Origin of the sequence: Neorhizobium alkalisoli, from assembly GCF_007829835.1 — a bacterium.
In the GTDB taxonomy this organism is placed as follows: Bacteria; Pseudomonadota; Alphaproteobacteria; order Rhizobiales; family Rhizobiaceae; genus Neorhizobium.
This window is the reverse complement of record NZ_VIWP01000004.1, coordinates 607,704-696,747: the sequence shown is the minus strand read 5'-3', so window position 1 is coordinate 696,747 and position 89,044 is coordinate 607,704. Positions and strand designations below refer to the sequence as shown.

Genomic DNA, 89,044 nt, shown 5'->3' with positions numbered 1-89,044 from the left:
CCCCGCTGAAAACATGCGAGGGACGGTTGAAACATGGGTCAATTCTCAATGGAAATATCGGGCTGCGCCGGGTCAGCTCTCAGTGGAAATCAACAAGGCAAGAAAATTCGCTGGTCTGATTAGGCGGTAAAGGTGCGCTTTGGGGGCACTCCTAGGTCCGATTAGCGGGACCGTCGCTGCTGTTTTGAAACGAAAGTGATTAGGCTGCCGATTTTTTCCGGCGGGCCTCGTCCGACATCTGAGTTGTTTTCTACCTACCGCTCGCCCCTTCCTCTCGATCCCGCTCATATCGCCTTTTCACCAAAAACTCCGGCAGCCAGCCCTCCCGCCTTATGGTCCAAAGCTCATATGTTGGAACAAACTGGTCCGTGGCATCGAGCGAACCGAGGTTGAGTTCGACTTCATCGCCTGTCTTTCCGAAAACCGAAGAGCCGCAGCGGGGACAGAAATGGCGGCCTGCGTAGTTTTGGGTCTTTCCCTCGATCGTCACTGCGCCTTCAGGGAAGATGGCCGAGGCGTGGAAGAGGGCGCCGTGGTGTTTGCGGCAGTCGAGGCAGTGGCAGATGCCGACCCGATAAGGCTCGCCTTCCGCCGAAAAACGAACATCGCCGCACAGACAGCCGCCGGTGAAACGGGTCATGTCAGCCTCCTCCCGGGTTTCGAACCGAGATGGATTTTACGACGGGACGTGGGCCTGTCGCAATGCGCGCGGTCTATGATCGGTCCGGATATGACAAACCCGCCGGGGGAGCGGCGGGTTGCTGTTTGGGATATCCGGTGTTTCTCGATCATCGAGCGGGACAGGAAGAAGCCCCGCCGCCATCCTTAATGGATGGCGAGGCTCACCATCCTGTAGGGATGGGCCGTCTTGAACTGCGAGATCATCGAATTTGCCTGTTCGACCACGCGTTCGGCCTCGTCCGGATGTTCGGCTGCGAGTTCATCGGCATTGATGAGGATGGCCTCGGCCATGTTGCCGGTCAACGTCGCAAACTGCTGGTCGCCTTCGACAAGCGCATCGCGCGACGTGCCTTCCAGCGCGTAAGCGATATCGACGAGAATTTCCTGGCGTTCCTCGACAGTCAAGTCGCGGATTGTTTTCTGCATCTCTTGCATTGTGCCACCCACCTTTGGTCGTTGTGACGATGCCGATCTCTCATGAGCCTCGGCTGATACACAGGTAGGGAGGGTTGCACGGCCGTTCAAGGGAGCGGCCGTGCCCGGTGGTCTGGGGAGCAATGCGCGAAAATCACGCCTGCTGCGGCGCGGTCTCCTGCCGTTTGTGATGGGGCACGAAGAGGCAGGCGGGGACGATCAGGAGCGCCATCAGCAGCATGGTGACGAATGTCGCATGCAGCGAATTCTGCAGGGCAAGCCTGATCTCGGCGCCGCTATCGGCAAGGGTGCCAGCGCCATTCAGCAGGGCCTGAAGACGTTCCGGCGTCACAGTGCCGCCACCGGTCACATGGGCGAGACCATAGGTTACCACTGCGCCAAGGACGGCTGCCCCGAGCGTGCTTCCCAGATTGCGGGAAAAGACGTTGGAGGCCGTGGCGCTGCCGCGCTGCGCCCAGGTGACGCTTTCCTGGGTCAGGATGAGAGCACCGATATTGAGGAGGCCCATGCCGAGACCCATGATGAACGAACCGACACCGGCCAGCACTGGCGAGCTTGTGGGCGTCAGGAAAACGAGGCAGGCCGTACCGACCGGGATGAACAGGCTGCCGGCGATCATGATTGGCCGCAGGCCGAAGCGCGGGAACTGGCGGGAGGCGAAGGTCGCGCCGCAGGGCCAGCCGAGCAAAAGCATGGTCAGCGCAAAACCGGCGATCAGCGGCGAGCGGTTCAGCACCGTCTGAACATACATCGGCAAGAAAGTGGTCAGCCCCATGATCGCCATCGAGGCGAAAAAGACGGCGAGATTGGCAAAGGCGATCGGGCGCTTCAGCCACAGGTCCGGCGCCACCATCGGCGCTTCGTGGCGGCGCTCCTGCCAGATGAAGGCAATGGTGGCGACGACGAAGATGACAAGCGCGACCAGCGTCGTTAGCGAAAATCCGCTTTCGACCTCGGTCAGCGCGATCATCAGCGCCGAGATGGAAATGGCAAACAGCCCTGCCCCCAAAACGTCGATCGACACCGATTGCGGCCGCTTTTCCTCATGCAGGAAGATCACGAAGCCGAGTGCCGCCAGAAGCCCGACCGGCACATTGATCCAGAAAATCCAGGCCCAGGGCAGGTTGTGGATGATGATGCTGCCGAGGAGCGGGCCGACGACGGCCGACAGAGCCCAGACGCTTGCGAGATAACCCTGCACCTTGCCACGCTGATTGCCTGGGAACATGTCTGCGACAACCGTCATCGCCACGGGCTGTACCGAACCGGCGCCAATACCCTGCAGGAGGCGGAAAACGATCATCGACGGCATGGACCATGCGAAACCGCAAAGAACCGAGGCGGCGAGGAAAAGCGCGATGCCGAGGATGAGAATCGGCTTGCGACCATAGATATCGGCAAGCTTGCCGAAGATGACGGCCGTGGCCGTCTGGGTCAGCAGGAAGGACGAAAAGACCCAGCTGTAGAGATTGATCTGTCCAAGCTGGGCTGCGATCTGCGGCATGGCTGTGGAGACGATGGTCGCTTCGATGGCGATCATCGCCATGGATGCCATGATCGCGGCCACGACGAGACCGCGATGAGAGGTTTTTGCTGTCATGAGTGACTTCCGGAGCGCCGAGGCGGCATATTCAAAGGGGAGCTCGGCGCGTCTGGCGTCGACAGAGTTTAAGTAAACCCCACATGCGTCCCGTCAAGCGCCAATTTGCTCTTGATCAAATCCGGGCGGGTCAATTTCTCTCCACATCCGTCGGGCAGATGCGCAAATAGACCTCGTCCGGGCTTGCCGCCGCCCGAATTGCGGCAACGATCTCGTCATTCCGCATCCGCCGGGCAATGCAGGACAGGATGTTGAGATGATCCGGCTGGCGCTGCGGATTAAGCAGAAGAAAAACCAGATCGACCGGCTTTTCGTCGACCGCTTCGAAATCGACCGGCCGCGAGAGCCGGGCAAACAGGCAGAAATGCCGGTCTAGGCCCATCACAGCCGCATGCGGTATGGCGACGCCGCCGCCGATGCCGGTGGAGCCGAGATTTTCGCGTGCCGTCAGGGCGCGGGCGATTTCGCTTTCTTCCAGTCCGAGCCTTCGTGCGGCAAGGGCGGAGAGCTTGCCGATCAGCGCCTGTTTCGACGGCGCTGCGAGATCCAGCACGATATTCTCCGGCAGGAGGCAATCCGCGAGCTTCATCGGGTTTTCCATGATGATTGAGTATTGCTGGTGCGTTATTGCTGGCCTTCGCGCAGCCGGTAACCGACGCCCGTCTCGGTCAGGATGTAATCCGGCTGGTCGGGGGTCTTTTCGATCTTCTGGCGCAGCTGGCGCACATAGACGCGCAGATATTGCACATCGGTCAGCCCATCCCAGACATGTTCGAGCAGATAACGATGGGTCAGAACCTTGCCGGCATGCTGCACGAGAATGCGCAGGATATCGTATTCCTTCGGCGACAGTTTTATCTCTTTGTCGGCCACCTTGACGATGCGCTTGACGAGATCGACGGACAGTTCGCCGGTCTGGAAGATCGGCTTTTCGCCTTGGGCCTGCAGGCGGTGGCGAAGCGCGACGCGGATGCGTGCGACAAGCTCGTTCATGCCGAAGGGTTTTGTAATGTAGTCATCGGCACCGAGTTCCAACGCCTTGACGATACCGGCCTCGTCGGTGCGGCTCGACAGGATGACGATCGGCAGGTCCAGCCCCTCGCCGCGCCACTTTTCCAGAAGATCGTGACCGGTCATGTCGGGCAGGCCGAGATCGAGGATGATCAGATCCGGCTTTTCGGATTTCACCATCTCGATTGCCACTTTGGCATTCATCGCCTCGCTGACCGCATAATCCTGCGTGGAGAGCCCGACGCGCAAAAGCTTGCGGATCGGCGGTTCGTCATCGACGATCAGGACGCGCACTGCGGTGTTGGTCATGTCTAGTCTCCGAGAAAAGGCAGTTCGTCCGGCCCGGATATCTTGTCCGGTAACGGCATGCTGATCGTGAAGATGGCGCCGGAGCGGTCCGAGCGGTTGGCGGCGCGGATTGTGCCGCCCATGGCTTCCACGAAACCGCGGCAGATGGAGAGGCCAAGGCCGGTACCGGCCCGGACATGGTCGCCCTTGCGCACCCGGTAAAAGCTGTCGAAAATCCGCTCGAGGTCTTCGGGTGGAATGCCCGGCCCTTCGTCGATCACAGAAATAAGGATGGCATTGCCGTTTCGCCAGCTGCGCATGTCGATCACGGTACCTTCCGGCGCGTATTTCGCGGCATTGTCGACGAGGTTGAACAGGACCTGTTCGAACAGGACGGGATCGATCCGCAGCATCGGCAGGTCGGCCGGGATGTTGACCTCTATCCTGTGGCCGGAGGTGATCTTGGCGGCACGCGACAAAGCGGTGCCGACGACATCCCCGAGATAATGCAGGGCATAGTTCGGCTCCATCGCGCCGGAGCCGATGCGGGTCATGTCGAGCAGGTTGGCGATAAAGCGGTTGAGGCGCTCGGATTCGTCGATGACGCTGGTCAGAAGCTCCGCCCGCGCCTCCTCGGGAATTTCCGTGCCGAAATCCTTCAGCGCGCCGGCCGAGCCCATGATCGCGGCAAGCGGCGTCTTCAGGTCGTGGCTGATCGAGGTCAGGAGCGCTGTGCGAAGCCGGTCGGTCTCGGCGGCAAGCTTTGCCTTGTCGACATCGGAGACGAGCTGGATGCGCTCGATGGCAAGGGCTGCCTGATCCGCCAGCGCATCGAACAGGCGCTGCTGGTCAGGGGTCAAAAGCGGGCCCTGGCGGTCATTGTCGAGGCCGATGACGCCGACGGCTTCGCGGCCGGTGCGCAGCGGCAGGTAAAGGCGTTTTGCACCGGGCAAGGTATCCGCGGCGCGGCCGGCCGGGCGATTGTGTTCCCAGGCCCATTTTGCGGCGGCGATATCGGCATCAACCAGCGTATCGTCCGGCGGATAACCCGCCTTGACGGCAATCGTATCGCCTTCCGGCAGAAGGATGACGACGCGGACTTTCAGCATGGAGGCGATCTGGAAGGCGGTTGCCCAGAGCACGTCGTCGAGCGTGCCGGTGCCGGCCAGCTTTTTCGAGAAGAGATAGAGATCCTCTGTCGTCCTTGCCCGCTGCCGGGCGGCAGCGGCCTGACGCTGAACCGCGGCAGTCAGATTGGAAGCCACGATCGCGACACCGAGATAGAAGACCAGCGCCACCAAGCTTTCCGGATCCTGGACCGTGAACGTGTAGCGCGGATCGAGAAAGAAGAAGTTGAAGGAAAGCGCACCGAGGATGGAGGCATAGAGACCGGGGCCCAATCCGCCACGCACGGCCGATGCCAGAACCGCCATCAGAAGGACCAGCGCGAGATTGCGGACATCAAGCGTCTGATCGAGCACGAAACCCGACAGAATGGCGAGGCCGACGAAAACGGTACTGTTGAGGTAAGGTCTCAGGCGGAAAGGTTTTGGCGGGCTTGCGGTTTTCACGCCGCGCTGGGGCTCGCCCTCCCCTCTCTCACCGGAAATGACATGGACGCTGATATCGCCGGCATGGCGGATCAGGTCGTGGGTGACGGAGCCTTGCAGCAGCTGCCGCCAGCGCGGCCGCGACGGCCGACCGACGACGATATGGGTGAAATTGTTGGCATTGGCATAAGCGATGATCTCGCTCGACGGGGTGAGCGCCGGCAGGATCACCGTTTCGGCGCCGAGCTGTTCGGCAAGCCGCATGTTGGCGGCCAGCCGGTCCTTGTCCTCGTCGGAGAGATGCAGTTCGCGCGGCGTTTCCAGATGCAGCGCCGCCCAGGGCGCGCGCAGCCGGTCGGCCTGGCGGCGGGCGTAACGCACGAGGCTTGCACCATTGCGGCCGTGATCGAGGCAGACCAGAACACGGTCGCCCGCCGCCCAGGGGCCGGAAATCGCATGCGCCTGCATGTGGTTCAGGAGCTGCTCGTCCACCCGCTGCGCGGTGCGGCGCAAAGCGAGTTCGCGCAGGGCGGTGAGATTGCCGGGCGAAAAATAGTTTTCGACGGCACGGCGCGCCGTGGTCGGCACATAGACCTTGCCGTCGTTCAGGCGCTTGATGAGATCGTCCGGCGTGATGTCGATGATCTCGACATCGTCGGCGCGGTCGATGATCAGGTCTGGCACGGTTTCGCGCACCCGGATGCGGGTTATCTGGGCGACAACATCGTTCAGGCTTTCGACATGCTGGATATTCAGTGTCGAATAGACGTCGATGCCGCTGGAGAGGATTTCCTGCACATCCATGTAGCGTTTCGGATGGCGGCTGCCGCTCGCATTGGTATGGGCGAGTTCATCGACGAGGACGAGTTGCGGGCGGCGGGCGAGGATGGTGTCGAGATCCATCTCATCGAGTTTCTGGCCGCGATAGTCGATCAGCCGTCTCGGCACGATCTCGAAACCATCGACCAGCGCCTCGGTTTCCTTGCGGCCATGGGTTTCGACGACGCCGATGACGACATCGAGGCCATCGGCAAGCCGCGCGCGGCCGGACATCAGCATTTCATAAGTCTTGCCGACGCCGGGGGCCGCACCAAGAAAGATTTTCAACCGGCCGCGACCTTCCCGCTCGGCATGCTCGAGGAGAGCTTCCGGCGAGGGCCTGGTGTGGGGGTCGCGGCTGTCGTCAGGCATAAAAACGATCTTTCCGGGTGGCGTAGCTTCTCTTTGAAGAAGGCTGCGCCCTATCTACACCCTCATTCCTGTGCTTGTCACAGGAATCCAGCCAGCCCAAGTCCTTGGGCTGAAAGGGCTCTTTTCGCCGCGCAGACGCGCGTCGGCTGGATCCCTGTGACAAGCACAGGGATGAGGGAGCAAGTGGCGACGCTGCTGCCAAACCTCTAGCTCTTCCCTCCATCCAGCGCCATGTTCAACGCCAGCACGTTGACCACAGGCTCACCAAGAAAACCAAGCTCCCGGCCCTCGATATGCTGCTCGACCAGCGCCTTCACGACCGCCTCATCCATGTTCCGCGCCTTGGCGATGCGCGGCACCTGGAACAGAGCTGCCTCCGGAGAAATATGCGGGTCGAGACCGCTGCCCGAAGCGGTGACGAGATCGACCGGCACATCCTCATTCGGGTTGGTGGTTTTGGCCGCCTCGTAATCGGCTTTTACCCGGTCGATAAGCTTCTGGCTGGTCGGGCCGAGATTGGAGCCGGAGGATGCGGCGGCGTCATAACCATTCGCACCTGCAGCCGAAGGACGGCCGTGGAAATATTGCTCGCCGGTAAAGGCCTGGCCGATCAGCGACGAGCCTATGACCTTGCCATCCTTCTCGATCAGGCTGCCATTCGCCTGCGACGGAAACACCGCCTGGGCGATGCCGGTCATGGCGAAGGGGTAGATCAGGCCGGTCAGCGCCGTGGTGGCGACGATCATGACGAGGGCGGGACGGAGATGTTTCAACATTTCAAGAACTCCTTAAGCGAGGCCGAGCGCGGTGATGACCATGTCGATCGCCTTGATGCCGGCGAAGGGCACGACGATGCCGCCAAGGCCGTAGATGACGAGATTGCGCGACAGCAGCGCGCCGGCGCCGATGGCGCGATATTTGACGCCCTTCAGCGATAGCGGGATCAGCGCGATGATGATCAGCGCATTGAAGATGATCGCCGACAGGATGGCGCTTTGCGGCGTGGCGAGGCCCATGATGTTCAGGACGCCGAGCTGCGGATAGAAGGCCAGGAACATGGCCGGGATGATCGCGAAATACTTTGCGATGTCGTTGGCGATCGAGAAGGTGGTGAGCGCGCCGCGGGTCATCAGCAGCTGCTTGCCGATTTCGACGATCTCGATGAGTTTCGTTGGATCGCTATCGAGATCGACCATGTTGCCGGCTTCGCGGGCAGCGACCGTGCCGGTGTTCATGGCGACGCCGACATCGGCCTGGGCAAGTGCTGGGGCGTCGTTGGTACCGTCGCCGCACATGGCGACGAGCTTGCCCTTGGCCTGCTCCTCGCGGATCAGCGACAGCTTGTTTTCCGGCGTTGCCTGGGCAAGGAAATCGTCGACGCCGGCTTCGGCAGCGATCGCGGCAGCGGTCATCGGGTTGTCGCCGGTGATCATGACGGTGCGGATGCCCATGCGGCGCAGTTCGGCAAAGCGCTCGCGGATGCCGCCCTTGACGATATCCTTCAGCTGCACGACGCCGAGCAGTTTTCCATCGCGGGCAACGGCAAGCGGCGTGCCGCCGGCCTTGGCGATCTCCTCGGCGATGGCTCTCAGTTCCCGTACGCTGTCGCTTTCCGGGCTGACGGCGATCGCCGCATTGCCTGCGACTGGCAGCGAACCGGCACCGACATAGGCAAGCACCGCATCGACCGCGCCCTTGCGGATGGCAGAGCCTTCGAGATCGACACCGCTCATGCGGGTCTGGGCCGTGAAAGGCACGAATGTGGCTTTCAGGCTTGCCATGTCGCGGGCGCGGATCGCGTATTTTTCCTTGGCGAGCACGACGATGGAGCGGCCTTCCGGCGTTTCGTCGGCAAGCGAGGCAAGCTGGGCGGCATCGGCGAGTTCCTGTTCGGACACACCGCGGACCGGGCGGAACGAGGTTGCCTGGCGGTTGCCGAGCGTGATCGTGCCGGTCTTGTCGAGGAGAAGCGTATCGACGTCGCCGGCAGCTTCCACGGCGCGGCCGGACATGGCGAGCACGTTGAAGCGAACGAGACGGTCCATGCCGGCAATGCCGATGGCGGAAAGCAGCGCGCCGATCGTGGTCGGGATCAGCGTCACGAACAGGGCGACGAGAACGATGATCGGGATCGAGCCGCCGGCATAGGAGGCGAAGCTCGGAATGGTCGCGGTGGCGAGCACGAAGATCAACGTCATGCCGGCGAGAAGGATGTTGAGCGCGATCTCGTTCGGCGTCTTCTGGCGTTCGGCGCCTTCGACGAGCGAAATCATCCGGTCAAGGAAGGTGGAGCCGGCGGCTGCGGTGATGCGCACGCGGATCCAGTCGGACAGGACCTGCGTGCCGCCGGTGACGGCTGAGCGGTCGCCGCCGGATTCGCGGATGACGGGGGCGGACTCACCGGTGATGGCGGCCTCGTTGACGGAGGCGACACCTTCGATGACTTCCCCATCCGAGGGAATAATATCGCCGGCCTCGACGAGGACGATGTCGTTCACCTTCAGGCTGGTGCCGGCGACCATCCTGTAGTCGCGGCTGCCATTCGAGGTGAGCAGCTTGGCCTGGGTTTCGGTGCGGGCCTTGCGGAGCGAGTCCGCCTGCGCCTTGCCACGGCCTTCGGCAACGGCTTCGGCGAAATTGGCGAAGAGCACGGTGAACCAGAGCCAGAGATTGATCTGGAAGGAGAAGCCGAGATCGCCGCTGCCAATGGCGAGATCGCGCAGGAAAAGGACCGTGGTCAGCACCGATACGGTGGCGACGACGAACATGACGGGGTTCTTCGCAAGCGTGCGCGGGTTCAGCTTGGTGAAGGCTGCGCCGATTGCGGGAACGAGAATGCGACTATCGAGGATACTCGCGGATTTTGCCTGGCTCATAAGAGGCTCCAGCTTTTCAAGGAGCGGCGACCGAAACGGTCAGCCGTGAAGGATTTCGACGGCGCAGACGATGGCGAAGATCGCCGCCATCATCGCGAGAATTGCGTTTGAGGCGCAGCGCGGGGTGGTCTCCCCGCTTTGTTTTCCCGAAGCGAGGTCCGATTGTCTGCGAAGGGCTTGGCGGATGCTCATGGTCACAGCCCTCAGAATGTCTGCCCGGCGATCATCACCAGATGCTCGACGACCGGGCCAAGGGCCAAAGCCGGCATGAAGGTGAGGCCACCGACGATCAGGATCGTGCCGACGAGCAGGCCGACGAAGAGCGGACCATCGGTCGGGAAAGTGCCAGACGAGGCCGGAACTGTCTTCTTGGCGACGAGGGAACCGGCGATGGCGAGCGCCGGGATGATGACCAGGAAACGACCCATCAGCATGCCGAGACCAAGCGTGACGTTGTACCAGGGCGTATTGGCGGTGAGGCCGCCGAAGGCAGAGCCATTGTTGGCGGCAGCGGATGTGTAGGCGTAGAGAATTTCGGAGAAGCCGTGCGGACCTGCGGTGCCGATCGAGGCGACGGCCGAGGGAAGCACGGTGGCAATCGCCGTGAAGATCAGCATGGCGAGCGGCAGGCAGAGAATGGCGAGAACGGCCATCTTCATCTCCTTCGCCTCGATCTTCTTGCCGAGATATTCCGGCGTGCGACCAACCATCAGACCGGCCACGAAGATGGCGATGATGATGAACAGGACGATGCCGTAGAAACCGGCGCCGACGCCGCCGACGATGACTTCGCCGAGCTGCATGTTGATCAGCGGGATGAGGCCGCCCAACGCCGTGAACGAGCCATGCATGGCATTGACCGCACCGCAGGATGCAGCCGTGGTGATGACCGCAAACAGTGAGGACATGACCGTGCCAAAGCGGACTTCCTTGCCTTCCATATTCGCGCCTTCAAGGCGGAACGCATGCATGATCGGGTTGCCGGCCGCTTCCGCCCAGTAGACGACGGCGACGCCGACGACGAAGAGAATGCCCATGGCGGACAGGATCGCCCAGCCCTGCCGCTGGTTGCCGACCATGCGGCCGAAGACATTGGTAAAGGCCGCCCCGATCGCGAAGATCGACAGCATCTGGATCATGTTGGAGATGTTGTCGGGATTCTCGAACGGATGCGCCGAATTGGCATTGAAGAAACCGCCGCCATTGGTGCCGAGCATTTTGATGGCGAGCTGGGAGGCGACGGGTCCGAGCGCGATCGTCTGCTTGACGCCTTCAAGCGTGGTTGCCTCGACATAAGGCCCAAAGGTCTGCGGCACGCCGAGCGCGACGTAGACCAGCGTCAGCACGATGCAGAACGGCAGGAGGATGTAGAGGGTGGCGCGGGTCATATCGACCCAGAAATTGCCGATCGCCTTTCCCGATGCGCGCGAGAAAGCACGGATGAGGCCGATGGCGATTGCCATGCCGGTTGCGGCAGAAACAAAATTCTGCACGGCAAGTCCGGTCATCTGGCTGAAATAGGACATGGTGCTTTCGCCGCCATAACTCTGCCAGTTGGTATTGGCGACGAAGCTGACGGCGGTGTTGAAGGAAAGCTCGGGGCCAACCGCCGGCATGCCGGCCGGGTTCATCGGCAGCACGTCCTGCAGGCGCAGGATGAGATAGAGAACCAGCGTGCCGAGAAGGTTGAACAGCAGCATGGCGAAGGCATAGGCGGTCCAGTGCTGGTCCTCCTTCTCGCTGGTGCCGGCAACCGCATAAAGCCCGCGTTCGATCGGAACGAGGACCGGTGAAAGAAGCGTGCGCTCGCCGGAAAACACCCGCGTCATATAGGCGCCGAGCGGTTTGACGATGAGAACGAGGATCCCGCAGAAAACGAGGATCTGGAACCATCCGTTGAGGGTCATTTGGGGTAACTTTCAATGCCCGGCAGCGTCACAGAAAGGGAGCGCCGGTTCTTTTCAAAAGCGGGGTCAGAAACGCTCGGGGCGGATGAGCGCATAGGTGAGGTAGACGGCGAGAAACACGGTCACCGCACCGCTCAGGACATAGTCGAGGGTCATCGGGTTTTCCTTCTCAGAGCCGGTCGCAGGCCGAGGTGTAGGCGAGGCACAGGACGAAAAAGACGATCGTCGTGCCGAGGAGAATGACATCCATCATCGAAGCTGGCTCCTGGTGTTGATGGCAGCAGACAGGACGAAGGGTGCCGCCGGGCTGGCGACACCTTTAACGCTGTATTGCTGGGGAGGATCTCGATCTTCCCGACCCCAATATGCGGCCGGAGCGCATAGGGGTTCGAGATTGGCGAGGGAGGAAAGAAATAGGAATCTTATAGGAATTTGGGTCCGGTCATCCCGAGGCTGGCGCACACAGCGCTGCCGCATAGGGGATAAAGCAGAGCGTTGGGTGACGTGAGTAGTAGGGGTTCGAAGGCACGCTCCACCTCTCCTCATCCCTGTGCTTATCACAGGGATCCAGCCGACGCGCGTCTACGCGGCGAAAGGAGTTCTTTCAGCCCAAAGACTTGGGCTGGCTGGATTCCTGTGACAAGCACAGGAATGAGGACGGATAGGGATGCGGCCTGTGCTCAGGTCGCGAACTCCGGTCCCGAATACGCCGGTCACGCCGCCGCAATCGTGATCCCATAAGCGATGCAGAGGACGGCAAGCATGACCACGACCATGCCGAGAAGCAGGTCGGATGCGTGGAGCTGGTCAGTCTCCAGCCTGCGCGGATAGACGAAAGCGCGCAGGCGATCGATTGCGGCGGACATGGACACTGCTCCTCAAGACCGGCCGACGAGCTTCAGGGCTGGTCCAGCAGCCTGGTCGGTAGAGCGGTTTTCGAAACCGCGTCCTGGATTAAGCGTCTGTCCATCCGGAACGCAGAGAACCGCGCCCGGCATATGGTCGCTCTCGAACATCGCAAACCGGATTGCAGAATTGCGGTCGGTGAAAAGGCCGCCGACAAGGCCCTGATTGTCTGAAACCACCCAGCGCCCGCCGGCATCGCGGCCGACGGTGAAACGTACGCCCGCATGATGCGGTATCAGCTCGAATGCAGCCTGGCCCATATCCGCTTCCCTTCAACCGAGCGACAGAACGAGAAGGCAGAGGCCGGTCACGCCGACGCCCAGCACACCGAACAGGCGCAGAAACATGCCGAGGTTCTCGGTGCGGTGATAGGGCTGGCTGCGGGCCAGCCGGCGGCGCTGGGCCAGCGCTTCGGCAAGGTGCAAGAGATAGACGCTTCCCATACGAGCGGGCATGAGATCACTCCTTTGTCGGTCTTCGGTTCCGGCTGAAATCGCGGATACCTGGAGACAAAGGTAACGAGGGACGCATAGGCATTCGATTGGAAGCGGCGCGCGAAGAAATAGGGATTCCATAGCCGTACCGGATTTTTCCATTGCACCGCGACAGGACGGGCTGCATGCTCCGGTCTCGACGATAAAACGAGAGTGGAATTTGCATGGCAGCGGATGCGATCGTACTCGGAGCCGGGATCATCGGCGTTTCGACGGCATTGCAGCTGGCACGGCGGGGAAAATCCGTGGTGCTGATCGACCGGAAGGAACCGGGTCTCGAAACCTCCTATGGCAATGCCGGGCTGATCCAGCGCGAGGGCGTCGTGCCTTATGGCTTTCCGCAGCAGTTCGGCACGATCCTGCGTTATGCGCTGAACAACCGGATCGACGCCCATTTTCACTGGAAGGCGATCCCCTCCGTTTCCTCCTTCCTCGCCCGTTACTGGTGGCATTCGAACCTGTCGCGGCACCAGTTGATCGCGCGGGCCTATGCGCCGCTGATCGAACATTCCGTCTCGACCCATAACGAACTGATCGAGGCGGCCGGCGCGCAGGACCTGATCGCCAAGCAGGGCTGGACTGAGGTTTTTCGCACGAGGGTCAAGCATGATGGCGAGATTGCCGAGGCATCGCGGCTGAGGCGCGAATACGGCGTCGAGTTCAGCGAGCTTTCGGCGGCCGATATTGCAGCCAAGGAACCCAACCTGTCGGGCGATTTCGTCGGTGGCCTGCACTGGCAGGATCCGTGGTCGGTGCGTGACCCGCTGGCGCTGACCCGCGCCTATGTCAAACTGTTCGAAAGCCTTGGCGGCCGGGTGCTGAAGGGCGATGCGAAAAGCCTGTCGCAGACGAAGACCGGCTGGCGGATGGTTGCCGGTGACGGGATTGTCGAGGCAAAGGACGTGGTCGTGGCGCTCGGGCCGTGGTCGGATACCGTCACCAAGCCGCTCGGTTATCATTTCCTCGTCGGTGTGAAGCGCGGCTATCACATGCATTATGCGCCGAAGGGCAATGCCAAGCTGAACGGCTGGACGATGGATGCCGAGCGCGGCTATTTCCTCGCCCCGATGAACCAGGGCATCCGCCTGACGACCGGCGCCGAGTTTGCGCGGCGCGATGCTCCGAAAACGCCGGTGCAGCTTGCGCGCGCCGAAGCCGTGGCGCGAGAAACCTTTCCGCTGGGCGAGCGGCTGGACAAGGAACCCTGGATGGGCGCGCGGCCCTGCACGCCCGACATGATGCCGGTCATCGGCAAGGCGCCGCGGCATGAAGGCCTGTGGTTTGCCTTCGGCCATGCCCATCATGGCCTGACGCTGGGGCCGGTGACCGGCCAGGTGATCGCCGAGGCCATAACCGGCGAAAAGACGCTGATCGATATCTCCGCCTACAGGCCGGAACGTTTCAGAGCCTAGCCGCCGCACGAAAGCTGGTCTATCTGGTGTTGCATGATTGATATCAGTACAGCCCGCATATTCTTCGAACAGAACCCCGATATCGAGGTCCTCGAAGCTTTCGTCATCGATGTGAACGGCGTGCCGCGCGGCAAATGGATCCCGCGGGAGCGCGCGCTCGACGTGCTCGAAAACGGCATGGCGATGCCGCGCTCCGTTTATGCGCTCGATGTCTGGGGCCGCGACGTCAACAGCGCGGGGCTCGCGGAAGGCACTGGCGATCCGGACGGGCTGTGCTTTCCCATTCCCGGCACGCTGTCGCGCGTCGGCTGGCTGAAGCGGCCGACGGCGCAGGTTCTGCTGGGCATGCGCGATGCCGATGGCAACGGCTTTTACGGCGATCCGCGGCAGGTTCTCGCCAATGTGCTCAAGGGGTTCGAGAAGATCGGCCTGACGCCGGTCGTGGCGACGGAGCTTGAATTTTATCTGATCGACCCGGTGCGTTCGGCGCTCGACCCGGTCCGACCGCCGAATTCCCGCGACGGCCGCTGGCATGCCGGCCAGACGCAGGTTCTGTCGATTTCGGAACTGCAGGATTTCGAGGACGTGTTCCACGGCATTGCCAGTGCCGCCCGCGCGCAGGGCATTCCGGCGGACACGACATTGCGGGAAAACGGTCCCGGCCAATACGAGATCAATCTCAACCATGTGCCGGATGCGCTGAAGGCAGCGGATTATGCCGTGCTTTTGAAGCGGATCGTCAAGGGCATGGCGCGCGCCAACGATCTCGACGCCACTTTCATGGCAAAACCCTATGGCAGCCAGGCCGGCAGCGGCATGCATGTGCATTTCTCGCTGCTCGACGAGAACGGGCGCAATGTCTATGCCGGCGATGACGGCCCTTCGGAAGCACTGTTCCATTCGGTCGGCGGGCTTCTGGAAAACATGGGGGAAAGCATGGCGGTGTTTGCGCCGCATGCCAATTCCTACCGGCGCCTGCGGCCGAGCGAACATGCGCCGACCTATGCCTCATGGGGCTTTGACAACCGGTCGGCAGCCGTGCGCGTCATCACCTCGCCGAAACCGGCGACCCGTATCGAACATCGCGTTGCCGGTTCCGACAGCAATCCCTATCTCGTGCTTGCGATGATCCTGAGTGCCGCCCTTGCCGGCATCAAGGAGAAGCGTCATCCGGGCGGTGCGATCACCGGTGACGACCATTCGATCAGCCACGAGCCTCTGCCGACCAACTGGGACCATGCGCTGCAGCAGTTTTCCCGCTCGACCTTCGCCTATGCGACGCTCGGGCCGAAATACCGCTCGCTCTATACGACCTGCAAGATGCAGGAACTGGCGGAATTTGCCCTGCGCGTCACCGATGTCGAATACGACGCCTATATCCGGACGGTGTGAGATGAATTTCAGGACAGCCCAAAACCCGGGACATACGGACAGCTGGTACGCGGCCTCCGCCAATGACAAACACGTCCGGCCGGCGCTGGAAGGCGCTGTCGAAGCGGATGTCTGCATCATCGGCGCCGGTTTTACCGGGATTTCGGCGGCGCTCGAACTGTGCGAGCGCGGTTATTCGGTGGTCGTGCTGGAGGCCGAACGCATCGGGTTCGGTGCCTCGGGCCGCAATGGCGGGCAGATCGTCAACGGCTACAGCCGCGATCTCGAAACGATTGCCGGGCGTTACGGCCGCGGCAAGGCGGTGGAGCTCGGAAAGATGTCGCTCGAGGGAGGCGATATCATCCGCAGCCGCGTCGCGAAATACGGCATCGAATGCGATCTCGTGGAGGGCGGCTTTTTCGCGGCCTTTACCGACAAGCAGATCCGTGAGATGGAAGCGTCGAAGACCGACTGGGAGCGATACGGTCATACGGGGCTGGAAATGGTCTCCAAGGCGGATGTCCAAAAATACGTCCGCACCGACCGGTATGCCGGCGGCATGATCGACAGGCTCGGCGGGCATATCCACCCGCTCAATCTGGTTCTCGGCGAAGCGGCGGCGGTCGAAGGCCTCGGCGGCCGGATCTTCGAATGCTCGCGGGTGATCGGGCTCGATACCGGCGCTCGGCAAGTGGTGCGGACAGCTTCCGGCTCGGTCGCGGCAAGCTATGTGCTCGTCTGCGGCAATGCCTATCTCTCGCCGGAATTTCCGGAGATCAGCGGCCGGATGATGCCCGTCTCCAGCCAGGTGATGGCGACGGAACCGCTCGATGCAGGCCTGATCGAAAGCCTGCTGCCGGCGAATTATTGCGTCGAGGATGCCAACTACATTCTCGATTATTACCGCCGCACCTCCGACAACCGGCTGCTTTATGGCGGCGGCATCGGGTATGGCGGCAATGATCCGAAGGATCTGACGGGCGTGATCCGCCCGAACATGCTGAAGACGTTTCCGCAGCTGAAGGATGTCCGGATCGATTACGCCTGGAGCGGCAATTTTGCGCTGACGCTGACCCGCATCCCGCATATCGGCAAGCTGTCCGACACCGTCTTCTTCTCGCATGGCGACAGTGGCCATGGCGTTACGACGACGCATCTGCTTGGCAAGATTCTAGGCGAAGTGGTTGCCGGCCATGCGGAACGTTTCGATGTCTGGGCATCGCTGCCCAACCTGCCCTTCCCCGGCGGCAAGACGTTTCGCGTGCCGCTCACCATGCTCGGGGCATGGTGGTACGGCTTACGCGACCGGCTGGGGCTTTAGCCTCCGCCTGATCTTAGGCGGAAGCTGCGAGGTTTTCGGGAAAACTGCCGGTGAAATAATAGGTCGACTGGGCGCGGACGATCGACTTGAACTGCGCGACGATCTTGAGCGCCTCTTCCGCCGGGACCATGAGAGCAAGGCGCAGAGTTGCAGACGCCATGTGGAACATGATGAACAGCGTGCGCGAATAGGCTTCCCAGAGCTTTTCGTTGACGAAGCGCTTGGTTATCTCGAAGAAGATTTCCGCCTGGAAGCGGGTTTCGGCCGTGTCACGGTCCGCCAGCGCCTTGTCGGCCTGGATCGCGTTCAGGAGATCCTGGGTCGAGGGCTGTTCGCGCATGCGGTTATAATAGATGTCGAACAGCGTGTCGGTCGCGCGAAGTGCATCATCGGAATTGTTGATGATCGGCACATGGCTGGCGATGATGCCGCGAACTTCTTCCACGTAACGCTCGTGGAGCATGGCGATGATCGCCGACTTGTTCGGGAAATACTGGTAGACGGAAGCGATCGGGCCGCCGGACAAAGCTGCGATTTCCTTCATGGTGACCGCGTCGATGCCCTTCTGGCCGATCAGCTCCATGGAAACCTTGAGGATTTCGTCGATACGTTCGCGGCTTCTTTCCTGTTTTGGCACCCGGCGAAGCGATCCACCCGCACCTTGCACTGTTCCTGGCATCCGCAATCCGTCTCCTAACTACTTCCCATGCGCAACCCGCACCGGTCTTGCGACGCGGGGGCTAGGTACACCAAACCTGACATCTATACGGGGGAAATAGTTTTTCGGATCACGCCGGTAAATGTTTTTTTAAAATAGCTGAATTTTCGAAGGTACAGCCATACCTTTCCGATACGTGATTACTTATCGTATCTCACTGGGCCATGATCTGGTCAAGTCCGGACCGGGCATTCTCGACTATAGTCTCGATGCTGGCATCGATATCGACAGTGACCACGCCCTCCTCCCCCTCCGGGCTTTCGAGCGTCGCAAGCTGGCTCTGAAGCAGGGCGGCCGGCATGAAATGGCCTTTTCTTTCGCCCATGCGCCGGGACAGAAGATCTTCCGCGCCCTTGAGGAAAACGAAGTAGAGCTTGCCGCCGGCGGCCTTGCGAAGCCGGTCGCGATAGGCGCGCTTCAGGGACGAGCAGGTCGCAACGACACTCTTGCCCTGATCCGTCAGACCAGCGATTTCCTTGCCGATCACATCAAGCCACGGCCAGCGATCCTCATCGGTCAGAGGAATGCCGTGCGCCATCTTGTCGATATTGGCCTTGGGGTGAAGGCTGTCGCCTTCCACAAACGCACTGCCCAGGTTCTTTGCCAGAAGCTCGGCAACCGAGCTCTTGCCCGCACCGCTCACACCCATGACGATGACTGCTCTGACGTCTTTTCCGGACATATGCGCCTCCCTGCACCACTTCCTGTCTTTCGCTGTCTGCATGCCCGGTTCAACCGGAAAGCACAAGCCCGGACCACTCAGCTCGGCCTCTTCAGCCCGGCCTCCTCAGTTCTGGCGGGCCTGCTTGCCAAGGACGAGCGGCATCAGCACCGACAGGAACATCAGGCGCAGGACGTGATGGGCGCCGACATAGGTCGGGTCGGCATTCAGCATGACGGCCATGGCCGCCATCGTTTCCAGGCCGCCCGGCGAAAAGGCGATCAGCGCGGCATCGAGCGGTACACCTGTGACGTAAGACACCATTACCGCGATCGCGCCCGCCAGCGCCGTAACCACGAAGGTGACGACGAGGCCGGAGACGAAAGCGAGGCGCAGCTCGCCGATCGACACGCCGCAGAAACGCGTACCGATGACCGAACCGAGAAGGACATAGGTCGGGACGAGCAGCCAGTTCGGAATGCCGCCGCTGACGGTGCCCGTCACATGCATGGCGATCGATACGAAGACGCCGCCAAGCAGCAGCGCTGCGGGAAAACGCAGGCGCTGGAACAGCATGCCGAGAACCGCCGAGGCGGTCAGCATGGCCATCAGGACCCAGAAGTCCATCGGCGGAATGGGGATGATAACCGACGAACCGCCGAGGTCGAAGACCGTGACGATGAGTGGAACGCTGATCGTCAGCGCCAGAACCCGCACACTCTGCGAGATGCTGACGGTGCGCAGGTCGCAGCGCATCTCCGCTGCAAGGCTCAAGACATAGCTCAGATGACCGGGCGATGCGGCGAGAAGCGCAGTCGTGCGGTCATAATGAAAGAAGCGCCGAAGCACCCAGGCGGCCACAAAGAGAAGAATGACGATCGCCACCAGAACCATGAAGAAGCTGAACGGCCATTTTCGCACCGCCACGACGATATCCGGCGTGACCGTGGAGCCCATGGAGACACCGACGACAACGAAGCTTGCATTGCGAAAAATGCGCGGTACCGAAAGGCGGAGGCCGGCAATGCCTGCCACGGTCACCCCGACGGCTGGCCCGATCAGATAGGGCGCCGGCAGGCCGATCAGCGATGCGAGAAGCGCTCCAAGCGCCCCGATCAGCGCGGTGAGCAGGAATTCTCGCATTTCAAGGAAAGACATGGCGACCCGGAAGCGGCGATCGTTTCTCAAGGAACCGCCCGGAAATCATAAGGCGGAAGGCGAAGGATGCCGTCCGCTTCTATTGCAATTGCGAACAAGGTCAATCGCAATCGCGGCAATCAAAGCGAAAAGGTGCAGGAACAAGAGCTTGAAACAAAAAAGCCGGCTGGAAACCAACCGGCTCTTCATAGTGAAGCATGGGCCCTATCAGGCGGCCGGAGCCGAGATCTTCGGCATATGCAGATCTTCGAGGCCAAGCAGGAAGTTGATCTGCGGGCGGGCCTTTACGAGATCGTCGATCGTGTACTCGGCCAGCACGTCAAAGAAGGCGTTGAGTGCCTTGCGCAGCGCCGAGTTGAGGCCACAGCTGTCGACCAGCGGGCATTCAGCCACGCCGTCCTCAAAACATTCGGCCATGGCGAAGCTGTCTTCGGTGACCCTGACGACATCGAACAGGGTGATGCGCTCGGCAGCACGGCCAAGCTTCACGCCACCATTGCGGCCACGCACGGTCTCGACGAGGCCGGCCTTGGTCAAAGGCTGAAGGATCTTGAAGAGGAACAGTTCCGAAACACCATAAGCCTTGGCGATTTCAGGAATGCGGCTCAGGTGGCCTTCGTTTGCTGCACAGTACATCAACATGCGGACTGCGTAGTTCGTCTGTTTGGTCAAGCGCATGCCGGTCTCCAGAAATTCCGTTGACTGTTTATATAAGGGCTTCGCTAGTTTTGAACAATTCCAAATTTGAAGAATTATCGTCGCATGCTGAACACTTCAGCGCGACGGGCTTCGAAAGGTCTAGCCGATCATGCCAAAACGGACTGCGATCCAGACCGGACCGGCGACCAGACAGATCATAGCGAAAAGAACCGCACTTCGTCTTGCAAGACGCGTGCGGCGCGCACGCTTCGCATCCCACTCGTAGACCATGACACCGAACCCCACGCCACTCGGGGCTAAACCTAGCGGAGGGCGTCATGAGGTCAATGCCCGGATAGGCGGTATGCACCGACTTTTAAGCCGGCAGGATGAACCGGCGGGACAGAAGCCCGCCGGTTCCTGCGATATTACTTCATCACCGGCATGACGAATTCGGCGCCATCCTTGATGCCGGAGGGCCAGCGGGCGGTGATCGTCTTGGTCTTGGTCCAGAACTTGATCGAATCAGTGCCGTGCTGGTTGAGATCGCCGAAGGACGAAGCCTTCCAGCCGCCGAAGGAATGGTATGCGAGCGGAACCGGGATCGGCACGTTGATGCCGATCATGCCGATATTGACGCGGCTTGCGAAATCGCGGGCCGCATCACCATCGCGGGTGAAGATCGCAACGCCATTGCCGTATTCGTGCTTCATCGGCAGCGACAGGGCTTCCTCGTAGTTCGGTGCGCGAACCACCGAAAGGACCGGGCCGAAGATTTCCTGCTTGTAGATATCCATGTCCGGCGTGACGTTGTCGAACAGTGTGCCGCCGACGAAATAGCCGTTTTCGTAACCCTGCAGCTTGAAGCCGCGGCCATCGACGACGAGCTTGGCGCCTTCTGCGACACCCTTGTCAATCAGGCCGTTGATGCGGGCATGGGCTTCCTTGGTGACAACAGGGCCCATATCGGCCTTGTCATCGGTATAGGGGCCGATGCGCAGGGATTCGATTTTCGGAACCAGCTTTTCGACGAGTCGGTTGGCGGTTTCCTCGCCGACCGGCACTGCGACCGAAACGGCCATGCAGCGCTCGCCGGCAGAACCGTAGCCTGCACCCATCAAAGCGTTGACGGCCTGATCGAGATCGGCATCCGGCATGATGATCATGTGGTTCTTGGCACCGCCGAAGCACTGGGCGCGCTTGCCGTTGGCAGCTGCGGTTCCGTAAACATAACGGGCAATCGGGGTGGAGCCGACGAAGGAGACCGCGCCGATATCCGGATCAGTGAGGATTGCGTCGACCGCAGCCTTGTCACCATTGATGACGTTGAGGATGCCGGCAGGCAGACCTGCTTCGATCATCAGTTCGGCAAGGCGGATCGGCAGCGACGGATCGCGCTCGGAGGGCTTGAGGATGAAGGCATTGCCGCAGGCGATGGCCGGCGCGAACATCCACATCGGGATCATGCCCGGAAAGTTGAAAGGCGTAATGCCGGCGCCGATGCCGACCGGCTGGCGGATCGAATACATGTCGATCTGCGGACCAGCGCCTTCGGTGAACTCGCCCTTGGAAAGATGCGGGATGCCGATGACGAATTCGCAGACTTCCAGGCCGCGGACGATATCGCCCTTGGAATCCTCGACCGTCTTGCCGTGTTCCTTCGACAGCATGACGGCCAGCTCGTCCATGTTCTGGTTAAGCAGGTCGACGAATTTCATGAAGACGCGGGCGCGGCGCTGCGGATTGGTGGCAGCCCATTTCGGCTGCGCTTCCTTGGCGTTCTCGACCGCTGCGCGGATTTCCGAAACGCTGGCAAGCGCGACCTTGGCCTGCACTTCGCCGGTTGCCGGGTTGAAGACGTCCGCCGTGCGGCCGCTGGTGCCGGCAACATGCTTGCCGCCGATGAAATGACCGATTTCGAGCATGGATGTTCCTCCTGGTTTTTAGGATCCCTTTATCGAGGGCCGAGGATACTCGCAGATTTGCATGCCGCAACGCCTTAGTTTACGCATCCGTTGTGCAAATTTCGACATTAAAGGCATAGGCATACCGTGGACTCAAAACCGCTGCACACATTTGCGCGGCATGCTGTGGAGAGAACAATGAACTGGGACGATGTGCGCATGTTCCTCGCAGTTGCCCGCACCGGCCAGATTCTCTCGGCCTCGCGACGGCTCGGCATCAACCATGCAACGCTGGGGCGCCGGATCACCGCGCTCGAGGAAGATCTGCGCACCCGCCTCCTCGTTCGCCGCACCAATGGCTGCGAGCTGACCGCCGAGGGAGAGGTGTTTTTTCGCGCGGCGGAGAGGATGGAAACGGAGATGCTGGCGGCGCAGGCAAGCACCGGCCGGATCGATGCCGCTGTCGCCGGCACCGTCCGTATCGGCGCACCGGACGGGTTCGGCGTGTCGTTTCTGGCGTCGAGGCTCGGGCGGCTGCGGCGCCGTCATCCGGAACTCAAGCTGCAGCTCGTGCCGGTGCCGCGCTCGTTTTCGCTGTCGCAGCGGGAAGCGGATATCGCGATTACGATCGATCGGCCGCAGCAGGGCCGGCTCGTCTCGTCTAAACTCACCGATTATACGCTTAGTCTTTATGCCTCGCGGGCCTATATCGGGGAAGCGGGCATGCCGGAGACGATCGAGGCTCTGAAAACCCATCGCCGCATCGGCTATGTGGACGACCTGATCTTTTCGCCATCCCTGAACTTTACCGGGGAAGTGATGCGGGACTGGGATGCCGGTTTCGAGATTTCCAGCGCGATCGGCCAGACGGAGGCCGTTCGATCAGGTGCCGGGATCGGTATCCTGCATGACTACGTGGCGCGGGACTATGCCGAACTCGTGCCTGTATTGCCAAAGCTCGTCATTCGCCGCGCCTATTGGAGCAGCTATCATGAAAGCGCGCGTGACCTGATGCGGGTCCGCACGGTGGCAGATTTTCTGAAGGAAATTGTCGGCGGAGAAGGTGGCATTTTCGTGCGATCCCCGGAGTGACCGCTGCAGGCCCCGATCAGACAGGGCGGCAAAATTGCGGCGAACCGCGACTATAGGAGGCCTCGCCCGCCATGCGGACGAAGCCTCGGGTGCTTGATAATATCAGGCGTGGAAAGCGGAGGCCGGCAGGCGCAGGGCCGCGGCAATACGCTTCAGCTTGGCCGGATCGGAAACCGAGCCGTTTTCGATTTCGACGATTTCGTCATTGACCAGACCGGTCGTGACGGCGAGATCGTCGACGCTGTAACCTGCGGCAACGCGGGCCTGGGCTACGAGCGAGGCCACCTGATCGGCAGCCAGCATGTTTTCAGTCGAAGCATGGAAATTGCTTATGGAAACTGTCATGGTCATTTTCCTTCCGTGACAATCTGCCCAAGGCAGTGAAGGGCCAATCGCCCAAGGTCTGGATGTCCAACTTCGAGACGTCTGCGTCCAAAATGTTAGGCAGCCGGCGCACAATAGATAAGCAAATGTGTGGCGACGACAAGGGCAATTGTTGCATTGCAACAAATTGTGTAGTCACGCATGCCATTTTCTGAGGCAGCCGAACAAAATCCCCCGCTTCGCGTTTGTTAACCAAACGAGGATGCGCAGATGTTTCATTCCACGCAGAACAATCGAGAAAAGATACGTCCGCCAACGGATGCAGAACTCTTGCAATCCGCCCATCAGCAGGTGGAAATCTACCTTGTCTATCTGCGTGAACACGAGACGAGGAACGACCTGTTCGACACACGCGAACTACCGATCTCGAAGGAATCGCTAGTCAATGCGTTCCGGATCGTCATCGCCACGGAAAACCGGCCGAACATCCGTGCACTGCTGATCAAGGCCGGCATGACGCTCGCACAGTTTCAGGACGATATCGGCCAGCCGATGGTCATACGACCGGTAACCGAGCCGATCATGAACCGAAGCGACGAGCGCCGGAAGGCCGATCCCGCACGGTTGCGGCGCTTCGATCTTGCACTCCTGAAGCTCGGAGAAGAGCGGATAAGGCTCGGCCGGGTTTTCCAGAGTGCGCAGAATATCGCCGAAAGGCGACCGTTCCATCACGCGTGAATGGAAGCATCAAAATCATGGTGTGGGAGAAATGGTACGGTTGGGGGGTCTCGAACCTCCGACCTCAGGTGCCACAAACCTGCGCTCTAACCAACTGAGCTACAACCGCACGGAACGCCTTTAAAGCGTTGCCGGGTCCAATACGGCCATCGCGTTTCTTTTGCAAGCCCCTTCCGCAAATGAATGCTGGAAATGAGAATGGCCGCGATTGGCGGCCATTCCCAAAGGCTTGTTATCGATCAGGCAGCGCGGAAGCTTGCCATGACCTTTTCCGCGGCTTCCTTGCCGGGCTTTGAAACGTCGTCGGCGAGCTTGCGGGCGGCTTCCTGCATGGTCTTTGCCTGTCCGACGGTCGCTTCGGCCTGGCGGCGAACGAAGCTGGTCTGCAGTTCAAAGAATTCGGAAACGGAACGCACGCCCATCAGTGCTTCCATGTGGGACAGCGACAGATCGGCATTGGCGCGCAGCGCGTCGATCGCCTTCAGGCCAAGCTCGACCGTGCCCGACTGGGCGGAATGGACTGTGGATTCAACGGTGCGGGTGGCTTCCTCCGCTGCCGTTTTCATCTTAGCATAGGCCTCGCGAGACTGGGTCGCGCCCTTCTCAGCGAAATCGCGAAAGCTCTCGGTCACCTTTGCCGGATCGAAAGCAGAGAAAGAAAAGATATCGTCAGTGCCGTATGCCATGGGATCACATCCTCCGTTGATTCCCGTCTCCGGCCTAAAAACAGGCAATAACCGAAGACTTCTTGCCTGAATTGTAATCGAATTACTTGTGCAACGCAATAAATTTGTGCGCCGCACAATGCCCGCGTTAACCTTGGGAGCAGGTTGAAAGCCATTCCTGTGGACCCGCAAAGCCCGGCGGGTTATTAACGATCGATTAATATTTCCGAAGAATGCCAGTCACTAAACCGACAGGTCGCTTATGTCCGCAGTCCAGTATCCGTTCATCGACATTGCCGTAAACGAGCGCGTCCGGGCACGCTTTTCGGCGGGCGAAGGAATGGTGCTTTTCTCCTCCGACATGCGCTACCCGCTCTGGGCCAATGGCCAGGGCGCCGGCCTGTTCGGCTTCAGCTCGATCTACGATTTCATCGACCAGGGCCCGAACCGCAACGACGTGGCTTTCCGCCAGATCGAGGCGACGGCACGACAGCTGGCACGGACGGGTGATACCCGTAACGTCGTCGTGCGTGTCACCTCCGGTTTCCAGCGCGTGATCATCCAGGGCGTCTGCGAGCTCGTGGAAATTTCCGGCGAGCGCGCAGTCCTGTTTTCCGCGGCGACCGCGCAGTCCGGCACCTCGCCGGAAATCTGCGCCGCCCGGATGATCGAGGGTTTCGAAGACCCCGATACCTACATGGCGGTGTTCGACAAGACGGGCAAGGTGATCGCGGCTTCCGCGCGCTTTGCCGAACTCGACATCTCGCAGCAAACGATCGGCATGCTGTCTGCCATGGCGGACGGTGATCCGAGCCGGCTCGCCAAGCGGCCGATCTCGACGGTCAAGGGCTACCTGCCGGCCGCGATGGGCAAGCTTGCGGACGACCCGGCCTTCTTCCTGCTTTTCACCGTGGATATGGCCGAGGACGACATTCCTTCGGCGCAGGTGCCCGAGCCTGTCTCCGCCGCTCCGGTTGTGGTTGACGCGGTTTCGGAAAATGCCGTGGTTCTGCCGCCAGAGAATGGTGGTGAAACAGAAGCTCTCGACGCAATTGCCGAGATCGAGGAAGCGCCGGAACAGCAGGACGAAATTTCGCTGTTCGACGAGGAAGCCCCGGCACCGGCTGAAGCGGATAGTGCAAATGATGTCGGTCAGACTGAAGCTGACGTTTCCAACGCAACCGAAGCGGTGACGGCAGAAGCGGAAAACGAGAGCGCGGAGCTGCCGATATCCGACGAGACCGCGCCGGAGCTGGAAGAAGAGGCGATTTCGCTGATGGCGGAAGAGCCCGCTGCGCCTGGCGAAGAAGATTCATCGGCGTTGATCCCGACGGTTTCGCCAGAGGACGAAGAGACGGCGCTTGACGCAGATGCGGATGTGGCATTCGTGGAACCGGCAGCGCCGGAGCCGCAAGCGGTTCCCGCCGACGAACCTCTCCATGCGGCGACCGCCAGCGCAGTCGACGCACCATCGGACACCGAAAATTTCTCGTTCCGCAGCGAGGCGCGGGCGACGCGTTTCGTCTGGAAAATCGATGCCACCGGGCATTTTACCGAGGTTTCGAGCGAATTCGCGGCGACGGTCGGTCCGCATGCGGCCGATATCATCGGCATGGCCTTTTCCGATATGGCCGCGCTCTTCCATCTCGATCCCGAAGGCCGGATCATCGAGCTTCTCAACAAGCGCGACACCTGGTCCGGCAAGACCATCTGGTGGCCGGTCGAGGGCACCTCACTGATCGTGCCCGTCGATCTCGCCGCCCTGCCGACCTATACCCGCAGCCGTGAATTCGATGGTTTTCGAGGCTTCGGCATCGTGCGGATTGCCGATGCGGCGGAAGATCCGCATGCGATCGGCCTGTCGCTCGTGCCGTCTGCGACGGAAGATTTTGCCGCGGATGACGAGCTGGACACGGTGGAAGCCGACGAGCAAGCCACTAACAGCATAACGGCGGATAAGGCCGAAGAAATTGCCTTTATCGACAAGGCATATGACACGCTCGCTACAGGCTACTCAGAGCCCGTCGAAGGCATTGCCGACGAGACGCACGACGAGATCGTTGCAGAGAACGATGAGGCGGATGATTTCGCCGCCGAAACGCAAGGTCAGGACGAAGCCCCTGCCCCGACACTGCCGCTCAATCCGGCGACCGACTGGCCGAACGGCGAGCGGCCAGCGCTAAGGCTCGTCGACAATCCGGGCCGCCGCCAATCGGACAAGATCATTCAGCTCGAGGAACACCGGACCCGCCTGACGCCCGTCGAGCAGGCCGCATTCCGCGAGATCGCCCGGCAGCTCGACCGTTTTGTCGGCGGCGAGGATAATGCCGCAGCAACACAGGATGCCGCAGCCGTGGGTTCCGCGCAGAATATTGTGGCGACTGACGATGCCAGCACTGCGGACGTGTCGCCGATCGCGGCTGACGCTACCGAAGCGTCGACAGAAGCTGTGAACGAGGCAGTTGCCACACCGGACCAGACATCTCCGGAGCAGGACGTCGAAGTCGCGGTTTCAGCGGATCAGCAGGATGAGTCGGAGCTATCGGAAGACCAAAACACCGTTTCCGAACAGGCTGATGGCCATCCCGTTGCCGAGAGCGTCGATCCGGTCGTCGAAGACGCGCCGGCAGAAGAAATCGCAGCGGTGGATGCCCATTCCGGCGCGGCAGCGATCGAATCCGAGGCCGCGGCTGAGCCCGAGGCTGCGGAAGATCTGCCTGCAGCGCCCGAGGACGAGCCGGTTGTGACCGACGAGCAAGATTTGACCGAACAGAACGAAATCCCGGCAGAAGAAGAGATTCAGAAGGCCGAAACTGAGCCTCTGTCCGCAACACCAACAGATGATGATGCACATTCGCATCTCAGCGATCGCGAGCTGCTGCAGACCATGCTTCCGATCCGTGAGCGCATCGGGCTTTCGGCCGATATCGTCGACCAGATGCCGGTGGCACTGCTGGTCCATAGCGGCGACACGCTCATTCACGGCAATCCGGAATTTTTGAAACTGACCGGTTATGCGTCGCTCGAGGAACTCGATGCGGTCGGCGGGCTCGATGCGCTGTTGCAGCGGCAGGACCTCGACGACAAGACGTCGGGAGCCGGCAGCATGGTCGTCGTCAAGGCGAATGACGACATCCTGCCGGTCACTGCCAAGCTGCAATCCGTCCGCTGGGGCGATAACAGCGCGCTGATGCTGGTATTGATGCCGATCGCCTCCGAGACGGAAGCGGCAGGCCCGGTCGAGGCCGATGGCCAGGCAGAGATCATTCCCTTCCGCAACAACCGGCCGGCAGACCAGCTGGCCCGGCTCCAGGTGGAAGTCGAAGAGCTGCGCGCCATTCTCGAAACGGCGACCGATGGCGTCGTGATCATCGATGCGAGCGGCGAAGTGCGCTCGATGAACCGTGCCGCCAGCGCCCTGTTCAATTACGATGACGACGAAATCAACGGCAAACCCTTCGTCATGCTGTTCGCGCATGAAAGCCAGAGGGCGATCATCGATTACCTCTCCGGCCTTTCAGGCCATGGTGTTGCAAGCGTCCTGAACGACGGGCGCGAAGTGATCGGCCGCGAGGCTTCCGGCGGTTTCCTGCCGCTGTTCATGACGATCGGCAAGCTCACCTCGTCGAACGGTTATTGCGCCGTCATCCGCGACATCACGCAGTGGAAGCGCACCGAAGACGAATTGCGCACCGCCAAACGTGCCGCCGAGACGGCCAATGCGCACAAGAGCGAATTCCTGGCGCATGTCAGCCACGAAATCCGCACGCCGCTGAACGCCATTATCGGTTTTGCCGACATGATGGCGGGTGAGCGCTTCGGCCCGATCGGCCATCCGCGTTATGTCGAATATTCCAACGATATCGGCCGCTCCGGTCGCCACGTCCTCGACATCGTCAACGACCTGCTCGACATTTCCAAGATCGAGGCGGGCGAGATGGAGATGGATTTCACCTCTGTCGGCCTTAACGAGACCGTGTCTGAGGCCGTGTCACTGGTGCAGCCGCAGGCGAACAGCCAGCGGGTTATCATCCGCACGGCGCTGTCGCAGGCGGTGCCGCCCGTGGTTGCGGATCTTCGCTCGATCAAGCAGATCGTGCTCAACATCCTGTCGAACGCCATCCGCTTCACGCCATCCGGCGGGCAGATCGTGGTTTCGAGCGCCTATGAGCCAAACGGCAATGTCGTCTTGCGGGTGCGGGATACGGGGATCGGCATGACGCGGTCCGAGCTGGAACTGGCCATGAAACCGTTCCGTCAGGTCGCAGGCGCTGCCCGCAAGCGGGGCGACGGCACCGGGCTTGGCCTGCCGCTGACCAAGGCAATGGTGGATGCAAACCGCGCCGCCTTTGCGATCAGCTCGGCACCCAATGAAGGCACGCTGGTCGAGATCACCTTCCCATCGCCGCGGGTGCTTGCGACGTAACCCGCGTCAAAACGCATTCAACTAAAAAGCACATAAAAGAAAGGCAGCCGAAGCTGCCTTTGAGTTGAATGCTGTTCAAAAAGGGATGGAAGACGTCATGTCTGCGGAAGCTCGCGGGCCTCCGGTCTTCCTTACACGAAATGCTTCATGCTGAGTCACTTTTGGTCGATCCGACTTAACAGGACGTTAAAGAGTTGTCCCGGTTTTAGAGTGCCGGCAGGACCGCTGCAACGGCGTGCCAGAGTGGCACACCGATCCAGCAAATGTCTGATTCAGCGCGCAAGTTCGGCTATGCCCGCATAGAGGTCGAGAGCCTCGGGATTGGCCAGCGCCTCCTTGTTCTTTACCGGTCGGCCATGCACGACTTCGCGGACCGCAAGCTCGACGATCTTGCCGGACTTGGTCCTGGGAATGTCGGCAACCTGAATGATCTTGGCCGGCACATGCCGTGGTGAAGCGCCGGAGCGGATGCGGCTCTTGATCTCTCCTTCGAGCTTCGCATCGAGCGAGATGCCGCCCGACAGGCGCACGAAAAGAACGACACGCACATCGTCCTGCCAGTCCTGGCCGATGCAGATCGCCTCGGCCACCTCCGCCATCTGTTCGACCTGATTGTAGATCTCGGCCGTGCCGATCCGGACGCCGCCGGGGTTAAGCGTCGCATCCGAGCGGCCGTGAATGACGATGCCGCCATGCTGCGTCCATTCGGCGAAATCACCGTGGCACCAGATATTGTCGAACCGCTCGAAATAGGCAGCGCGATATTTCGCCTGATCGGGATCGTTCCAGAACATGATCGGCATGGAAGGAAAGGCGGAGGTGCAGACGAGCTCGCCCTTTTCACCGCGCACGGACCTGCCGTCCTCGCTCCAGACATCGACGGCAAGGCCAAGGCCCGGTCCCTGGATCTCGCCACGCCAGACCGGTTTCAGCGGATTGCCGAGCACGAAGCAGGAGACGATATCGGTGCCGCCGGAAATGGACGCCAGATGCAGATCGGCCTTGATGCCTTCGTAGACGAAGGAGAAGCATTCGGGCGACAGCGGCGAGCCGGTCGAGGCCATCAGCCTCAGGCTCGAAAGGTCATGGCTCTCCTTCGGCACGAGCCCGCCCTTGCGGACGGCGTCGATATATTTGGCGGATGTGCCGAAGACCGCGAACTTCTCCTTCTGCGCATAGTCGAACAGGATATTGCCGTCCGGTGCAAAGGGAGAGCCGTCGTAAAGGCAAAGGGTGGCGCCTGCCGCAAGGCCGGAAACCAGCCAATTCCACATCATCCAGCCGCAGGTGGTGAAATAGAAGACCCGGTCGCCAGGGCTGACGCTGCAATGGAAACGATGTTCCTTCAGATGCTGCAGAAGCGTGCCGCCGGCCGAATGGACGATGCATTTGGGCACGCCGGTCGTGCCCGACGAAAACAGGATGTAAAGCGGATGCGAGAAGGGAAGCGGCTCGAATTCCAGCGCACGCGGTTCGAAGGGCGCTGTGAAAACGGCAAGCGTTTTTCCGTCTGACAGAGATGCTGCCAGCGCTTCGGCATCTCCGGCATAGGGTATGACCAGAACCGGTGCAGCGAGCTTTTCCGAGACCGCCCGCACCTTGGGCGACACATCCTGCAGTTTGCCATTATACCAATAGGCATCGCAGGTGATGAAGAGCTTTGGGCCGATCTGCCCGAACCTGTCGAGCACGCCCTGTTCGCCGAAATCGGGCGAGCAGGAGGACCAGATGGCGCCGAGCGAGGCCGTGGCCAGCATGCAGGCAATCGTCTCCGGCATGTTCGGCATCATCGCAGCAATGCGATCGCCCTTGACGATCCCCATGGCCCGAAAAGCCTGCTGCAGCCGGGAGACTTCCGCGCGCAGCCTGTCCCAGGACCAGCGGTCCTTCACTTTGTCCTCACCCCAGAAGACGAGCGCATCACCGGTGCCTTCACCGCGCAACAGGTTCTCTGCAAAATTGAGCGTCGCATCGGGGAAGAAACGGGCGGCCAGCATGTCGTCGCCGTGAATGAGGGCCCGCTCGCCGCGCTCGCCCTTTACGCCGCAATAATCCCAGACTGCGGACCAGAAATCGGCACGCTCGGCAATCGACCATGCATAAAAGGCATCGTAATCGGAAAACACCCGAGCATGACGCTCTGCGCACCATGTCATGAAGTGCGATAGCGGCGCATCCCTCTTCGCCTCTGCCGATGGCGCCCATAGCGGCCTGTCCATGCTCATGCAAATCCTCCACTGCTGCCGCCTCCTCCCCGGAAGCGTTTTGCGCCCTGCCTGACTGTTGCAAGTTCAGCTGGGCATCAGCATTTGTATAGCATGGGGTTTTCGGCGATAAAGGGCCACGGCCAGCCGGCAATGCTCCTATTTGCGCCTCAATGTCATTTCCTATATGCGCCTGCCATGCTCCTTGATCGAATGAGACATCTGCTGGATAGGCGCGGACGCCCGGTCGGGCGCCGCGCGCGTTCTATTCTGCTGGTCTGCCTGATCGCGCTGGTCATTTTCGTGCTTTTCGAGACCGTCGCACCGCTGCTGATCTCCACCGTTCTGGTGCGTGACAGGATGGAGACTGCCGTCGAGCGCTGGATCGGTCAGGACGTGACCATCGGTGGCGCGCCGACGCTGCGTTTCTGGCCAAAGGCCCGCATCACGCTGTCGGACGTGACGATCCGCCGGGACGACGAGCAGAAGCGGACGATCGGCCATGTATCGGAGCTTTCGGCCGCATTCGACCTCTTTGGCGCGTTGATCGGCCGGCCGATCTTCAAGGATTTTCGCCTGAGGGAACCGAAGATCTTCGTGACGCGGCAGGCGGACGGCACGCTCGACTGGTCGGATGCCGGCCTGCTTGCCCATGCGGTCGCGGATGTCAGGCCAAGCGGAAACGGGCAGTCGCTTTCCGTTTCCTATGACGCCCCGATCGGCGAAATCCGCGTCCATGACGGCAGTGTCGAGATCAACCAGGCGCCGGAAGGCACCGTCACCCGCATCGAAGGCATCAGCGGCCGGGTGCGCTGGCCGCACCTGTCGGAGGGTGCGAGCCTGACCGGCGAGGCGGTGGTTGCCGGGCGCAAGGTGAGTGCCGAAATCAGCTCCAGCCAGCCGCTTCTGCTGTTTTCCGGGCGCAGCAGCAATACCAACGGAACGATCCGTTCGGACCTTTTCAACGCCCAGTTCAGCGGCATCGTGAACCTTGCCGAACACGGTTTCCTGTCCGGCAATGCCGAGCTTTCGACGGTCGATCTGCCTGAACTGATGACATGGTTCGGCATCGATTTTCCGGCCGCAGACCATATGAAGGCGCTTTCGCTGCAGGCAAAGCTGATCACCAGCGCCGATGCCGTGCGTTTCGAAGGCCTGTCGCTCGATATCAATGACGTGCATGCAACGGGCATTCTCGATCTCGCCCTCAAGCCGAATGCGCAACCGCGGCTGACCGGGACGCTTGCCCTCAACCGGATCGATTTTTCGCCGCTGCTGGCCGAGATCGCGCCGCGGCTGCTCGACGAGAACGATCCGGCCGGGCAGTTCCGCAACCGGTTCGATCTCGATCTCAGACTATCCGCGCAAAACGCTGCCCTCGGCCCGTTCGGCCTCAGCGAAGTGGCGATCGGCGTGATGAATATCGGCGCCCAGTCCCGCGTCGATATTCTCGACAGCGATTTCGAAGGCGGGCGCCTGACCGGCAGGATCGGTACGATCAAGGAAGGTGATGCAGGCGGCGTGGCCGCACGGCTTTCCGTGCATGGCGCGGATTTTGCCACCATCATCCAGAGGCTCGGCCTGCAAGGCCCCCTGCCCGCCGGCAAGGGTTCGTTCGAACTGGCGATGGATGTCGCGCGGCCGCTGACCGCCGTTGCCTGGCGAAAGGCAAAAGGATCCTTCCATTTCACCGCAGATGGCGGCGTGCTGCCGGGCGTGGACCTTGCAAATATCCGGCAGCTGGCGGCGCAAAAGCCGTATTTCTCGCTCGACGATGCAAAGGGAACCGGCGGTTTCGAATTCAACAGCATCGATATTGCCGCCACACTTGCGAATGGCTCGGCAGATATCACCCAGGGGCGCATTGTCGGGGCGAGTGACACGATTTCGCTGAGCGGTATCGTGCCCTATATCAACAGCAGCCTCGCGCTTTCCGCGACGATCGACAGGCCCGGCAGCGACGCACGCGGCGGCAATACGCCGATTGCCCCTGCAACATTCTTCATCGGCGGCTCATGGCCGGACCCGGTCATTTGGCCATTGCACCAGAACGTGCCGAAGCTCGGCGACTGAGCCGCACTTTTCTCCGCTAAATTCCCTGGCGTTGGGCGAGATGCTCGTCGCGGATGCGGCGGATCTCGGCACGCTTGGTGGAGAGCGATGCGACGATGACGCCGATCGTCACCAGTCCGATCAGGATCGTGCAGATCGCGTTGATTTCCGGTGTCACGCCAAGGCGAACCTGCGAATAAATTTTTATCGGCAGCGTCGTCGCGCCCGGGCCGGTATTGAAGCTGGCAATCACGAGATCGTCGAGCGACAGGGTAAAGGCGAGCATCCAGCCTGCAACCACAGCCGGCAGGATCAACGGTAGCGTGATCTTGAAGAAGGTCTTGACCGGCGGGCAGCCGAGATCAAGAGCTGCTTCTTCGAGGCTGCGATCGAAGGTCAGAAGCCGGGACTGAACGACGATCGCGACATAGCACATGGTGAAGGTCGTATGGGCGATGATGACCGTCCAGAAGCCTCGGTCGACACCGAGCGCCACGAAGAGAAGCAGCATGGAGAGGCCGGTAATGACCTCAGGCATGACAAGCGGCGCGTAGATCATGCCGGAAAACAGCATGCGGCCGGGAAATTTCTGAAAACGCACCAGAGCCAGCGCGGCAAGAGTGCCAAGGACGGTGCCGAGCGTGGCGCTGAGCACGCCGACGCGCGCCGTCACCCAGGCGGCATCCATCAGTCCCTCGTTCGACCACATGGATGCGTACCAGTGCAGCGAGAACCCGCCCCAGACGGTCACCAGCCTGGAAGCATTGAAGGAATAAACGACGAGGATGACGATCGGGATATAGAGGAAGGCAAAGCCCAGCGTCAGGACGGTGATATCGAAGCGGGATGACTTCATCTCAGGCCACCTTCTTCTGCTGGTTCTGGAAGATCATGATCGGCACCACGAGCGCGAGCAGGAGAATGACGGCAACCGCCGAGGCGAGTGGCCAGTCGCGATTGCCGAAGAACTCCGTCCACAGTGTCTTGCCGATCATCAGCGTGTCGGCGCCGCCGAGCAGGTCGGGAATGACGAATTCACCGGTGATCGGAATGAAGCAGATCATCGAGCCGGCGATGACGCCGGGCAGCGAAAGCGGGAACGTGATGCGCCAGAAGGCCTTGAGCGGCGGGCAGCCGAGATCGTTGGCCGCTTCAAGCAGCGTATTGTCCATCTTTTCCAGCGCCGAATAGAGCGGCAGGACCATGAAGGGCAGATAGGAATAGACGATGCCGATAAACACCGCGGTATCGGTGCGGAAGATCTGTATCTGGTCGTCCGGTCCCATCAGGCCGATGGTCTGGAGCAGAAGCGTCAGCAGCCCATCCGGCTTGAGTATGCCGATCCAGGCGTAAACGCGGATCAGGAACGAGGTCCAGAAGGGCAGGATGACGAGCATGACAAGCGTCGGCCTGATCGAGGTCGGCGCGCGCGCCATGGCCAGCGCCATCGGATAACCGATCAAAAGCAGAAGCAGGGTCGAAATCACCGCGATACGCAGCGACGAGATATAGGCCTGGATGTAGAGCGGGTCGTCGGTCAGGAAGACGTAGTTTTCGAAATCGAGCTCGGAGATGAAATCGCCGATCGCGCCAAAGCCTTCGAAGACCGGCGTATAGGGCGGCATCGAGATCGCCGTGTCGGAGAGCGAGATCTTCAGAATGATCAGGAACGGCGCGACGAAGAACAGCAGCAGCCAGACATAGGGCACGAGGACGACCAGCCAACGGGCACGGCCTGGACCGCGGTGGGTGGCGGCATCATTGGAAACACTTGCCATCATCCCCTCCTTCAGCGGGTCAGCACGAGGCCCGCATCAAGCGGCCATGACAGCCAGACCCGGTCGCCGAAAGTGATCGGACGGTCGACGAGGCGCGAGACATTGGCCTGGGCGGCGCGCATGACCCTGCCATCGTCGAGCTTGACGATGAAGACCGAGAAATCGCCGAGGTAGCCGATATCCCAGACCTCGCCATTAACGGCGTTGACGCTTGTATCGGCAGGCTGTTCAGGCGAGATCCGCACCTTTTCCGGACGCACGGCATAGGCCACGTTGTCGCCGACGACGGCCTGGCATTCCTGTTCGGCGGCAAAGGTCAATCCACCACAATCGATCGTGACCGCTCCCGGCGCACCGAGCGCACTGTCGGTCTTCTTGACCGTGCCGTCGACGATGTTGATGTCGCCGATGAAGTCGGCAACGTAGCGGCTGTTCGGCGCCTCGTAGATTTCCGCCGGGGTCGCGACCTGAACGATGACGCCACGCTCCATGACCGCGATACGGTCGGACACGGTCATCGCCTCTTCCTGGTCGTGGGTGACGATGAGGAAGGTGAGGCCGAGCGTGTGCTGGATATCCATCAGCTCGAACTGGGTTTCTTCGCGCAGTTTCTTGTCGAGCGCGCCGAGCGGCTCGTCGAGAAGCAGGACCTTGGGCCGCTTGGCAAGCGAACGGGCAAGCGCCACGCGCTGGCGCTGGCCGCCGGACAGCTGGTTCGGCTTGCGCTTGGCGAACTGCTCCAGCTTCACGAGCTTCAGCATTTCCTCGACGCGGGCGGTGATCTCGCCCTTGGGCAGCTTGTCCTGTTCGAGGCCGAAGGCGATGTTCTTCTCGACCGTCATATGCGGAAAAAGCGCATAGGACTGGAACATCATGTTGGTCGGGCGGCGATAGGGCGGGACGCCGGAAATATCCTTGCCCTGCAGGAGGATGCGGCCCTCGGTCGGCTCATCAAAGCCAGCCAGCATGCGCATCAGCGTCGTCTTTCCACAGCCGGACGGGCCGAGCAGCGAGAAGAATTCGCGCTCGTAGATATCCAGCGTCAGATTATCGACGGCGGTGAAATTGCCGAAGCGCTTGGTGATGTTCTCGAAACGGATGAAAGGAACGGCCGACGGATCGGTCCAGGGAGAAAATTTGCGTTTAACCGGTCCGAGAGTTTTCGCCATAGGTGCCCCATTTCGCCCGAAGTCATCTTGAAAGGAGAAGGGCAGGCCCATCGGCCTGCCCCCTTGATCCTGTTACTTGCCGGTCTTGATCTGGGTCCAGAGCCGGTTCAGCACACGCTGTTCCTTGGGGCCGTAGGGCGAGATGGTGAAGAGCTTCTTCACCACGTCTTCCGGCGGATAGACATTCGGGTTGTCCAGCACGTCCTTGTCGATGAACTTCTGCGAGGCAAGGTTGCCGTTCGCATACTGGACATAGTTGGAGGCCTTGGCGATGACTTCCGGCTTCATCAGGTAGTTGATGAAGGCATGTGCCTCGTCGACATTCTTCGCATCCGCCGGGATCGCGAGGTTGTCGAACCACATATACGTGCCTTCCTTGGGGATGACGAACTCGATATTGACGCCGTTCTTGGCTTCCTCGGCGCGGGTCTTTGCCTGGAGAACGTCGCCTGACCAGCCGATCGTGATGCAGATGTCGCCATTGGCGAGATCGTCGATATAGGCGGCAGAGTTGAAGGTCTTGGCCGAGGAACGGATGGCGGAATAGACCTTGCCGCCGGCTTCGAGATCCTTGGTTTCCTTGCTGTCGGGGTTCTTGCCGACATAATTCATGCCGATCGCGAAGGTTTCGTCGGAGGCATCGAGGATGTTGACGCCGCAGGACTTCAGCTTCTTGGCGTTTTCCGGCTTGAAGAGAACGTCCCAGCTGTCGATCGGCACGTCACCGAGCGCCTTCTTGACCTTGTCGACATTGTAGCCGATGCCGGTCGTGCCCCACATGTAATTGACGGCATACTGGTTGCCGGGATCATACTTGGCGAGACGCTCGGAGATCTGCGGCCACATGTTGGAAAGGTTCGGCAGCTTGGACTTGTCGAGCTTCTGGAAGACGCCAGCCTGGATCTGACGGGCAAGGAACGGGCCGGTCGGGACGACGACGTCATAACCAGAACCACCTGCGAGCAGCTTGGTCTCGAGCAGGTCGTTGCTGTCGAATACGTCGTAGACGACCTTGATGCCGGTTTCCTTGGTGAAGTCGGTCAGGATCGATTCATCGATATAATCGGACCAGTTGTAGACATGGACCTGGCGCTCCTGCGCGGAAGCGGTGACAGCACCGAAGGCCGTTGCGGCAAATGCAGCAACGAGGCTCAGCAAATGGCGTTTCATGATCTCTCCTGTTTTAATTTTATGCGCAATGTCAGATCGGGCGCAGATTCCCCAATATTTTTAAGAAGAGTAAAAAGGATTTTTTGCTGCCACAAGGGGAATCTACAGACCAGCCACAATTCCGGGAAAAGTCACTCAACATCCGTGCTCATGGCAGTGAACGTGCCGGGCAAGTATTTCAAGTCAGCCTTGCACAAGCAACGTTGGGTAGTTCGGGGCAAGCAGGTCCGGAACTCTCATTTCGCCAGCGCGCGTTCTCTACGCCGTATCGGCGGGGCTGGCGTGCCGTCTGCCTTAAACGATGACGAGAGGCCTGATGATGAAGACTGCGCTTAGCTCCCAGTACCAGTATAATGCCGAGACCAACACCTGGGCCAGGCCGGGACAGAGCGCCAGCTTTGGCTATTCCGACGGCGATCAGACCGAAAACCACATTTTTCGTGTCATCCGCGGTGCAAAGGACAAGTCTGTAACCTCGGGCGAGCTGCAGGACGCCATTCGCGACTGGGCAACACTCTACCATCTCTCTTCGGAACGCGCGAACGTGCTGCGTCCGATCGCCGACCGACTGGAAGGTCCGATCCTCGAAATCGGCTCGGGCTGTGGCGCCATTTCCCGGTTCCTGGGCGAACAGGGCTTTGACGTCGTTGCCGTCGAGGGAAGCCCGCGCCGCGCCGCCATCGGCGCCGCCCGCTGCCAGGACCTTCCCAATGTCAATTTCGTTGCCGACCCGTTCCAGAATTTCGATATCGGCCAGAAATTCAAGACCATCACCCTGATCGGCGTTCTTGAATATGCCCGCATGTTCTACGACCGCTCCAGCATCGAAGATCCGATCGACATGATGCTGAAGAAGGTGACATCGCTTCTCGAGCCGGACGGCGTGCTCGTCATCGCGATCGAGAACCAGATCGGCCTCAAATATTTCGCCGGTTTCCCGGAAGACCATATCGGCCAGCCGATGGCCGGCATCGAGAGCCGCTACACGGCAACGTCCGCCGTCACCTTCGGCAAGAAGGAACTGGGCGAGCGCATGGCCAATGTCGGCCTCGACAAGCACGAATGGTGGTACCCCTTCCCCGACTACAAGCTCCCGGTTTCGGTTCTTTCGGACGAAGCCCTGAAGGACGAAGTGCCGGCGGATTTCACCAGCATGATCAGCGGCGCCTGCGCCACCGACAAGCAGGCCCCGAGACTGCCCTATTTCTCGATGGACTTCGCCTGGAAGGCGATCGTGCGCAACAACCTGGTTGACGAGCTTGCCAATTCCTTCGTGCTGATGGCCTCGGCAAAGGACATCGCCAAGCCGACGGCGATCGGTTTCCATTATGGCGGCCCGCGTGATCCCGCGTTCAAGAAGACCGTCGAATTCGGCAAGGAAGAGAGCGGTTATTACGTCGAGCGACGCAAGACCTATCCGGACGCCGTGGCCAAATCCTCAGAAGCACGTCACTTCAAGCTCGCTCTCGGGCGCGAGCCGCTTTACGCAGGCCTGACCTGGCGCGAAGAGCTTCGCTATATCATGATGAAGGATGGCTGGACTGCAGATGAAACCGGAGTCTGGGTGAAGGTATGGTGGGATGCCTTCAAGAAGCAGGTCAGCAACGGCGATGCATCCGCCAGGATCGAACATCGCACGCTGGTCTCCGGCGTCCATCTCGATGCCTCGCCCCGCAACCTCCTCGTCGCCGCTGACGGAAGCACGAATTTCATCGACCAGGAATGGTGCCGCGAGGGTGAGGTCGAGGCGGGCTATATCCTGTTCCGTTCGCTCTATGATGCGATCCTCGGCGTCAGCAGCTGTGGCAATCCCGCCGCGGACACACCGCGTGAAGTCGGAGCGCTGCTGCTGAGCATGGCCCGTTACCTTGGCCTGTCGATGAACGAAGACGACGTCATGCGTTATTTCGCCGAGGAATACCGCTTCCAGTCGGCCGTGCATGGCAAGCAGATCAGCGGCAATCTGGCTGTTCTGGGCAAAAAACTGCCGCCGCGGATTACACCCGTGTCGATGATGATGCAGCTGGAACGGGCGCTGAAGACCCGTGACGAAGAGCTAAAGCAGATCGCCGAGGCAACCGACCAGATGCGCACGAAGGTGAGCGAGTTCAATCGCTCGCTGGAAGCGAAGCTTGGTGAAGCCCATCGCCAGCTGCGCGAGAAGGACGAGCAGATCGCAACGCTGCTCGGTCAGCGCAGCGGCGCAGCCTGAGACATTCATCCGAGCTGAACGAATACGGGGGCGCCTTGCGCCCCCGTTTCATTTTATGCGTTCTTTCAGCCCGGCCTCTTGTCAGGCGGCTCGCGACCGGCGGAAGCTTTCCTCGATGCGGAACTGCTGGACGAGGCCGAGCAGGCCATCCGCCTCTTCGGCCAGACGACGGCAGGCCTCGCTGGTTTCGCCGACCATGGCGCCGTTCTGCTGGGTCATCTGGTCCATGCGGTTGACCGAGCTGTTGATCTCCTGCAGTGCCGCGGACTGGTCCTGGCTGGCAGTGGAAATCGTCTCGACATGCTTGCTGATCGCGGTGATGTCGTGGCTGATCGTCGCCAGAACCTCGCCGGCCTGTTGCACCAGCGATGCACCGGAGGAGACTTCGCGGGACGACTGGTTGATGAGATCCTTGATCTCCTTGGCGGCACCGGCGGAGCGCTGTGCCAGTTCGCGGACTTCCTGTGCCACGACGGCAAAACCCTTGCCGGCCTCACCGGCGCGAGCGGCCTCGATACCGGCATTCAGCGCCAGCAGATTGGTCTGGAAGGCGATGTCATCGATGACTTCGATGATCAGCTCAATCTTCTGGGAAGCGTCCTCGATGCGGTCCATGGCCTCGACGGCGTTCTTGACGACCGTGCCGGAGCTATCGGCGCTCTTCTTCGTCAGCGACACCGCGTCATTGGCTTCGCGCGCACGCTCGGCAGAGGAGCGGACCGTGACCGTGATTTCGTCGACGGCGGCAGCGGTTTCTTCCAGCGATGCGGCCTGGCTTTCGGTGCGGCGCGACAGTTCGCTCGAGGAATGGCTGAGATCGGCACTGCTCTTCTGGATCGACAGCGTGCTGGTGCGGATGTGGGAGAGCGTGTCGCGCAGGCGGACGATCGAGCCGTTAAAATCCTTGCGCAGCTGTTCAAGCCGGCCGGCAAAGGTGCTTTCGATCGTGGTCGTCAGATCGCCCTGGGCGAGGCGCGACAGAGCAGAGCCGAGTTCGCTGACGGCATGATCGATATGGCGGTCGACGAGCTGCTTTTCGACATCGTTGCGCTCGCGCTCGGCTTCTGCCTCCGCCCGTTCGGCGGCGCTGCGGGCTTCGATTTCCTGCTTTTCGCGAGCGCTGTCGCGGAAGCCGGCAAGTGCACGGGCAATGTTGCCGAACTCGTTCTGGTGATCGAGGTAAAGAATGGTCGCGTCGTTATCGCCTTGCGAGATGGCGCGGACGGTATTGGTCAGGACACCGAGCGGACGGATCAGGGCGCGGATCGCGAAGAAGCTCAGGAATGCAATGACGAGAAGCGCCGCCAGCGAGCTGGCAATGACGACGAAACCGGCCGAATTGATATGGGCGAAATAGACCTGCATCGGAATGCCGACGAAGAGCACGCCGGTCACGGCACCGGCGCCATCCTTGATCGGGAAATAGCCGGTCATGTAGTCCTTGCCGAACAGGACGGCGGCGCCGAAGAAGGGCTGCCCCTTGGCGAGAAGCGGCTGAGCCGGATGTTCTGCGGCAAGCTTGGTGCCGACGGCGCGGTCGCCCTTTTCCGTCTTCACATTGGTCGAAACGCGGACGTAATCGCTGCCCTGCTTTTCGAAGACGGTCGCAACGCCGCCGATTGCGCTGGCGGCACGATCGACGAGGTCATGATCCTTGAGGGCACCCTCGCCCTTGACGATGCCGGTTACGACCTGCTCGCGCAGCTCTGCCTTGGCGCCCGGCAATTCCAGTTCGTAAAGAAGAGCCATGGTGCGCATGGCCTTGCGCGTATCATCACCGGCCGTATCAAGAATGTCGCGACGGATATTGTTATAGGCGAGACCACCGACCGCGACGACAGCGATCGAGATCAGAAACAGGCACAGAATAACAATTCGAGATACGATCGAGGATGGCAAAATCTTCTTCATGGGCAGAAGTCTCTTCATGGCGTGAACGGGCTCCCTCTCCATTCATTGCCTGCCAAGGTGAAGATTCACTAAATTTTGCCGGGTCCGGTTTGTATTTTTTTAAGCCTCAAAGGAGTTTTGTTCGACGCGCGTGATTCTTGAGCCGGTTACAACCGTCAAAAGGCTCCAGATCGATGGGCAAAGCGTCAGAAAAGGACCGGAACAGCCAGCAGGGCCGCGGTCGCGCCGATCGCGATCATCAGGAGGCGGAAACGGAACAGCTTGGCGCTGTCCTCGGTCTTCGCAATGGCAATAGCGCGGGCACGGCGGTTGTTCTGCATGAACTTCGGTCTCCAAAGCGCGTCGTCAATGGCCTGCTGCCGTGGACCGGCAGAGCCCTTACCATCCCATAAAACGCGAAAATTGGATGGTATTAAGGCAGCATCCGACACGTACATTAACAAGAGCTGAATCAACTGCAACTACAAAGCGTCGCCGCATGCATATCCGGACGACCAGGCCCATTGGAAATTATAACCGCCGAGCCAGCCGGTGACGTCGACGCACTCACCGATGAAATAAAGGCCGGGCACGGATTTCGCCTGCATCGTCTTCGAATCCAGCTCCTGCGTGTCGATACCACCGAGGGTTACTTCCGCCGTGCGGTAACCTTCGGAGCCGGCCGGGCGGATCACCCAGCTCTGAATGGAGGCGGCAAGCGACTGGATCGCCTTGTCGGAGAGATCGGCAACATGGCCCTTCAAACCCTGGTTTTCGGCGAAGAACTGGGCCAGCCGCTTTGGCAGAATTTCTGAAAGCACGGTCTGGGCCGCCTGCTTTCCATTCGACTTGCGAGCGGCTTTCAGCACATCGGCGATCGGCGCATCCGGCTCGATCGAGATCGTCACGTCGTCACCTTCCCGCCAAAAGGAAGAGATCTGCAGGATGGCGGGGCCGCTCAGTCCACGATGGGTGAAGAGCAACGCCTCGCGGAACGCCGTCTTGCCGTGCCGGACTTCGGCATCGACCGCGACGCCGGCCAGCGGCGCCAGCTTTTCCAGCGTATTGGGATCGAGCGTGAAGGGCACGAGGCCCGGCCGTGTCTCGATGAGTTTAAGACCGAACTGGCGGGCGATATCATAGGCAAAACCGGTCGCACCCATTTTCGGGATGGATTTGCCGCCGGTGGCGACGACGACGGATTTCGCTTCGACCGGACCGGACGACGTGGCAAGGCGAAAACCGCCTTCGGTTTTCTCGACCGTGTTCACCTCCGTCTGGAGCCGCATCTCTACATTGGCCGCTTTCATCTCGGACATGAGCATTGCGATGATGTCCTTGGCGCTGTTGTCGCAGAACAGCTGGCCAAGCGTTTTTTCGTGCCAGGGGATACCGTGTCCTTCGACCATGGCCAGAAAATCCCGCGCCGTGAAACGGGCGAGTGCGGATTTGACGAAATGCGGATTGCCGGAAAGATAGTTGCGGCCACTTGCATGGATATTGGTGAAATTGCAGCGCCCGCCACCGGAAATGCGGATCTTTTCGCCCGGAGTCTTTGCGTGGTCGAGCAGCAGGACGCGGCGACCCTTTCGGCCGGCCATGATGGCGCACATCATGCCTGCTGCCCCTGCCCCCAATATCACCACGTCGAATGTTTGCGCCAACACGTCGCTCCTGTCTTTGATCTCCTGCTGTTTTCGATCGGCACGGCAAAGTCAATGGCCAGGGCGATGGCGAGACCCCCTCGCCAATTGCCAATCCGTGGCTATGATGGGCGAACCGATCAACCTCACTGCGATGTGTCATGCCGCGAAAGAAGCCAGCCCCCGCCCTTGCGACCGGAACGGTTGCGAAAGCCGCCACTGCCCAGCCGACCCTGACCTCGCTTCGAGGGGTCGAGGACTGGCGCGAGGCAGCCGCCTGGCTCCGGGCCCGCGGTATCGAGGACATCGAATGCATCACGCCCGACCTTGCAGGCGTTCCGCGCGGCAAGATGATGCCGTCGTCGAAGTTCACCTCTAACACCTCGCTCGCCCTGCCCTCGGCCATCTATCGCCACACGATTTCCGGCGAATACCCCGAGGAAACGGCAAGTTTCCGCTACGAGCCACGCGACAGCGACCTGAAGCTCGTGCCCGATCTTTCGACGCTTTCCGTCGTGCCCTGGGAAACCGATCCGACCGCGCAGGTCATCTGCGACATCGTCGATACGAATGGCAATGACGTTCCCTACACGCCGCGCAACGTGCTGAAGAACATAATGCGGCTCTATACCGAGCGCGGCTGGAAGCCGGTCGTGGCGCCGGAAATCGAATTCTATCTCGTCGCCAAGAACGACGATCCGGACTATCCGCTGCATCCGCCGAAGGGCCGTTCGGGCCGCTCCATCCTCGGTGGCCAGGGCTATTCGATCGCCGGCATCAACGAATTCGACGAGTTGATCGACGACATCTACCATTTCTCTGAAAAACAGGGCCTGGAGATCGACACGCTGATCCATGAAGAAGGTCCGGCGCAGCTGGAAATCAACCTTCGCCATGGCGATCCGATCGAGCTTGCCGACCAGGTCTTCATGTTCAAGCGGACCATCCGCGAGGCCGCACTCAAGCACGGCATCTATGCCACCTTCATGGCAAAGCCGATGCAGGGGCAGGCGGGTTCAGCCATGCATATCCATCAGTCGGTGGTGGATATCGAAACCGGCAAGAATATCTTCTCCAACAAGGATGGGTCGGCTTCGAAGCACTTCTTCCACTTCATCGGGGGCATGCAGACCTATATCCCGAAGACGCTGGCGATGATGGCGCCTTATGTGAATTCCTACCGCCGCCTGACGCCCGACATGTCGGCGCCGGTCAACACGGCCTGGGGTTACGATAACCGAACGACAGCCTTCCGTGTGCCGGTCTCCGATCCGAATGCACGCCGTGTCGAAAACCGGCTGCCGAGCTCGGACGCCAATCCCTATCTGGCGCTGGCAGCATCACTCGGTTGCGGCCTGCTCGGCATCATGAATTCGATCGAACCTTCGGCGCCGACCGAGGAGACCGCCAACGAGGGCGCGATCGACCTGCCGCGCGGCCTGCTCGAAGCCGTGTCGCTGCTCGAATCCGATCCGGCGGTCGCCGAAGTCTTCAGCCCGGAATTCATCGGCATCTATGCCGGCGTCAAACGCGGCGAGTTCGAGACCTTCATGCAGGTTATCAGCCCCTGGGAGCGGGAATTCCTGCTTCTTAACGTCTGAGGCTTGTCCGATGGCAGACAGATGGCAGAGCCCGATCGCACCGGGCATCTCCTGGTATCAGGACGGCGTGGCCGACCGGCCGGCCTATCCGGCGCTGGATGGTTCGCAGACCGCCGACGTAGCAATCATCGGCGGTGGTTATACCGGCCTGCAGGCCGCCTATAACCTTGCCAAGGCCGGCGTTTCGGTCGTGCTGATCGAAGCAGAGCGTTTTGGTGACGGCGCCTCGGGCCGCAATGGCGGCCAGATGGGCACGGGCCAACGCTGGTGGCCGGAAGATCTCGAGAAGGAACTCGGATACGAACGTTCAAAGGCGCTGTTCGACATGGCGGAAAACGCCAAGCGCCATCTTCTCGATTTCGCCAATATCCATGGCATCGACATGGATTATTTGCCCGGCCAGATGAACGTTGCGCACAAGAAGGGTTACGAGCGGGATTATCGCGCCAATGCGGAGATCGCAGCCGAGCGCTACGACTATCCGCATGTGACCTATATGGATGCGCGCGAAACGGCCGAGCGCGTCGGCACGAAGGACTATTATTGCGGCGTCCGCGACATGGGGACGGGTCATATCCACCCGCTGAAACTGCTGGTCGGGCTTGCCCGCGTGGCGGCAGCGGCCGGCGCCAGGATCCACGAGATGACGCGGGCGACCGCGATCCGCAAGGTGGGCGGCAAAACGGTAATCGAGACGCCGCGGGGCGTGCTCAAGGCCGATCGGGTGCTGATCGCGACCAATGCCTATATCGGCAACCTGGAGCCGGTGACGGCATCACATATCATGCCGATCGGCTCTTTCATCGCCGCGACCGAACCGCTCGATGCTTTCCCGCATGTCATTCCCGGCAGCGAGGCGGTGTGTGATTCGCGCTTCGTCGTGCGTTATTTCCGCAAGTCGCGCGACAACAGGCTGCTGTTCGGTGGCCGCGAGGTCTATTCGTCGAGTGATCCGAAGGATACCGCCAATGCCATCCGCAAGCAGATCGTCGATACCTATCCGGCCCTGAAAAACGTCGAAATCACCCATGCCTGGGGCGGAAATGTCGGGATTACCATGCCGCGCCAGCCCTTCGTCCGGGAGGTCATGCCCGGCGTCACCTCGATCGGCGGTTATTCCGGCCATGGAGTAATGCTGTCAAATTATTGCGGCAAACTATATGCAGACATGGCGCAGGGAAAGGCGACCGAACTTGACCAACTTGCCCACCTCAAAATCCCGCCATTCCCGGGCGGATCTCGCATGCGGAGCCCTCTGTTGTTCCTTGCCCTGACATGGTTCGCGCTTCGCGACAGGATATAGAACGACAATTCCCAAAGCCCGAAAGCGAATTCGGGCTGGCGTTTTTAAATCGATTAGATTAAGTGTCCCCTCAACCACATGAGATGAAAGAAAAGCGATGAGCAGCCAGATCATCCCAGTCGAACCCTTTGATTGCGTCGTCTTCGGCGGCACCGGCGACCTTGCGGAACGCAAGCTCCTTCCGGCGCTCTACCATCGGCAGGTGGAAGGCCAGTTTACCGAACCGACTCGCATCATCGGTGCCTCGCGCAGCGCGCTCAGCCACGAAGAATACCGCAAGTTTGCCCAGGACGCTCTCAAGGAGCATCTCAAGAAGGGCGAATATGACGAAGCGGAAGTCGCGAAGTTCTGCGAACGCCTTTATTACGTCCCCGTCGATGCCAAGGCCGAACAGGGCTGGGGCGAGCTGAAGAAGCTGCTCGACGATGGCAAGGAGCGCATCCGCGTCTTCTATCTCGCCGTTGCTCCGGGCATTTTCGGACCGATCTCCGAAAAGATCCGCGACCACAAGCTGATCACCAAGTCGACCCGCATCGTCGTCGAAAAGCCGATCGGCCGCGACCTCGCCTCGGCGCTGGAACTGAACGACACGATCGGCCGGGTGTTCAAGGAAGAGCAGATCTACCGTATCGACCACTATCTCGGCAAAGAGACGGTGCAGAACCTGATGGCGCTGCGCTTTGCCAACGCGCTCTACGAGCCGCTGTGGAACGCCCAGCATATCGACCACGTGCAGATCACGGTCGCTGAATCGGTCGGTCTCGAGGGCCGCGCCGGTTATTACGATACGGCCGGTGCGCTGCGCGACATGGTGCAGAACCACATCATGCAGCTCGTGTGCCTTGTCGCCATGGAAGTTCCCTCTTCGATGGATTCGGAAGCCGTGCGCGACGAGAAGCTGAAGGTGCTGCGCGCCTTGAAGCCGATCACCGAAGCCAATGTCGAGCAAATGACGGTGCGTGGCCAGTACCGCGCCGGCGCTTCCGCAGGCGGCCCGGTCAAGGGTTACCTCGAAGAACTCGAAGGAGGCGTTTCCAACACCGAGACCTTCGTCGCCATCAAGGCCGAGATCGGCAATTGGCGCTGGGCAGGCGTTCCCTTCTACATCCGCACGGGCAAGCGCCTGGCTGCGCGCATGTCGGAGATCGTCATCACCTTCAAGCCGATCCCGCACAACATCTTCGACGCAGCTGCCGGCCGCATTGCCGCCAACCAGCTGATCATCCGCCTGCAGCCGGATGAAGGCGTCAAGCAGTCGCTGATGATCAAGGATCCGGGTCCGGGCGGCATGCGCCTGCGCGAAGTCTCGCTCGACATGAGCTTTGCCGAGGCCTTCAACGTCCGTAATCCGGACGCCTACGAACGCCTGCTGATGGATACGATCCGCGCCAACCAGACGCTGTTCATGCGCCGCGACGAAGTCGAGGCGGCATGGCGCTTTGTCGATCCGATCCTGAAGGGATGGGAAGCGGCAGGCCAGCAGGTGCAGGGTTATACGGCCGGCACCTGGGGACCGAGCCAGGCAATTGCACTGATCGAACGTGACGGACGTACCTGGCACGAGAGCTGATCCGATGAGCGCACAGTTGCATCAATTCGACGATGCCGCAGGCCTTGCCTCCGCTCTCGCGGACAAGGTTGCGGCTGAGCTCTCCTCGGCAATCGAACAGCGCGGCACTGCATCCATCGCAGTGTCGGGCGGCTCGACGCCCAAGAAGTTCTTCGAGACCCTCTCGACGCGCGACATCGATTGGAGCAAGGTAACCGTCACGCTTGTTGACGAGCGTTTCGTGCCGGCAGACAGCCCGCGCTCCAATCACCTGCTTGTCCTGCAGCACCTGCTGAAGGACAAGGCGGCGAGCGCCAAGTTCATTCCGCTTTATTACGACGTGGCCTCCATCGAGGACGCTGCGGTCAAGGCAACGGAAGAGACAGCAGCGATCGGTACGCCATTCGACGTGGCGATCCTCGGCATGGGAGGAGACGGGCACACCGCTTCCTTCTTCCCGAACGGCAATCACCTGGCAAAGGCGATCGATCTTTCGACGCCGCGCGGCGTGATGACGATGCAGGCGGAAGGCGCCGGCGAGGAACGCCTTACCTTCACCTTCTCCAGCCTTTCGGATGCACGGTTCCTGGCCCTGCATATCGAGGGCGACGGCAAGAAGGACGTTCTGGAAAAGGCGAAAGCCGGATCCGACGAGAACGAGATGCCGATCCGTGCGGTCCTCAACCGGGCCGTATCGCCGCTGCAGATCTACTGGGCGCCCTAACAGGCGCCCTCCCCCGGTGCCGGAGGGCACCGGATCTTCAACATCCTCAATCCCGGTGGTTCTTAACCTCTCCCGACCGGGATTGACTCGACGGAGGAAAAAGCATGGCCGCCCATTCCAGCATCGAGGCAATCACTGCCCGTATCGTGGAACGCTCGAAACCGCATCGCGAAGCCTATATCGACCGGGTTCGCCGGGCGGCATCGCGAGGACCGCATCGGTCGACGCTTTCCTGCGGTAACCTTGCCCATGGCTTTGCCGTCTGTTCCCCCGCCGAGAAGGAGGCGCTCGCTGGCGACGTCGTTCCGAACCTCGGCATCATCACCGCCTATAACGACATGCTCTCGGCGCATCAGCCCTACGAGACCTATCCGGCCTTGATCCGCGAGGCGGCCCGCGAGGCTGGCGGTATCGCGCAGGTCGCAGGCGGCGTGCCCGCCATGTGCGACGGTGTCACCCAGGGCCAGCCGGGCATGGAACTGTCGCTGTTTTCGCGCGACGCGATCGCCATGGCGGCCGGTATCGGCCTCTCCCACAACATGTTCGACAGTTCCGTCTATCTCGGCATCTGCGACAAGATCGTGCCCGGTCTCGTGATCGCCGCTCTGACCTTCGGCCATCTGCCGGCAGTCTTCGTTCCCGCTGGCCCGATGACGTCTGGCCTGCCGAACGACGAGAAGTCGCGCATCCGCCAGCTTTATGCGGAAGGCAAGGTCGGCCGTACTGAGCTGCTGGAGGCCGAGTCCAAGTCCTATCATGGCCCCGGCACCTGCACCTTCTACGGCACCGCCAATTCCAACCAGATGCTGATGGAGATCATGGGCTTTCACCTGCCCGGCGCCTCCTTCGTCAATCCCGGCACGCCGCTGCGCGATGCGCTGACCCGCGAGGCGGCCAAGCGAGCGCTGGCGATCACGGCACTCGGCAACGAATTTACCCCGGCCGGCGAGATGATCGATGAGCGTTCGATCGTCAACGGCGTTGTCGGCCTGCATGCGACGGGCGGCTCGACCAACCACACGCTGCACCTTGTCGCCATGGCGCGTGCGGCCGGCATTCTCCTCACCTGGCAGGATATTTCCGAGCTTTCGGACACCGTGCCGCTGCTTGCCCGCGTCTATCCGAACGGGCTGGCCGACGTGAACCATTTCCACGCCGCCGGCGGCATGGGTTTCCTCATCAAGCAGCTGCTCAAGACCGGCATGGTGCATGACGATGTGCGTACCGTCTTCGGCCAGGGCCTCGAAGCCTATACGGTCGAAGCCAAGCTCGACGAAAAGGGCCAGATCTGTCGCGAGAAGACCCCTGAGGTCAGCGGCGACCCGAAGGTGCTTGCACCGATCGAGACGCCGTTCCAGGCGACCGGTGGCCTCAAGATGCTCGCCGGCAATATCGGCCGCTCGGTCATCAAGATCTCTGCCGTCAAGCCGGAGCGCCATATCATCGAGGCACCGGCGATCGTCTTCCATGGCCAGCAGGAATTGCAGGACGCCTTCAAGCGCGGCGACCTGAACCGCGATTTCATCGCGGTCGTGCGTTTCCAGGGTCCGAAGGCGAACGGCATGCCGGAACTGCACCGCCTGACGCCGCCGCTCGGCGTGCTGCAGGACCGCGGCTTCAAGGTTGCTCTGGTCACGGACGGGCGCATGTCCGGCGCATCCGGCAAGGTGCCGGCCGCGATCCACATGACGCCGGAAGCCTCCGATGGCGGCCCGATCGCCCGGATCCAGGATGGCGACATGATCCGCCTCGATGCGGTGGCGGGAACGCTGGAAGTGCTGGTTGATGCCCGCGAGTTCGCAAGCCGGCCACTCGCCGAGGCCGATCTGTCCGAGAACGAATTCGGCATGGGCCGCGAGCTCTTCGCCCCCTTCCGCCGCAGCGTCGGCGAGGCAGATCGCGGCGCGAGCGTATTCGCCTGAACGATCATCCGCATATCAACATGCGATAAAACAGCCGCAGGTTTCCCTGCGGCTGTTTTGGTATCAACGCCAGATTTCCGCAGCGCTTTTGACCGGCAGTTTCGATTTCAGCGCACTGAGCGCGATCGCATGCACGACCGGTGTCGGGGCTGCGCAGAGATCTTCGACGACCGTGATCTCCAGCCCATCGGCCAAACGCGACATGGCGGTGAAGACGACGCAGTTCTGGGTCATCATTCCGCAGATGAGCAGCGACGTGACGCCTTCGAGATGGATTTTCAGATCCGTTTCCTGAAAGGCATCGGCAAAACGCTTGACCACCACCGGCGCGTCGCCGGCCGCGCTCTCGATAGCCGGGCGGATGCGGCTGCCGGAACTGCCGGAAGCGAACAGGCCCGTTTCGGACGCCGAGACATGCTGCACGAGGATGATGCGGTCGCCTGCCCGGCGCGCTTCGGCCATCGCCGCCACGATCTTCCCTTCCACCTCCTCAGCCTGGTGCAGCGGCAGGCCGCCGCCTGGAAAATATTCGTTCTGTATATCGATCACGAGAAGCGCCCGGCTCATTCCAAAAATCTCCGAAAATTGACGATGACCATTCCTATCCTTGGGCCTCGACGAAATGCAGTGGCCCGATGGACATGTTTGGGGTAAATCAGGCCAATGCGTATCGCGATCCTTGCCTATGACGGTATCAGCCCGTTCATGCTGTCCACACCGCTTGCCGTGTTTGGCGAGCCTTTCGTATCCAATGGCCATGACGTGCTGATCTGCGGGCAGAATGGCCGCGTATCGGCGACGGGCGGGTTGTTCATCGAAACACCGCATGAGCTTAAGAAAGCCGGAGAGGCCGATATCGTCATCCTGCCCGGCTGGCGGCATGCGGACGAGCCGGTGGCGCCTGAAATACTGGCCGAGATCAAGGCGGCAGGTGCGCGTGGTGCGACCGTGGTCGGCCTCTGCCTCGGCGCATTCGGCCTGGCAGAAGCCGGTCTCCTTACGGGGCGCCGCGCGACGACCCATTGGGCGCGGATTGAGACTTTTGCGACGCGGTATCCGGATATCGAAGTCGATCCGCATGCGATCTTCGTCGACGAGGGAGATATTTTGACATCGGCGGGAATTGCATCCGGGCTGGATTGCTGCCTGCATCTTCTCGCCCGGCTATCGGGCAAGGGCGAGGCCAACCGCGTGGCCCGCCATCTCGTTCTTGCGCCGCAGCGGCAGGGCGAGCAGCCACAGCTGGTCGAGAGGCCGGCGCCTGGCTCTTCGGCAGAACTGCGTGTCGCGGAACTTCTCGATGGGCTTGTCGGGGATCCGACGGGCGTGCCGTCGCTGGATGAACTTGCGGATCGCGCGGGCATGAGCCGGCGCAGTCTGACCCGTCATATCAGGGCGCGCACGGGGGACAATCTTGGTGGCTGGCTGCGGCGGGCGCGTGTCTCGCGCGCGCAGGAAATGCTGCTCGCCGGTGGTGGCGGGCTCGATCAGGTTGCCGAGCGATGCGGCTTTCCCGATGCGAAATCCTTGAGAACGGCCTTTCGTGCCGAGCTCGGCCTCACCCCCATGCAATGGCAGGCGAGGCAGAGGCTGGGCTGATTACCAGGAGCGGACGTTGAGCGTCCGGTCGCGGTGGTTCGGATGCGTCGAGAAGACGAAGATCCGGTCCAGTTCCTTCTGCGTCATCAGGCGCAGGAAGCGGACTTCGATCGTGTTGTTGGCATTGGTGCGCATCAGCAGGCAACCGACCTTCATGATGCGGGCATCCGGAATATCCAGATAAAACTGCTGCGGAAGATTGTACTGGGTGAGAATGCCCAAAACGGCACCGCTCATGGAAATACGCAGCACGTCGCAGCGACGCTGCGCCATATTCAGAATTGCTTTTTCAGTATATTCAATACGTCCGGCATTCATCGTGTCTTCCATCTTGTACCGCGCCTCGCGGTCGTACATGAAAGACTCTTCCTTGTTCAAAAAGTGATTTTTATTACTGGGCGCCGCGCTCACGACACGTTCTCCTTTTCTTATTGGGAGAACGTAGGCCGTGATAATTAATATAGCGTTCGAAGGTTCCCGACGCCGGAGCCGAAACGGCCGGCATCCTTCAACTTGGTGAATACGGTGTTACACTACCGTCTGTAGGCATTGCCCTCTGCATCGAAGAGATGCAGCTTTACCGGATCCGCCGAAAGCCTGACGCGATCACCCTTCTTGAGGCCGACTATTCCGGGCAGCTTGGCGATCAGCGGCTCCTTCACGGCGGGATTTTCGACGTAAAGAAGCGTAACTTCGCCCAGTGCCTCGACGAGGCTGATCGTGCCTTCGAACAGGTAATCGTCGCCGGTCGCCACGGTGAGATCTTCCGGCCGGACGCCGAAGCTCGCCTTGTTTTCCAGTTCGCCGGCACTGGTCTCGACCGGCAGGCTGACCACCCTGTCACCGGCAAGTTTTACGCGGGTTGCCGCCCCGGTCTCGACGATCGTGGCCGGCACGATGTTCATGGCGGGCGAGCCGATGAAGCGAGCGACGAAGAGGTTGTTCGGCCGCTCATAAAGTTCAAGCGGTGCGCCGACCTGTTCGATCCGGCCGGCGGAAAGGACGACGATCCGGTCGGCCAGTGTCATCGCCTCGACCTGGTCATGGGTGACATAGACCATGGTCGTGTCGGGCATCTGTTCTTTAAGCTTGGCGATCTCGATACGGGTCGCGACGCGCAGCGCCGCATCGAGATTGGAAAGCGGCTCGTCGAATAGAAACACTTTTGGGTCGCGGCAGATCGCCCGGCCGATCGCCACGCGCTGACGCTGGCCACCGGATAGCGCCTTGGGCAGGCGGTCGAGATATTGGGTGAGCTGCAGGATATCGGCTGCCGCGCGGACACGCCGGTCAACCTCCTGCTTGCTCTCCTTCGCGATCCGCATGCCGAAGGCCATGTTGTCGTAAACGGTCATATGCGGGTAGAGCGCATAAGACTGAAAAACCATGGCGATGCCGCGCTTGGAGGGCGGCACGTCATTGACCAGATCGCCATCGATAAACATTTCCCCCGAGGTGATGTTTTCGAGGCCGGCGATCATGCGCAGCAGCGTGGACTTGCCGCAGCCGGAGGGACCGACGAAAACCACGAATTCCCCTTGGGCGATTTCCAGGTCGATGCCGTGCAGCACCTTGACCTGGCCATAGGCCTTGCGGATATCCTTCAACGTAACGCCGGTCATCTGCCTCTCCTTCCCTTTTGATTGTTCGATTTTATCTAGGCGTAACGCGCAAAAAATCCGCCCCAGGCCGGCAGTTCGAGACGCGTGCCATCCAGCATGCTTTCAAAGCCGTGACCTTCCAGCACCTCCCAATTGCCGGTCGGCAGTTCCGTCCTCGTTTCGGTGGCGCTCATGTTGAACAGGCAGAGCACGATCTCGTTACCGAACTGGCGCTTGTAGGCGAGCACCGTGCCCTGCTGCGGCAGGAACAGCATGTCGCCCTTCGAAAGCGCCGCGTGCTGTTTGCGGAAGGCGAGGAAACGGCGATACTGTTCCAGCACCGAGGCCGGATCGCCATATTGGGCGCTGACGGCGCGCAGCTGGTGTTCGACCGGGATCGGCAGCCAGGTCTTTTCCGCGGTCGAGAAACCGGCCTTCAGCGCCTGCGCATCCCAGACCATCGGCGTGCGGCAACCGTCACGGCCCTTGAATTCCGGCCAGAACTGGATGCCATAGGGATCCTGCAGGTCGGCATAGGCGATATCAGCTTCGGTCAGGCCCAGTTCCTCGCCCTGATAGATGCAGACGGAACCGCGCTGGGTGAGAAGGATGCCGGACAGCATTTTTGCGAAAGCGTCGCGGTCCAGCACCTCCTGGCCCCAGCGGCTGACATGGCGGATGACGTCGTGGTTGGAAAAGGCCCAGCAGGCCCAGCCATCCGGGGCTGCGGCGGAGAAAGCAGTCTGGACTTCGGCGACGCGTTCCGGCGTCAGCGCATCGGGCGCCAGGAATTCGAAGGCGTAGCACATCTGCATCTTGTCATTGCCGGACGTGTATTCGCCGACGATTTCGAGACCGCGCTGGCTGTCGCCCACCTCGCCGACCGCCGCAATTGCCGGGAATTCGTCGAGCACCGCGCGAAAACGCTTCAGGAATTCGAGGTTCTCCGGGCGGTTCTTGTCGTAGAGATGTTCCTGGAAATTATAGGGGTTCACCGCTGGCGCCGTGGAGGCGTTGCGGCGGGACGGATCGAGCGCCGGATTGTCGCGCAGGTCCCTGTCCTGGAAGTAGAAGTTGATCGTGTCGAGGCGGAAGCCATCGACACCGCGCTTCAGCCAGAAGCGGGTCATGTCGAGCAGCGCATCCTGTACTTCGGCATTGTGCAGGTTGAGATCCGGCTGCGATGTCAGGAAATTGTGCATGTAATATTGCATGCGGGTCGGATCCCAGTGCCAGGCCGAACCGCCGAAGATCGACAGCCAGTTGTTCGGCGGCGTGCCGTCCGGCTTGGCGTCGGCCCAGACATACCAGTCGGCCTTGGGATTGAATCGGCTCGAACGGCTTTCGATGAACCAGGCATGCTGGTCCGAGGAATGCGACATGACGAGATCGATCATCACCTTGAGATTGAGGCGATGCGCCTCGGCGATCAGGCCGTCGAAATCCGAGAGCGAGCCGAACATCGGATCGACATCGGTATAGTTCGACACGTCGTAGCCGAAATCCTTCATCGGCGACGGGAAGAAGGGCGAGATCCAGATCGCATCGGCGCCCAGCGCCGCGATATGCGGCAGGCGGGCGGAAATGCCCTTGAGGTCACCGATGCCGTCGCCGTTTGAGTCCTGATAGGAGCGCGGGTAGATCTGGTAGATCACCGCGCCGCGCCACCAATCCTTGTCCGGTCCCGTCGTCGTTTCTGCTGCAATCGTCATTCAAATCCTGCCAAGTCTGCGAAAAAGATGATGGATGAGTAAGGTCTAGCCGCCCTTGACCGATCCCGCCAAGAGGCCGCGCACGAGATATCGTTGCAGCGCAAAAAAGACGACAATCGGGACGATGATGGTGATGAAGGCGGACGCCGTGAGGATTTCCCACTTGCCGCCCATGGAGCCTAAAAGCGCATTCAGCGCGCCGGTCAGAACCAGCTGATCCTTGCCCGTGCCGAGGAAGACCATGGCCACCAGCAGGTCGTTCCAGGTCCAGAGGAACTGGAAGATCGAGAAGGAGGCGAGCGCCGGGAAGGACAGAGGCAGGATGAGTTTGACAAAGATCTCGAAATCGCTGGCGCCATCGACCCGGGCGGATTCGATGATCTCCTTCGGCAGGCCGGAAATGTAATTGCGCAGGAGATAGATGGCGAGCGGCATGCCGAAGGCCGAATGCGCCAGCCAGATACCCGCATAGCTTCGCGAGGGGACGCCGAAGAAGCTGCCGATCTCGTTATACATCTTTAGAAGCGGGATGAGCGACATCTGCAGCGGCACGACGATCAGGCCGACAACCAGGGCGATGATCAGGGCGCGGCCAGGGAATTGCATCCATGACAGCGCATAGGCTGCGAAGGCGGCGATCAGGATCGGGATGATCGTCGCGGGAATGGCAACCGTCAGCGAATTGACGAAGGACTGGCCGATGCCCTGCGAGGTGAGCACGGTGCGGTAATTGTCGGTCGTGAAGGATGGTGGTGAGGAGACCGAGAGATAGATGCGCTTGCCGCGATCGCCGGAGAAGGGCGCGTTCTTCGTATAGGTATAACTCCCGTCCTTGTTGACGGTGAGCGTTTCGCCCTCGCCGATATCGGCGGGCTTGCCGGCCTCGAATTCGGTCGGAGAGGCGACCTTGGTGCCGAAGGCGAGAACAGAGCCACCCTTGCCCTTTTCGAAAACGGAACCGGAGATGACGTAGTTCGGGCCATCCTGTTTTGCCGTCGATGGCTCGCCGAGCCTTGCGGCGCTGGTCTCGGCGGCACCGGTAAAGGCCGTCCACCAGCCGGATGAGGCGATCTGGCCCGCATCGCGGAAAGATGTGACGAGGATGCCGAGCGTCGGGATGAGCCAGATGATGCAGATCACCAGAACGGAGAGATGCACGACGAGGCGCGGAAGGCCGATGCGGCGGAGGCTGGCTGCGGGGTTGATCGCACTCATCTCAATGGCCTCCCGTTTCCTTGTTCGCCTGACGGATATTCCAGATCATGATCGGCGTCACCGCCGCCATGATGACCAGCGCGATGACGGCGCTTCGGCCGCTGTCACCGCCACCGCGGAACATCCAGTCGAACATCAGGTTGGCGAGAACCATCGTGTTCCACTGGCCATTGGTCATAGTCAGCACGATGTCGAAAACTTTGAGGACCAGAATGGTGATCGTCGTCCAGACGACGGCGATCGTGCCCCAGATCTGCGGCACCATGATCTTCCAGAAAATCTGCCAGCCGCTGGCGCCGTCGATGACGGCGGCTTCGATCGTCTCTTCGGGAATGCCGCGCAGCGCCGCCGAGAGGATGACCATGGCAAAGCCGGTCTGGATCCAGATCAGGATCGCCATCAGGAAAAAGCTGTTCCAGAAGGGCAGCGAGATCCAGACCTGCGGATCGCCGCCGATCGCCTGGACGATGGCGTTGAGCAGGCCAATCTGCGTTTCCTTGCCGCCGCGGAATTCATAGATGAACTTCCAGATGACGGAGGCGCCGACGAAGGAGATCGCCATCGGCATGAAGATCAGGCTTTTGGCGATATTTCCCCACCAGATGCGGTCGGTGAGCACGGCGATGACGAGGCCGAAGAAGGTGCAGGCGGCGGGCACGACGGCGAGCCAGAGGATGTTGTTGAAGATCGACTGGCGGAACTGCGCGTCGAAAAAGGCCCAGCGGTAATTGGCAAAACCGACGAAAGTGCCGCCGGAGCGATCGTAGAAGGAGAGGATGAAGGTCGCGATGACGGGATAGACCAAGTAGACGGCGAGCAGGATCAGCGCCGGACCGAGGAAAAGCCAGGGGCGGATGGCGGCGCGACGATTGAGGTTTTGCGAGGCGAGACGGACATTGTTATCCGGAACGGGCAGGACGGCTGCGAGCAGCTTGTCGGAAAGCCAATAATAGAGCGCGCAGGCAAAGACGCCTGCCACCATGACGCCGATGGCTGAGACGATCTGTGTCATCATATGCCCCTCCCCCTTTTGTTGCCGCTTTTAGCGGTCGCCGTATTTTGTCGTACGTCTGCCCCTCACCCCGCCTCCGCTTCGCTCGGCGCACCCTCTCCCCGTAAACGGGGCGAGGGGAAACGGCGAGGCCGCGGCATATCCCTTCTCCCCGTCAGAACGGGGAGAAGGTGCCGGCAGGCGGATGAGGGGCAGGCGCAGAACTCGCCCCTACTTCAACCCATCCCAGGCCTTCTGGATATTCCCACCGACCGTCTTGGCATCCTTGCCGCCGACATAATCGATCATGCCGGTCCAGAAGGCGCCGGCGCCGATCTTGCCGGGCATCATGTCGGATGCGTCGAAGCGGAACGTGGTGGCCTTGGTCAGAAGCTCGCCTTCCTTGCGCATCACGTCATTGGCATAGGCTTCCGGCTTTACGCCCTTGAACGGCGTCAGGAACGAGGTCTGCGCCATCCAGACTTCATGGGCGATCGGCGTCTTCAGGAATTCGATGAAGGCTTTTGCGGCAGGCGAATCCTTGGTGATCGCGAAGAACGTGCCGGCGCCGAGGACCGGCGTGCCGAGTTCAGGCTTGGAGGCATAGGTCGGCAGGTAGAAGAAGTCGGCATCGGTGCCAAGCTTCTTGTCCGGCGGGAAGAAGGACGGCACGAAGGATGCCTGGTGGTGCATGTAGCATTTCGGCGGAATATCGAAGAGGCCCTTCGGGCTGTCACGAAAATCGGTCGAGGCGACAGCTGCGACACCGCCGCTGACATATTTGTCGTTCTTGGCAAAACGGCCGAATTCATCGATCGCGCCAGTGACGGCCGGATCGTCGAACTTGATCTCGTTCGAGACCCATTTGTCATAGGTTTCCGGCGACTGGGTGCGCAGCATCATGTCCTCGACCCAGTCGGTCGCCGGCCAGCCGGTGGCGCCACCGGAACCGAGACCGATGCACCAGGGCACGCCGCCATCTTCGACGATCTTGTCCGAAAGCTTGATCAGCTCCTCCATCGTCTTCGGAACTTCGTAACCGGCCTCCTCAAAATTTTCCGGCACGTACCAGATCAGCGATTTCAGGTCGGCCTTGAAGGGAAAGCCGAAATAGGCGTCCTTGCCGTCCTTGCCCTTGTAGGTGCCATATTTGACCCAGTCTTCGCCGGACCCGTAATTGGTCTTCACCCAGTCGGCGTTTTCGGTGCCAAGCGGGGTCAGAAAGCCCTTGGCGGCGAGATCGGCAAGCAGGCCGGGCTGCGGGATGACCGCGATATTCGGCGGCGAACCGGCCTGGGTGTCGATGACGATCTGCTGCTCGTAATTTTCCGAGGAGGAATATTTGCCGTTCGCGCCGGTCGCGGCGTTGAAATAGGCAAGCACGCTGTTGAACAGGACTTCGTCCTCGCCGCGCCAGGGGCCGAACAGCGTGATGGTCTGGCCCTTGAGATCGGCATGGGCCGCCTTGAAGTCTTCAAAACTCTTCCAGTTGAAGCGGCTGTCCTGGCCCGGCTGGAATTTCAGTTCCTGGGCCATGGCAGAGCTGCCGGCCATCAGGACTGCAACGGCGGTGACGATGTAAAACGAAGCCTTCATGAAAATCTCCTCCCCTTTTAAACCGCGGCTGGAACAATCGCGGATTGAGTAGAGATTTAAGGCAACTGGCGAGGAGTCAAGGGCGGCGCTGGAGCATTCCTCGCGCCGGCCCCTCCCCGGCTTCAGAATTTCGGCGCGGCGAGGCCTGCGGTGCGATGGGCGGCGATCACCGTATTGGCCATCAGCATGGCGATCGTCATCGGTCCAACGCCACCCGGAACGGGGGTAATGGCACCGGCGACGCCTTCCGCTTCCGCAAAGGCCACATCGCCGACCAGCCGGCTCTTGCCTTCGCCCTTTTCAGGCGCATCGATGCGATTGATGCCGACATCGATCACGGTCGCGCCGGGCTTCACCCAATCGGCCTTGACCATTTGCGGGCGGCCGACGGCAGCGACCAGAATATCGGCCTGACGGCAGACGGAAGCGAGATCGGTGGTCTTGGAATGGGCCATGGTCACCGTCGCATTGGCGGCGAGAAGCAGCAGACCCATCGGCTTGCCAAACAGGTTGGAACGGCCGATCACGACAGCGTTGAGGCCGGAGAGGTCCGCGCCGTGGATCTTCTTGACCAGAAGCATGGCGCCGGCCGGCGTGCAGGAGATGAGGCCGGTCGAAAGGTCGCCCGTGGCGATCTTGCCGGCATTGACGGTGCTGAGACCATCGACATCCTTTTCCGGCGAGATCGCCTGGATCACCGGCTCGGAATTCAGATGTTTCGGCAGCGGCAGCTGCACGAGAATGCCATGGATGGACGGATCTGCGTTCAGCTCGGAAACAAGCTTTTCTAGCTCGGCCTGGGTCGTCTCTTCGGCCAAGCTGTGCTGGATCGAGTTGAAACCGCATTGTTTGGCCATGCGGCTCTTGGAATTGACATAAGCGTGGCTGGCAGGATCGTTGCCGACGATGACGACTGCGAGACCCGGTTTTACGCCGGTCTGTTTCTCAAGTCCTGCAGCTGCTTCGCTCACCTGCGCAATTACGGTCGCAGCCGCTTCCTTGCCATCGATCAAGGTCGCCATATTGCATCTCCCGATTTTTCCCGGCCGAACCTAAGCCGGCAGGCCCCGTCCTGACTGGCCCGCCTGCGCCCTATGCTGTCGGCGGCCGGCAAATGCAAGCGGAAATCGTCGGTCGATTTGTCACGCAGGCCGATCAGCGAGATGCGGTGCGGCGGTCGGAATAAAGTTGCACCCGCTCGCGCAGCTCCGCCATTTCGCGGCGGAGCTCCTGGAACTCCTCAGCGCTGCCATCCGGGGCATAACCGTCATTGGCAGCACGCTGCTCCACTCGGCCGTCGCCTGCCAGGGCAGCGGCAAGCAATGGCGGCAGGAAGCTCGTATCAACTGGCCGGCGATTGGCGATCAGGATCTCTCGGATACGGTCGGAGAGCGGCTTTTCTTCCTCCTCCGGATCATGAACGTCCGTATCCTGCTCGAATTTGTCATCAAGCTGGTTCTCGTAGCGATCAGCATAGTCGGGCGACCGGTCTTCCCAGTCATTCGCCTGCCATTCGTCCCGATCCCAAGCGTCGGCCAGTTCTGCCTGGCCGCGTTCCGTGCGATGGTCATTGGCAGCAAAGGCGTAGACGGCTCGATCGTCATCGCGGTCATAATCTGCCTGGAGGTCATAATCCTCCATCTCGTCATCGTCGGCCTCGTTGGTCTTCGGATAATAGGCCCGCGCCTGATAATCGGTGATTGCAGCCGGCTCGATATCGAACGCCGCGGCATCGTCCCATTCATCGGTATCGGTCTGTTCCTCGACACCGTGGGCGACGACTTGCTCATCCGCAAGATGCGGTTCGATCTGCTCGACCGCCTCGTCCTGCCACTCGGCTTCTTCTTCACGGCGACCGAGGCTTGCGGCATTGACCGCCAGCCCGACCAGACCGCCGGCAAAAGCACCGCCGGCAACAAGCGGCAGATAATCGAACCAGGACCAGCCGGTCGCAACCGTCGCCAGGGGCCGCAATACCTGTATGCTTCCGGAAGCAGCCGGCTGCGCACGGGTTCGGCCCTGTGCCTGGAGATAGTTTTCGCGCGCTTCCTCGGCAGCGGCCTGCAGCGACAGAAGCTTTGTCGCGCCATCGGCTAGATCCTGCTGTGCCGTCAGGGCATCGGCGCGCGCCTTGGCTTCGGAGAAGGTCTTGGCGGCCGTTGCTTCCTGCTGCCGCAGCGACGTGGAGAGACGCTTCAGCGCATCCTCGATATCCTTGCGGACGACATCCACCGCAGCCTGTGCCGCCTGGAAGCGCGGATGCCGCGGGCCGAGATCGCTCGACAGCTGGTCGAGCGTCAGCTTGGCATCCACATAACGCTGGCGCTGATATTCGAGGGCGGTGAATTCGAGGCTGTCCGGCAGCGGCTTGCTCAGCACATCGGCAAATTTCATCAATGCGGCTTCGGCTGCCTTTTCGCGCGTGGCCTGCAATTCGGTTTCGGCCTGGTCCTTTTCAGAGCCCAGCCGCTCGGCATCCGTGCTGAAGCGGCGCATTTCGGCAAGTTTTTCAGTGCCTGCCTGTGTCTCGAAGCCGGAAAGTGCCGCTTCGGCGCGTTCGACCGCCTGACGCATTCCGGTCAATGCCGGATTGGCAGCCGTCTCGGCGACGCCTGCCAATTGCTGGCCGAACATGACGGCAAGCATGGCGGCGACACGACGGGCCTCATCATTCGAGCTCGCCTGCGCCTGGATCGACAGCTGGCCGGATGCATAGGAAAGATGGATCGCCTCCAGGAGGCGATTGCGCAATTCGGTTTCCTGTTCGGATACGGTCATTCCGCCGCCGGAGATGATATCCGAGAACACGCCGAAGACGCTTGGCCGGCTTGCGGAGAAATCACCCGCCTGGCTGAGATTGAGGGCACGAACGAGATTGTCGAGAGAGGCTTTCGAGCGCAATCTGGCGATCGCGGCCTCGACATCGGCACTGCTGGCCGCCTCCACCTTCAGGCTCGTGGTCGCGACATAACCGCGATCGGGAAGGCCGAAAACGAAAAGCGGAACAAGTGCGCCGATCAGGCCGAAAGCGCCTATCGTCGTCCAGAACCTGCGCTCCGACGATACCGTCTTCTCCCGTGCGTCGTGCGACACAGGAGCCTGTTCATCAAGAATGTGGGCATGCTGAACCATGAGAATAGACCGCAATGTGCGGCGTTACCGGTCGATAGCCAACGCCTTCATGAACACAGTCTAAATTTTCATGGCAAACAAAACGTTAACGCGGCCGTTAACGGTCAATCCCGGCAATCAGGCTTCAAGACGCCCGAGGCTTCCGTCGGTGACGATCACAAGGCCGGTCTGCAATCCGGCAAGGCTCTGCGCGGCGCGCGACTGATGTTCGCGGCGCTTGAGATCGACGATGACGAGATCGAAATCGCCAGTATCCTTGCCCGACATGTCGATCTCGACGAAATCGTGCCATGGCGCATGGCGGACAAGAGCCGCCTTCAGCTGGTTCGTGTCGTCGCCAACAAGCCCGATGCGCCGGTTGCGCTCAAGGAAGGTCAGAAGCGAAAGGGTGAAGGCGTCAGGTGCAAAACGCGTCGGCGACTTTGAGCCGGAGAGCCGGCGCAAGCGGTCCGACAGCGCGTTCCTGACCGGCAGGACGATGCGGGCATCCGATACGGGATGAGCATTGCCGGCAAAAACATGCTTCAACGGGAGGCGTTCTTTTTCGAAAGTGACCGTGACGGGGCTGCCCTGACGGCCGGATCTGAAATCCGCCAGATGCTCGATCTGCACCAATGCAGTCATCCAGCCCGGTTCGGTGCCCGACTGGTCAAAAGGCAGGTCGAACATGGTCCGAGCGGGACCGGCGGCGGCAAATTGTCCTGATGCGGTCACGATGCGCTCCAAGCAAGAACCAAGACTGTCCCAAGGTTCTAGCAGGCCGCGTTCAAGATCATTTTAAATCGAATGCTAAAACTCTAGCGATTCAGGCGTTTATGGCACAGAAAAAGGCCGGAGACCCGGCCTCTTCAAGTTCGCCATGCAAGCATAGAGGCTCAGTGGCCCTCAGCCTTGGCCTCGCCGACGGGCGTGCCTTCGACGATCTTCTTCGGAACCGGCGGCTTGCCGCCCTTCGCCGCATTGTTGCGGATATCGTCCTTGGACATGTAGTCGAGCTGCTCGACCAGAACTTCCGCGACATACTGGTCGCCGAGCTTCTTGTTCATTCCGTCCTTGATGCTGGAGCGGAATTTTTCGAGGTCGAAATTGCCCGGATTGGAGAGGTCGACCATCTTGTTGCCGACCAGGAGATTGAACAGCTCATCGGTCGTCAATTCCGTTACCGGCAGCTTGACGTCCTTGATCTTTTCCTTGTCCATCATGAAAGAAATACGGCCGAGGAAATAGCCGGTCACCATACCGTTGGTGATCACAGGAACGGTGACAGATTCACCCTTTACCAGTTCCTGCTTTTCCTTCTTGAGGGCCTCCTCATCGACAGGAGCCGGGGCGGCCGACATCTGCACCGAGAAATACACGGCGCCGAGCGTGACAACGCAGACCCAGAGGCCGGTGAGGATCAGCTTGAGCATCAGGCCTCGCTATAGACGAACTGTTCCTGGGTATAGGTACCGTCGCCATCGGCCTCGCGGACCGCGTTCTTGAGGAGATCGGCAACCGCCCGGACGGCATGCAGATGGGCTTCGACGCGGCGCGCGTTCAGCGCGAGCTTCGCCTTCAGGCCGTGCATCTGGTCAAGATGGCTGACGGCAAGCTGCTTCAGATCGGTACCGCGGAAGAGCATGGTGAGTTCGTAAAGGCAGCGGCTCTTGTGCGCATTCGAAACCTTGAGGTCGAATTCCGGATCCTTGCCGATACGCTGGTTCTCGTTGTCGATGATCAGCTCCAGCCGACCGAGGACCGTCTTGATGCGATAATCCGTCGAAACAACTTCCATATTTTCTGTCCCAGTGTGATGCATTTAGGTGTCGCTCTTGGCGGATTTCATAACGCCGGTCTCGGTCTTGTCGCTTTGGGCAACGTCGAGAACCTTGCGCTGGAAGTCGGTGACTGCGCTCAGGGCCTGGCTGCGATCGTTTTCGTCAGTTGCGGCATTGACCGTGACGTGGTTCTTGGCCTTTGCCAGCGCCTGGGAATACATCTGTTCGGCAATGCCGACGCCGCCGCGCTTGGACATTTCGTCCGAGATCTTCTCGGCCATCATGCCCTTCCAGAATTCGCCGGCGGAACCCTTGCCGTAAACGTCCTCGGTTTCCTTCGGCATCATGTTGTTGACGAAGGTCGAGAGGATGGAGGCTTCGAACTTGCGATATTCTTCCGGCATTTCAGCCGTCTTCTTGCTCTTTTCGGCGTGATCGAGGCCGGCCCTGGAAGAGGCCGAGGTCGAGCTCATCATATCCACGGCGGCACCAAAACCCTTGCCGGAATCGGCAAGGCTGTGCGCTGCGAAGGCGGCCTTGCTGGCCTTCAACTTATCCTGGGCTTCCTGAAGTGCCATCGGGTCCGCATTGCGGACAACGTCCAGGACCAAGTCGCTCGGAGGAGAAATTGCCACGTCTTATCCTTTCAATCACAACGGGGATCGGCTTTTCGAATCAAGCCTGCCCAAGGACTGCTCAAATGCACCGGCGATAAGCGATTTTTTAATCAGGGCCGGAGCGAATGACGGGACTATGACGATTGAAGCTTGCTGGAGGCTGGTGCTGCCAGGGTCATTTCGATGAGTTCGTAAATGGCGTTGTCGGCGCTCTCGCGATCCTCTAAATCCCGAGCTTCCTTCATGTTTTCTTCCAGGCGGTCACCCTTGGTGCGTTCCTTCATGACCTTCATTTCCTGGATCTGCTGCACGCCTGCGAGCTGCCTTTCCTTGACGGTCAGGCGGCCGTAACGCTCGGCATAATGATTGGCGAACTGGCGGTGGATCGGCTCAAGCGAACCGAGCGCCTCGATGACGACTTCCTTCTGCTCGTTGACCTCGGCACGATGACGCGTGGTCGCCGCCAGTTCCTGCTCGGCCATTTTCTCCATATGCCGCTGGACCTTTACCAGCCGCTTGAGTTTTGCCGATCGTGTCGTTGCGCCGCCTGCCACGTGAATGCCCTCGCCCTAGAACGACGTGAAGATGGGAATGAAGCCGTTGGCATACTGGGTAATCAGCGCCGCAACGGAAAGGTAAAGCAGAAACAGGCCGCCCAGAAGCAGGAGCGGCGTCGAAATGAAGAAGACCGGAAGCTGCGGCGCCATCTTGTTGACCATGCCGATCGCGACGTTGAACATCAATCCGAAGATCAGAAACGGGCTTGCCAGCCGCAGCATGATCATCGTCGAGGCCCGCAGCGTGTCGGTGAGCGTGATCAGCATCTTGCGCGAATCGATCAACGCGCCGACCGGGGTCGTCTGATAGGAATCGATCATTGCGTGGATCACCACATGATGGAAGTCCATCATGAAAAGAATAAGGAGCCCGCTTAGCGTCAGGAAGCTGACGAGCTGGCTTTCGCTCGTATCTTCCAGCAGGTCCTGCCCACCCGGCGCCGTGAGGCCGATGACGGTCGAGATGATCGTCGCCGAGAACTGCAGGCCGAGCGTATAAAGACGCGCGATCAGCCCATAGGTGACGCCGACCAGCATTTCGGTGAAGATCAGGCCGATATAGGTCGCGCCTGGCGCCGTCGCCTTGGGATAAACGACGTCCCAGAGAACGGGAAGCACCGCGAGCGACAGGGCGATCGCGGTGAGAAGGCGCACATTGCCCGGGATGCGGGCGCTGCTGAAGCCGGGAAGGACCATGATGCAGCTGCCGATCCGGCAGAACGTCAGAAACAGCGCCAGTACACTTCCCTGGGGATCGGTCAGCATTCGAAAATGTCCCCTCAAGGACGGGATATCACGAGATGGCACCCAGGATCTTGATTTCCAGACCCTTCGCGAGTTCCACATGGGAGAGCACCGGCAGCGTCGCGAACAGGCGCTCGATGATCATGCGGACATAGGAGCGCGTTTCCGGCGAGGTGACAAGAACGAAAGGCAGGCCGCGGTCCATGAATTCACGGATAACTTTGGTCGCCTGTTCGGAAAACTCTTCCAGCGTGCGCGGGTCGATGTCGAACTCAACCACTTCGCCCTTGGCATCGCGCTTGAGGGCCTGGTGGAACAGCATATCCCACTTGCTGCCAAGACGCAGGACGCGCAGCACGCCATTGTCGGCCAGATCGCCGCAGAGCTGCTGCGACATGCGGACACGCACGTGTTCGACGATCTGCTCTGTCTTGCGCACATGCGGCGCAAGTTCGGCGACGGCTTCGAGAATGAGATGCAGGTTGCGGATCGAGACGCGCTCGGCAAGGAGCAGTTTCAAAACAGCCTGCAGGCCGGAATAGGACATGTGCGACGAGCAGATCTCGTCGGCCAGCTTCTTGTATTCCGGATCGAGACGTTCGATCAGGATCTTCACGTCCTTGTAGGAGAGAAGCTGCGGCAGGTTGTTGCGGATGACTTCCGACAGGTGGGTCAGCACGACCGAGACGTTGTCGATCGGGTGGAAGCCTTCGCGCTTCAGGTCTTCGGCAAAGGTCTCGAGGATCGAGACGGCCGGCATGCCGAAAGCGGGTTCGCGGATCTCGTCGCCCGGAATGCTCGGCTTGCGGCCGGAACCGGTGACGACCAGAACGTCGCCGACGCGCAGGTTGTTCGAGGCGATCGTCGTGCCGTGGATACGGATCTGATAAGACTTCTCGGCAATCGCGATATCGTCGGCGACCTTGATTTCCGGAACCACGAAACCGTACTGGCTCGCGAACTTCTTGCGCATCTTGCCGACGCGGAAGGCCAGTTCCTGATGGGCGCCGAGCAGACGGGTGGAAACCTGCTTGCCAAGCGCAAGCTCGATCTCGGAAGTCTTGAGAACCGACTTGACCGATTCCTTTTCGGATTCCTTGGTCTGAACGACCTTCTTTTCCTCTTCCTCGCGGCGAGCCTTGTTTTCGGCCTCGACACGGCGCGGAACAGCCCATGCAGCAAAGCTGAGCATGCCGCAAAGTCCCATGAACGGCACGAAGGGCAGGCCCGGAATGATCGACAACATGCCCATCAGGCCGGCAGCCATCCAGAGCGCCTTCGGATAACCGGCGAGCTGATCGACAACGGCCTTGTCGGTGGAACCGGACGTGCCGCCACGGGTGACGAGAAGGCCGGCTGCGAGCGAAACGATCAGAGCCGGGATCTGCGTGACGATACCGTCACCGACGGACAGTTTGACGAAAACGTCGGCTGCTTCGCCGATCGGCATGCCGTGGCGGAAGTAACCGATGATGATGCCGCCGAAAACGTTGATGGCGGTGATGATGAGGCCGGCGACGGCATCGCCGCGCACGAATTTCGACGCACCGTCCATGGCACCGAAGAAGGATGATTCTTCCTCCAGTTCTGAACGGCGGCGACGGGCTTCCTTCTCGTCGATCATGCCGGCCGAGAGGTCGGCGTCGATCGACATCTGCTTGCCGGGGATGGCGTCGAGGGTGAAGCGGGCGCCGACTTCCGCGATACGCGTGGCACCCTTGGTGATGACGATGAAATTGACCGTGACCAGGATCATGAAGACGATCACACCGATCACGAAGTCGCCCGACATGACGAGGCTGGAGAAGCCGGAGATCACGTGACCGGCTGCACCATGACCTTCATTGCCGTGCGAAAGGATGACGCGCGTCGTCGCGATATTGAGCGACAGGCGCACCATGGTCGCGATCAGCAGGATGGTCGGGAAGGACGAGAATTCCAGCGGCCGCTGAATCCACAAGGCGACCATCAGGATCAGCACCGAGAGGGCGATCGAGAAGGCCAGGCCGATATCGATCAGGAATGACGGTATCGGCAGGAAGAGGATGCAGAGGATGGCGATAATGCCAGTGGCAAAGCCAATATCGCGGCCGCTCGGGGCCGACTTAGGAATCGGTAATGCAGGTGGTTGCGCCATGGCTACTCGTCCGTCTCTTCATGAGAAGGCGGCGGAGTTTATCCCGCCGGTTCGCTGTCGAGACTAGAGCATGAAGCTTGCGCGAGGGTGGCATGATCGCGCTGGCGGTAAAGGCGAAGGGCGCCTTCGAAAAAGCGCCCTAGAAGCCGGATTGTACGCGGGAAAACACCAGATTGGCGAAGAGGTTGATCTGGCCGCCGATAAAGGGGGCGGTCACGGCCACCGTCACCATGATCGCAACGATCTTCGGGACGAAGGTCAGCGTCATCTCCTGGATCTGCGTCAGCGCCTGGATCAGCGCGATTGCAAGACCGACCACCATGGCAACCATGACGGCCGGACCACAGGCCATGAGAATAGTCCAGATTGCGGCCCTCAGAATATCAAGGGCATCGGCCTCATTCATTGCGGCCACTCCAGTGCATTTGCGTCTTCTAACGATCAGCTGCTGCTGTCGCTGTCAGTGCTCGTATCGCTCGACGACGTCCCGTTGGAGATGATGATACCCGGCTGGATCAGGACCTTGTCACCCGCCTGGGTGATGGCGACCAGACCATCGGTGTAAACTTCAACTTCCTTCACGACGCCGGTAACCTTGTCATCGGCGCTGGTGATCGTCTTGCCGACCATGTCCGATGCCTGGGAGAACGAATTTGCCTGAATCAGCGACGACAGATTCGTATTCATCTTAACCGATTGCTCGACCTGCGAGAAGGTGGCGAGCTGCGAAACCTGTTCGGTAGCATCCATCGGATCGGTCGGATCCTGGTTCTTCATCTGCGCGATCAAGAGCTGGATGAAGTTGTCGTAGTTCAGCGATGCTGCCGAGGAGTCGGCAGTCGACGTGGTGCTGCTGCCGGACGCATAGGGGTTGGTCGCGGAGTTGATTGCGTCTACCGCCATGGGGCGATCTCCTTGCGAATCTGCTCGACCGTAGCCGGCGTGATTTCGTGGTTGTTGAGGATCCGGTCTTCAATCGTGTAGAGGCCGCGGATTGCCTTGAGCGCGTCAAAGGCGCGTCCGGAGGCAACCATGCCGTCGACCCGCTTCAGTTCGGCCAGGACTTCCTCGTCCTGGAAGCAGGTCAGAAGCATGGCGACCGACTTGCGGAACAGCGTCATCGACTGTTCCTTGCCCTCGGGGTTGATCAGCATCATCTGGGCGATGAAATAGAGCTGGCGGAGAGGCGTGGTCGCGTCTTCCGGCTGCAATACGTGATTTTCCAAGAGGAACGTGACGTCGTTGAGGAATTCCAGGGCGACCTTGCGATCAACGCGCAGAACCGCGCCATTGATGAAGATCCGCTCGCCGGATTTCAGAGAGATACGAAGCGTACTTTTCATTTAAGTCCATCCCTGATGATGGTGGTCACGTCGATGATGCCCTGGAAATTGGCTGCTTCACGTTTCCTGATCTTCTCGCATTCTTTCAGAATCCAGATCGCGATCGAGATAAGGTCAGCCCGCAGTTCCATGGCCAGTTCATTGTCCGGCTGCTTCAGGTCCTCAATGAACCTGATCCAGACGCGCCGGGTGTAAAAAAGTGCTTCGATCGTAACGCGAGAGTAATTCGCTTCTCTCTGCGCCGCGACGAGCAGCTCGATCGATCGATCAAGCGCCTGCCGTTCACGTTCCTTGGCGTCTGCGACGCCATCCTCCATGATCTCGGCATATGAAAACTGGTACATTCATGTATCCTTCATTTTCATTCGACTACCCTTTGTCATCAAAGGTAGTTAACCAAACTCAGGTTCTGTATCTTCGCCGTCACCGAGTAGGCAGTTTCAAGAAGCGTCTGTAGCGTGTTGACACGCGTGGCGGCCTCGGCCGCGTCGACATTCTCAAGACTGCCCAAGTGAGTCGTCAGAATATCTTTTTGCGCCTGCAAGCTTTCCTCAGCCTTGGATACGCGTTCGGTGGCAACACCAATCGTCGTCCGCTGCTGGTTTATGCCGCTTGAAGCCTGGCTGATGTAGCTGCGCGTCTGTTCGGCAACGACACCGCGGGCTTCATTGCTCATGCCGGTCTGCATGAAGGTGGTCGCGACCATGGCGGACAATGCAAAATAGCGCATGCCCTTGCTGTTGGCATTGGTCGACGTGTCCACCACTTCAGTCGGGCTGATGCGGCTCTTCATGTTTTCGTCGGTCGCGTTCGAGACGTAAGTCGACCAGAAATCGACGGGATCGCCGTTATCATCGACGTTCTCGGGCGCTTCCATGAGCTTCGTGCCGTTGAACTTCTCTTCCATGTCAGCCAGGAAGTCAGTCATGTCATCGGCCGTCATTGCTTCCTTCGAACCAATGCCCTTGTCGGCAATATACCAGTTCAGCTCGTCGTCGAAAGCCTTCTTCGCCTTGGAATCGTCCGACAGAAGGTCGTTCATCGGCTTCACATCGGTATTGATGCCCGAAAAGATGTATTCCCCGTTAACGGCGGTGTTCACAAATCCGGTAAATGCATCGAGCGCGGAGCTCATCGTCGTGCGCGCCGTCGAAAGGCTCGTCTCGTCCGAAGTGCCGCCGAGCGTCAGAATGGCATTCTGCATCTCGGTCGTGAGATCGTTGATATTGGAGAGCGAAAGTTCGGCGCTGTCCAGCCGCTGGGTCGCGAGTGCTGCCGTGCTGTAAAGGCTGTCGATGCGCGAAATGTCCCGGGTGAGATCCAGAGCGCGCGATGTGCTGGCGCCGAGCTGGGCGCCGATATCCGCATAACGACCGCTGACGGCTTCGGTATTGGCATCGACGAGATCGCGCTGCGCACTCGCAATCGAGTTGCGCATCGTGGTCTGGACCGACATGGAGGAGATGAATGAGGTCTTCATGATCAGCTCGCGATGTCCATCAGGGCTTTCATCATTTCGTCCACCGTCGACATGAGCTTGGCTCCTGCCTTGTAGGACTGTTCGATATCCAGAAGCAGGGACAGTTCCTCGTCGAGGCTGACACCGGTTTCGCTGGAATAGGCTTCTACGCTGCGCGTCAGCATGGCATATTTGGTTTCGTCAGCGGTGGTGGCGGAGCTGCGAAGCTGTTCGAGCCAGCCGACCGAGTTCGATGCCAGGGACATGAGGTTCGACGAGTCGGCGATCTGGGTGCTGGGATCGAATGCCATCGGATCCTCAAGCGCCTGATTGTACTTGTCGAGCAGATCGCTGTAGCTGCTGCCGCCATCGGTATTGACGACATAATCGGTGCCGTTGATGCCGCCATCGCGGATCAGATCGGTGCTGCCGGCCGGCGGCACGACTGCCGGATTGACCTTGATGCGCGAAGCAAGACCGGCAACAGTCGCCGAACCCGAAACCGGAGTTTCGTCCACGCCGTCGCCGTCGTTATCGACAAATTCGACGCCGTCCGGAACCGTTGTCTGCTGCACGCCGCCATCGGTCCAGGTGAACAGGCCCGGTGCTGGATCCAGCGTAGCCGGATCGTTCGGATCGGTTTCCGCGAAGGAGGTGATCAGGCCGCGCGCGATTTCGTCAAGCTGGCCCTGGAAAGTCGGAGCGATATCGTCGCGCAGCTGCAGATAGGAGGCAAGCGAACCCTTGGCGCTCGTGTCGCCATTCGTGCCGGCCTTGAGCTGGACGCCATCGATATAGACCGCGTTGCCGACGGTGCTCGCGTCATAGCTCGAAGTCGGCTGGAACGTCACCTTGCGGGCGACGCCTTCGAACAGCATCGTGCCATCCGAAGTGTAGAGAACCATGTCGTTATTGGTGCGTGTATAGGACGAAACGCCGACGATTTCGGAGATCTGCTTCAGCAGGCTGTCACGCGTGTCGAGCGCGTCGTTCGGGTCACCGCCGGTCGCCGTCAGGTTCTTGACCTGATCGTTGGCGTCCTGGAACTTGGAAAGCAGCGTGTTGAGATCGCTGACATTTTCCTGAATGCTGTCATCCGCGCGCTTGCGGATCGACTGCAACTGATTGGACGCCGAGTTGAGCGAGGTCACTACGTCCTGGGCGCTAGAAACGACCGCCAGGGCCAGACCGTTGTCATTCGCCTTGGACGAATAGGCATCCAGATTGTTGCGGAAGGCAGCAAGAAGCGTGGCCGGCGACGATTCGTAATCGTTGCCGCCCATCAGGCTCTTGATCTCCTCAAGGCCGTTCAGAAGCGTACGCTGACCACTGGACGATGCAGTGCTCTCCAGCGTCTGCCGCAGCAGCGGCTGATTGGCTGAACGCACCGTGTCGCCGATCATGGCGCCGTTGCCTCCGGTGACGACGACCGCCGAACGGCGGACGTAGTCGGGGTTCTGGGCGTTGGCGATGTTCTTCGACGTTACCGACGATTGCGTGCCGGTATTGGTGAAGATCGACTGAGCCGAGGACAATGCAGAAGCAAGCGACATCTTGTACTAACCTTTTGGAGATTAATTCTCGCGGTTATCTCTTCAAGTTGATGAGAACGTCCATCAAATCGGAGCCGGTCTGGAAGACCTTGGAGTTGGCTGTGTAGATACGCTGAGCCTCGATCATCTCGGTCAGTTCGCTGGCGATATCGACGTTCGAGTTTTCCAGTGCGCCGGAATAGATCGAACCGAAATTGCCGCTGCCCGGGAAGCCGGTGGTGATGATGCCGGAGTCGTTGCCCTGGGCGTAGACGTTGCCGTTCAGCGGCGTCAGGTTGTCCGGGCTCTGCACGGTTGCGAGCGGGATCCGGTAAAGCGGCTCCTTCTGGCCATCCGCGTAAACGGCGTAGACAACACCCGAATTGTCGATGCTGACGCTGTCGATCGCGCTCGGCGCGCTGCCGTCGACGGTGGCATTGCCCGGGGTGAAGGCGAAGGCCTTCTGGGTGGTGCCGGCAAAGTCGATCGAGATCGTCTGGCCAGTGCCGGTCGGCGGCGAAAGCGTATCGGTGAACGAGATGACAGCAGGATCGGTGGTCAGAGCACCCGTCGTGTCGTCGAAGTTCAGCGTGAAGGTATTGTCGGTCGGAACCGTTGCATACGGGAAGCCGGTGCCGGCGGTAGCCTGGTCCTGGCGATACACGGCGACCTGCCATTCGTTGTCGGCGGTCTTCGTGTAGTAGAAATCGTACAGAACCTTGCGGCCCAGGCTGTCGTAAGCGACGAGCGAGCTCTTGTCGGTGTACTGCGTGGTCGCAGAGTTGGAGACACCAGCTGCGTCGGTCGGATCGATCGGATCAGCGTCGGCATTCAGGTTGACCGGGAAAGTACCGGTGGTCGTGGGCGACGAAACCAGGCTTGCCTTCTTGACGTTGACCGGCTCGAGACCGTCAAAGCCGTTGACGACGGCAGCCGGCGTACCGGTGTCGTAGGAATAGCCCATCAGCGTATAACCGGCCGAGTTGACCAGTTCGCCGGAATCGTTCGGAACGAAGCTGCCGGCGCGGCTCAGATACGGCGTGCCGGAGCTGTCGCTGACGATGAAGAAGCCGCCGCCCTGAATGGCGAGGTCGGTGGAGGACGTCGTGTAGGACAGGCCACCCTGTTCGGAGATGCTGTAGCGTACGTTGGTCTGCACGCCGCCGGAAGAATAGCTGCCGGCCGTCGAAGGCAGAACCATCGAGGAAAACGAAGTCGAGGCGCGCTTGTAGCCGACCGTGCTCGAGTTGGCGATGTTGTCGCCGACGGTGCTGAGACGGTTAGACTGGGCGTTCATACCCGAGACCGCCGTCTTCATCGAACCGAAAATGCTCATAAGAAATCTCCGTTTTGGATGAAAACAAGAATATGAGGTGGGCCTTGCGTGAAGCTGTCTGAGTTACTTGCCGAGTAAAATTCGGCAGCAAGGCCCTACTAAAATCAGTTCCAGTCGATGCAGTAGCCAAGGAAACGCTTGGAATCGACGGGATCGAAGCCAAGACGCTTGCGCAGTTTCTTGCGCAGCTTGCTGATATGGCTTTCGACAACGTTCTCTTCGACTTCCTCGTCGAAGATGCCGTAGATCGCATTGAAGATCTGAGTCTTGGAAACACGACGGCCGCGGTTTGCGACCAAGTATTCGAGGATGCGACGCTCGCGGCGCGGCAGGGCGAATACTTCACCTTCGATCTCGGGATCACGACCATCGGAGAATACCCGGATCGCGCCGATGTCGGTAAAGTTGGAAATCGCCTTCAGACGCCGGCGGATCGCCGCAGCCCGTGCGAGGATCTCGCGGGGATGAACCGGCTTGCGTACGACATCGTCGACGCCGCTGTCGAAAAATGCGAGTGTCGCCTCGAGAGAAGGCTGATCGCTGACTGCGATCACCGGGGCCATGGACCGGTCCCGGATTGCCCGGGGCAGTTCGAGCGAACGTTCGCCCTGGCCGATCAGAAAAGCCTCGACTGCAGCGATATCAGAATCGGCTGCCGTGTTGACCCATTCGCTGAATTCTCTCGGGTCAAATCCCTGGGAAGGGATGCCTTCACGACCAAAAAGAGAAGTATATCCGTCTTTCACGAGCTCACGCTCATCAACCACTACGATCATTCGTCCGCCTCCGAATCACTTGTGGCACCTCGATGTGCTATGGATACGAATCGGGGGAATCTCGAACAAGGTGCGGGAAGTTAACCAAACAAATTAATAGTTGATTAACCTTTGGGGCGCGATTTGCACTAGATGTAGTGGGTGCAGTGCAGCGTGACACAAGTTTGCAGTGGAAAAGTTAACACCTCACGAATGAGTGCTTGCACTGCCTATTTTTCGCCACGACCGCGCCACGGTGCAATCATGCGATTCTTATTATACGTATCACTACTTATGGTGGCGTCAAGCCTGGCAGAATCTTGAGGCTGTCGGGGTCCACTGGCCATAGCCCGTGGCGACCAGATTCGAGATGACACGGCAGACATATTGCTTCTGCGCGGGGTTGTTATTCGGTCCCGCATGGTAGCGCGCTACCGCCATGGTCCAGGTTTCATGGCGCTCGTGGAGATTGCTCAGAAACTTTGCTGCGTATTCCACGTTGCTTTTCGGATCGAACATCTGCTGTGGCGAGGCGAAATTTTCGCCGTGGAAGTAGTGGTTGATCTGCATGCAACCGAGGTCGATGAGCTTTGCTCCCTGCCTCTTCGCCGTGTCGAACATCGCCATGGCGTCCGGCATGGAAGCAGGGAAATAGGCCTTGCCCTCGACATTCATTGCCCAGGGGCTGAGGCTGCCCTTGCGGCCGGTCTCGGTGAGACCGACCGAATAAAGGATGCCTTCGGGGATGCTGAACTTGGCTGCGGCAGCCTGGATTTCGCGCTCGCAGAGACCGGAATCGGCCGGAGCCCCCTGCTTGGCGGAGCCCAGTTCGATACGTCGTGTCTGGAGACTTGCCGGGGCCTTCGATGCACCGTTCGCGACCGGCGCCTGCGGATTACCCCAGGCGCCTGCGGAGAACAACGAGGCCGGATAGACGTCAGAGGTAAAGCTGACCAGAGCGAGTGCCGCCAGCAGCGGAATTCGCTTCGTTGCCCGATGCCACGTCATTGCCATTTCCTGTCGCTTCGTTCCCTTCACGGCCTGCGGCAGACTGGCCCTGCCCGCGGCCTGCGGCATTGCCCTGCCGTTCGTCACTCGAGGCCGGCTGGCCGCCGCCCTGACCGTTCTGCAGGGTTGAACCCGAGCCGGTGTCAGAGCTGGACGTGGAGGCTACGCTGATCGTCACCTGATCGACAGCGAAGCCCTGCGAGCGCAGAGCGTCGAGAATGCCGCCGGAATCGTCGCTGAGCTGGCGATAGGCGGCGCGGGTCTCGACGGTCAGGTGAACGTTGAGTTCATCGCCATGCAGGCGCAGTGTCGCCGTCACGGAGCCGAGGTCATGCGGGTTCATCTGCAGCTTGAGCGTATTGACCACCGAACCGGTGCTGCTTTGCGCCGCAGCGTTCGACAGCTGCGAGCTCGGCTGCATGGCTGCAGACCATTCCTTGTCTCCCGAAAGAGCCGAGGTCAAAGCTGCGGAATTGGAATTCGGTGCAAGGCCGATGAAGCGACGGGAATCGAGAACCGTGATGTTTTCCGCCGAACCGTTTCCGGACGCCTTGAACTCTGCCCTTCGATCGCCATTGCTGCCGCCGACGGTCATGTCCATGCTCTGGCCACGCGTCTTGTCGTTCGAGAAGCGGAACAGGCGATCGCCGGATGCCGGCTCGGTCGACGTCTCTTCGGCCGTATCGCCACCAAGGCCAGCAACCTTGGAATCGACGTGCTTCATGTCCAGATCCGCGGCGCGAGACGTGGCGGAAGCAGTGCCTTCAACGCCTCCCTGGCCACGCTTGCCCGCCTGTGCGGACTGCTTGCCCTGAACATGCCCTGCATCAACGGCGGGCTTGGCGCCCTGCGCGCTGAGAAGAGACAGGACGTCGGACAATTGGCCGGCATCGCTGTCCTTGGCGATCAGCGCATCGATATCCAGTTCATCAAGATCGTCCAGATCGCCGGCATCAACGTCGCCCGCGGTCTTCACCGCTTTCTGGGCGCCGGAGGCAGCAGTCTTCTGGCCATGCAGAATGTCGAGCTTTTCGGTGATCGCCTTTGCGGCGGCCAGCGCATCCTTGAGCTTCTTTTCGGAAGCCGTCAGCTGTCTGTCGGAGGCTTCGGAAGCTGCAGCCTTTGTGGCCTTCTCGTCGGCAGCGCCTGCAATGGCAGCGGCATCCTGCTCGACCGATGCAACCGGCTTGCGGATGTTGTGCTTGGAGATGTCGATAATCGGCTTGGCTTTCGCCGGCGTAGCAACATCGTCGGCCAGGCTGTCGTCGGAGAGCGAGGCCTGCTGATCGTCATCGGCGCCACGCTTGCCGTCGCGGTTGATTTCAGACAGCGCATCCGAGAAACCGCTGCCGCCGTCATCCGCACCCTTGCGGCCGGCAAGCCCCGTTTTCGAAGGCGTCACAGCGTCCGTTGCACCTGACTGGCCAAGAATATTGTTCATCATTTGGACGCTTTCTCCTCATTCAACAGGTCATCGATGGCAGTCAATTTGGAACGACCGTTATCGACGAAAGTCTGGAACGCCGCATCGACTGGCGCAGCGGTTGCGGCCGACAAGCCTTCCGCTGCTGGTTTGGACCCGCCGACCTCATGTCCGGGCTGCTGCGCGATTGGGAGATTCGCGTCATTTGCATTCGTAATGTTTGCAAGCTTCTCTTGCGCGAGGCTTTCGGCGGTGGGCTTGGTAACCACCTGTTCTGCAATTACTTTTGCAGCTTCGCGCAGGGCTCTGTCGCGTGGCGAAAGGATTTCGTCCGGGATCGCCGAAAGAGCCTGCATTGCCTCGCCTGTATTCTTTGTCGGCACAGTCGCGACGCCGCCATAAAGGCGCGCCAGCGTTTCCGGCTGCCTTGCCGCATCGCCGCCCAGGGCCTCGGCCTTGGCGGAGGCAAGCCTTGCAAGCTCCGTCTTGCCGCCGATCGTGGCTGCGCGGGCAATGCGCAGGAAGACCTCGCGCCGGCGATCGACGTCGAAGAACTCGACGCTGTTGTCGATATCCTCTTCCTTCACCTCGCCGAAATGCCCGACCACGAGCTGCACGAAGAAATCGACGAACTGGCTGGCATAGGGCGAATGTTCGAAACGGCGCGCATACTGGCGCGAATAGTTGAGCGCCTTGTCGACCATGCCGGCATCGACGGTGATCGCAACCGAGCGGCGCAGGGCCGCCTCCTCGATGATCGTTCCCGGCGCCGTCAGGCGAGCCCAGTCATAATAGGCAAGCGCGCCCTTCGGATCCCTGGGAACGGTGACATTGCCGGTGACCAGTGCGAGATAAGGGCCGAGCTTACGGTCCTTGTATTCCTCCGCCATGTCCGCGAGGCTCTTGGCGATCAGCGAGCCCTTGCCGCTCAGGTATTTGCGCAGCGCATCCGTGACGCGGTTGTCGAAATTGCCGGCAATGTCACGCGAGGCCAGGAATTCCAGCGTCGTCGGATTGCCGCCGCTCATCGCATAGATCAGCGCGGCATCGACATTGCGTGGATCCTCGAAAACGGCGGCCGGCGCCGTGCGCAGCCGCTCGTCGAGCGTGCCGAGCATGAAGCGCTGCATTTCGCCGGCAGAATGATCGCCGAGCACGACGCTGTCCTGCACGAACTGCAGCGACCTCAACATATTGTAGGGCGCCAGATCCTGTTTCTGCTGCGCATGGACAGGCCATGCGAAAGCCGCGCCGCACAGGGCGCTGGCTGCCAGAAGGATTGGAGCACTCCAACGTTTCACCGTCATCCCTTATCCGCCTGAAGCAGGATTTCGATACGCCGGTTGGCGGGTGCCATCGGGTCGGCCGGAACCTGGAGACGACGGTCGGCAAAGCCGGAGACCTGCTTGACCCGCTTCTCATCGAGGCCGCCATTGACCAGCATGTAATAGGCGCTGTGCGCGCGCTGCATGGACAGGCGCCAGTTGTCGTTTTCGGTGCCCTTGAACTGACGACCGTCCGTATGGCCGCGGATCAGGACATCACCGCCCTTTTCCTTCAGCACGCGGCCGACCTTTTCCATGGCAAGAACCATGTCGCGGCGCGGTACGGCCGAGCCGAGATTGAACATCGGATCCGCCGTATTGTCGGAAATGGTGATCAGCAGGCCACCTTCGGCAGGCGTCACGACCAGGCCTTCGGCCAGCTTGCCGGCAACGCCGGAAATCTGCTTGTCCAACTCTTCCTTGAGCGCGTCGGCGGATTTCTGGTTTGCGGCGTCCTGTGTCTTATCCTGCGTCTTGTCCTGGGTTTTATCCTGGGACTTGTCCTGTGCCTTGTCGAGCTGGGTCGGATCCGGCCGCGGCATCGGCACTGCCATCGCAATCTGCGTTGCATCCGGTGTCTGGTTCGGCGCCTTGCCGGTTGCCGGCTTTGCGACTTCTTCCAGCGGGTTCTGTGCAGGATCGGTCTTTGCGACCTGCGAGGAGCCGTCGGCGCGGTTCACTTCAATCTGCTTCGTCCAGAAATCGGGATCGAACGGATCGCGATAGGCTTGGCCGCCATCGGCACCGGTGGCCGGGCCGGAATTGGCCGCACCGCCCTCGCCCTTGGCGCTGACATTGGCCTGCTGGCCAACTTCCTGCGCGATCTCGGCGAGTACCGAATACGGATTTTCGAAGAAATCGGCTTCCGAATAGTTCTGCTGATCGCCGGAGGTCGAGGTCTGATCCTCGCCCGTCGCGGCGGCCGAGCCCGGAACGGTACCGTCGCCCTTGACCTTGGACGTCTCGCCCTTTTCCTCGCCCTCGGCCTGATCGACAGGCTTTTTCAGACCCTTCTGGGCCGGTGTCTCGTCGGAAAGCTTGATCGGATTGAAATAGCTCGCCATCGAGGCCTTGGTTTCCTCGTTGGCGGCATTGACCAGCCACATGACGAGAAAGAAGGCCATGAGCGCGGTCATGAAGTCGGCGAATGCGATCTTCCAGGCACCGCCATGACCGCCATCGGCATGTTTACCGCCGTGGCGTTTGACAACGATGATCTCGTTCTTGCCGTGGTGGTGGTTTTCGCCCTCGCTCATTCCATCACCTTCCTAAGGCTTGCCGCCCAGGCGGACAGACGCGTTACCAGTGTCGCGTCGGCAATATCGACGGCGACGTCGATATCGGCAGACTCGACATGTTTTATGACCGGCCCCTCGCTGCCCATCGTCGCCTTCAGCTTCTTGAAGAGATGGGCGGGACCACGCACGGTGATCGTGCTGACCTCACCCTCGGTGACGGCTGCGTTGACGAGTGTTGCCAGTTCGGAGACGGCATTGGTGACGACCGCCTCTTCCAGAATGGGGGTCAGGACCTTGGCCGTCTGTTCGCTGATGGCAGTCGCCGTCGCGGAGCCAAGGTGCTGGATGCGACCGGCAAGGGTCTTTGCCAGATCGACTTCGAATTTCTTGCGCAGGGCGTTGAGCTCTTCCTCATGCGCGACCTGCATGGCGACCTTGTCGGAGTCCCACTGCGCCTGCATCTCGCGCGTCGCCTCTGCCTGCCCCTTCGCATAGGCTTCGGCCCGCTCGGCCTCGAGGTCGATCGGCGGCTCTTCGGGAATTTCGGGCATGACCGGAAGATCCGGCTCGAAATCGGCGAAAGGATCTTCCATGACCGGAACCGGCGGCGGAGGCGCGCTGAAATCCTTCAGATAGCGGGCAAGCGAGGCACTCATGACAAATGTTCTCCATTTGCCACGGCTCTGACGCCATAACCCGTCATGGGCCTGACGATAAAGCTGGATTTCGACGCTGCAGTCATCGCATCATTCCGATTTTGTTTGCCGTTCGCCCGGAACCGAGATTTGCCCAGGATCGCCCGAAAAGGTAGGCAATCAAACTTGCGCGAGGATGAAGATGGGGGACTTCTGCGGGAAACGAGGCATCGGAAATGTCCCGCGATGAAGCGGGACGCTGACCGATGGACGCCCTTTTCGCCAATTAGTTCTGGAAGAGCTGAAGGATATTCTGCGCGTTGGTATTGGCAATCGAGAGCGACTGGATGCCGAGCTGCTGCTGCGTCTGCAGCGCCTTGAGCCTTGTCGATTCCTCGTTCATGTCTGCATCGACCAGACGGCCGACACCCTTGTCGATCACGTCCGTCAGCGAAGCGACGAAGTTTTCCTGAAGATCGATACGGCTCTGAATGGAGCCGAGACTGGAGGCCGCGCTGGTCATGGCCAGCAGCTGCTTATCGACGAAGCGCTCGAGCATGTCGAGAACATCGGCGTCATCCGTTGCGGAACCCGGAACAAGAGCGTTCATCTGATCGGCAACGCTGTCGAGATCCGTGATGTCCAGCGTCGAGACGGACATGCTCATCTTGCGGTCTTCGAGCGTCGAGCCGGCACTGGTATCAATATAATAGTCGTCGGTACCGTCATTATAAGCCGGCGTCGTCGTGTCCGGGCCCGGGTCGGTCGTCGTCACCTTGACCCAGGTACCGTCATCGATCTTCATATAGACCCCGGTGCCTGAATCGTAGATCCGGTCGTCCGTGTTGGTATCCGCACCCTCCGCCTGAAGCTCATCGGACGTGTAAAACTGTACAGCGTAATCCGTGGTGCTGCTGGTCGTACCGTCGGAGCTCGTGATCGCCACGCTCGTCTCGTTTTCGGCGATGAACGAAGCGTGCGAATCAAGGATGCCCTTGTTGCCGCCGGCGAGATCGTAAAGCACAGTCTTCGACGAAAGCGTGTAATCGACCGTCTTGACCGCCACTTCGCCGTTCGCGCTGCGGGTGAAGGAGGCGACGATCTGCTTGGTGACCGGCTGTTCCGAAGCCGCGGTCGCGCCGTCGCTGATGTAATCCTGCAGCCAGTTCTCGCCCGAGAAGGTCGCCGATTCGGAAATGCTCTTCAGCTGTTCCTGCAGCTGGGTGATTTCTTCCTGGATCTTTTCGCGGTTGGCACCGACGCCATAGGCGGCAACGATCTTCGACTTGATCTCGGTAACCGTATCGATCGCGCTTTCGAGCGCGGTATAGGCGGTATCGACCTTTGCGGCACCGAGACCGAGAGCATCCTGCACGGTCGACAATGCGCTGTTGTCCGAGCGCATTGTCGTCGCGATCGACCAATAGGCCGCGTTGTCAGCTGCGGTCTCGACCCGCAGGCCGGAGGAAACGCGCTTCTGCGTCGTTTCCATATCGCGGTCAATCGTGCGCAGGGTCTGCAACGCAGCCATAGCGGCTGTATTGGTCAAGATGCTGGTCATCGGCCATGCCTCGTCGGAAATTTCTTAAGATAATCCGGAACTTAACCGGGGAACGACGAGTCGCATCATGCGTGTCGACCAAACGCGTAATCGCGGGCCGACCTGTCGTTCGTTAACAAATCGTTAAGACAGTTAGCAAACGGCAGCGGGGTTTTGCAAGATGCTAAAGCGCGATTAGCGGGCAGCCGAGACGGCGCTGCAGGCTTCGCGCAAGCCCCGAGGTCACGGACGGCGTGGCGTGTGGAAGCCTTGAAAACAGGGACAAACGAAAAACCGCGCCTCTTGCGAGACGCGGTTTTCTTTCCGGAATATTCTTGTCGTGTCAGGAGCGGGACGAAACCGCCCTAGCCAAGAGCGCCGCTTACTGACGGAAGAGCGACAGAATATTCTCAGAGCTGGTGTTGGCGATGGAGAGCGACTGGATCGCCAGGGACTGCTGGGTCTGCAGGGCCTTGAGCCTCGTCGATTCCTCGTTCATGTCGGCATCGACCAGCCTGCCCACGCCCTTGTCGATCGAGTCGGTGAGCTTGGAGGCGAAGTCTTCCTGCATCGAGATACGCATCGAGATGGAGCCGAGTTTCGCCGTTGCGCTGGTCACAGCTTCGAGCTGGCCATCAACGAAGGAGATCAGAGCGTCCATGATCCGGGCGTCGTCGACATCGGTACCCATGCCGAGATAGTTCTGCGAAGTCTCGTCGCGATAGTCGTCGAGCTTGGTGATATCCAGTTCGGAAACCGAGACACCCGCTGCATAGGTGACCAGATCGCTACCGTCCGACGCCATGAGCTGGTCCGGATCGAAGTGATAACCGGCAGCCGTATCGTAGACGGCATCGACGAAGGCACCACCGACCTTGATCAGATATTCTGCGGATGCATCGGTCGGGAACACGCCCGTCGTGTCGCCCTTCATCCATACGTCGCCGCCGATATCCTTCCAGACGGCGGTCGTATCGCTCATCGCCGTGGTGTTGATATGGGCGAGACGATCGGCGCCGTTGGTGTCGGTGACTTCGCGAACACCCTTCAGCATCTTTGTATCGAGCAGACCAGCGTCACCGCCGGAAAGGTCGAAGAGAACGGTGGACTGGTCGAGTTTGACGTTGATGGTCTGAACCGCAACATTGCCCTTGCTGTCACGGGTAAAGGAAGCGACGACCTGCTTGTTGACCGGAGCGCCGGCCTCGATAAGACCGGTGTCGGCCTTCGTGTGACCGCCGATATCGGCCTGCAGCCAGTTCTCACCCGAGAACGAGGCGGAGGAAGCAACGCTGCGGAGCTGCTGCTGCAGCTGTGCGATTTCTTCCTGGATCTTCGACTTGTCGACGCCGGCTTCGGATGCGGCAACAAGCTTGCTCTTCACTTCGGTAACGATATCGACGACCGATTCCATCGCGGAATAGGCGGTGTCGACCTTTGCAGCGCCGAGGCCGAGAGCGTCCTGGACGGCAGACAGCGCACCATTGTCGGAACGCATGGTGGTCGCGATCGACCAGTAGGCGGCATTGTCGGATGCAGTGCCGACGCGCAGGCCGGACGATACGCGATCCTGGGTCTTTTCCAGATCAGAGCCGATGGTGCGCAGCGTCTGGAGAGCGGACATGGCGGCGATATTGGTAAGAATGCTGGTCATATTAGTGTGCCCCTTGAATTGGCTAGATTGAAAAGGGACATTCCGGGTGCACCGGAGAACGACAGCTCGGCGTAATGCCAGTTAACCTCTTTTTCGTCTTGGTTAACCCATCGTTTCGATGACTCCAGTTAAGGGAGGAATGGTTAACAAAGGTTAAACCGAATTTTACTCAGGTTAATAAAAATCGCTCTTTTGGCGCGGAGTGGAGTAAATTTCAGAAATTCATTAACCTATTTAAATCAGTCACTTAGAAGAAGTGTCTGCGTGAGTCCTCCCTACAGGGGCAAAAATTCTGCGAAAATAAAAAAAGCCGCGCTCCGAAGAGCGCGGCCTGTTTTTGTTAATTTGAAACTGCGTCTGCCGATTAACGGAAGAGCGACAGGATGTTCTGCGAGTCGGAGTTGGCGATCGAGAGCGACTGGATTGCCAAGGACTGCTGCGTCTGCAGGGCCTTCAGCTTGGTCGATTCTTCGTTCATTTCCGCGTCGACCAGGCGGCCAACACCGCTGTCGATCGAGTCGGACAGCTTGGAGACGAAGTCGCTCTGCATCGTGATGCGGCTCGAAGTCGCACCGAGCTTTGCAGCGGCGCTGGTCATTGCTTCCAGCTGGCCGTCCACGAAGGAAACGAGCTGGCTCATCAGGTCTTCGTCGCTGACGTTGGTGCCTTCGCCGATACCGAGGTAGAGATCGGAGTCGACGTCGCGGTAGTCGTCGAGCTTGGTGATGTCGAGTTCGGAAACCGATACGCCCTTCGTGTATTCGATCTGCTCGCCCGTGGTGGCGATCATGTCATCGGTCTTGACGAAGTAACCAGCGGTATCGCCGAATTCAGCGTTCACGTAGGAGCCGCCAACCTTCATCAGGTAGGTGCCGTCTGCGCCGCTCGTGTAGTTACCGGCAGTATCGCCCTTCATGTAGATGCCGCCGCCGAGGTCCTTCCAGACGGAATCCGTCGCAGCGAAGTCGGTGTCGTTGACCTTTGCGTAGCGGTCGTCGCCATTGGTGTCCTGAACAACGGCATAACCCTTGACCATGTTGCTGTCGAGGATACCGGAGTCACCACCCGAAAGGTCGAACAGAACGTTGGACGAGTCGAGCTTGATGTTGACGGTCTGGATGGCAACGTTGCCCTGGGCGTCGCGGGTGAAGGAACCGACGACCTGCTTGTTCAGGGCAGAACCGGCTTCGATGACGCCGGTGTCGGCGTTCGTCTGACCGCCGATATCGGCCTGGAGCCAGTTTTCGCCCGAGAAGGATGCAGACGAAGCAATGCTGCGGAGCTGCTGCTGCAGCTGCGTGATTTCTTCCTGAACCTTGGACTTGTCAACGCCCGGCTCAGAAGCGGCAACGAGCTTGTTCTTAACTTCCTGAACGACGTCGATAGCCGATTCGAAAGCGGAGTATGCGGTGTCGACCTTTGCAGCGCCGAGGCCGAGAGCGTCCTGGACTGCCGAGAGGGCGCCATTGTCGGAACGCATGGTGGTCGCAATCGACCAGTAGGCAGCGTTGTCAGAAGCAGTCGAAACGCGCTGGCCGGACGAAACGCGGTTCTGCGTCTCTTCCATATCCGAGCCGATCGAACGCAGCGTCTGGAGAGCAGACATAGCTGCGATGTTGGTAAGAATGCTAGTCATGATAGGTGCCCCTTGAGTGGCTGATTACGAAAAGGGACATTCCGGATTCCACCGGGAACGGCGCGCAGCATCATGCTTGCTAACCAATTAATTTTTCTGGTTAACCCGACGTTTCGATGGGACTAGGTAACCGCAATATAGTTAATGAACTTTGAAGCCGTTCAGAAAAAACAAAGGGCCGCATCCGAAACCGGATGCGGCCCCTTTTCGAAGTCTCTGGCGCGGTCAGCCTCCGCGCCCGAAACCCTATGCTATTAGCGGAAGAGCGACAGGATGTTCTGCGAGTCCGAGTTAGCGATCGAGAGCGACTGGATCGCCAGCTGCTGCTGGGTCTGCAGGGCCTTGAGCTTCGTCGATTCCTCGTTCATGTCGGCGTCTACCAGTCGGCCCACACCCTTATCGAGCGAGTCTGACAGCTTGGAGACGAAGTCTTCCTGCATCGAGATGCGGCTGGACGTTGCACCGAGCTTCGCTGCGGCGCTGGTCATCGATTCCAGCTGGGTGTCGACGAAGGAGGTCAGCTGAGCGATCAGGTCGTTGTCGCTGACATTGGTGCCTTCACCGATGCCGAGATATTCGTCGGCGTCCTTGTCGCGGTAGTCGTCGAGCTTGGTGATGTCGAGCGTGGAGACCGATACACCCTTGGTGTAGGTGATCGTTTCGCCGGTCGTTGCGACGAGCGAAGCGGTAGCAACCGAATAGCCCGAAGTATCGCCGAATTCCGCATCGACGTAACCGCCGCCGACCTTCATCAGGTACGTGCCGCTTTCACCGGTGGTGAAGTTGCCGGACGTGTCGCCCTTCATGTAGATGCCGCCGCCGATGTCCTTCCAGACAGAGTCGGTCGCAGCGAAATCGGTGTCATTGACCTTGGCGTAACGATCGTCGCCGTTGGTGTCCTGAACCTTGACGTAACCCTGCAGGGCGTTTGCATCGAGCAGACCGCCGTTGCCGCCGGAAAGGTCGAACAGAACGTTGGACGAGTCGAGCTTGACGCTGATCGTCTTGACGGCAACGTTGCCCTGGGCGTCGCGGGTGAAGGAGCCGACAACCTGCTTGTCCAGTGCATCACCGGCTTCGATGACGCCGGTGTCGGCGTTCGTCTGACCACCGATATCGGTCTGGAGCCAGTTTTCGCCCGAGAAGGAAGCCGAAGAAGCGATCGTCTTCAGCTGGTCCTGCAGCTGCGAGATTTCTTCCTGGATCTTGCCCTTGTCGGCAGCGCTTTCAGAAGCGGTTACGAGCTTGTTCTTGATTTCCTGGACGACGTCGATAGCCGATTCCATGCCGGTGTAGGCAGTGTCGACCTTGGCAGCACCGAGGCCCATGGCGTCCTGGACAGACGAAAGGGCGGCGTTGTCCGACTTCATGGTGGTCGCGATCGACCAGTAGGCGGCGTTGTCAGAAGCAGAGCTTACGCGCTCGCCGGTCGAGATCCGGTCCTGCGTCGTCTCCATGTCGGAGCCGATAGAGCGAAGCGTCTGGAGTGCCGCCATTGCGGACACGTTGGTGAGAATGCTGCTAGCCATAGTTGCTTGTCCCTTTGAACGAAATACTTTGGGGGGACATACCGGGCTGGAATAGTTTACCGGTCACTGCGGTCCGGCATCATGCCAACTCGGTGCCTTCCGCAGAAGAGATACCAAACCCGTCGTGTGGATTGAAATCTCGCAGCCAATCCTTGCCAAGTTCTTTAAATCGGGGGCGCGAAGCAGTCGCAATCGGGGCTATAGTTAATATCCGGTTAACGAAATTCAGAAGCCTCTAAGACTGCCTCATGCAAGCTTCACCTGACACGATGCCTCAAGCAGGCCCCATGGCCGGGCGCGCGATGCGCTGATTTTGGACGATTGGAGTGGCAGACGTGAGACAGGCGGCGATGCAGAAAGAGTACCTTTCGGCTCAAAAAGACTTCGACAAGGGCAAGTACCACGACGTTCTGACCGTTCTGAACAAGCTGATCGACGTCAACAAGGATCCGCGGCACTACGCCCTTCTCGGGGCGACGCTGGTGAAGCTGAAGATGAAGGGCGAAGCCGCGCAGGCCTTCCAGCTCGCCGGAGAGCAGGCCTCTCCGCACCGAATCAAATATCTTCGCGAAGCAATGCGGCTTCATTTTTCCAACAATGACGACATTTCCCTGCTGCGTGTCGGCGGCAGGGTGCTGCAGGATGCGATCGCTGATCCCGAAATGGCGATCCTCATGGCTGGTGCCCTTACCCGCCAGGAAATGTCCGGCGTAGAGGCCTTCCGCAAAACTCTTGCTGCCAGCACCAATCCGGAGCACCGGCGGTTTGCAGTCCGCTCGGTCAAGATCGCGCAGCGGACACCGGAAGAAAACCAGCTGATCATCGACGTCTTCAAGGACAATCCCGAGGACAAGCTGATTCGCACCGCCTATCTGACGATCCAGCGCGATGTGAACGATTACGCCGAGATCGAGAAATACGAGCCGATCGTCCGCGAGGAAATCGCGAGAGGCAATTACGAATCAGTGCTTGAGGAAATCTCGCTCTACAATATCCGCTGGTGCGACGACGAAAAGATCAATGCCATTGCCGGCGCCGGTCGTGGCAAGCCTGTTCCGGATGCCTGGAGGGCAAAGCGCCGCAACAAGCCTCATCGCTGGAGCGACAAGATCAGGCTCGGCTATATATCCGCCGACCTCTGGACGGACCATGCCGTGATGAAGGCTTTCCGCGGCGTGCTCGAAGCGCATGATCGCAGCAAGTTCGAAATCACGCTGTTCTGCAATGCGACCGATACGAACCTCAAGGACCATAACAGCGCCTACCGCGAGGCCTGGGGGAATATTGTCCGTATCCGCGGCAAGTCCGACGAAGAGGTGGCCGAGCTGATCAAGGCTGCCAATATCGACGTTCTCATCGATCTTCAGGGCCATACCGCCGATACCCGCGTCTCGGTCATGAACCATCTGACGGCGCCGGTTCACGCGACCTGGCTCGGTTATCCCGGCACGGTCGTCAACACCGATATCGACTACCTGATCTGTGACCGCACCGTGGTGCCGGAAACGTCGAGCCCGAACTATTACGAAAAGCTCTGCTGGATGCCGGAGACGTTCTTTCCGAACGATGCGATCCATCGCCCCCTGCCGAAGCCGGTCCCACGCCGTGTCTGCGGCATTCCCGACGACGCGTTCATCTTCTCCTGCTTCCACAGCAACTGGAAATATACGAAACAGACGGTCGACCTGTGGATCCGTATCCTCAACCAGACGCCGGAAAGCTATCTTTTCCTCATCTGCCGTGACCAGCTGGGTGCGCGCGCGAATGTCCGCAAGGCATTCCTCGATGCCGGCATTTCGGGCGATCGTATCCTGTTCGGCAGCCGTGTTGCCGATTACGCCGCCTATCTGGACCGTATCGCGCTGACCGATCTCGGTCTCGACACCTATCCCTATAACGGCCATACGACGACCTCGGAAAAGCTGTGGTGCGGCGTGCCGATGTTGACCTACAAGGGGAAGAACTTCGCCTCGCGCGTCAGTGAAAGCCTGTTGAATGCCGTCGGCCTGCCCGAAATGGTCTGCGAGACCACGGACGATTACGTCGCCCGCGCCGTGCACTTCTACAATCACCATCAGGAACTGAAGGAAATTCGCGGCCGTCTCGAAGAGAACCGGTTCACGCATCCGCTGTTCGATTCGGAACGTTTCTGCCGCCACCTAGAAACGGCTTACGGCATGATGGTCGATCGTGCAAAGGCAGGCATCGCCCCGGATCACTTCGACGTGCCGGCCCTGCCGCCGCGCACCGCGCCGTTCAAGACGGCCGAATAAGACGACAAACCTTCTGCGGGTGGTGCCGAACCATCCGCAGAACCATCTTGCAGGCAGAGACTTGCAGAATTGCTCAGTTGAACGAGCGAATCAGGCTTCCGACCAGAAGATT

At 60.3% G+C, this 89,044-nt stretch carries 77 protein-coding genes and 1 tRNA gene (1 of these 78 running past the window's edge); 15 read left to right on the top strand and 63 right to left on the bottom strand.

The annotated features are described in order from the left end of the window. Positions 1-250: 250 nt before the first annotated feature. The 13 genes from FHW37_RS19185 to FHW37_RS19130 all read right to left on the bottom strand — a co-directional run bounded on the left by FHW37_RS19185 (position 251) and on the right by FHW37_RS19130 (position 12,900). Entirely contained in the window at positions 251-640 is a 390-nt protein-coding gene (locus tag FHW37_RS19185; protein WP_145639264.1) for a GFA family protein, read from the bottom strand. Positions 641-825: 185 nt separating this feature from the next. Further along, complete coding sequence (locus tag FHW37_RS19180; protein ID WP_145639263.1) at positions 826-1,116, bottom strand: hypothetical protein; 291 nt, start codon at positions 1,114-1,116, stop codon at positions 826-828. A 133-nt stretch (positions 1,117-1,249) separates the two neighbouring features. Continuing rightward, positions 1,250-2,716, bottom strand: a complete 1,467-nt coding sequence (locus FHW37_RS19175) for an MDR family MFS transporter (RefSeq protein WP_145639260.1) — start codon at positions 2,714-2,716, stop codon at positions 1,250-1,252. A 130-nt stretch (positions 2,717-2,846) separates the two neighbouring features. Next, on the bottom strand, positions 2,847-3,305 hold the full coding sequence (locus FHW37_RS19170) for a PTS sugar transporter subunit IIA (RefSeq protein WP_145639259.1): 459 nt from the start codon (positions 3,303-3,305) through the stop codon (positions 2,847-2,849). A gap of 35 nt (positions 3,306-3,340) precedes the next feature. Further along, complete coding sequence (locus tag FHW37_RS19165) at positions 3,341-4,036, bottom strand: response regulator transcription factor (RefSeq protein WP_145639257.1); 696 nt, start codon at positions 4,034-4,036, stop codon at positions 3,341-3,343. A gap of 2 nt (positions 4,037-4,038) precedes the next feature. Next, positions 4,039-6,756, bottom strand: a complete 2,718-nt coding sequence (locus tag FHW37_RS19160; RefSeq protein WP_145639255.1) for a sensor histidine kinase — start codon at positions 6,754-6,756, stop codon at positions 4,039-4,041. Between the two features lie 206 nt (positions 6,757-6,962). Further along, positions 6,963-7,532: a potassium-transporting ATPase subunit KdpC gene (gene kdpC, locus FHW37_RS19155; protein WP_145639253.1), complete on the bottom strand. Its 570-nt coding sequence runs from the start codon at positions 7,530-7,532 to the stop codon at positions 6,963-6,965. A gap of 12 nt (positions 7,533-7,544) precedes the next feature. Beyond that, complete coding sequence (gene kdpB, locus FHW37_RS19150; protein WP_145639251.1) at positions 7,545-9,632, bottom strand: potassium-transporting ATPase subunit KdpB; 2,088 nt, start codon at positions 9,630-9,632, stop codon at positions 7,545-7,547. 203 nt (positions 9,633-9,835) lie between these two features. Beyond that, on the bottom strand, positions 9,836-11,539 hold the full coding sequence (gene kdpA, locus FHW37_RS19145; protein ID WP_145639249.1) for a potassium-transporting ATPase subunit KdpA: 1,704 nt from the start codon (positions 11,537-11,539) through the stop codon (positions 9,836-9,838). A gap of 66 nt (positions 11,540-11,605) precedes the next feature. Continuing rightward, the gene (locus tag FHW37_RS19140; protein ID WP_145639247.1) at positions 11,606-11,695 is read right to left on the bottom strand and encodes a K(+)-transporting ATPase subunit F; all 90 of its coding nucleotides are present in this window, start codon (positions 11,693-11,695) and stop codon (positions 11,606-11,608) included. Between the two features lie 557 nt (positions 11,696-12,252). Continuing rightward, on the bottom strand, positions 12,253-12,405 hold the full coding sequence (locus FHW37_RS33650) for a hypothetical protein (RefSeq protein WP_186458320.1): 153 nt from the start codon (positions 12,403-12,405) through the stop codon (positions 12,253-12,255). A gap of 12 nt (positions 12,406-12,417) precedes the next feature. After that, positions 12,418-12,705: a hypothetical protein gene (locus tag FHW37_RS19135; protein ID WP_145639245.1), complete on the bottom strand. Its 288-nt coding sequence runs from the start codon at positions 12,703-12,705 to the stop codon at positions 12,418-12,420. Between the two features lie 12 nt (positions 12,706-12,717). Beyond that, on the bottom strand, positions 12,718-12,900 hold the full coding sequence (locus FHW37_RS19130; protein ID WP_145639243.1) for a hypothetical protein: 183 nt from the start codon (positions 12,898-12,900) through the stop codon (positions 12,718-12,720). Positions 12,901-13,103: 203 nt separating this feature from the next. Between FHW37_RS19130 and FHW37_RS19125 the strand changes: the two genes are divergently transcribed. Genes FHW37_RS19125 through FHW37_RS19115 form a run of 3 tightly spaced genes read left to right on the top strand, consistent with a single transcriptional unit; the run spans position 13,104 to position 17,043 of the window. After that, complete coding sequence (locus FHW37_RS19125; protein ID WP_145639241.1) at positions 13,104-14,351, top strand: NAD(P)/FAD-dependent oxidoreductase; 1,248 nt, start codon at positions 13,104-13,106, stop codon at positions 14,349-14,351. A gap of 33 nt (positions 14,352-14,384) precedes the next feature. Continuing rightward, entirely contained in the window at positions 14,385-15,743 is a 1,359-nt protein-coding gene (locus FHW37_RS19120; RefSeq protein WP_145639239.1) for a glutamine synthetase family protein, read from the top strand. A gap of 1 nt (position 15,744) precedes the next feature. Next, positions 15,745-17,043: an NAD(P)/FAD-dependent oxidoreductase gene (locus FHW37_RS19115; protein WP_186458319.1), complete on the top strand. Its 1,299-nt coding sequence runs from the start codon at positions 15,745-15,747 to the stop codon at positions 17,041-17,043. A 13-nt stretch (positions 17,044-17,056) separates the two neighbouring features. On the opposite strand, the gene FHW37_RS19110 is transcribed toward FHW37_RS19115, so the two are convergent. The 5 genes from FHW37_RS19110 to FHW37_RS19090 all read right to left on the bottom strand — a co-directional run bounded on the left by FHW37_RS19110 (position 17,057) and on the right by FHW37_RS19090 (position 22,144). Continuing rightward, positions 17,057-17,722, bottom strand: a complete 666-nt coding sequence (locus tag FHW37_RS19110) for a TetR/AcrR family transcriptional regulator (protein ID WP_145639235.1) — start codon at positions 17,720-17,722, stop codon at positions 17,057-17,059. 193 nt (positions 17,723-17,915) lie between these two features. After that, positions 17,916-18,443, bottom strand: a complete 528-nt coding sequence (locus tag FHW37_RS19105; RefSeq protein ID WP_145639233.1) for a gluconokinase — start codon at positions 18,441-18,443, stop codon at positions 17,916-17,918. A 105-nt stretch (positions 18,444-18,548) separates the two neighbouring features. Continuing rightward, entirely contained in the window at positions 18,549-19,580 is a 1,032-nt protein-coding gene (locus tag FHW37_RS19100; RefSeq protein WP_145639231.1) for an AbrB family transcriptional regulator, read from the bottom strand. 207 nt (positions 19,581-19,787) lie between these two features. Beyond that, on the bottom strand, positions 19,788-20,258 hold the full coding sequence (rirA, locus tag FHW37_RS19095) for an iron-responsive transcriptional regulator RirA (RefSeq protein ID WP_145639229.1): 471 nt from the start codon (positions 20,256-20,258) through the stop codon (positions 19,788-19,790). Positions 20,259-20,647: 389 nt separating this feature from the next. Next, the gene (locus tag FHW37_RS19090) at positions 20,648-22,144 is read right to left on the bottom strand and encodes a CoA-acylating methylmalonate-semialdehyde dehydrogenase (protein WP_145639226.1); all 1,497 of its coding nucleotides are present in this window, start codon (positions 22,142-22,144) and stop codon (positions 20,648-20,650) included. Positions 22,145-22,321: 177 nt separating this feature from the next. Between FHW37_RS19090 and FHW37_RS19085 the strand changes: the two genes are divergently transcribed. Continuing rightward, positions 22,322-23,215, top strand: a complete 894-nt coding sequence (locus FHW37_RS19085) for a LysR family transcriptional regulator (RefSeq protein WP_145639224.1) — start codon at positions 22,322-22,324, stop codon at positions 23,213-23,215. 102 nt (positions 23,216-23,317) lie between these two features. On the opposite strand, the gene FHW37_RS19080 is transcribed toward FHW37_RS19085, so the two are convergent. Next, complete coding sequence (locus tag FHW37_RS19080; RefSeq protein WP_145639223.1) at positions 23,318-23,560, bottom strand: helix-turn-helix domain-containing protein; 243 nt, start codon at positions 23,558-23,560, stop codon at positions 23,318-23,320. A 249-nt stretch (positions 23,561-23,809) separates the two neighbouring features. Between FHW37_RS19080 and FHW37_RS19075 the strand changes: the two genes are divergently transcribed. Next, positions 23,810-24,277: a hypothetical protein gene (locus FHW37_RS19075; protein WP_145639221.1), complete on the top strand. Its 468-nt coding sequence runs from the start codon at positions 23,810-23,812 to the stop codon at positions 24,275-24,277. A gap of 32 nt (positions 24,278-24,309) precedes the next feature. Here FHW37_RS19075 and FHW37_RS19070 read toward each other — a convergent pair. Further along, positions 24,310-24,386, bottom strand: a tRNA-His gene (locus tag FHW37_RS19070). A 130-nt stretch (positions 24,387-24,516) separates the two neighbouring features. Next, entirely contained in the window at positions 24,517-24,963 is a 447-nt protein-coding gene (locus FHW37_RS19065) for a phasin (RefSeq protein WP_145639219.1), read from the bottom strand. Between the two features lie 241 nt (positions 24,964-25,204). Here FHW37_RS19065 and FHW37_RS19060 point away from each other — a divergent pair, with 241 nt between their 5' ends. After that, positions 25,205-29,368, top strand: coding sequence for an ATP-binding protein (locus FHW37_RS19060; RefSeq protein WP_145639217.1), 4,164 nt, complete (start codon positions 25,205-25,207; stop codon positions 29,366-29,368). A 272-nt stretch (positions 29,369-29,640) separates the two neighbouring features. Here the strand turns inward: FHW37_RS19060 and FHW37_RS19055 are convergent, their stop codons facing one another. After that, positions 29,641-31,593 (bottom strand): acetoacetate--CoA ligase, encoded by a 1,953-nt coding sequence (locus FHW37_RS19055; protein WP_145639215.1) that lies wholly within the window; start codon positions 31,591-31,593, stop codon positions 29,641-29,643. A 192-nt stretch (positions 31,594-31,785) separates the two neighbouring features. Here FHW37_RS19055 and FHW37_RS19050 point away from each other — a divergent pair, with 192 nt between their 5' ends. Further along, positions 31,786-33,645 carry an AsmA family protein gene (locus FHW37_RS19050; protein ID WP_186458318.1) on the top strand — a complete coding sequence of 620 codons (1,860 nt, stop codon included), beginning with the start codon at positions 31,786-31,788 and terminating at the stop codon, positions 33,643-33,645. Positions 33,646-33,661: 16 nt separating this feature from the next. On the opposite strand, the gene FHW37_RS19045 is transcribed toward FHW37_RS19050, so the two are convergent. From FHW37_RS19045 to FHW37_RS19030, 4 genes are all read right to left on the bottom strand, one after another. Continuing rightward, positions 33,662-34,480, bottom strand: coding sequence for an ABC transporter permease (locus FHW37_RS19045; RefSeq protein WP_145639211.1), 819 nt, complete (start codon positions 34,478-34,480; stop codon positions 33,662-33,664). 1 nt (position 34,481) lies between these two features. Next, the gene (locus FHW37_RS19040; protein WP_145639209.1) at positions 34,482-35,402 is read right to left on the bottom strand and encodes an ABC transporter permease subunit; all 921 of its coding nucleotides are present in this window, start codon (positions 35,400-35,402) and stop codon (positions 34,482-34,484) included. 11 nt (positions 35,403-35,413) lie between these two features. Beyond that, complete coding sequence (locus FHW37_RS19035) at positions 35,414-36,571, bottom strand: ABC transporter ATP-binding protein (RefSeq protein ID WP_145639207.1); 1,158 nt, start codon at positions 36,569-36,571, stop codon at positions 35,414-35,416. A 72-nt stretch (positions 36,572-36,643) separates the two neighbouring features. After that, a complete protein-coding gene (locus FHW37_RS19030; RefSeq protein WP_145639204.1) occupies positions 36,644-37,741 on the bottom strand; it encodes a polyamine ABC transporter substrate-binding protein in 1,098 nt (365 codons plus the stop codon). Positions 37,742-38,057: 316 nt separating this feature from the next. On the opposite strand from FHW37_RS19030, the gene FHW37_RS19025 reads away from it, so the two are divergent. Continuing rightward, entirely contained in the window at positions 38,058-39,953 is a 1,896-nt protein-coding gene (locus FHW37_RS19025) for a class I SAM-dependent methyltransferase (RefSeq protein ID WP_186458317.1), read from the top strand. A gap of 81 nt (positions 39,954-40,034) precedes the next feature. Here the strand turns inward: FHW37_RS19025 and FHW37_RS19020 are convergent, their stop codons facing one another. The 3 genes from FHW37_RS19020 to FHW37_RS19015 all read right to left on the bottom strand — a co-directional run bounded on the left by FHW37_RS19020 (position 40,035) and on the right by FHW37_RS19015 (position 43,507). Then, entirely contained in the window at positions 40,035-41,864 is a 1,830-nt protein-coding gene (locus tag FHW37_RS19020) for a methyl-accepting chemotaxis protein (RefSeq protein WP_145639201.1), read from the bottom strand. Positions 41,865-42,049: 185 nt separating this feature from the next. Next, positions 42,050-42,184, bottom strand: a complete 135-nt coding sequence (locus tag FHW37_RS34510) for a hypothetical protein (RefSeq protein WP_281407262.1) — start codon at positions 42,182-42,184, stop codon at positions 42,050-42,052. A gap of 141 nt (positions 42,185-42,325) precedes the next feature. After that, complete coding sequence (locus FHW37_RS19015) at positions 42,326-43,507, bottom strand: NAD(P)/FAD-dependent oxidoreductase (protein WP_145639199.1); 1,182 nt, start codon at positions 43,505-43,507, stop codon at positions 42,326-42,328. A gap of 140 nt (positions 43,508-43,647) precedes the next feature. Between FHW37_RS19015 and FHW37_RS19010 the strand changes: the two genes are divergently transcribed. The 5 genes from FHW37_RS19010 to edd all read left to right on the top strand — a co-directional run bounded on the left by FHW37_RS19010 (position 43,648) and on the right by edd (position 50,585). Then, positions 43,648-45,087: a glutamine synthetase family protein gene (locus tag FHW37_RS19010; RefSeq protein WP_145639197.1), complete on the top strand. Its 1,440-nt coding sequence runs from the start codon at positions 43,648-43,650 to the stop codon at positions 45,085-45,087. A 10-nt stretch (positions 45,088-45,097) separates the two neighbouring features. Then, positions 45,098-46,390, top strand: a complete 1,293-nt coding sequence (locus tag FHW37_RS19005) for an NAD(P)/FAD-dependent oxidoreductase (protein ID WP_246690822.1) — start codon at positions 45,098-45,100, stop codon at positions 46,388-46,390. A gap of 97 nt (positions 46,391-46,487) precedes the next feature. Next, positions 46,488-47,960, top strand: coding sequence for a glucose-6-phosphate dehydrogenase (zwf, locus tag FHW37_RS19000; RefSeq protein ID WP_145639193.1), 1,473 nt, complete (start codon positions 46,488-46,490; stop codon positions 47,958-47,960). A 4-nt stretch (positions 47,961-47,964) separates the two neighbouring features. Next, positions 47,965-48,663, top strand: a complete 699-nt coding sequence (gene pgl, locus FHW37_RS18995; RefSeq protein WP_145639191.1) for a 6-phosphogluconolactonase — start codon at positions 47,965-47,967, stop codon at positions 48,661-48,663. A 104-nt stretch (positions 48,664-48,767) separates the two neighbouring features. Beyond that, positions 48,768-50,585: a phosphogluconate dehydratase gene (edd, locus tag FHW37_RS18990; protein WP_145639189.1), complete on the top strand. Its 1,818-nt coding sequence runs from the start codon at positions 48,768-48,770 to the stop codon at positions 50,583-50,585. Between the two features lie 63 nt (positions 50,586-50,648). Here edd and FHW37_RS18985 read toward each other — a convergent pair whose 3' ends face one another. Then, on the bottom strand, positions 50,649-51,152 hold the full coding sequence (locus tag FHW37_RS18985) for a cysteine hydrolase family protein (protein WP_145639187.1): 504 nt from the start codon (positions 51,150-51,152) through the stop codon (positions 50,649-50,651). A gap of 96 nt (positions 51,153-51,248) precedes the next feature. Between FHW37_RS18985 and FHW37_RS18980 the strand changes: the two genes are divergently transcribed. Further along, positions 51,249-52,184 (top strand): GlxA family transcriptional regulator, encoded by a 936-nt coding sequence (locus FHW37_RS18980; protein ID WP_145639186.1) that lies wholly within the window; start codon positions 51,249-51,251, stop codon positions 52,182-52,184. Here FHW37_RS18980 and FHW37_RS18975 read toward each other — a convergent pair whose 3' ends face one another. The 32 genes from FHW37_RS18975 to FHW37_RS34505 all read right to left on the bottom strand — a co-directional run bounded on the left by FHW37_RS18975 (position 52,185) and on the right by FHW37_RS34505 (position 86,659). Continuing rightward, positions 52,185-52,541, bottom strand: a complete 357-nt coding sequence (locus tag FHW37_RS18975) for a hypothetical protein (RefSeq protein WP_145639184.1) — start codon at positions 52,539-52,541, stop codon at positions 52,185-52,187. Between the two features lie 176 nt (positions 52,542-52,717). Then, on the bottom strand, positions 52,718-53,806 hold the full coding sequence (locus FHW37_RS18970; protein ID WP_145639182.1) for an ABC transporter ATP-binding protein: 1,089 nt from the start codon (positions 53,804-53,806) through the stop codon (positions 52,718-52,720). 35 nt (positions 53,807-53,841) lie between these two features. Then, a complete protein-coding gene (locus tag FHW37_RS18965) occupies positions 53,842-55,497 on the bottom strand; it encodes an alpha-glucosidase family protein (RefSeq protein WP_145639180.1) in 1,656 nt (551 codons plus the stop codon). 45 nt (positions 55,498-55,542) lie between these two features. Continuing rightward, positions 55,543-56,712 (bottom strand): carbohydrate ABC transporter permease, encoded by a 1,170-nt coding sequence (locus tag FHW37_RS18960; RefSeq protein ID WP_145639178.1) that lies wholly within the window; start codon positions 56,710-56,712, stop codon positions 55,543-55,545. A gap of 1 nt (position 56,713) precedes the next feature. Beyond that, positions 56,714-57,727, bottom strand: a complete 1,014-nt coding sequence (locus FHW37_RS18955) for a carbohydrate ABC transporter permease (protein ID WP_145639176.1) — start codon at positions 57,725-57,727, stop codon at positions 56,714-56,716. Between the two features lie 207 nt (positions 57,728-57,934). Further along, positions 57,935-59,299: an ABC transporter substrate-binding protein gene (locus FHW37_RS18950; protein WP_145639174.1), complete on the bottom strand. Its 1,365-nt coding sequence runs from the start codon at positions 59,297-59,299 to the stop codon at positions 57,935-57,937. A 122-nt stretch (positions 59,300-59,421) separates the two neighbouring features. Next, positions 59,422-60,321: a bifunctional methylenetetrahydrofolate dehydrogenase/methenyltetrahydrofolate cyclohydrolase FolD gene (gene folD / locus FHW37_RS18945; protein WP_145639172.1), complete on the bottom strand. Its 900-nt coding sequence runs from the start codon at positions 60,319-60,321 to the stop codon at positions 59,422-59,424. A 133-nt stretch (positions 60,322-60,454) separates the two neighbouring features. Then, positions 60,455-62,392 (bottom strand): hypothetical protein, encoded by a 1,938-nt coding sequence (locus FHW37_RS18940; protein WP_145639170.1) that lies wholly within the window; start codon positions 62,390-62,392, stop codon positions 60,455-60,457. Positions 62,393-62,548: 156 nt separating this feature from the next. Beyond that, entirely contained in the window at positions 62,549-63,145 is a 597-nt protein-coding gene (locus FHW37_RS18935; RefSeq protein WP_145639168.1) for a hypothetical protein, read from the bottom strand. A 161-nt stretch (positions 63,146-63,306) separates the two neighbouring features. Beyond that, complete coding sequence (locus FHW37_RS18930) at positions 63,307-63,843, bottom strand: hypothetical protein (protein WP_145639166.1); 537 nt, start codon at positions 63,841-63,843, stop codon at positions 63,307-63,309. Continuing rightward, positions 63,843-64,208, bottom strand: coding sequence for a hypothetical protein (locus tag FHW37_RS18925; RefSeq protein ID WP_145639164.1), 366 nt, complete (start codon positions 64,206-64,208; stop codon positions 63,843-63,845). Before FHW37_RS18925 ends, FHW37_RS18930 begins: the two co-directional genes overlap by 1 nt. A 24-nt stretch (positions 64,209-64,232) precedes the next feature. After that, a complete protein-coding gene (locus FHW37_RS18920) occupies positions 64,233-64,826 on the bottom strand; it encodes a rod-binding protein (RefSeq protein ID WP_145639161.1) in 594 nt (197 codons plus the stop codon). 116 nt (positions 64,827-64,942) lie between these two features. Then, positions 64,943-65,299: a hypothetical protein gene (locus FHW37_RS18915; protein WP_145639351.1), complete on the bottom strand. Its 357-nt coding sequence runs from the start codon at positions 65,297-65,299 to the stop codon at positions 64,943-64,945. 78 nt (positions 65,300-65,377) lie between these two features. Then, positions 65,378-66,130 (bottom strand): flagellar biosynthetic protein FliR, encoded by a 753-nt coding sequence (locus tag FHW37_RS18910; RefSeq protein WP_145639159.1) that lies wholly within the window; start codon positions 66,128-66,130, stop codon positions 65,378-65,380. A 28-nt stretch (positions 66,131-66,158) separates the two neighbouring features. Further along, positions 66,159-68,246 (bottom strand): flagellar biosynthesis protein FlhA, encoded by a 2,088-nt coding sequence (gene flhA, locus FHW37_RS18905; RefSeq protein ID WP_145639157.1) that lies wholly within the window; start codon positions 68,244-68,246, stop codon positions 66,159-66,161. A gap of 139 nt (positions 68,247-68,385) precedes the next feature. Further along, positions 68,386-68,652: a flagellar biosynthesis protein FliQ gene (fliQ, locus tag FHW37_RS18900; RefSeq protein WP_145639155.1), complete on the bottom strand. Its 267-nt coding sequence runs from the start codon at positions 68,650-68,652 to the stop codon at positions 68,386-68,388. Positions 68,653-68,687: 35 nt separating this feature from the next. Beyond that, positions 68,688-69,149 carry a flagellar hook assembly protein FlgD gene (gene flgD / locus FHW37_RS18895; RefSeq protein WP_145639153.1) on the bottom strand — a complete coding sequence of 154 codons (462 nt, stop codon included), beginning with the start codon at positions 69,147-69,149 and terminating at the stop codon, positions 68,688-68,690. Beyond that, on the bottom strand, positions 69,140-69,589 hold the full coding sequence (gene flbT, locus FHW37_RS18890; RefSeq protein WP_145639151.1) for a flagellar biosynthesis repressor FlbT: 450 nt from the start codon (positions 69,587-69,589) through the stop codon (positions 69,140-69,142). Before flbT ends, flgD begins: the two co-directional genes overlap by 10 nt. Next, positions 69,586-69,933 carry a flagellar biosynthesis regulator FlaF gene (gene flaF / locus FHW37_RS18885; RefSeq protein WP_145639149.1) on the bottom strand — a complete coding sequence of 116 codons (348 nt, stop codon included), beginning with the start codon at positions 69,931-69,933 and terminating at the stop codon, positions 69,586-69,588. Before flaF ends, flbT begins: the two co-directional genes overlap by 4 nt. Positions 69,934-69,971: 38 nt before the next feature. Continuing rightward, positions 69,972-71,069: a flagellar hook-associated family protein gene (locus tag FHW37_RS18880; protein WP_145639147.1), complete on the bottom strand. Its 1,098-nt coding sequence runs from the start codon at positions 71,067-71,069 to the stop codon at positions 69,972-69,974. Between the two features lie 2 nt (positions 71,070-71,071). Continuing rightward, positions 71,072-72,601, bottom strand: a complete 1,530-nt coding sequence (gene flgK, locus FHW37_RS18875) for a flagellar hook-associated protein FlgK (RefSeq protein ID WP_145639145.1) — start codon at positions 72,599-72,601, stop codon at positions 71,072-71,074. Between the two features lie 34 nt (positions 72,602-72,635). Continuing rightward, positions 72,636-73,916, bottom strand: a complete 1,281-nt coding sequence (locus FHW37_RS18870) for a flagellar hook protein FlgE (protein WP_145639143.1) — start codon at positions 73,914-73,916, stop codon at positions 72,636-72,638. Between the two features lie 104 nt (positions 73,917-74,020). Then, on the bottom strand, positions 74,021-74,692 hold the full coding sequence (gene rem, locus FHW37_RS18865) for a transcriptional activator Rem (protein ID WP_145639141.1): 672 nt from the start codon (positions 74,690-74,692) through the stop codon (positions 74,021-74,023). Positions 74,693-74,974: 282 nt separating this feature from the next. After that, positions 74,975-75,679, bottom strand: coding sequence for a transglycosylase SLT domain-containing protein (locus FHW37_RS18860; RefSeq protein WP_432442871.1), 705 nt, complete (start codon positions 75,677-75,679; stop codon positions 74,975-74,977). Further along, on the bottom strand, positions 75,609-77,123 hold the full coding sequence (locus FHW37_RS34140; RefSeq protein ID WP_246690821.1) for a flagellar hook-length control protein FliK: 1,515 nt from the start codon (positions 77,121-77,123) through the stop codon (positions 75,609-75,611). Before FHW37_RS34140 ends, FHW37_RS18860 begins: the two co-directional genes overlap by 71 nt. Then, a complete protein-coding gene (gene motC, locus FHW37_RS18850) occupies positions 77,120-78,409 on the bottom strand; it encodes a chemotaxis protein MotC (protein WP_145639139.1) in 1,290 nt (429 codons plus the stop codon). The genes FHW37_RS34140 and motC overlap by 4 nt, the downstream gene beginning before the upstream one ends. After that, positions 78,406-79,683, bottom strand: a complete 1,278-nt coding sequence (locus tag FHW37_RS18845) for a MotB family protein (RefSeq protein ID WP_145639137.1) — start codon at positions 79,681-79,683, stop codon at positions 78,406-78,408. The genes motC and FHW37_RS18845 overlap by 4 nt, the downstream gene beginning before the upstream one ends. After that, entirely contained in the window at positions 79,680-80,321 is a 642-nt protein-coding gene (locus FHW37_RS18840) for a hypothetical protein (RefSeq protein WP_145639135.1), read from the bottom strand. The genes FHW37_RS18845 and FHW37_RS18840 overlap by 4 nt, the downstream gene beginning before the upstream one ends. A gap of 265 nt (positions 80,322-80,586) precedes the next feature. Beyond that, positions 80,587-81,861 (bottom strand): flagellin, encoded by a 1,275-nt coding sequence (locus tag FHW37_RS18835; protein WP_145639133.1) that lies wholly within the window; start codon positions 81,859-81,861, stop codon positions 80,587-80,589. A gap of 361 nt (positions 81,862-82,222) precedes the next feature. Next, on the bottom strand, positions 82,223-83,494 hold the full coding sequence (locus FHW37_RS18830; RefSeq protein WP_145639131.1) for a flagellin: 1,272 nt from the start codon (positions 83,492-83,494) through the stop codon (positions 82,223-82,225). Positions 83,495-83,858: 364 nt separating this feature from the next. Next, a complete protein-coding gene (locus tag FHW37_RS18825; protein ID WP_145639129.1) occupies positions 83,859-85,130 on the bottom strand; it encodes a flagellin in 1,272 nt (423 codons plus the stop codon). Positions 85,131-85,384: 254 nt separating this feature from the next. Continuing rightward, positions 85,385-86,659: a flagellin gene (locus tag FHW37_RS34505; protein WP_145639127.1), complete on the bottom strand. Its 1,275-nt coding sequence runs from the start codon at positions 86,657-86,659 to the stop codon at positions 85,385-85,387. Between the two features lie 326 nt (positions 86,660-86,985). On the opposite strand from FHW37_RS34505, the gene FHW37_RS18815 reads away from it, so the two are divergent. Then, positions 86,986-88,932 (top strand): glycosyl transferase, encoded by a 1,947-nt coding sequence (locus FHW37_RS18815; RefSeq protein WP_145639125.1) that lies wholly within the window; start codon positions 86,986-86,988, stop codon positions 88,930-88,932. Positions 88,933-89,005: 73 nt separating this feature from the next. Here FHW37_RS18815 and fliP read toward each other — a convergent pair whose 3' ends face one another. Further along, positions 89,006-89,044, bottom strand: partial view of a flagellar type III secretion system pore protein FliP gene (gene fliP / locus FHW37_RS18810; protein WP_145639123.1) — the 3' portion only. It continues 699 nt past the right edge of the window; only the last 39 of its 738 coding nucleotides appear in the window; its start codon lies beyond the right edge, outside the window; its stop codon occupies positions 89,006-89,008.

Coding starts and splice junctions, on each gene's coding strand:
- FHW37_RS19185 (WP_145639264.1), bottom strand. CDS start 640: ATGACCCGTTTCACCGGCGGCTGTCTGTGCGGCGATGTTCGTTTTTCG.
- FHW37_RS19180 (WP_145639263.1), bottom strand. CDS start 1,116: ATGCAAGAGATGCAGAAAACAATCCGCGACTTGACTGTCGAGGAACGC.
- FHW37_RS19175 (WP_145639260.1), bottom strand. CDS start 2,716: ATGACAGCAAAAACCTCTCATCGCGGTCTCGTCGTGGCCGCGATCATG.
- FHW37_RS19170 (WP_145639259.1), bottom strand. CDS start 3,305: ATGAAGCTCGCGGATTGCCTCCTGCCGGAGAATATCGTGCTGGATCTC.
- FHW37_RS19165 (WP_145639257.1), bottom strand. CDS start 4,036: ATGACCAACACCGCAGTGCGCGTCCTGATCGTCGATGACGAACCGCCG.
- FHW37_RS19160 (WP_145639255.1), bottom strand. CDS start 6,756: ATGCCTGACGACAGCCGCGACCCCCACACCAGGCCCTCGCCGGAAGCT.
- kdpC (WP_145639253.1), bottom strand. CDS start 7,532: ATGTTGAAACATCTCCGTCCCGCCCTCGTCATGATCGTCGCCACCACG.
- kdpB (WP_145639251.1), bottom strand. CDS start 9,632: ATGAGCCAGGCAAAATCCGCGAGTATCCTCGATAGTCGCATTCTCGTT.
- kdpA (WP_145639249.1), bottom strand. CDS start 11,539: ATGACCCTCAACGGATGGTTCCAGATCCTCGTTTTCTGCGGGATCCTC.
- FHW37_RS19140 (WP_145639247.1), bottom strand. CDS start 11,695: ATGACCCTCGACTATGTCCTGAGCGGTGCGGTGACCGTGTTTCTCGCC.
- FHW37_RS33650 (WP_186458320.1), bottom strand. CDS start 12,405: ATGTCCGCCGCAATCGATCGCCTGCGCGCTTTCGTCTATCCGCGCAGG.
- FHW37_RS19135 (WP_145639245.1), bottom strand. CDS start 12,705: ATGGGCCAGGCTGCATTCGAGCTGATACCGCATCATGCGGGCGTACGT.
- FHW37_RS19130 (WP_145639243.1), bottom strand. CDS start 12,900: ATGCCCGCTCGTATGGGAAGCGTCTATCTCTTGCACCTTGCCGAAGCG.
- FHW37_RS19125 (WP_145639241.1), top strand. CDS start 13,104: ATGGCAGCGGATGCGATCGTACTCGGAGCCGGGATCATCGGCGTTTCG.
- FHW37_RS19120 (WP_145639239.1), top strand. CDS start 14,385: ATGATTGATATCAGTACAGCCCGCATATTCTTCGAACAGAACCCCGAT.
- FHW37_RS19115 (WP_186458319.1), top strand. CDS start 15,745: ATGAATTTCAGGACAGCCCAAAACCCGGGACATACGGACAGCTGGTAC.
- FHW37_RS19110 (WP_145639235.1), bottom strand. CDS start 17,722: ATGCCAGGAACAGTGCAAGGTGCGGGTGGATCGCTTCGCCGGGTGCCA.
- FHW37_RS19105 (WP_145639233.1), bottom strand. CDS start 18,443: ATGTCCGGAAAAGACGTCAGAGCAGTCATCGTCATGGGTGTGAGCGGT.
- FHW37_RS19100 (WP_145639231.1), bottom strand. CDS start 19,580: ATGTCTTTCCTTGAAATGCGAGAATTCCTGCTCACCGCGCTGATCGGG.
- rirA (WP_145639229.1), bottom strand. CDS start 20,258: ATGCGCTTGACCAAACAGACGAACTACGCAGTCCGCATGTTGATGTAC.
- FHW37_RS19090 (WP_145639226.1), bottom strand. CDS start 22,144: ATGCTCGAAATCGGTCATTTCATCGGCGGCAAGCATGTTGCCGGCACC.
- FHW37_RS19085 (WP_145639224.1), top strand. CDS start 22,322: ATGAACTGGGACGATGTGCGCATGTTCCTCGCAGTTGCCCGCACCGGC.
- FHW37_RS19080 (WP_145639223.1), bottom strand. CDS start 23,560: ATGACAGTTTCCATAAGCAATTTCCATGCTTCGACTGAAAACATGCTG.
- FHW37_RS19075 (WP_145639221.1), top strand. CDS start 23,810: ATGTTTCATTCCACGCAGAACAATCGAGAAAAGATACGTCCGCCAACG.
- FHW37_RS19065 (WP_145639219.1), bottom strand. CDS start 24,963: ATGGCATACGGCACTGACGATATCTTTTCTTTCTCTGCTTTCGATCCG.
- FHW37_RS19060 (WP_145639217.1), top strand. CDS start 25,205: ATGTCCGCAGTCCAGTATCCGTTCATCGACATTGCCGTAAACGAGCGC.
- FHW37_RS19055 (WP_145639215.1), bottom strand. CDS start 31,593: ATGAGCATGGACAGGCCGCTATGGGCGCCATCGGCAGAGGCGAAGAGG.
- FHW37_RS19050 (WP_186458318.1), top strand. CDS start 31,786: ATGAGACATCTGCTGGATAGGCGCGGACGCCCGGTCGGGCGCCGCGCG.
- FHW37_RS19045 (WP_145639211.1), bottom strand. CDS start 34,480: ATGAAGTCATCCCGCTTCGATATCACCGTCCTGACGCTGGGCTTTGCC.
- FHW37_RS19040 (WP_145639209.1), bottom strand. CDS start 35,402: ATGGCAAGTGTTTCCAATGATGCCGCCACCCACCGCGGTCCAGGCCGT.
- FHW37_RS19035 (WP_145639207.1), bottom strand. CDS start 36,571: ATGGCGAAAACTCTCGGACCGGTTAAACGCAAATTTTCTCCCTGGACC.
- FHW37_RS19030 (WP_145639204.1), bottom strand. CDS start 37,741: ATGAAACGCCATTTGCTGAGCCTCGTTGCTGCATTTGCCGCAACGGCC.
- FHW37_RS19025 (WP_186458317.1), top strand. CDS start 38,058: ATGATGAAGACTGCGCTTAGCTCCCAGTACCAGTATAATGCCGAGACC.
- FHW37_RS19020 (WP_145639201.1), bottom strand. CDS start 41,864: ATGAAGAAGATTTTGCCATCCTCGATCGTATCTCGAATTGTTATTCTG.
- FHW37_RS34510 (WP_281407262.1), bottom strand. CDS start 42,184: ATGCAGAACAACCGCCGTGCCCGCGCTATTGCCATTGCGAAGACCGAG.
- FHW37_RS19010 (WP_145639197.1), top strand. CDS start 43,648: ATGCCGCGAAAGAAGCCAGCCCCCGCCCTTGCGACCGGAACGGTTGCG.
- FHW37_RS19005 (WP_246690822.1), top strand. CDS start 45,098: ATGGCAGACAGATGGCAGAGCCCGATCGCACCGGGCATCTCCTGGTAT.
- zwf (WP_145639193.1), top strand. CDS start 46,488: ATGAGCAGCCAGATCATCCCAGTCGAACCCTTTGATTGCGTCGTCTTC.
- pgl (WP_145639191.1), top strand. CDS start 47,965: ATGAGCGCACAGTTGCATCAATTCGACGATGCCGCAGGCCTTGCCTCC.
- edd (WP_145639189.1), top strand. CDS start 48,768: ATGGCCGCCCATTCCAGCATCGAGGCAATCACTGCCCGTATCGTGGAA.
- FHW37_RS18985 (WP_145639187.1), bottom strand. CDS start 51,152: ATGAGCCGGGCGCTTCTCGTGATCGATATACAGAACGAATATTTTCCA.
- FHW37_RS18980 (WP_145639186.1), top strand. CDS start 51,249: ATGCGTATCGCGATCCTTGCCTATGACGGTATCAGCCCGTTCATGCTG.
- FHW37_RS18975 (WP_145639184.1), bottom strand. CDS start 52,541: ATGTACGACCGCGAGGCGCGGTACAAGATGGAAGACACGATGAATGCC.
- FHW37_RS18970 (WP_145639182.1), bottom strand. CDS start 53,806: ATGACCGGCGTTACGTTGAAGGATATCCGCAAGGCCTATGGCCAGGTC.
- FHW37_RS18965 (WP_145639180.1), bottom strand. CDS start 55,497: ATGACGATTGCAGCAGAAACGACGACGGGACCGGACAAGGATTGGTGG.
- FHW37_RS18960 (WP_145639178.1), bottom strand. CDS start 56,712: ATGAGTGCGATCAACCCCGCAGCCAGCCTCCGCCGCATCGGCCTTCCG.
- FHW37_RS18955 (WP_145639176.1), bottom strand. CDS start 57,727: ATGATGACACAGATCGTCTCAGCCATCGGCGTCATGGTGGCAGGCGTC.
- FHW37_RS18950 (WP_145639174.1), bottom strand. CDS start 59,299: ATGAAGGCTTCGTTTTACATCGTCACCGCCGTTGCAGTCCTGATGGCC.
- folD (WP_145639172.1), bottom strand. CDS start 60,321: ATGGCGACCTTGATCGATGGCAAGGAAGCGGCTGCGACCGTAATTGCG.
- FHW37_RS18930 (WP_145639166.1), bottom strand. CDS start 63,843: ATGCTCAAGCTGATCCTCACCGGCCTCTGGGTCTGCGTTGTCACGCTC.
- FHW37_RS18925 (WP_145639164.1), bottom strand. CDS start 64,208: ATGGAAGTTGTTTCGACGGATTATCGCATCAAGACGGTCCTCGGTCGG.
- FHW37_RS18915 (WP_145639351.1), bottom strand. CDS start 65,299: ATGGAGAAAATGGCCGAGCAGGAACTGGCGGCGACCACGCGTCATCGT.
- FHW37_RS18910 (WP_145639159.1), bottom strand. CDS start 66,130: ATGCTGACCGATCCCCAGGGAAGTGTACTGGCGCTGTTTCTGACGTTC.
- flhA (WP_145639157.1), bottom strand. CDS start 68,246: ATGGCGCAACCACCTGCATTACCGATTCCTAAGTCGGCCCCGAGCGGC.
- fliQ (WP_145639155.1), bottom strand. CDS start 68,652: ATGAATGAGGCCGATGCCCTTGATATTCTGAGGGCCGCAATCTGGACT.
- flgD (WP_145639153.1), bottom strand. CDS start 69,149: ATGGCGGTAGACGCAATCAACTCCGCGACCAACCCCTATGCGTCCGGC.
- flbT (WP_145639151.1), bottom strand. CDS start 69,589: ATGAAAAGTACGCTTCGTATCTCTCTGAAATCCGGCGAGCGGATCTTC.
- flaF (WP_145639149.1), bottom strand. CDS start 69,933: ATGTACCAGTTTTCATATGCCGAGATCATGGAGGATGGCGTCGCAGAC.
- FHW37_RS18880 (WP_145639147.1), bottom strand. CDS start 71,069: ATGAAGACCTCATTCATCTCCTCCATGTCGGTCCAGACCACGATGCGC.
- flgK (WP_145639145.1), bottom strand. CDS start 72,601: ATGTCGCTTGCTTCTGCATTGTCCTCGGCTCAGTCGATCTTCACCAAT.
- FHW37_RS18870 (WP_145639143.1), bottom strand. CDS start 73,916: ATGAGCATTTTCGGTTCGATGAAGACGGCGGTCTCGGGTATGAACGCC.
- rem (WP_145639141.1), bottom strand. CDS start 74,692: ATGATCGTAGTGGTTGATGAGCGTGAGCTCGTGAAAGACGGATATACT.
- FHW37_RS18860 (WP_432442871.1), bottom strand. CDS start 75,679: ATGACGTGGCATCGGGCAACGAAGCGAATTCCGCTGCTGGCGGCACTC.
- FHW37_RS34140 (WP_246690821.1), bottom strand. CDS start 77,123: ATGATGAACAATATTCTTGGCCAGTCAGGTGCAACGGACGCTGTGACG.
- motC (WP_145639139.1), bottom strand. CDS start 78,409: ATGACGGTGAAACGTTGGAGTGCTCCAATCCTTCTGGCAGCCAGCGCC.
- FHW37_RS18845 (WP_145639137.1), bottom strand. CDS start 79,683: ATGAGCGAGGGCGAAAACCACCACCACGGCAAGAACGAGATCATCGTT.
- FHW37_RS18840 (WP_145639135.1), bottom strand. CDS start 80,321: ATGAGTGCCTCGCTTGCCCGCTATCTGAAGGATTTCAGCGCGCCTCCG.
- FHW37_RS18835 (WP_145639133.1), bottom strand. CDS start 81,861: ATGACCAGCATCTTGACCAATACAGCCGCTATGGCTGCGTTGCAGACC.
- FHW37_RS18830 (WP_145639131.1), bottom strand. CDS start 83,494: ATGACCAGCATTCTTACCAATATCGCCGCCATGTCCGCTCTCCAGACG.
- FHW37_RS18825 (WP_145639129.1), bottom strand. CDS start 85,130: ATGACTAGCATTCTTACCAACATCGCAGCTATGTCTGCTCTCCAGACG.
- FHW37_RS34505 (WP_145639127.1), bottom strand. CDS start 86,659: ATGGCTAGCAGCATTCTCACCAACGTGTCCGCAATGGCGGCACTCCAG.